The organism is Eionea flava (genome assembly GCF_055393785.1).
Window position 1 is genome coordinate 2,215,514 of sequence record NZ_AP036018.1, and the last position, 115,343, is coordinate 2,330,856.

At 42.5% G+C, this 115,343-nt stretch carries 60 protein-coding genes and 2 pseudogenes (1 of these 62 cut by a window edge); 30 read left to right on the forward strand and 32 right to left on the reverse strand.

Annotated elements, in window-relative coordinates:
- From ACZ5O6_RS09750 to ACZ5O6_RS09780, 7 genes are all read right to left on the reverse strand, one after another.
- A protein-coding gene (locus tag ACZ5O6_RS09750) for an alpha/beta hydrolase (protein WP_447091388.1) crosses the window boundary here: on the reverse strand, window positions 1–3,895 show its 5' portion. Its footprint begins 896 nt before the window's first position; 3,895 of the gene's 4,791 nt are visible here — the first part of the coding sequence; its start codon is at window positions 3,893–3,895; the stop codon falls past the left edge of the window.
- A 240-nt stretch (window positions 3,896–4,135) separates the two neighbouring features.
- Complete coding sequence (locus tag ACZ5O6_RS09755) at window positions 4,136–9,328, reverse strand: peptidase associated/transthyretin-like domain-containing protein (RefSeq protein WP_464283507.1); 5,193 nt, start codon at window positions 9,326–9,328, stop codon at window positions 4,136–4,138.
- 55 nt (window positions 9,329–9,383) lie between these two features.
- The gene (locus tag ACZ5O6_RS09760) at window positions 9,384–10,235 is read right to left on the reverse strand and encodes a peptidyl-prolyl cis-trans isomerase (protein ID WP_447091386.1); all 852 of its coding nucleotides are present in this window, start codon (window positions 10,233–10,235) and stop codon (window positions 9,384–9,386) included.
- A 130-nt stretch (window positions 10,236–10,365) separates the two neighbouring features.
- Window positions 10,366–11,145, reverse strand: a complete 780-nt coding sequence (locus tag ACZ5O6_RS09765) for a peptidylprolyl isomerase (RefSeq protein ID WP_447091385.1) — start codon at window positions 11,143–11,145, stop codon at window positions 10,366–10,368.
- A gap of 22 nt (window positions 11,146–11,167) precedes the next feature.
- Window positions 11,168–50,248: an Ig-like domain-containing protein gene (locus ACZ5O6_RS09770; RefSeq protein ID WP_464283508.1), complete on the reverse strand. Its 39,081-nt coding sequence runs from the start codon at window positions 50,246–50,248 to the stop codon at window positions 11,168–11,170.
- Window positions 50,249–50,498: 250 nt separating this feature from the next.
- On the reverse strand, window positions 50,499–51,764 hold the full coding sequence (locus ACZ5O6_RS09775) for a type II toxin-antitoxin system HipA family toxin (RefSeq protein WP_447091375.1): 1,266 nt from the start codon (window positions 51,762–51,764) through the stop codon (window positions 50,499–50,501).
- A complete protein-coding gene (locus tag ACZ5O6_RS09780; protein WP_447091374.1) occupies window positions 51,751–52,095 on the reverse strand; it encodes a helix-turn-helix domain-containing protein in 345 nt (114 codons plus the stop codon). The genes ACZ5O6_RS09775 and ACZ5O6_RS09780 overlap by 14 nt, the downstream gene beginning before the upstream one ends.
- Window positions 52,096–52,239: 144 nt before the next feature.
- Here ACZ5O6_RS09780 and ACZ5O6_RS09785 point away from each other — a divergent pair.
- From ACZ5O6_RS09785 to ACZ5O6_RS09800, 4 genes and pseudogenes are all read left to right on the forward strand, one after another.
- Window positions 52,240–52,412: pseudogene (locus ACZ5O6_RS09785) on the forward strand (IS3 family transposase); the annotation flags it as partial.
- A 102-nt stretch (window positions 52,413–52,514) separates the two neighbouring features.
- Window positions 52,515–53,312: pseudogene (locus ACZ5O6_RS09790) on the forward strand (IS3 family transposase); the annotation flags it as partial.
- Between the two features lie 259 nt (window positions 53,313–53,571).
- Window positions 53,572–55,302 (forward strand): protein adenylyltransferase SelO, encoded by a 1,731-nt coding sequence (locus ACZ5O6_RS09795; RefSeq protein WP_447091373.1) that lies wholly within the window; start codon window positions 53,572–53,574, stop codon window positions 55,300–55,302.
- A 23-nt stretch (window positions 55,303–55,325) separates the two neighbouring features.
- Window positions 55,326–56,144, forward strand: a complete 819-nt coding sequence (locus ACZ5O6_RS09800; protein ID WP_447091372.1) for an SDR family NAD(P)-dependent oxidoreductase — start codon at window positions 55,326–55,328, stop codon at window positions 56,142–56,144.
- A gap of 121 nt (window positions 56,145–56,265) precedes the next feature.
- Here the strand turns inward: ACZ5O6_RS09800 and cysK are convergent, their stop codons facing one another.
- Window positions 56,266–57,189, reverse strand: coding sequence for a cysteine synthase A (cysK, locus tag ACZ5O6_RS09805; RefSeq protein ID WP_447091371.1), 924 nt, complete (start codon window positions 57,187–57,189; stop codon window positions 56,266–56,268).
- Window positions 57,190–57,424: 235 nt separating this feature from the next.
- Here cysK and ACZ5O6_RS09810 point away from each other — a divergent pair, with 235 nt between their 5' ends.
- The 12 genes from ACZ5O6_RS09810 (at window position 57,425) to lnt (ending at window position 69,464) form a co-directional block, all read left to right on the forward strand.
- Window positions 57,425–58,057 carry an SWIM zinc finger family protein gene (locus tag ACZ5O6_RS09810; RefSeq protein WP_447091370.1) on the forward strand — a complete coding sequence of 211 codons (633 nt, stop codon included), beginning with the start codon at window positions 57,425–57,427 and terminating at the stop codon, window positions 58,055–58,057.
- A 177-nt stretch (window positions 58,058–58,234) separates the two neighbouring features.
- A complete protein-coding gene (locus ACZ5O6_RS09815; protein WP_447091369.1) occupies window positions 58,235–59,140 on the forward strand; it encodes a hypothetical protein in 906 nt (301 codons plus the stop codon).
- Between the two features lie 171 nt (window positions 59,141–59,311).
- Window positions 59,312–59,449, forward strand: coding sequence for a hypothetical protein (locus tag ACZ5O6_RS09820; RefSeq protein ID WP_447091368.1), 138 nt, complete (start codon window positions 59,312–59,314; stop codon window positions 59,447–59,449).
- 166 nt (window positions 59,450–59,615) lie between these two features.
- Window positions 59,616–59,861, forward strand: a complete 246-nt coding sequence (locus ACZ5O6_RS09825; RefSeq protein ID WP_447091367.1) for a bacterioferritin-associated ferredoxin — start codon at window positions 59,616–59,618, stop codon at window positions 59,859–59,861.
- 274 nt (window positions 59,862–60,135) lie between these two features.
- Window positions 60,136–60,612 (forward strand): bacterioferritin, encoded by a 477-nt coding sequence (gene bfr, locus ACZ5O6_RS09830; RefSeq protein WP_447091366.1) that lies wholly within the window; start codon window positions 60,136–60,138, stop codon window positions 60,610–60,612.
- Between the two features lie 256 nt (window positions 60,613–60,868).
- Entirely contained in the window at window positions 60,869–62,044 is a 1,176-nt protein-coding gene (locus ACZ5O6_RS09835; protein WP_447091365.1) for a benzoate/H(+) symporter BenE family transporter, read from the forward strand.
- A 164-nt stretch (window positions 62,045–62,208) separates the two neighbouring features.
- On the forward strand, window positions 62,209–63,420 hold the full coding sequence (locus ACZ5O6_RS09840; protein ID WP_447091364.1) for a hypothetical protein: 1,212 nt from the start codon (window positions 62,209–62,211) through the stop codon (window positions 63,418–63,420).
- A 285-nt stretch (window positions 63,421–63,705) separates the two neighbouring features.
- The gene (gene miaB, locus ACZ5O6_RS09845) at window positions 63,706–65,166 is read left to right on the forward strand and encodes a tRNA (N6-isopentenyl adenosine(37)-C2)-methylthiotransferase MiaB (RefSeq protein WP_447091363.1); all 1,461 of its coding nucleotides are present in this window, start codon (window positions 63,706–63,708) and stop codon (window positions 65,164–65,166) included.
- Window positions 65,167–65,172: 6 nt separating this feature from the next.
- On the forward strand, window positions 65,173–66,252 hold the full coding sequence (locus ACZ5O6_RS09850; protein ID WP_447091362.1) for a PhoH family protein: 1,080 nt from the start codon (window positions 65,173–65,175) through the stop codon (window positions 66,250–66,252).
- Between the two features lie 30 nt (window positions 66,253–66,282).
- Window positions 66,283–66,825: an rRNA maturation RNase YbeY gene (gene ybeY, locus ACZ5O6_RS09855; protein ID WP_447091361.1), complete on the forward strand. Its 543-nt coding sequence runs from the start codon at window positions 66,283–66,285 to the stop codon at window positions 66,823–66,825.
- A gap of 140 nt (window positions 66,826–66,965) precedes the next feature.
- Window positions 66,966–67,838, forward strand: coding sequence for an HlyC/CorC family transporter (locus tag ACZ5O6_RS09860; RefSeq protein WP_447091360.1), 873 nt, complete (start codon window positions 66,966–66,968; stop codon window positions 67,836–67,838).
- 57 nt (window positions 67,839–67,895) lie between these two features.
- Window positions 67,896–69,464 carry an apolipoprotein N-acyltransferase gene (gene lnt / locus ACZ5O6_RS09865; RefSeq protein WP_447091359.1) on the forward strand — a complete coding sequence of 523 codons (1,569 nt, stop codon included), beginning with the start codon at window positions 67,896–67,898 and terminating at the stop codon, window positions 69,462–69,464.
- Between the two features lie 20 nt (window positions 69,465–69,484).
- On the opposite strand, the gene ACZ5O6_RS09870 is transcribed toward lnt, so the two are convergent.
- A complete protein-coding gene (locus ACZ5O6_RS09870) occupies window positions 69,485–69,883 on the reverse strand; it encodes a hypothetical protein (protein WP_447091358.1) in 399 nt (132 codons plus the stop codon).
- A gap of 245 nt (window positions 69,884–70,128) precedes the next feature.
- A complete protein-coding gene (locus tag ACZ5O6_RS09875; protein ID WP_447091357.1) occupies window positions 70,129–70,947 on the reverse strand; it encodes a YdcF family protein in 819 nt (272 codons plus the stop codon).
- A 130-nt stretch (window positions 70,948–71,077) separates the two neighbouring features.
- Here ACZ5O6_RS09875 and leuS point away from each other — a divergent pair, with 130 nt between their 5' ends.
- The 4 genes from leuS (at window position 71,078) to ACZ5O6_RS09895 (ending at window position 75,651) form a co-directional block, all read left to right on the forward strand.
- Window positions 71,078–73,678 carry a leucine--tRNA ligase gene (leuS, locus tag ACZ5O6_RS09880; protein WP_447091356.1) on the forward strand — a complete coding sequence of 867 codons (2,601 nt, stop codon included), beginning with the start codon at window positions 71,078–71,080 and terminating at the stop codon, window positions 73,676–73,678.
- A 62-nt stretch (window positions 73,679–73,740) separates the two neighbouring features.
- Complete coding sequence (locus ACZ5O6_RS09885) at window positions 73,741–74,259, forward strand: LPS-assembly lipoprotein LptE (RefSeq protein ID WP_447091355.1); 519 nt, start codon at window positions 73,741–73,743, stop codon at window positions 74,257–74,259.
- 13 nt (window positions 74,260–74,272) lie between these two features.
- On the forward strand, window positions 74,273–75,322 hold the full coding sequence (holA, locus tag ACZ5O6_RS09890) for a DNA polymerase III subunit delta (RefSeq protein WP_447091354.1): 1,050 nt from the start codon (window positions 74,273–74,275) through the stop codon (window positions 75,320–75,322).
- Between the two features lie 17 nt (window positions 75,323–75,339).
- Window positions 75,340–75,651, forward strand: coding sequence for a hypothetical protein (locus ACZ5O6_RS09895; protein WP_447091353.1), 312 nt, complete (start codon window positions 75,340–75,342; stop codon window positions 75,649–75,651).
- Between the two features lie 18 nt (window positions 75,652–75,669).
- On the opposite strand, the gene ACZ5O6_RS09900 is transcribed toward ACZ5O6_RS09895, so the two are convergent.
- Window positions 75,670–76,290 carry a response regulator gene (locus tag ACZ5O6_RS09900; RefSeq protein WP_447091352.1) on the reverse strand — a complete coding sequence of 207 codons (621 nt, stop codon included), beginning with the start codon at window positions 76,288–76,290 and terminating at the stop codon, window positions 75,670–75,672.
- Between the two features lie 103 nt (window positions 76,291–76,393).
- Window positions 76,394–77,761, reverse strand: coding sequence for a cache domain-containing protein (locus tag ACZ5O6_RS09905; RefSeq protein WP_447091351.1), 1,368 nt, complete (start codon window positions 77,759–77,761; stop codon window positions 76,394–76,396).
- A 307-nt stretch (window positions 77,762–78,068) separates the two neighbouring features.
- Between ACZ5O6_RS09905 and ACZ5O6_RS09910 the strand changes: the two genes are divergently transcribed.
- The 7 genes from ACZ5O6_RS09910 (at window position 78,069) to ACZ5O6_RS09940 (ending at window position 89,002) form a co-directional block, all read left to right on the forward strand.
- Window positions 78,069–79,133, forward strand: a complete 1,065-nt coding sequence (locus ACZ5O6_RS09910) for a TRAP transporter substrate-binding protein (protein WP_447091350.1) — start codon at window positions 78,069–78,071, stop codon at window positions 79,131–79,133.
- Between the two features lie 152 nt (window positions 79,134–79,285).
- Window positions 79,286–79,885, forward strand: a complete 600-nt coding sequence (locus tag ACZ5O6_RS09915; RefSeq protein WP_447091349.1) for a TRAP transporter small permease subunit — start codon at window positions 79,286–79,288, stop codon at window positions 79,883–79,885.
- Window positions 79,882–81,168, forward strand: a complete 1,287-nt coding sequence (locus tag ACZ5O6_RS09920; protein ID WP_447091348.1) for a TRAP transporter large permease — start codon at window positions 79,882–79,884, stop codon at window positions 81,166–81,168. Before ACZ5O6_RS09915 ends, ACZ5O6_RS09920 begins: the two co-directional genes overlap by 4 nt.
- 374 nt (window positions 81,169–81,542) lie before the next feature.
- A complete protein-coding gene (locus tag ACZ5O6_RS09925; RefSeq protein WP_447091347.1) occupies window positions 81,543–81,755 on the forward strand; it encodes an OadG family protein in 213 nt (70 codons plus the stop codon).
- A gap of 9 nt (window positions 81,756–81,764) precedes the next feature.
- The gene (gene oadA / locus ACZ5O6_RS09930) at window positions 81,765–83,579 is read left to right on the forward strand and encodes a sodium-extruding oxaloacetate decarboxylase subunit alpha (RefSeq protein WP_447091346.1); all 1,815 of its coding nucleotides are present in this window, start codon (window positions 81,765–81,767) and stop codon (window positions 83,577–83,579) included.
- Window positions 83,580–83,619: 40 nt separating this feature from the next.
- Entirely contained in the window at window positions 83,620–84,786 is a 1,167-nt protein-coding gene (locus ACZ5O6_RS09935) for a sodium ion-translocating decarboxylase subunit beta (RefSeq protein ID WP_447091345.1), read from the forward strand.
- Between the two features lie 382 nt (window positions 84,787–85,168).
- Window positions 85,169–89,002, forward strand: a complete 3,834-nt coding sequence (locus ACZ5O6_RS09940) for a tandem-95 repeat protein (RefSeq protein WP_447091344.1) — start codon at window positions 85,169–85,171, stop codon at window positions 89,000–89,002.
- 43 nt (window positions 89,003–89,045) lie between these two features.
- On the opposite strand, the gene ACZ5O6_RS09945 is transcribed toward ACZ5O6_RS09940, so the two are convergent.
- From ACZ5O6_RS09945 to bioB, 9 genes are all read right to left on the reverse strand, one after another.
- A complete protein-coding gene (locus ACZ5O6_RS09945) occupies window positions 89,046–89,228 on the reverse strand; it encodes a DUF3094 family protein (protein ID WP_447091343.1) in 183 nt (60 codons plus the stop codon).
- 34 nt (window positions 89,229–89,262) lie between these two features.
- Complete coding sequence (locus tag ACZ5O6_RS09950; protein WP_447091342.1) at window positions 89,263–90,306, reverse strand: zinc-binding alcohol dehydrogenase family protein; 1,044 nt, start codon at window positions 90,304–90,306, stop codon at window positions 89,263–89,265.
- Window positions 90,307–90,776: 470 nt separating this feature from the next.
- A complete protein-coding gene (locus tag ACZ5O6_RS09955; protein ID WP_447091341.1) occupies window positions 90,777–91,649 on the reverse strand; it encodes a putative metalloprotease CJM1_0395 family protein in 873 nt (290 codons plus the stop codon).
- Window positions 91,650–91,715: 66 nt separating this feature from the next.
- On the reverse strand, window positions 91,716–91,973 hold the full coding sequence (locus tag ACZ5O6_RS09960; protein ID WP_447091340.1) for a hypothetical protein: 258 nt from the start codon (window positions 91,971–91,973) through the stop codon (window positions 91,716–91,718).
- Window positions 91,974–92,126: 153 nt separating this feature from the next.
- On the reverse strand, window positions 92,127–92,822 hold the full coding sequence (bioD, locus tag ACZ5O6_RS09965) for a dethiobiotin synthase (protein ID WP_447091339.1): 696 nt from the start codon (window positions 92,820–92,822) through the stop codon (window positions 92,127–92,129).
- A gap of 40 nt (window positions 92,823–92,862) precedes the next feature.
- Window positions 92,863–93,693: a malonyl-ACP O-methyltransferase BioC gene (bioC, locus tag ACZ5O6_RS09970; RefSeq protein ID WP_447091338.1), complete on the reverse strand. Its 831-nt coding sequence runs from the start codon at window positions 93,691–93,693 to the stop codon at window positions 92,863–92,865.
- Window positions 93,690–94,481, reverse strand: a complete 792-nt coding sequence (locus ACZ5O6_RS09975; protein WP_447091337.1) for an alpha/beta fold hydrolase — start codon at window positions 94,479–94,481, stop codon at window positions 93,690–93,692. Before ACZ5O6_RS09975 ends, bioC begins: the two co-directional genes overlap by 4 nt.
- A 56-nt stretch (window positions 94,482–94,537) precedes the next feature.
- Window positions 94,538–95,701: an 8-amino-7-oxononanoate synthase gene (gene bioF / locus ACZ5O6_RS09980; protein WP_447091336.1), complete on the reverse strand. Its 1,164-nt coding sequence runs from the start codon at window positions 95,699–95,701 to the stop codon at window positions 94,538–94,540.
- Between the two features lie 15 nt (window positions 95,702–95,716).
- Window positions 95,717–96,748 carry a biotin synthase BioB gene (gene bioB / locus ACZ5O6_RS09985; RefSeq protein ID WP_447091383.1) on the reverse strand — a complete coding sequence of 344 codons (1,032 nt, stop codon included), beginning with the start codon at window positions 96,746–96,748 and terminating at the stop codon, window positions 95,717–95,719.
- 227 nt (window positions 96,749–96,975) lie between these two features.
- On the opposite strand from bioB, the gene ACZ5O6_RS09990 reads away from it, so the two are divergent.
- From ACZ5O6_RS09990 to ACZ5O6_RS10000, 3 genes are all read left to right on the forward strand, one after another.
- Entirely contained in the window at window positions 96,976–97,740 is a 765-nt protein-coding gene (locus ACZ5O6_RS09990) for a ComF family protein (RefSeq protein WP_464283556.1), read from the forward strand.
- A gap of 110 nt (window positions 97,741–97,850) precedes the next feature.
- A complete protein-coding gene (locus tag ACZ5O6_RS09995; RefSeq protein WP_447091334.1) occupies window positions 97,851–98,330 on the forward strand; it encodes a DUF3429 domain-containing protein in 480 nt (159 codons plus the stop codon).
- A 39-nt stretch (window positions 98,331–98,369) separates the two neighbouring features.
- Complete coding sequence (locus ACZ5O6_RS10000; protein WP_447091333.1) at window positions 98,370–99,428, forward strand: CNNM domain-containing protein; 1,059 nt, start codon at window positions 98,370–98,372, stop codon at window positions 99,426–99,428.
- Here the strand turns inward: ACZ5O6_RS10000 and ACZ5O6_RS10005 are convergent, their stop codons facing one another.
- The 11 genes from ACZ5O6_RS10005 to ACZ5O6_RS10055 all read right to left on the reverse strand — a co-directional run bounded on the left by ACZ5O6_RS10005 (window position 99,429) and on the right by ACZ5O6_RS10055 (window position 114,978).
- Window positions 99,429–99,770, reverse strand: coding sequence for a hypothetical protein (locus ACZ5O6_RS10005; protein WP_447091332.1), 342 nt, complete (start codon window positions 99,768–99,770; stop codon window positions 99,429–99,431). It abuts the gene before it with no gap.
- 55 nt (window positions 99,771–99,825) lie between these two features.
- On the reverse strand, window positions 99,826–100,170 hold the full coding sequence (locus ACZ5O6_RS10010; protein ID WP_447091331.1) for an antibiotic biosynthesis monooxygenase family protein: 345 nt from the start codon (window positions 100,168–100,170) through the stop codon (window positions 99,826–99,828).
- Window positions 100,171–100,280: 110 nt separating this feature from the next.
- Window positions 100,281–100,616: a hypothetical protein gene (locus ACZ5O6_RS10015; protein WP_447091330.1), complete on the reverse strand. Its 336-nt coding sequence runs from the start codon at window positions 100,614–100,616 to the stop codon at window positions 100,281–100,283.
- Between the two features lie 24 nt (window positions 100,617–100,640).
- Window positions 100,641–100,856, reverse strand: coding sequence for a hypothetical protein (locus ACZ5O6_RS10020; protein ID WP_447091329.1), 216 nt, complete (start codon window positions 100,854–100,856; stop codon window positions 100,641–100,643).
- A 28-nt stretch (window positions 100,857–100,884) separates the two neighbouring features.
- Window positions 100,885–105,057, reverse strand: coding sequence for a DUF637 domain-containing protein (locus ACZ5O6_RS10025; RefSeq protein ID WP_447091328.1), 4,173 nt, complete (start codon window positions 105,055–105,057; stop codon window positions 100,885–100,887).
- A 26-nt stretch (window positions 105,058–105,083) separates the two neighbouring features.
- Entirely contained in the window at window positions 105,084–107,435 is a 2,352-nt protein-coding gene (locus ACZ5O6_RS10030; RefSeq protein ID WP_447091327.1) for a hypothetical protein, read from the reverse strand.
- A gap of 151 nt (window positions 107,436–107,586) precedes the next feature.
- On the reverse strand, window positions 107,587–107,907 hold the full coding sequence (locus ACZ5O6_RS10035; protein WP_447091326.1) for a hypothetical protein: 321 nt from the start codon (window positions 107,905–107,907) through the stop codon (window positions 107,587–107,589).
- 31 nt (window positions 107,908–107,938) lie between these two features.
- Window positions 107,939–108,277: a hypothetical protein gene (locus tag ACZ5O6_RS10040; protein WP_447091325.1), complete on the reverse strand. Its 339-nt coding sequence runs from the start codon at window positions 108,275–108,277 to the stop codon at window positions 107,939–107,941.
- A gap of 23 nt (window positions 108,278–108,300) precedes the next feature.
- Window positions 108,301–108,669 carry a hypothetical protein gene (locus ACZ5O6_RS10045; RefSeq protein WP_447091324.1) on the reverse strand — a complete coding sequence of 123 codons (369 nt, stop codon included), beginning with the start codon at window positions 108,667–108,669 and terminating at the stop codon, window positions 108,301–108,303.
- Between the two features lie 48 nt (window positions 108,670–108,717).
- Window positions 108,718–109,065, reverse strand: coding sequence for a hypothetical protein (locus ACZ5O6_RS10050; protein ID WP_447091323.1), 348 nt, complete (start codon window positions 109,063–109,065; stop codon window positions 108,718–108,720).
- Window positions 109,066–109,227: 162 nt separating this feature from the next.
- Window positions 109,228–114,978: a fibronectin type III domain-containing protein gene (locus tag ACZ5O6_RS10055; RefSeq protein ID WP_447091322.1), complete on the reverse strand. Its 5,751-nt coding sequence runs from the start codon at window positions 114,976–114,978 to the stop codon at window positions 109,228–109,230.
- Window positions 114,979–115,343 lie beyond the last annotated feature (365 nt).

Genomic DNA, 115,343 nt, shown 5'->3' on the forward strand with positions numbered 1-115,343 from the left:
TTGATTCACTATTACTGTAATTTTGTTCGTTACCAACGATATAAGTTAACAAAATAGTGACGGGGTCATATATGTGCGCCGGCTTATCAAACCACCCCGTCGGCCAACTAAGTGAGCCAAATGTACCTTTGTAACCCGACCAATAGAGACGCTTGAAGGCAGTATTGGCAAAGTTGATCTTTTCAGGATCTGTCATGCGCCACCCGTGTATTAATAAACTGTAATCTTCTGTTAACGCCTCTTCAGGGAAAATATTGGTATAAATGTGGGTTTTAAACGGAAATGTATTATCGTTAACAATGGCACTATACGGTCTTGGGTTTTCGTCACGACTACCATCTGCCCCCACACCTGCAGTAAGATTATGGTAAAAATCAGTAACCGTGTGTAAGTCCATATACACTTTATTCTCGGCTAGTTTTTGAGCATACCCCCCTGCACTGGCTATTTTAAAAACCTCAATGAGCAAATAGCAATCTTCAGCATTATCTATACAAGCGCTATCACTTTCAGATACTCCCTCAAAAATAAAGCGTCCGACACCTTTACTGTCAAAATAATCCAATATCTCGTCCGCAATGATATATTTGGGATCATCCGGCTTCACGACAAATAAATGCCCTGTATCATCATTCGCCGCATTCGTTTGTCGAATATTTTCAGCTTCATCATATACATAAGCGTGAGCATCATCCTCTTCACCGTCACGCCATGTACCTTTGAAGAGGTTGATATGTACACCACCACTGGTGCTGAAGCGTAAGTAAAATTGATCATTTAATTGTTGAGGTAAGCGAATCGCTAACGGAGAAAAATCCTCAAGATCTCGCTGGCTTTCAATACGACGTAAATTAAAATTCGATGAATTAGAATACGTTGAATCAGAAATATCCCATTGTTCACACACTTGCTCTTGTTGTTGATTTACATCATTAGGCTCAAGCGGTGGTGTGCTACAAGCTACTTGATCTTTAAGCGCATATGAACCGCTTTGCACAATGTCGTAGTCGTCATTAATCCAAAAACGATAAGGTCGCTTAGGTGTTGTTTTGTCAGATATACCTTCTGCTTCTGCTGGTTGTGTAAATTCAATTTTCCCATCTCGATTTAAATCCACTGCCACGTCTAAAGAAACAAACGCATACTCCCACAACACATTCGCGGCATCGTTATTGGTGTATAAACTCATGGTTAAAAAATCATCGCTGTCGAGTGCCGCTAGGTGCTCTAGGTTATCAAAACGGATCTGTTGGTCTTTATTAATAGTGACTTCGATTTCTTCGGCACCTAATGCCAGCACGAATTGTTGTTCGCCATCGACGGGGGTGAGTCGCTCTTGATTGGCGCTGATCAGTGAGAAGAAGACATCGAGATAATTGTCGCTGCTGCTAATGTGGGGTTGGCTATTACTGATAATATTGAGGGATTGCTCGTTACCTTGATTGTCGGTGGTGACGCGATTGACTTGATCCACCATTAAGCTGAGTTGGCTAAATTGGTATTCTGGTCGGTATTGCCAGCTATAGGCCGGTAAGGGTTTGATGGGATCGATGGCATTATCTGGGTCTGTGTCGTCGTTGTTTTTTTGTAGCTGCCGATAGGCGTTGTATTCTTGCCAATGACGATCCTCATCGGCTAAAGGCACGAGTAAAGGGACGCGTAAGCTCGGACGACCATCGGCGGTGGTTTCAGCAAAGCTAGGGCAACTGGCATTAGGCACACAGGCTTGATCTTTGGGTTTACCAATCACATGAATATAATAATGCTCGGCGGTACTGAGGTTGCTACCCACATTGACCACTTGGGTTTGTCGCCCCGGCGCGATCGGAAACTCGGCTAAATCGGCGCCTGCACCGACGCCTTGCAAGGTGTTGGCCGCAGAGACTTTGGCAAAACGCCCGGTTAAGCCATATTGCTCACCATTATCAACGGCTAAACCTTCCGGAAAAGGATTACCCTCATGATCGACCCATTCGGTAAAAATGGTGACGGTGGTATCGCTGGTTAATGCGGCGCCTTCCGCACCAATGGTATACGTACGTTCACTCCCTTCGGTAAGGCCTTGTTGTATATCGTATTGGCGCTCGGCCCAGACTTTTAGGTTGGGTGGGTATAGGGTAATATCGGGGACATTCACGCTCAGCAGGCTGTTTTGTCCGCTATCGCTGGCACTGGCCAGTTGTACCCGTGCCTTACCGGTATAGCCGGTGGCCCGGTTGATGGCGACAACCACGACAAACTCACCGGAACGCAGGTGGTCGGAGGCTCGCTGCTGAAAGGGTTCGGTGAGGGCATAATCGTTCGCCCATTCTTCGTACCCGTACAGGCCACTACTGGGATAAAAAAGATCCTGCCGGTAATCATCCAACCCCCGTAACATCACGCGATAAGCGACACTTTTACCGTCTACCGCGACTTCTGGGCGATAGGTGGTCGCTTCGGTGGTTTTAAGGCCACGCCGTTCCATAATTAACTGGCCGGTGGATTCCCTAAAAAAAAGAATATCAGTATTGCGTAAGTCCTCGGTACTGATCGCTTTGAGTAGCCCGATAGGCTCGTCGCGAATGGGGGTATCGATGAGGCGAATAAGGTCAGGGGCAATGGCGTTGCCCTCTTCATCCGTGGCGGTAGCGTTACTGGCTTCAAAGTATAAGCCCTGCTTATCGCCTTCGGGGTTGGCCTCAAATACTCGGGTAGTCTCACCTTGTTCATCGCTGATCTCAGTTACATAACCCGCTACCGTAGTATCAGCAACCCCATCGCCATTAAAGTCGTAATGAGCTTGTGTACTTTGCTCGGCAGGTTCACTAAATGCGCTGTACGTGGTGGCGCCCACAGCAACGCTCTCATCGTGGGCATTGCGTAGTGTCATCGCGCCGTTAAGAAAGATGACATCGACATACAAGTTATCTTGGCGAAAGTAGCTGCCTATACCACCACAGAGATCGCTGCCGTTTAGATACAGATGATAGCGCGAAGTAGGCGCACCATTAGGCGTAAACGGTGTGTAGTAGAGGGCAGCTGACAGATAGACACTAACGGGGTAAGTCAACGGTACGCGATTATTGTTTCCATATCCATAATATCCGTAATAGCAACTAGGTAGTCGATAGCTTAGGCTATAGGCTCCACGTGCATCAGTGACCGCCTCGATTTGATTCGTAAACACATCCGCAGTGATATTTACACCTTCTAAGGCACCGTGGATAGGTGTGTCGGGCGTGATACGCGTATGAAATTGATTGATAAAGTGATTAACATCCCCCTGCGATAACGCGGGCGCATTAGGGTCACCAAAATAGCCGGTGCGATAGCCGATATTGTTCGGTGATTGCGCAATGATAATGCCATCAGCATCTACCACGAGGCTGACATCGTTAGTATCGACCGAGCCACTGGTCATGTCGAGAGCAAAACGTTGTAACACCAGCGTATCCGGATCGTGGGTGATGCGGTTACTTTGCCCACGGACGAGTACGCTGCGAGTCCCTTCCGGTAATGCTGGGCGGTCGATGATGGTCTGGTTGTCGGCGGCGAGGAATGTGCTGGCCAGAAACTGTGTTCTGGACATCAGCTCAGCCCCTTCGGCGAGGGTGTCTTGATAGTCGTTAAGGAAGGTATCTATACGTTGCTGATAGGTATGGTATAGGCTGGCTGGGACGACGACTAAGTCATTGACGTCATAGCCGGAGGTATTGACTACCCTCGCCTCTGAGCCATCGGTGTGGTATTCCACCAAAATGGGCTGTTGTGTGGTGGGATCAAGAATGACGGAACGTGCAATGACATAACCGGAGCGATAGGCGCTGTGGCTTATACTGGAGAGCGTCAGCAATAAGGCGAGTACCACTACGCGCTTTATTAATGAGAAAACAATAGTCCGTGATTGTGTCATTGCTATGTTGATTCCTTGTGAATTTTTATATTGAAACGCTGAACAAGTTATTCCGATGACAACCGGCATCTAGTCAACGTTTTGTATTATAGAGATACCGGATCAAGTCCGGTATGACCAAATGTTAAGCCGGTATGACCAAATGTTAAGCCGGTATGACGAAACATTAAGCCGGTATGACGAAACATTAAGCCGATATAACGAGACGTTCAGTCGGTATGACAAGCGCTATACTATTTTTTAATCTTCTGCGCTCAGCATTATTTTTAATTGTTCGTATGTAATATCGCCAAGTGCGTACTGCTCTAATGTATCGATTTTATTCAGTGATGTTTGGCTGTAACCAATAAAGTCTAATGCGGTGAAATGGGTAGCACCGACACTAGTGACTTTGCCGCCACTTACCTGCGCCACGCCCACCGGCTCTATGACTTTTTGTTCACTGTTGTAGCCTAAAAGCACCACGTAAGGGTAAATACTTTCGTTGATATAATCGATACCTGTCGATTGTTGTGGAATGACTAATTCGATGGCGACGTCACCTTCTATCGCGACGCCAGCAGGCTGCACACCATACATCCACAAAGGGGCCAGTGTTGGCCACACAGGGGCACTGATATGGTTAAGTGATAGGAATTGAGCATGTATATCACCGCTGTTACGCCCATTCGCAAAGAGTGCGAGCCCTTGGCTTAAATCTAAAATAAAGTCGCTGTTGAGTAGCTCATTGCGCTGCCCACTAATAATATGCTCAAAAGGGTTGGCGGTATTCAGCTCTTGTAATACCTGTTTTTTAATTGTATTTGCGTAGTTTCTTTGAACATTTATCGTGGTGTTGATAACACCAAAACGCGGGTTAGAAAAACCATTATTGAGTGTTAGCGAGTATGAACCTCCGGAAATAATATCCTCCCCCGACTCTTGATACCCAAAGGCGTAATTACCCTCGGTATCGGTGGTGGTTTTGCGCCCAAGCTCGGGTAACTCGACACTGATATTCGCCAATGGCTGCCTAAATTGATCAACCACCGAGCCGCTGATAAATGTAGGGAGTTCTCTCACGGTAAAGCGTGAACGGGACAGGGTTTCACCGGCATACTCTACATCCACGTAGATGTCTGCATGAAAGCCAAAATGACGTGAGGGGGTAAAAGCGATAGCAGTATTGCCCGGTACCGGCGTGATCTCCCCAGACATTGTGTCGAGATCACGATTCACTTCTGCCAATGTAAAGCCTTTGCTATTAATAAAGTCCGAGCCTAAAGGGTCTTCATTGATATAGGTTTTACCATGAAGGGTTTCTCGCACACGAATGGTGAGTAAGCTGGTATCAATAGCGCGGTTAAAATACACTTCGATAGGTGTGTTAGGTTCGATGTAACGAGCATTATTCTCAGGCTCTATTCGATTAACAACTAAGGGCTCAGCCGATAAGTTGGTAATAGTAATAGGCCGTTTTTTTTGTATTAATCGTTGGTCTGATGCACTGTACCATTCATAAACAATGATTTGTTCTGCATAGTTGGCAGACAACGTTAACTCACCGCTAGCAAGTGATTCATTAGTGCTGAGAGTAATAGCTTGCGTGGTTTTACGCGTGTTGTTTTCTGTAAATTCACTGTAGGCTTTGATGGTTTCATCGCCAGTGGCGCCGGTTAGCTTTGCAACAACCCCTAATTGAATATCTTCACCGCCATAACTGATTAACTCGGCATTAGTGGCCGGTAGCAAGGGCAATAATGTAACGGTGGCATTATTTTTTAATAAATAATAGGCAATGTGTTTATTACCGCTGTTATCAAATGCACTTAAACTAATAGGGGTCGGCTCATCGACACCTAGAGGAATGGGAAGGCTGGCGGCAAATCGGTAATGATCAGCTTGGTCACCGGGCGTTAGCGTGATCGATTGATCGTTAATCGCCACGTTTGATAAATGGCGTTCAATAATAGTGCCGCTGATAACATAGGGGGACTGAGTAATTGTTGCTACCTCTGGTGCTAATGGCAAGGCGTTATCAAGCATAATGATAGGAGCCTGTTGATCAATAATATAAGTGGCGCTTGCGGTGGTGGTCTTTTGTAATGCATCGCTAACGTCAATTTGTATGGTCAGACTTTCTGTATTGGGAGCGACAGGCACAATCTCATTCAAGGTATAACTCATTAAGCCATCAGCAGGAGAAACTAATGTTTGACCGTTAAACACCACGGTTAACCCCCCTGCTTCACTTTGTATTTGTGCTGAGACACGAAGACTTTCACCGCTTAATACTGCTCCATCGCTAGGGGAAACATTGCTAATGGTAGGCGGTGGCACATTTTCGGCATGGGTAGGGATATAATCGATGCTAATAACTTCTTGTTGAATATTACCTAGTGACTGCAAGGTTAATGTGAAGGTGTTACGGCCTATTGCTAACGGTAATGTACTTGATGTAAATGTATACACACCGTTAGTAGCGGTCTGTGTGGGTGTTATTAAAAAGTCATTAATATTGAGTGTAAACTCACTCGCAAGCAAACTGGTATGAATTTCACCGTTCAGAATAATATCTTCGCTCGTGACAATGCTGTTGTTGACAGGGTAAACACCCGCGAATTCTAAAGCAGCGCTACGAATGGCATTAATGACTGATTGTGTTGTATTACCCGAGAGGTCGGTTACGACAATGGTCAGTTGATTGTTGGCGATTTTTAACGGTATTTCAGCCGTAAATATACCGGTTGTCGCCGTATAAATACCGGAAAAAGGTGAAAGAGCATATTGATCCGATAAAATGGTGATTGATTGAACACCTGAACCCGCCTGTTCAGGATCCATTGCTACGCCTGTGATGAGTAATGTTGGATCGAATGTTGTGATCGTATTCGGGTTAGTGACGGTAACGTGGGGAGCAACAATGTCAGGGTATTCTGTCTTATCTCTAGGGTCGGTGCCTGCTGCAATTTCGTCTTCATTGCTAACACCGTCACCGTCTATATCTGGATCGAGGTCATCGGGTATGCCATCTTCGTCTAAATCGAGTAAGCCGTTGCTCAAGTAATCACATGACTTTCTGATGTGGATAGGGTTACCGAAGGTTGCGTTGTTACAATTAACTGAGTCTTCAACGCTTCGATAAAAATACACACCATCATGGCCATAGCGCACGATCGTTGGTGCAGGAACATGGCAAGTACCAAACTCGCCTACGCAGAATATCCAAGTGGCATCAGCCGCATTGCTTGCATCATTAGGGAAAGGATCGCTGTTATCACCAAAACCATCACCATCACTATCGGTGGTTTCATCAGCGTCTGCAGGAAAGGCATCTTGATTATCAACAACCCCATCGTTATCGAAATCGGCCGTATCACTCAATAGGTAATCACAATGTTTACGCGCATAAATAGGGTTACCAAATGTTGCGTTATTACACCAAATCTCATCGCTAACCTGCTGATAAACATAGGTATCACTATCACCATAACGCACGAGTGCGGGTGCTGGTGGCCGGCACTGACCAAATTCACCCACGCAGTAGATCCAGTTTTTATCAGCACCGTTATTGGCATCATTCGGGAATGGGTCTGAGTTATCACCAAAGCCGTCACCATCACTATCCATGGTTTCTGAGGCATCACCGGGAAAAGCATCTTGGCTATCGATAACGCCATCGTTGTCGAAATCGGCAGTATTACTTAGCAGATAATGACACTGTTTACGGCCATAGATCGGATTGGCAAAGCTGTCATTATTACAGTCAATGTTATCCGTCACCTGTTGAAAAGTATAAACACCACTATGTCCGTAGCGTACTAGCGATGGCGCAGGCGGCTGGCACTGGTACGGCTCTTCAGCACAATAGATCCATTGCTGATCGGCACCATTGCTATGGTCAGTTGGAAAAGGGTCTGCATTATCACCAAAGCCATCACCGTCGCTATCGGTGGTTTCTGATGGATCACCGGGAAACATATCTTCGCTATCAGCAATCCCATCGTTGTCGAAATCAGCCGTGTCACTAAGGAGGTAATCACAATGCTTACGCACGTGAATAGGGTTACCAAACGTCGCATTGTTACAGTCAATACTTTCTGTTGCTGTTTTGAAAACGTAGGTATTGCCGCTACCATAACGTACAATCGCCGGCGCAGGCAGCTGGCACTGACCAAACTCGCCTACGCAGAATATCCAAGTGGCATCAGCCGCATTGCTTGCGTCATTAGGGAAAGGATCGCTGTTATCACCAAAGCCATCACCATCACTATCGGTGGTTTCATCAGCGTCTGCAGGAAAGGCATCTTGATTATCAACAACCCCATCGTTATCGAAATCGGCCGTATCACTCAATAGGTAATCACAGTGTTTACGCGCATAAATAGGGTTACCAAATGTTGCGTTATTACACCAAATCTCATCGCTAACCTGCTGATAAACATAGGTATCACTATCACCATAACGCACGAGTGCGGGTGCTGGTGGCCGGCACTGACCAAATTCACCCACGCAGTAGATCCAGTTTTTATCAGCACCGTTATTGGCATCATTCGGGAATGGGTCTGAGTTATCACCAAAGCCGTCACCATCACTATCCATGGTTTCTGAGGCATCACCGGGAAAAGCATCTTGGCTATCGATAACGCCATCGTTGTCGAAATCGGCAGTATTACTTAGCAGATAATGACACTGTTTACGGCCATAGATCGGATTGGCAAAGCTGTCATTATTACAGTCAATGTTATCCGTCACCTGTTGAAAAGTATAAACACCACTATGTCCGTAGCGTACTAGCGATGGCGCAGTCGGCTGGCACTGGTACGGCTCTTCAGCACAATAGATCCATTGCTGATCGGCACCATTGCTATGGTCAGTTGGAAAAGGGTCTGCATTATCACCAAAGCCATCACCATCGCTATCGGTGGTTTCTGATGGATCACTGGGAAACATATCTTCGCTATCAGCAACCCCATCGTTGTCGAAATCAGCCGTATCACTGAGTAGGTAATCACAATGCTTACGCACGTGAATAGGGTTACCAAACGTCGCATTGTTACAGTCAATACTTTCTGTTGCTGTTTTGAAAACGTAGGTATTGCCGCTACCATAACGTACAATCGCCGGCGCAGGCAGCTGGCACTGACCAAACTCGCCTACGCAGAATATCCAAGTGGCATCAGCCGCATTGCTTGCGTCATTAGGGAAAGGGTCGCTGTTATCACCAAAACCATCACCATCACTATCGGTGGTTTCATCAGCGTCTGCAGGAAAGGCATCTTGATTATCAACAACACCATCATTATCAGTATCAATAAGGCAGTCAGCGGATGTATTAGTCTCATCACAAGCATAAAGATCAACTGATAGAAAGAGAGCAGCAATAACCACAATGGCTTTGCTCCATTGGCGAGTAATGCGGCTTCGCTGATTGTTATTTACTGGCTTATTCACTGCCTTCCTATTCACTATTTTATCCATTTAACGTGTGACTATTATCAACTAAGAATTATTCGAAAATTTCGACGTTTGCTTGAGATACAACGTCTTTAGACGCTTGTTTAATCGCCTTTTTAAGATTGACAGGAGCTAATTGCTGCCGGATATCATTACTGACTTCATACAGAGGGCGAGCAGGTATAACATCAATTTGAGTGATTCTGAAAATGGTGGGAATGTTATCAATGAGTAAAATATTCGAGCTTTCTTCTGCTTGTAATTTATTTAAGACCGTCTCAATATTTTCGGCATAAAGACCTGAGTGGTAGGTCGCTTTTTTATAGGAAACTTTAAATTTTTCATCATCAGCGAGTGAGCCCCAGTCGGATAATTGTTTAATGCGTTGAGAGGCTTCTATAAAGCTATCTCTATCGCTCTCTGTTGCAGTATTGAGTAACGCTATCACTTCGAATTCTTTTCTTTCTGAGCGCCCAAACTTTTCTAAATTATTTTGATAATAGTCTGCAACTTCATCATTACTTACTGGATCTGGAACCGCATATTTTTCTAGGTACGCTTTTGCAAAAATTTCACGTTCGTACATAGAAACAGCCATAGATAATTGGTCGATTTCTTCTTTTGGCAGCTCCGCTTTGATTTTTTGCATCATCGCATTCATGGCAATAAGGCTATTTAGCACTTCTTTTTTGATTGAGCGTTGATTCTTTACATTAAAAGGCGTATCTATTTTTTTATCCATAAAAAAATTAATATCCACATGAAAAATAGGATGACCATTAACCGTAGCCGCAATGCTCTTTTCCTCATTATCAGCAGCAGGTTCTTCTGATGAAGAACAGGCTAAAAGTAAAAGAGGCATTACAGATAAAAAGCTGATCGTTGTTAGTATTTTTACATTCATCAATTTTCTCTATTTGGCGTTATACTTGGCCGCTCTAGCTAAAGCCACTTTATCGTACCGGATGTGATCCGGCATAACGGCAGTAAAAGCATCAGCTAGATTCCGGTTTTCACCGGAATGACTCGTTAAATTATTGTTCTAACAGGCGCTTTATTTCGGCTGATTTTGCCTGACTTCTTAATTGGTAACGGATATCGCCTTCTACCGCCTGCAAAGGTTGAATCACTTCTTGAGGTGAGGATGTTGCTTTTATAATATGAAACCCAAAACTCGTCAGAAAAGGTTCCGCCACTTCTCCTTCTTGCAAAGAAAAAGCAATATTTGAAAACTCTTTAGATATTGCGCCTTCTTGTATCCACCCCAAATCCCCACCTTTTTCACCAGAAACTTTGTCTTCAGATACCTGCTTTGCTATTAGAGCGAAATCGCTCCCCGACTTTATTTGACTATATGCCTCATGAGCCTTCGTTAATAAGACTTGTCTTTTTTGTTCGGACATCTTGGGGGAAACCCTGAAGAGTATATGGGAAATTTGAACTTTGTTTGATGTGTAGTTATCGACATTTGTGGTGTAAAAATTCTTGATGGACTGAGGTGTCACACTTTTTTTCAGGTATTGCTCAAAATAACTACTAATAACCAATTGATTCTTAAATGCGGCAACTTGAGCATCAATAAGCGTACTATCGAGCACCTCTGTTTCTAACATCGTATTAGAGAGTTGTGTTTTTTGTAAAAATTCGTTTCTAGCTCTCTCGTATAATTTTTCGTTATCTTTTGAGATACCTTTATATTTTGCATAGGCTAAAAACGCATCCTTCTCTACCGAAGGGGAATTTTTTGAGCCACAAGATAAGACGAATAAAGAGAGTAATATAACTAATGATGAATTTAATGGTTTTAATATCATGGTATTCCGCTTCTTGTAAAAATTAAGATAGAGTATGCTGTGCGAGATCAGCGGTGATAGGTGTATAAAGATGCTTATTATCATAAAAAATGGGCATTGATTTTTCAAAGAGATCATTTACCGATAAACTATCATCTATCGATAAATCCAGTTCACCGCCGTCTTCAAACTCAATCGATTTTAGTGAGTAACCGCGATAAATAGTACTAAACCAGTGATTAAACGTAATGGTGACACCGGTAGGTATAATTGTCAGTATCAATTTATCGGACAATCGTTGATAGCTAATATCTTCTACACTAATACCCGTTCTAAAAATAAAACGATCATTATTCTCGCCACTGCCGTTAGCATTACTAATCTCGTCACTACCATCACCGAGACTGTAATAGTAAATATCATCACCACTGCCACCATTGAGGCTATCGTTGCCTATTCCTCCTGTCAGAATGTCATTACCAGAGGATCCATATAGGTCGTCATCACCCTCTCCTCCCGTGAGAATATCATCACCTGCGTCGCCATAAAGGTCATCACCACCTTTACCACCTATAAGCCTATCGTTGCCCGCACCAGCTCTCAGTCGATCATTACCTTCACCACCATCCAGTAAATCGTTACCCGCTCCTGAGGTTAAATGATCACTTCCTCCTAAGCCATATAAGGTGCTGTCAAAATCATAGGTTTGTAATGTGTCATTTTCATCCGTGCCCACAAGGTGAAGAATATCGTAAGCCATTTGAACAAGATCGAGCTCTCCACCATCTTCAAACTCAATCGATTTTAGTGAGTAACCGTGATAGATAGTACTAAACCAGTGATTAAACGTAATGGTGGCACCGGTAGGTATAATTGTCAGTATCAATTTATCGGATACTCGTTGATAGCTAATATCTTCTATGCTGATACCCGCTCTAAAAATAAAACGATCATTATTCTCGCCACTACCGTTAGCATTACTAATCTCGTCACTACCATCACCTAAACTGTAATAGTAAATATCATCGCCACTGCCACCATGGAGTCTATCGTTGCCTATTCCTCCTGTCAGAATGTCATTACCAGAAGATCCATATAGGTCGTCATCACCCTCTCCTCCCGTGAGAATATCATCACCTGCGTCGCCATAAAGGTCATCACCACCTTTACCACCTATAAGCCTATCGTTGCCCGCACCAGCTCTCAGTCGATCATTACCTTCGCCACCATCCAGTAAGTCATTACCTACTCCTGAGGTTAAATGATCACTTCCTCCTAAGCCGTATAAGGTGCTGTCAAAATCGTAGGTTTGTAATGTGTCATTTTCATCCGTGCCCACAAGGTGAAGAATATCGTAAGCCATTTGGATAAGATCAATTTCGCCGCCGTCTTCAAATTCGATGGATGATAAGTCATATCCCTCGATAGAAAACCAATGATAAATCGTGATGGTTTCTTGTGTGGGTATGATGGTTAATACAAGGTCATAACTTGAACGACGATATGTAATATCCGTTTTACTAAGGCCGCTTCTAAAAATTAAGCGATCATTATTTTCTCCACTACCATTCACGTTATAAATTCTGTCGTAACCATCACCGAGGCTGTAATAATAAATATCGTCACCACTGCCACCCTCAAGCCTATCGTTGCCTGTGCCGCCGGTCAGAATGTCGTTACCAGAAGATCCATACAGTTGGTCATTGCCTTCTCCTCCCGTGAGAATATCATCACCTGAGCCAGCAGAAAGATGATCATCACCTTTACCACCTATAAGCCTATCGTTGCCCGCACCAGCAATCAGCCGATCATTACCTTCGCCACCATCCAATAAATCGTTACCCACATCTGAGGTTAAATTATCATTTCCGCCTAAGCCATATAAGGTGCTATCAAAATCGTAGGTTTGTAATGTGTCATTTTCATCCGTGCCCACAAGGTGAAGAATGTCGTCAGCCATTTGGATAAGATCAATTTCGCCGCCGTCTTCAAATTCGATGGATGATAAGTCATATCCCTCGATAGAAAACCAATGATAAATCGTGATGGTTTCTTGTGTGGGTATGATGGTTAATACAAGGTCATAACTTGAACGACGATATGTAATATCCGTTTTACTAAGGCCGCTTCTAAAAATTAAGCGATCATTATTTTCTCCACTACCATTCACGTTATAAATTCTGTCGTAACCATCACCGAGGCTGTAATAATAAATATCGTCACCACTGCCACCCTCAAGCCTATCGTTGCCTGTGCCGCCGGTCAGAATGTCGTTACCAGAAGATCCATACAGTTGGTCATTGCCTTCTCCTCCCGTGAGAATATCATCACCTGAGCCAGCAGAAAGATGATCATCACCTTTACCACCTATAAGCCTATCGTTGCCCGCACCAGCAATCAGCCGATCATTACCTTCGCCACCATCCAATAAATCGTTACCCACATCTGAGGTTAAATTATCATTTCCGCCTAAGCCATATAAGGTGCTATCAAAATCGTAGGTTTGTAATGTGTCATTTTCATCCGTGCCCACAAGGTGAAGAATGTCGTCAGCCATTTGGATAAGATCAATTTCGCCGCCGTCTTCAAATTCGATGGATGATAAGTCATATCCCTCGATAGAAAACCAATGATAAATCGTGATGGTTTCTTGTGTGGGTATGATGGTTAATACAAGGTCATAACTTGAACGACGATATGTAATATCCGTTTTACTAAGGCCGCTTCTAAAAATTAAGCGATCATTATTTTCTCCACTACCATTCACGTTATAAATTCTGTCGTAACCATCACCGAGGCTGTAATAATAAATATCGTCACCACTGCCACCCTCAAGCCTATCGTTGCCTGTGCCGCCGGTCAGAATGTCGTTACCAGAAGATCCATACAGTTGGTCATTGCCTTCTCCTCCCGTGAGAATATCATCACCTGAGCCAGCAGAAAGATGATCATCACCTTTACCACCTATAAGCCTATCGTTGCCCGCACCAGCAATCAGCCGATCATTACCTTCGCCACCATCCAATAAATCGTTACCCACATCTGAGGTTAAATTATCATTTCCGCCTAAGCCATATAAGGTGCTGTCAAAATCGTAGGTTTGTAATGTGTCATTTTCATCCGTGCCCACAAGGTGAAGAATGTCGTCAGCCATTTGGATAAGATCAATTTCGCCGCCGTCTTCAAATTCGATGGATGATAAGTCATATCCCTCGATAGAAAACCAATGATAAATCGTGATGGTTTCTTGTGTGGGTATGATGGTTAATACAAGGTCATAACTTGAACGACGATATGTAATATCCGTTTTACTAAGGCCGCTTCTAAAAATTAAGCGATCATTATTTTCTCCACTACCATTCACGTTATAAATTCTGTCGTAACCATCACCGAGGCTGTAATAATAAATATCGTCACCACTGCCACCCTCAAGCCTATCGTTGCCTGTGCCGCCGGTCAGAATATCGTTGCCAGAATATCCATATAGTTGGTCATCACCTTCCAGCCCCATTAGGTGATGACTTTCACTATTGGAGTTAAGTCTCTCGCCATCTTCACTGCCTTTTATAATGGCCATTGGGTCTGTCGGGTCAAGGTTGAGATAAATTTCAAATCCATCATCTAAATGGTCACCGTCGGTATCTTGCTGCAGTGGGTTGGTGATATAACTATCCACGCCAGTGGTGACTTCCTCGCCATCGGCGATACCATCAAGGTCGGTGTCTTTCTCTGTTGGCTCGGTGGAGTGCAACATTATTTCATCGTAATCGGTCAATCCATCTGCGTCGGTATCTTGATGGAAGAGGTTGGTATTGAGTTCATCTTCTATTGCATTGCTAAGACCATCGTTGTCGCTGTCGTCTGCAGGTTCAACAACTTGTAAAATGATTTCTTCGAGCGTGAGGGTTTCTTGAATATAAGGATCAAGGCTTAAGGTCAGTGGATTTATCGTTATATGAATGTTTTTACCTTTATCTACCGCCGTGACAGGTATTGATAAGGTGTCTTCATAAAATAAACCAGATACTTGATAGTCGTCAGATATTTTCGCAACCAACGGCGCATGGATCAATTCTTGAGTCGATAAGGTGACTCGCTCTTGAGTTAATGCGTTAACCACTTGATTCACTTTCAGAGTACCGTTTAAGCCAGTGTTGATATTACTGGTATTACCATTTGTGACCGACTCAAAAGTATTTTCTCTCGCGGTTGCCACAACTAATCTGTGTTCGGCATTACTACCTATGAGAGCATAAGGTTTTTCGATAGCAACAAAGCTAAGTGGCGCATCAATAACTTTAGTTTCAGGGATTATAGGATTATTGAACGCGATATCTCTTAAACCAGAATCGTTGGTGCTAATAATGTAAGTAGCCCCAAGAACCATGTGCTGAGGAGTAAATAGTAGTCGTGTTTGATCATCAACTACGGCAAATGTTATCTCGCCAGGCACTGGTGTATTGTTTAACTGCCACTCCACATTACCCATATTATCAATGGCTATGAATTCATCTTTCGTGACAACGAGCGGTTCTTGGCCCAATAATTTATCGTGATATAAACGCTTATCGAAGATAATTTCTATCTGGGGTTGATTTTCATCAACAAATTTCGCACTTACTATCGTTGCGGCATCATTAGATGGCAACGGCTTAACATTGACATTAACATCTTTTGAAAGAAGATTATTTCCTGCGACAGAAATGGTTAATACCGACTCGCCTTCGCCAATAAAACTGACCAATCCGTTGGCATCAATTCGTGCGACTGTCTCCTTGCTTGACTGGAAATGTAAAATATTCTCCGTTAAATCCTTAATCGTGACGAGTTGGCTATTACCCTCATTAATGATGATCGTCGCTTGAGTCTCAAGTTGTAACTCACCACTGCCCTCACCTAACGTGTGCTCAATTTCTTGAGGGTTAACCGTTAAAATAGAAATATATTGAGGGTTAACCTTTGCCTCATTTGGATTAGCAGGATTAGATTCTGAATGTATTTCTACATAGTCTGGTACACCGTCAGCATCTGAATCGGCAAGTTCGGGGTTGGTGAAATAGATCGTCACCTCTTCATAATCGCTAAGGTTATCTGTGTCGGAATCACTATTCGTTGGACTTGTGTTGTACACATATACTTCATCAAAATCACTCAGCCCATCAGTATCAGAATCACTAAGCAATGGACTAGTGTTATAACTATTGATTTCATCGTTATCATTAATATTGTCTCCATCGGAGTCACTATTTAGGGGGTCGGTGAAATGTATTTGCATTTCAGCAAAGTCTAACAATCCATCGTTATCGTAATCAGTTGATACATCCATATAAATAACCGGATAAGGATCGACAAATGTACCTACACCATCCTGATCCCAATCAGCATAACTTGAAACAATTTTTGCGCTGTTATCTCCATAAGCACCGACAAGAATATCGTTATAGCCATCATTATCAATATCCCCTACTCCTGCAACGGAAATACCTAGGTATGCATTTTCTTGATAACCATATAGTTGATAAATAATGTGAGCGTCGCTACCAGAGAATACGGAAACCGATCCAGAATGCCGCACGCCACGATGAGAACTTAACGGTGAACCGACAATAAAGTCATTCACTCCATCTGCATTGATATCGCCAGCATTTTCAACCGTTGCGCCAAATTGACCATTACTTTCATGCCCAAAGACTTGATTAATACGGGTTCCATTTGTGGCAGAAAAAATGGTGGCGCTGCCTACAGGGCGAGCAAAATTGTCCATGTCATACGGTGCGCCAACGATAATTTTCTTTTCGCTATTAGTGGTTGGCAGTGACGCAAGTGATGCACCGAATTGAGCATTCGCTACCTGTCCATGTAGGCTAGAGATAACTTCTCCTGAAGCACCTGATACGATAAATACACTTCCAGCGTCGGTGTGGACGTGATCTGACAACGGGGCGCCAATCAGTAAGTCGCTAACACCATCGCCATCTATATCCTCTATATCGCCAACGGATTTACCGTATTGGCTGGCCGCGATTCCTTGTAGAGTGTAAATTAATTCACCATCCCCAACAGAAATCACTAAGGCTTCATCTGATTGGTACGCGCCAACAATTACATCATTAATACCGTCGTCGTTGATATCGTCGACCGCACTAATCGCACTACCCATCATTTTATCAAAAGCAAGCGATCTTATTACTTCACCATCGATACCAGAGACAACAAGCACTTGATCGCTATTATTTGCTCCCACAATAAAATCAATAACTCCGTCATTGTTGACATCATTAATATGATGCATGGCAGCACCAAAACCTTCACCTTGATTGCCATATAATGAATATAAAACTCTTTTCTTAGCCACTGATATGACATCGACTCTGCCTGCATTTTCTCCGTGGCTATTATCTTTTTCGTCGCCGATTAAGATATCTGCTACACCGTCACCGTCCACATCGCCCAGTTGCGCAACACGGTAACCATAACTTACAGCTGATGCGCTTCCATTATAAAAATAGAGCCAATCGTTAATAGTATCTATATTATCGGGTAAGCCATCATTGTCGGTATCCACTCGTAATGGGTCAGTTTTACCATCAACTTCTGTTTTATCAGACAAGGTATCGCCGTCGGTATCGGCTTTACCAGGATGAGTCCCGTAGAGTTCTTCTTCGGTAATTGTCAGCCCATCATTATCAACATCAATATTCTCTACTAATGGGTTACTGCCATTAATGATTTCATCGCCATCGTTCAAACCATCGTTATCAGTGTCGGCAATGGCTGGATTGGTGAGATACTGATTAAGCTCGTCATAATCGGTGAGGCCATCTAAATCACTATCCTGATGATCAAGTTTAGTACCCGTAGATACTTCTTCACTATTACTTAAACCATCACTGTCAATATCTTCATCGCCATCATTAACACCATTATTATCGCTATCAGCATCGGTAGGGTCGTATCCATCAAGAGTGAATTCGATATGGTTAGGTATTCCGTCATTATCAAAATCCCCTTGCACTTGTAGAACGCGAAGATGTAAACGATTGCCTGTTGTCAAAGATTGTGTGCCGCTATACAACTCGTCGACTTGAATAGCGATCAGTTGTCCATCATCTATATTTAAATCCGTATGGATAGGTATAGACAGGGTATTTTTTAGCCCTGAAATTAATGTGTTGTTTGTATCAATTAGCGATAAGGGTTCTAACTGTTCGATGCGACTGAGCGATAACCTGCCTGTTAAGCGATTGCTAATAGTATCTGCCAGTAATAAATCAACAACATACTGTGTACCTTCAAGCACATAATCATTCTCAGGCACTGTGAACATTGATTGAGGAGCACATACCGTTAGTTGCTGTTCTAGAACTTTACTATCGTCACTTTCTCTTTTTAGTGGTGAATGAGTGGTTGCAACGAGATAACAGCTATTCAAAAGCAGAGGGGCATTCGGAGTAAATACAATACGTGTTGTATTATCTACAAACTCTTTGCTGAAAGTTCCATCAATAATTTGGTTATCGTGTGTTATCGCAAGAGGAGCATTTAAGGGCTCACCATTAATGACATGCTCATTGTAGATAAACTCTATGGGTGTTATGTCTGTGTTAATAACAGGCAATACTTTTTGGCTGATAATCGCGGGGAGATATTGTTCAATCGTGAGATTAAGTGTATCGAAAATAGCTATCGTTTCAGGTGCATCACTCACACCATTACCACCATAAACGTTATTTATCGATAAAACGATATCCTCAGCAGTACTGTTAGACAAGACTAATTGCCCATAACCTTGCGTGAGTGTTAATGGGTTTTTATCTATATAAGTATGATTGCTATCAGATGAAAAATGAGCAATTAGGTTCATACTTTCTACATTACTGTTCCAAGGATTTAATTCGTTAACGGGGTTGTCATAGATATCGAGTAAGCGCACAGCAATCGTGACTCGCTCATCAATTTCTACGTTATTTGGATCACCAAATGGCTTATTTTCTTGCTCTATAATATGAAGAGATATTTTAACGGGGTCGTGAGCATAGACTTTAACCGGCACGGTATTTACCGGTAACCATACTGAGCTGTTATACGAATTTGGGTAAGTAATATGGGTATCAAAACTATTTAACGGCTCTACGGCAATATCATATTCACCAGCAACACTATGTGACGCAATAGGTATGATGAAAGCCCCATTTGTCATTGTTGCTATCGCCATTTCTCTTCCGTTGTTCAGCGTAATAATTTCAGTGTTATTCACAAAACCAAAATGGAACCCGATAGGTAATGTTAATTGAACCGTTGATATAGAATCAGCAATCGTTGGATTACCCGCTTTATCATAACTTTCTACCATCAAGGAGAATACTTCACCCGCTTGCACACCTTGAATAAAGTTGACTCTAAACTCGCTAGTTTCTCCAGTCTTAATCGTTATTTCTTGGCTTGCAGAAATATTGGGGTTCGCGCTTAGCTTTGCTTCAACCACGTAAGGCCCGGTAGAGTATTTATCATCAAGTTGAATAACCGCTAAACCATCATCACCAGAAGTACTAAAGCCTATAGAAGAAGTATAACTATTGTTAGATTTATTAACTAAAGACCAAGCGATTCTCTGATTATTGATAGGCCGGTTGTGATCATCAACCACTTTGACCTGATAGCTAGGTACATCGTCTGAGGTAATAACTAACGGGTTATAACCTTCTTCGCTGTCCTGTGCTGTAAAGCGTATGTCATTTGGCTTATTGGTTAAACGTATTGTGTAATCATCCGACTCTGATATTTGCCCTAAGTGATCAGTTAAACGAATTTTGAAGCGATAAATATCATTTTCTATCATGTTATCGGGCAACGATATAAGAAAATAGGCGTTCGCTGCAGTTGAAGGTTGAGTCTTCGTTGAAATGATTCTTTCAGTGTTATTTATCGTCTCGATAATACTTACTTGGTAAGTGTCTGCCCCATCATTCGCATTGCTGAGCTGACTCAAGCTAATGGCTACTGGGTCTCCGTAGAAACCACTTTCTGAGTATTCTAGGTTAATAACGGATATATCGGGTATTTGATCCTTAACTACTTGTACATCAATTGTTTGTTCTATGGTTTGCCCTGCATCGTCTGTAACACGTAAGGTCAATGCTTCGGTAATACTATCACCGGTAATACGGCTGGCACGATTATCTCGTAAAGTTATTGTGCGAGAAAGGTAATGAGCTATTGTGTTAGGGGTGTGTTTGCTATCAATTACAATAGGGGTAATAGCACCATTCCATTCAAGTTCTGCTGCGGAAAGTAAAGAAGTATCGGATACGTTTATAGCGACTCTGAATTGTCCATATTCATAAACTTGAGTATCTAGGATTTTAAGTTCATTAATCGTTGGCGGAGTATCTTCTACTGTCTGATAGAGTTTATCCATCAAAAAGACGTTACCTGCATTATCTATAATGGTAAGCTCATAGTAAAAGCTATCACCTAACCTCGGAGCTGCTTCCGTATAAACTAAGACACCGCTATCGAAACGTGCTGCAACCAAGTCACCATTGCGTTTAAGTATGGCCGAAGCGATACCACTTTTTCTGTCGTCAACCGTGGTACGGATACTAAATGTATTGCCAGTAATTATCTGATTGCCCTGTAATAATGGTACATCAACGGTAAAAGGTGTGGCCTGAGGAAGTTCGTTATCTTGCTCTTTAAATAACCGTACGGTTGAAGACTCTGTCGTATTACCATACACATCAATCGCTTTTGCTTTAATGTAAGTATTGTGACTATTTTCACTATAGCTTTTACTAAGCTTATAGTCTGGCCCATAACTTTTTCCAATTAATGTAAATGGGCCCAGTTCGTTCTCGCTCTCATAGTATTCAACCTGAGAAATTGCTTGTGAACTATTATAAACAGCGGCTGTTATATCGACCGATGCAGGAAGATAGGTTATTTGGTCGCTATCAGGGGATGTCAGTGAAACAGTAAACCCATTAATGGGAAGCCCTTGACCTTGCAACAGTGCTTGACGGGGTTGCGTTGTTGTTATCACATCACCATTCAAGGTTTGAATTTTTGCCGTTAATTCAAATAATTGGCCATTGGGCAGATTAGCTGGAACCGCCACTGTTGCAGAAAAGGGCGCTGAGTTTATTTCTGCAACCCGTTTATCATTAATAAAGTAACTGACAGCATTAACATTGCGTGTATTCAACAAAGAAAATTCAATGGATTCGCCCTGTTGATAAATTTGATGTTGCTTCGGATTTTTCAATGCAGGAACCATCGAATTAAACCCTAAACTTACATCGATAATTTCTAGCCCTGCGGCTCCTTTAGCAATAACAATCATGCCATCATTACTCGCAGCGATAGACTCGATGGTTTGGTCAATAGCAAATTCTGAACCTTCAATAAGAGACCCAGTGTTTGGGTCTAACGCCCGTAAGCGGGCACCTAAATCATTTTGATCCGCTAGCCATAGCAAATTATTGACATACACTAAGCCATTGATATTCAAGCTATCGCTGACAAAGTGACTCTCACTAAAATCATTTAAATTTAATCGGTGTATTGACGTCTCAATGGTAAAGAATAAACTATCCCCGGAGCTGCTTAAGTGGTTTATCACACCTACTGCATTATCTATTATCAGCTCAAGGTTTCCTTTATTAGAAAGAGGATTGATATCTAGCTTATAAAGACGCCTGTTACTGGTAGAAACAAATATCGTATTGTCTAAAGACGTTAAGCTCACAATATTTTCACCGAACGGCAAACTAATAGTGCCTTTAGTGCTTGTACTCTCTTTATCTAACCAATAAATATTATGTGCCGATACACCGACCAAGTAATTCGATGTTACCGATAACGCATCTATTTTGTAATCTTTAAAGACGACCTTATCGCTAAGGCTTTGAGAAAAGTCGTATTCTCTTTCAATTGCAGTCACTAACCCCTTTGCTTTTTGAGAGAAATATAATGCGCTATCGTCCAATGCCACTGAATGGCTAGCAATACTGTATGCCTGAGTGGGATATGCCGTTTGCGACCATAAACCGCCTTGGTATTCTAATATTTTTGCACCAAATGCTTCTTCAGCAGCAACGACAACTCCGTTATGAATATCAACATTTGACGCAAAGCCATGAGCATTTTCACTGTGATATACCTTAATAGGTTTATAATCAATAGGTTCTAGTTGGACGATACGATTATTTAAATAAACACTGCCTTTGTGCAACGTCGCATGACTAACAATATCCGCTGTAAGTTGATATGTAGCCACTTTTTGAGGTGATAATGGATTAGTCGTATCAATAAAATGCAGTGCGTTTTCATCAGCGGATATACCAATAATATAACGCCCATAAATAATAAATTGATTTATCACATGACCAAAATTGATAAGTCGAAGATTAGAACGAACATCTTGCACATAAAGTTTACCGTTTTCAGTAGAAATATAATTGACACCCAAGTGATTAACTATTGATACTGGGTTTTCTACTATTTTTTGGCTTATTATTTTACTAAGATCTGGCGTAATGTGAGTCAGTGCACGGTTAGATAAAAGGACGAAACCTTTGTCATTGATACCGACTTTTATAAATTGATCATTACTCCCCATATAAGGAAGAGCTGCATTTATTGTTTTTATTTCATTACCTTGCACGGAGAATCCAAACGCTTTATCAGCACTAATGGCTAGAAGGTAATTGTTGAGCAATGATAGTTCCGTAATAACAGCGGTATTTTGGTAAGTGCCAACAATAGAAAATTGATTTTCAGGGTCGACAATAACGAGTCGTTTATCAGCCAGTGCGAGTAATAATTTATCATTGAAGTGTATCAGTGCCGTAATTTGAGTATTCAATCTAAGCACTAAATCACCTGATTGATTGAGCAAATCACTGCCCTTCGTAAACCATGCATTATCAACACCACTTAACATAAGGTCGAATGTTATATCAGACGGCTCTTCGCTAAATGTCATTCTCTCAATAACGGCTATTTTTTGAGTGGTTGAGTTCTCGTTACCATATCCATCAGTGACCGTTGCGATGATTGTTATGTATTTTATTGTGTTTGGAACAATGAAAGAGACCGAGCGAGTATTGGACGCAAGCAATTCACCAGCATCAGTAAATACTTCTATACTACTATTATAACTCGCATCATATTCGGTCATTAATGAATAGGATGCTTGGCTATTAGCAAATATTTGAGAGCTTATATTTGTCAGTTCAATCGTTGGCGTTGCTAATTTTGGGGTTACTTTGAACGCTGATTGTGTTTCTGCATAGTAATAGTTATCGCCGTAGTAACTTCTTATTTGAATAGAAAAATCTTCGATGCTATCGACACTTGGCAACCGTAGATCTAACTCACCAGACGGCTCTTTTGTAATGATATTGGTTAACAATTTCCCGTTGATAGTATAAAGGCGAACTTGGGAAAACTTGAAGATCGCTGTTGATTCTGTTGCCGAGCGATAATCGATATGTAATAGCTCATCTTCCTGATAGGTCTGATTATTACTTGGGGATAGTATATTGACCGTTCCAATATCATTGACATTAGGCGTTAATACAAATTCCAATGTCTGTTGCTTTTCATCATTGACGTAATAATCAAATACCGCACTACCTGACTCGCTGTCTAAATCCAACCATTGATAAGCCGAATTGTTAGTTGCGGCTATAGATTCAAGTACTTCAGATTCATCTACATGCGCTCTTAACGCCTGCTGTTCTATTCGTGATCCTATAGTATATTGAGTGACAAGTGGTATGACTGCTCCACGACTTATTAATGCTTGGTCTGAGGGGCTAATATTTTGAATGTCGACATGATTATTTACAGGAACAGGTAATGACTCACGATAGATTCCAAAGTGTGTTGCCACATCAACGTTAATCGTATTTGCATCTTTTAATGCTGCATAAGGAATTAACCAAGCCTTATCTAGATGAACATCACCCGATGTAACGAGCGGTATCGCTGGAAGATGGGCATCATGACTGCCTGTAAAGCTCACCATTGATTGGCCAATACCTGTATGGCTCAAGTCAACACTCACTTGAATTCCCGACGAAGAGAATGAATACTCTAAAGATAACTGAGGCTCTACCGCTAAGTTATTTGAAGAATCAATGGTTTGATAGTTAACCGTGTCTACATGGCCTACTCTTTTAACAGTATATCCTCGCCCAGCAGCAAAGACCCTTTTCGTCGGTACCGTTTCAGGAAAAACACCGACCAATAATAATTCTTTCTGATCTGTGATGTTTGATTGATAGGCTTGCCACTGTTTCTGGTTATTCGACTGAACTTCGAACCAAAAAATATCGCCATCCACTGCAACATCCGTTACATCGCCATTGATTGGAATATTGTTGCTGATATTTGCAAGACTACCATTATTGAGAAGAGCAAAACTGGATAAGCCATCAACACCCCAAGATAACACATGGGAATTACTAACAATAAAACCGTTTTGATTCGGGATAGAAGTAAACAGATTTTCTTTGACACTAGGGATATGAGAGATATTAATTTGGTATTGATAAATACCTGACTCGGTTAACACTAATAAATAATCGCCATTTATTTGCGAATCAAGAATTTTTTCATTGAGTGATTTACCCGCTACATTAGTAAATCCAGACCCTGCCACCTGTAATACAGAAATAAAGCGCCCGTAGCTAAGCCAAATACTATTCCCAGATGCCGCCATTACATTACCATATATGGAAGTCATTATAGGAGTAGAAAAATCACCGCTTTTTTCCATTTTATAGAAATAAACTGCTTTATCACCATTAACTTCAATTTCAGCAACAATACCCGTTCCGGTAAATGCCAAATACTGAATTTCACCATCATCACTATTAAATATATTTTCCTCGTTTCTTACGATGCGATAACCACCACCCGATTGATTAATTCCCATAATTAAGGCGTGATCTAAGGCAAACGGGTTAGCCGTTATTGCAAAATCAATACGTTCATTTTTTTCAGCAGCAAAATAATTCAGAGAATTATCCGATGTAAAATAAGCCTGTTTTTGTACCATTGACTGCTGAATCTTAAGGTTTCCTGATTTATCTATTAAATTTGTGACTACATTGGTTGTCGTTCCAGCACTACTGATCAGTTTATTAATCTTTTGCCCAATAGAGACAGAAGTAACCTCTGTAGCCGTTGTAAATTCAGAGTCAAATATATCGATGACGGAAGATGGTGAAAAGTCATCCATTGATGGTGGAATTTCGCTATCCACGAGCAAATAGGTCCCTGTCAATATAGTATCGTTAGGTGTTAGTGATACCGTAACGTCCTCAGAAACATCATCATCGTTAATAATATTCAATAACGTAGACGTCTGAATTAAACCGCTATTCATGCTCACTAAAAGCGTCGTATTTTGATCGACGTTTGGTAAATTAACTGAAACAAATTGGCGGTCAGGCGCGCCTTCTTCTTTATTAATCTCCATGACATGCTGCGGAGCAGACGCTCCATTGAGAGAAAAAAGCAATTGCGCGTTATTAGTATCACCTACTAATACTTCAAAAGTAATCAATTCCCCCTCACGGAAAGTATCCCCATTTCTAGGCGACAATATATCTAAAAACGGGACTGCTACTTGATCAGCATGGGTCGCTAAATTAATTGTCGACAATGAGCTTATATTTCCGTTGAGGTCTGTAGCTCTCACAGCAACCGTAACGCCGTCTTTATCTGCTTCTGTGGGTGTAAAGATATAGAGAGACGGGTCTGCTATTTCTTGGAAATTCTCTCCATCTTTAGAGACTTCTACTTTTTCGATACCGTATTTATCAAACGCTTTGATAAGAACATTAACAGGCTGCCCCATAGCAACTGACGAACCATTCTCAGGTGAAACAATGGTTATAGTTGGTGCTGTGTTATCGGTTACTAAAGAGTAGTTTCTCTCAAACATTTGGCTTAAGCCTTCTCCATACTCGACGAGTAACTTAGCTGTCATTTGGAAAGGAGAAGAAGACTCACCATACGCACTTAAGTCTTTTATTTTAGGGTTAACAAATGTGGCTGAAACTAGACCTGTAGTAGCATCATATTGATCTGTAACATCGATAGGTTGACCGCCATTAATCTGCACAACCCCCATTTTAATGGTATTAACTTGCTCTACATCTCCTCCCAAATCAAAAGAAAGTGTAGATGGAGAAGCCTCTTCAGGAATCATTGGATTAATAGTAAAGCTATCCAAGCTAAGGGATAAATCACGTAAAGAGGCTCTAAAGGCTTTTTCTGTAGCGGCTTGTTTAAAGTCTGAAACTACTAAACGAATTTCAAAATAATCATCGTTGACATGTGTATTTTCTGAAAATTTCCTACCATGAATTTTTATTTCTGATGTTTTTGGAGCATCTAACTCAGTTGACAATCTATAATGATAAGACAGTTGCTTAGAAGACAAATAATTATCTTCTGCCGTGACGGTAAAACTATACGTATTAGCGCGAGCTAATAACATCGCTTCGTTTACAGGTAGCGAATCATGGGTGCGCACGATTTGTACGTTTCTAGGCGGTAGTGTGTCGTTAGCTAAAAAGTTATCTTTATAAACGCCTGCTTCATTATGATTAATTTGATGTATTAAGTTACCGGCTGAATCGCTGATGCCGGAAATAGAAATCACGTAGTTTGCATTGTCCTCTAAAACGCTACCAAACTTTAATCGTAACGATAAAACAGTGTCAGTGAGGTTCACAAGTTCAAAACGATGTGAAACATCTTCATCATCGTTATTACTGTAATCTTTATATTGCTTTATTACTGAAAAGCCTGATGCAGTAACAGCTTCGTTAAACGGTAAAACTAACGGACTATTGTTAGTAAAGTGATCAATGTCGCCCTCTATTAGTCGAGGTGTTGTGTCATCAATAATAGTCAGTAATTGATCGTTAGCAGCGACGACCTGTTCATTTGTACTCTCTCTAACGATTATTAACTGATAAACCTTATTAGCAATAAGGCTTGGCGTTTGATCAATAACAATATTGCCGTCTTCAAAACGGTGGAACAGACGATTAGCTTCACTAGGCGTTACCCCTTCTTGATGCGCGACTAGATGAACCTCTAGATCTCCATAGAGGCCCACTCCGGATAGAGTGATTTTAGTATCACCGGAATCACTTAATAATTTATCGCCATTCGCATTGTTCGACTGAACATCATTAATCTGCATCGACTCTGTTAGTAAAACAGCTGCAGGCAATACAGAGGAGGAGGACAGTCCTGACTGTATTGCACGTAGCGTTTTAAAGCCTGGGGTTATAAAATCAGCAGAAAATTTAAGTGCTGTGCCAGATTCGTTGATAGATAACTGATCAGCTGGGAGTATTACATCCCCTAGTTCTAAAGCAGAAATCGTATTTAATTGCTGACCATAAACTTCATATTCTGTATCGACATTCAGCAAGCTGTTTTTGGGGGAAATATCTATTAAACGGGCGGGTAACACATCAAAAATAGCTTCCGACGTGATAGACCACGGTAAATTTATCTCGACTTTTGTGCCACTCACCGACTGTTGAGGTTGATTAACTAGAGAAACCCAATATGTACGCCCTAGTTCATACTCTGAACCGACTAATGTATGCGTGACTTTATTACCTATTACTCGATTAAAGCCTAATAATGCTTGGCCCGTTAAAGAATCTTCAACTTTTATTGTTACCTTTTCCCAATCGCTAAGCTCTCCATAAATTGAAATATCAAGCAGCTCTTTAGATGATGTTATTTTTTCGGGCAGTAAACTTAAAACATTATTAAACGGCAGTTCAACATTGAAGTAATCGTTATCAGCTATCCACTCTAGCAGTCCGCCATAAATTTTACTGTTTTCAACGGGCTTATATCCTGCAATGTTTATATCTGCCAAGTGTTCAATGGTTAATCCATTCTCAGCAGGGTTAATATCAAATACGTTAAAGTGAGCATTGCTACTATTTTGAATGAGTAATAATTCACCATTAAGTGCAGCATTAACATTATCTATCGCTATTTTTCCTAGACTTGGAGCAAGCACCTGAGCTTTTAATTTTGGTGAATCTAGTATCTCAATGATGGTATTTGAGCGAATACCTATGCGCTGCTGGTCAAGTAATAAATTTTTCGGGGCGAGTAAAGTGTGTTCGTAGCTACTTTCAATACGATTAAGAGCATCCGGCTTATAAAAGTCAACGCGTGAGCGATAAAGTACATAAATGCCTTCTGAGTCATGGGCAATATCAATCACATTCTCCGAAAGAGAAGTTTGATTAATATTACTGCCATTGATATTTGTACTGAAGAGAACATTATCAACATATCCGAATAGGCTGTCCTTTAAAATGAAAATATTATCTATTAGTAAATGTTCAGGGTTATCTATTCGATTGATCAATTCTGGTGCGTATACATTGCTGATATTGTAAATATACAATGCTCTATGGCCTAACTCTTCAACGACAAATACCACATAACTTTCGTTAATCGCGACATCGATCAATTTTCCTGGTAATACACCAGTAGATAATGTTTGCGGTGTATTGTGTTCTAAGGTGCTCGCCAAGCGCCAACCATTGCCTTCTGTAAATAACAGCAAGTGTTCAAATCGGTGGAAATCATTCATCTTCTCAAGGCGCTTAGTCGCTCTGAGTTCGATCGCCAATTCTGTATTAACAAACTGATCAGCCGTACTCTCTAAGTTAGAAACCGCTATTTCTAGCTCACCTAATGTATTTAAAGGCAATCTTAGACTCAATAAGCCGGGCTTTTCTAGCACCACATCATCAACATTATGCCCATTAACTTTAACGACGGTTTGGTCACTAAAGCCTGTACCCGATAATGCGACGACGCTTTCACTATTAAAGGCAAATTGTTTTAGGTTAGGTGTAAATTGTTGGTTGATTCGATTATATGCGCCAGCTTCTACAATTACTGGATCACTAATGTACGTTAGTGCTGCTGCCTTACTGTCGCTTAACACGCCATTACTTACTTCGATGCCGACGAGTAAATTATCGCTCGGTGAAGCCTCAAGCGCCGGCAAGGTAAATACGATTTTGTTATCTAAAACTTGTGTTATTTGACTCGTTTCAAGTACTTTACCCGCAACAGAAATTGTTGTTTGGTCAGAAAAGTGGCTTCCGTTAAGCGTAATTTTCTCGCCACCTCTCCAACTTCCATAAGAAGGTGAGACATCATTAAGAACTGGAGCAAGGTTCTTAGTGGCTGTAAAACGAAAGCTAAAATCATTTTTCAAAGGTTGCTGTAAATTATCTCTAATGTCTGCTGACAGTGTCACTCGATAGCGAGTCGCATTGTGTAGAGGGTTGAGAGGCCTAAATAGTAATGTAGACCCATTTTTATGGGTTTCTAGCGATACAACGCCATCTATATTTATACCATCTAGCGTCACTTGTAAAAGTTGGTCGCCCAAATTTTCTATCTGTTGAGAATCTAAATGACGATTGAATGATATTTCTATATCAGCGTGAGTAGATAGATAATGGTTTGCTTTGGGTGATTGATCAATAATCACTAAATCATTGTTAATCACCGAATTTAAGCGGCCACCAAGCCCCGTAATATTACTTCCGGCTGTAATAGGATTTTCTGCGGGTTCAGCATTAACATACGGAAAGACACTGCCAACATATATCGCACGCGGGTGGAATGAAAAAGACTGAGCACTACCCAAAACTGAAAAATAATTTTGTAAATTAATCGTTGAGTGATAATTGCCCGCTAGCCAAGGGGAAATATCAAATAGCTGAAGATCACCTTGGCCTCCTGTGACATAGAGTGTTTGCCCGTGAAGTGCTAGTTGACCTGCATCGAGATCACCACTGCTTACCAAATAAGGTAAATACAAACTTGCAACTGGCGTGGCTCCACTGCCATTAATAACAAACAGTTCTACGCTACCCTGCTTACCTGTCGAAACAAAGAGTAGTTCGCCATCTACGAGTAAATCTTTAGGTGATAACAACTGGCCTGAAGACCTAGCTGTAGCAATATTATAAGCAAGCTGATATTGCCCCGACATTACATCAATGGCAACAATTCGTTTCTCTTCAGGTAAGGTCGCCCATAAAAGCTGTTTAGCTAAGTAAAGTTGATGTGCAGCGCCGCCTAAATTTTCTGAAGACATTATTTTTATCGAACGAAGTTGGCGCTGTTCTGTTATTTCATAGACGTGTATTCCTTCTTCACTAGATACATAAAGAACATTGCCGTCCAATTCGAGATCATGCGCATTACTTAAAAGATAGGTTTGACTTAATAGCTTAGGATCTGATGGCAGCGTGATATCAAAGTGAAATAAGCGATCACCGCCCAAAGCAAACAAGTCGTTCTCATATCCTGATAATGCAACGAAACCATCGGGTGATAGCCCACCATTAACATCATAATGATAGGGCAATAATTGATCAGAAAAATTCTTTTCTGTTATTTGTGGTCTTACAGGATCTGAAACATCGGCGACAACTAAGCGAGCCACTCTCGAACTTATCGTATAAGTATCTTCCTCATTATTATCGCCAACAACATCGTAGTGCCCTCCCGTCACTGCATAGAGAATTTGCTCTCCTAAATATAAAGCAGAAACAGGGCTAGACTTTGCGTCATCAAGATCAATAGAACCCGCTTGTTGCCCAGCATAGAAATAGTCCGTTGGGGAATAACTGATCTCACCTAAAAATTGTTGGTTCTCTGCAGTGACAGACGCATAGCCAAAATCTCCAGAGGGGGCTCTAACCTTCACTTGATTACTACTTAGCACTTGAAGATCACCCGCAATCACACCGTCAAACTTAATCATTGTCGAATGATTAAAGCCTCTGCCATATAAGGTGACCATATTGCCCCCTTGAGGAGGACCAATGATAGGATCAATAGCATCTATATTGACCTCAGGCAAAATCACTACTGCGCCATGTTGAGTGACGCTCAATCCATGACGAATAATGGTAAGGGGCAAGCTAGTCACTTCATTACTTAAAAAGAGATTAGGCAAGGTGAATTCAATTTCACGATGATTAACGCGCTTAATTTGTGCAATATCGATAATGGATTCACCCAAGAAAACCGTAATTTCTGCCGGGTCGCTACCAAAGTTATCTCCAGTAACAATGGCCGTCTCTGTATTTTCTCCATGAAAATAATGTTGACCGACGCTACCATCGCTGTCTAAACGTCTAATCGTATTTATTTGTGGTCGTGTACTGCCGCTCAATGTATAAGACACGCTAACAGGCGATGCTAATGGGACAGCACCTAAGGATTGAATACCTGTAGAGACAGTGACGGTAATTTTTCCAGAGTAAGTATTAGCTTCTGTGAAATTGATATCAATGTAGGCTCCAGCAAGGGTATTAACACCTTCAAGTGAATAGCTTTCTAGCTCAAGTCTTTCACCCGTTTCGGTGGCAATGATAATGGCTTCATTTAACACGCTTTCTTGGGTATTAATTAAGTCATTAAATTGAATGCGTATACTTTCGTTTTTCGCAACGGATGAGCCGTTTTCAGGCGTGATACTGGATACGACTAATGAGGGGCTTGCTGTATCCACAATACCCTCTGTGTTACTAATAAATGTGCCTCCTACATTGGCTAATAACTCTCCACCTTCAGCAATAGTGTTCCAGTAAATATTTTCATATTCTGATTCGGCATTGGGCTGTAAAACAATAATTTCTTTATTATTACTAACCGTCACTTGGCCAAATTGCACATGAAGTGAAGCCTCATCAATATTATCTACTGAGGCTCGTTCGACAGGCTGAATAGAGTAATGAGTAATATCTGGCAAGCTATGAAATATGGCTAAATGTAACTGATCGTCTCGTTTAAAAAGTACATAAAGTTGATTATCAAACCACTGAATATCAACCGGCTGACCACGTAACTCACCTTCAGCGAAAACAATAGTGGTGTAGCCTTCCGGTGGGTTTAATTGATCGTTTTTTGTATTATAAAAACGAATATATCCTGTACCTAAAGGATCACTGACCGACATCGCAAGCACTGAATTACGCAAATCATAAGAAACGTCGGTAGCGCTACTACCCGGAGTCGATAAGCTCTTAATTAAGAGCGGCTTATCGAGCTCAGTAATATTAACTATCGCCAAACCATTTTCGGCATTGGCCAAGTAAGCATTATTATCAACAACCTCAATACCTAATACCGGTTGCTCTGTACGTAACTGACCCAGTCTAATTGGATATTCCCAAATGCTAATATCATAAATTTCTAGACCCGCATCCATTAAAAAACGATTTTCATGGGTAGGATCTGACCCCGATTTAACACCCGCAAAGAGTACATTATCGTTAACTACAGCTGCTCCCAACACCTGATGTGGGTAATTGGGTAATTGAATACCTAAACCATTGGATAATGTATAAGAAATATTACCCACCCATACTTCTGTACCCGCAATAGATAAATACACTTGATAGCGTTCTGGCACTAATACTCCTGGCACTCGAAAACTAAAGCGGTCTAGGCTTTCAACATCATCTAATAAATCAATAACATCAAAACCTAATTCATTAGTTTCGCTGCGTATTTCATTCGTTTGCGAACGTAAAATCACACGGCTGCCAGGTAAAATACTTTGCTTCGATGCAGTAATCGTAATATTTTTTCCACCCAGCGTATCGACTGAATCTGCGCTTAGTGTAAAGGTCGTTTTCGCTAATGTATCAGCAATAATAATAGCGCCGGGCACCGCGACTTCTAAATCAACATCTCTTAATCGTAGGTGATGCTGCCCTACCGATAATGGAAGAATATCTAATGCTGACGGCGGAATTTTTAGTGTTTGCTCATCAACCCAATTAACCGCCACAAGGTAATTGTCGATAAGGACTTGAATATTCGGGCGGAAATTTTCACCTTGAATGGTTATCTCTTCTTGTGACCCCATATGATACAAGTTATTAACGATGCCAGAAAAAATAGGCCGCAGTGCGTCGGTATCGGTTTGTTGAATGGTTTCTGTAAAGGCAACCCACTGATCGGTACCCCGTAGGTTACGTACATTGTCTACCGTCACCTGATAAGACACACCTGCCTCTTTAGGGAAATCAATGGCAAATTGACGAGCACTAGAATCGACCTGATCAACAGCCGTTACAGTGGAGGGAATAATCTCATTAGTATCCACGCGTTTAACGATAACAGTGCCTGGCTGAGAGACAGAATCGGTGTAAATGGCCTCATTGAAATGAATAAGGTAACTCTCGTGAGCACCAATAAAACCCCCTTGCGATACGGACGAAGAAACCACGATAGCCGCAGGCAATTGCAAGGTGCGCAAGCCGGTGTTGCCACCACCAGCAATTAAGCGATCTTTATAAACATCGAAGGAATTAATATATTCTTCATTACCCGCAGAAACAACACGCGGGGACATAGGCGCTGTTAGGTCTATAACAATAACACCCGCATTACTCGCTGCGACAAAAAGCACATTCCCAAAGCGTTTTAAACGGCGTGCGCTACCTCGATGTTTTTGTAACCCGGTGAGTTCAACACGTGTTCTTATACTCGGTGTATCACGGTGGAATATTTCTACACCTTTAACACCAAGAGCAGCGATAACATAGTCACCATAGGTCAGCAGATCATATACCGTTGCATCGAAGGTATATTCACTGCGCTGTAATGGGTCAAAGATATTGACACTGCTTATCTTGTCGGTGTGCCATTCAAGAGCGGCAACCGACGTTATGGTTTGCCAATCCGTTCGGCAGCCTGTGAAACTCTTAGACAGCGCCCCACCACCATTAAACAACCACCCATTGGCATAGTGCATCACTCCACCGCCGGGTAGATTAGCCAAGTAGCCTAAATTAACAGGGTCGCCATAGTTGGCATAATTATATAATGCTGTACCTTTAGATATAATTGGGGCAGGGGCTGTAGCTACACCACAAAGACTTGGTTTATTATCGGTGCCTCCTGTGGCAGTAATGGAAGCAAATAAGCTAAAACCTGTTTTGTGTAAATCACGAGCAATATCACCACGTCCAAGACTATCAATTTTTTGCAGACCGTTTTGCTCATCAAAATTTAAGCGCGTTACCCCCGCTACGCCAGAGGCCACATAAAGCCGTTTACGCTTAATACCGTTTTCATTATCTTCGGTGGCTTGTAAACGCAGTGAATCGACAGAAAACGATAGCTTACTACCTTCAACACGATCAAACTCTATTTCATCTTCGTCAGAAAGAACACCATTGGCTAAACGTTTATTATTAAGATGTATTTGTTTTGCATAACGAGAAAGTTCTTGGACGCCTTTTTCACCTGCCGGTAAAGTATTCGCGCCGCCAACCAGTAATGGAGCATTAGGATTTTGTATATCGAAGGTACCAGCAAAATATGATTCATTAAATTTTTCTTGTTTAAATATTCTATCGGAATTTTTCTCGTCAAAATATCCGGTAGCGACCGCTGCAACTCCGCTCTCGTGATCGATAATTACATCTTCTGGGTTAATCAGTTCTGCATTGATATTAGCGAGCTGTTTAATTCCGTAACCAAAGCCATTTTCACCTTGGAGCGTTGTTTTATTTCCATAACGATCTTGGCCGTATACCGTATTAAGGCCCGAAACACCTCGGGGGGTCACCATCGTCAGTTTAGTGGTTGATAGCACTTGTATATTTTGCACCGGCTGAGAACCGATACTGATATTCAAGCCATCCATCACAGTATTACCGGGTTCAAAACCAACACCAGTGACGGTGACTGTCGTACCCCCCACTAATGGGCCCCATTTTGGGGTGATGTTCGTAAACTGAATAGGGGCATCAACAACAACGCCGCCATGCGCTATGCGCTGTTCCCACAAGCCATCTTTTTCGACTAGAACAGTGACATCGTATTGGCCTTTATGGGTAATCGGTAATGCAGTAATCTGCGCAATGCCGATGCGTTCATCGCTAGAGTTTTGCTCTATCGAGTTAACGGTTGCCTCTTTATTACCAATAAATACTTTTAAACGGTTGATGTCGTCATCGATACCGAGCATTGAAATGGTCATATTTTGCTGAGTATTGAGCGGTATGCGGCGCGGTAAAATACTATCAATAGCAATGGTATCGGGCCTCACTCCTCGATAAGTGACTGGCAATGTTTGAGTTGCATTGAAACGATACAGCTCTATATTAATTTGCTGCCCGTGGTTCAATACCGGTTTTGTTGCCAGCAACCCTTCACGTATTTCAACAACTAATAAGTCACCAACATTAAGTTCCTCAGTATTAAGCAAGGTTATAATGGCATCATTATTGACAATACTAATGCTGGACTCTAGCGTATCGCCACTCGCGGTTTTCACAGAAAAATAATTTTTATTTTCTGGATATAAATCAATGGCCTTGTTAAAACGTAGCCTCAGTTTTATAAAGCCCTCCACATCTTTATCAAGAATGCCACTGACCGGTTCCATCTGATGTAGTTTTAATGTGGTATCTGGGGTTTCTTGTAAAACGCCACTCCCAGAGGAAGCGTTAATACCTAAACCTATCCCTGAATAATTGGTAGCCACGACCAAGTCAAGTTCGCTACCGTTATGGGGATATAAGCCATGCTCTTTAATGGGGTTTAAAGGATCGACGATATTAAAAATAGCGATGCCCGCTGTACCTTGTGCGACATAGAGAAGGTCACCATTGATATCTATATCATGAGCAATCACCTCAATCCGTTTTATGATTTTAGGGGCATAAACATCGGAAATATCAACCACCACCACACCGGCATCACCCGCAGCAAGATAAGCATACTGACTAGAAGGTGCCGAATGCGAACCAGGACTGACAAGCACTTTACTTGAGGGAATATCAAGGCTAGATAGAATAGATAAGCCTTTGTTTACGTCTCTTTCGGCTAGATAAAACCCTCCTTTACCCACGACTTCTTTATCAACTAAACGACGATTATAAAAATCGTACTCTCCTGCAGCGACGGCATATCTTGTTATACCTGCTGGTGCATCTAGTTTGGCAACATCTAATGCTGGCTTGTCTTCACTGAGCGGTAAGTAATCACCAAAATATAGTTTATTGTGTAAATAAATATCGGCGAAGCCCAACCCTTTATCACCCATAGCCAATACGGCTTGATCATTTTCAACCACCAACCCTTTAGCAATAGTTGCATCGAGAGGTAACTCATTAATGATTGTGGCCTGGCTAATATCATGGCTATCAACTGCAGCGATAAAAAGTTTTGCGTCATTGCTGTGACCAGAAAAGCCTGCCGAGGTCGCAGCGGTAATAAATATGCGGTCTGTATTGTTTTCAAAAAATAGATCAACACCTAACGCAAAATAGTTATTGGGTAATGAAATACGAGCCACAAGCCTATCATCTTCTCCGTTACCGTCTTTATCCAGTAGGGCTAGTAGATCATCGGCATTCGTCACATCACTCGCATCAGCAATAAAACCGGACGAATTAATATTGTAGATATGGACACCCGCAGCACCCGCAGCAACAACGGCGTAGTTACCGGTAGGGTCAATATGGACGTCATAGAACTGAACACCCTTGTGGGATATGTTGAATTTGGCTGGTTGAAGATAAGAAAAAACATCAGGCAAGGTTTGCTCTTGCACGCCACTGACCACTTGAATGTCTGCTTCTCCTAGCTGCCCAGGAGGAGTCACAAACTCTAGTAAATTTGAACCAATCACTTTCGTTTTTTCTGGACTCGCTAACACTCCATTAACGTAAACCTGTGTCTCTCCGCCCCCATTTTGAAAACCCAGACCAGAAACTCTAACGGTTGTTCCACCCACAACACTGCCTTGTATAGGGCTAATAGACTCTATTACCAAAGGCTCTAAATATTGTAAGGCGCCAATAACGGTCATGTGACGCCCATCAATATTAGTGATTTTTACGCTAGCCGGGCCGGCAATGTTACTCGGAACTTGAATTGTGTACTGTACTTGACTCTCATCTAACACTTGCTGGTTAATGATATTTGCAGGTAAGCCGGCAATTAAAAACGCAGGATCTTTTGTATGACGAGCAATCACTGTTGTAGTATCACCGCTAATATTTACAGCGGCGGGAATGACTGAAACAATTTCTGGACTAACACCGTTGCCGATGCCGGTTGTAAAAGTGAGTGTGTGATTAAAAAGCCCTGTGGCTCTTCTTCCACCGTCGGTAGGCTCTGCAGATAATACTAATCGATATAACGTATTTTCGTGCAGCAATGTGGTTGGCGTAATATAAACAATTCTAGAATCATTCGCATCGAGTGTGATATCAACCGAGACGGGCATTCCGTTTTCACTGCCGTCATCATAAAGTAGAGCGAGATAACGAGATAGGTATTCTCCGGTTGTTTGATCACTCGGTACTTGAATATCATGCGTAAATTGTAGTTTGATCCCTTGATCGACACCGATACCACTAGCCCCTTGTGCAGGATAAGTACTGACGAGGTCTATCATATAGGTATCAAGAATTTCTAAAGACCAGATTCCATCATTTTGTACCGCAGTCACTACCAAACCATCGTCACTGTGTACGAAAGGCCATTTATCTAGTTGAGAAAATGCATAGCGTGAATACTCTAATTTCTCTTCATCTATCAGTTTCACGACATCCTGTAAATTAATATTATCGCTGTCACTGGTATCATATAACCCTAAATAGTAACTTCCAGGCCCGACCAAGGTAGAAACCAACGACGTATTCGTTCCTATTGCTTCAGGTTTTCCGTTTTGTGCTAAACCGCCGGTACTATATTCTGCTACCTCTAAGGGGTTATTAATATTGCGATCATCCATAATACTTATGGTATTCGTGCTGGCGTATACCGTGTGATTTAACGTTTTTATACTCGCCATATGATTGATATTTTGGCGAGAGCTAATAGCCGATGATTGAATTTGTGGCACACCCGGTTTACTTAAATCAAATACTAAGCGACTGGAAGAGAGCAATACTGAAAGGTAATGTCGCTCTATACTAATATCTTTAGCGTTTATTATGTTGACTAAATTATTTTTGGTGTAATGAGAAATTGTTTTTATCACTACCGGCTTGAGCGGATTGGCCAAGCTAATAATGAGAATCCCTGATGCGCCTCCATTTACCACTAGCAAGTGGTCTTTAATCAGTAATTGACTCGGTGCTTGATCAAGAGGCAATGACATTTTATAAAGAATATCTCGATCTTTCGTATCGCCACTAGTATCACTCGGATGACGGTCTTCACGATCGTATACGAGTAACCATATGTCATTTTCGTGGGGTGTATTAATATGCGGAAAGTTCATGCCTTCGGCGGCAACATAAACATGTTGTTCACCTAGAACCATACCAGAGACATTAAGATCTTGTGGTAAATCAAAATATCCTAAGCCCACCATTGGAGCTGCATGCTCGATCTCTTCTCGGTTGTAAGCAATGAGCTCCAACCAGCTAGGAGACATGAAGTGTTGCATCTCTTCTTGATTAAGAATGTTTTCAGGTCTTGGGGCTCCAGTACCGGTTAACGGCCCTCCCCTTCCTAGAGCATAAATAATGCCTAAATCACTATCAACGTCTATACCCACCAATTGACCTGCGGGTAACTTTGACGGATCTCTGGTAATCAATGAATAACCGTTTTGATTGGCTAGCAACTCATTTTGTATCTCACCAGGAGTAAATGCTTCTTCTAAATCTATACTCACGCCTGATGATAAATTACCGTAAAACAATATTTGTGGCGCATAATAAAAACGCCCTTTATTGTCTGTAATTTCAATATCGATAAATCCTCGATAATTATTACCAAAATCAGGCACGACCCAATGCATGAGCTGGGGAGTTTCTAACCTCAGGCGATTTAAGTCGACCCTATCAACAACGGCTAATTCTGGTTGACCCGATGGGTATGCACGAATACTCACCCCGCCATGAAAACCATAGCCGATAATATCGACGGAGTTATTCACACCCACCTGACTAACATCAACAACAGCAGGGCTAACAAAGGAGACTTGTAGAATATCTAAGTAATTAAAAGCACCGATCACGGTATCTTCTAAGCGATGCTCTGTTTCTACTTTTACGGCGGCCGGCCCTGCGGCGTTAGGCACAGTAGTCGCAACAATTCGGTCAAGACTTTCATCATCTATTGCGGGTTGGTATTCATTAATGACTAGCGGTAAACCTCCTAAATATAACGCTGGCTTTTCACCAAAATTTTTGCCCTCGACAACCAACGTTTGCTGACCTTCAATAGAACCTGAATTAGGTGCTATCGATTGAATATCTGGTAGCACCATTGCGCCCGCAGGAGAGGTGAAAAAAGAAAATGTATAGTCTCGGCTTAATGCATGCCCTGTCAGCGGTGTTAACCCTTCTTTTATGACAACAACATACTCATAATTATGTCTTAGTTCTTCTATAGGTGTTAGCTCAACATAACGATGCGCTGGTTCACCATTACGTGTTTTAAAAGTGACAGTAAACTTATCGGTGATTTTTTCTCCCAAGCTGTAATTGCCGTTACCATCTGAAATGACAGCGCCTTCATAAACATCAAAAAAACTCGCTAGGTCTGTAGCTGGAGGTAAAACTGATGATAGCTCTATCGTAATAGTCTCAAGCTCACTACTTACAAAACGTTGATTAATCGCTGGAATATGATCAACAACAGCCAATTCTGATAACTCAATACGATTAATACCCGAACGGCTTGCAGCGACTTGTATTGCCCCACGAGCAAGCGTTAAATCCCTTATCTCATAATTATCGTTTGTTGCTTGTTGATGAATAACCGCTGGAATTGATGGGTCTACACCGACTTTTTCTAGCTGTTGTAAGTCAATGATTTCTACTATGCTTTGTACTTGACTATCTTCTTGATCAGAATAATAAACCGTCGTGTACGCTTTATTTCCTGAAACATGCACATCGTAGACTCCGTCGCTAACAAAGTCTGCACGCTGCGGTGTCAGTGATATAGTTCGCTCTAATACAGGCGACTGAGGGTTACGGATATCAATAATATTGAGTTGCGACACTTGACCATCACCAGACATGTCACTGACGTAAAGTTTATCTCCCACGATATGTAAACGATTAGCAATACCTAAAGTATCTAATGTGCTCACGATTGGCAGGCTAGGATTGCTAATATCTGCAATAACGACTCCTTGGTGAGAAGCGGCAATAAAAGCATAATTACCCGATATTTTTACATCACGCGCGTAGCCATCTGGTTTGATAAAACCAATACGGTAAGGAGCGGTTGCATTTGAAATATCAAAAATTTGGATACCGCCGTTACCATTGGCAACAAATACCAGGTCATCACGCCGGTCTAAACCGTAAGCCTCTTTAAAAGGCAGGTCCATACGAGCAGAAAGTAGATAAGGCAAGCCAAATTGATTGTCGCCGTTTTGAGTGGAGAAAATTAATAATTCAGCGCTATGGTTATCGTAATAAAGGCTCCCACTTTCTGGATTTTCATTGATTTCATGTTCTAAGGCAGCAACAAAACTCAACTTTTCACCGAGAGAAGGAACGTCAATTGCACTCTTAGCCGCAAAGACAAAGTTGGCATCAGTATGTATCTCAGAGATTGCCCCTATAAATATTTCGCTGCTGCCATTTAACAATGCTGAGTAGACGCCGATATCTCCGTTGTCCTCTTGTTCATCAGCCGGATCAACAAGAAAGATACCGGTATAAGGTATATCCGGCTTTTCGTCTATAACAACAGGTTTGTGAACAATATTTTCGTAGGTTAAGGCAGGATCTCTTGTAGACCAAGCTGCGACCATAGCACCTTCTCTAACAGGGCTAATGTATTGATCTATTGCTGTGTAATAAACAGTTTTACCTAGACTAATGTCACTTTGGGGAGCCAAAAAGCGACGTTCTGATACTGGCATGCCTACTTCATGTAATGTAGTAGAGTAAGCATTGTGGTTAGGCGTCTCTATTCTTGTTTCTATTCGAACACGCTCTCTGTCGTAGCCTTGTCTACGAAGAATAGAGCCATCTGCAAAACGAGCCCAATAAATGTAATAGTGGTTATCCGGCTCACTTTGAAAAATATCTGGTCGTTCGGTACTTGAATCATCGCGAAAGAGTTCTATTTCTTTTTCATCCAATGTCACCCAGAGACCATCTATATTTTGATATTCTCTAATCCATGTCATATAAACACGGCGCTCTTCTTCGATGCCAATATCTGTCACACTGACGACAGAAATTAGCTCTTTTCCTGTGGTTAAAATATCTCCATTAAAAGGTTGAAGCTGAGACAGTTTTGGCGCTACTGTATCGTCGATACGACCGACAGTCAGTGACTGCGTAGATCCAGACTGATTTCGAATATCATAAGCCACTGCTTGTAGAGTAAAACCATCCACCGCTTGAGGCGGGTATATCACCGCTTTATACAAGTTATTACCTGCCGCAAAACCATCATTGGTCGATATGCTTTGATAGGCGGTATACACAGGCTTATCGTTTACATAGAACACTACCCTATCAACACCCTGAAGCCCTAGGTCATCAGATACTTCGACGTATACTTCTAATGACTGACCATCAATAATCACCGCGCCTTCGATAGGCTGAACTATTTTTGCTTCGGGAGGCTGATCTTTTGATATTGACAATGAGCGCGGAGCTGATAGATCTGAAGAGTGACCATCCATATCTAAAGCGCTGGCCCGATAATGTAATGTCTCTCCTACTTTTCCTTCTGGAATGCGCACATTGAATTGAAATGGTGCAGCACCATCAACGCCAATTTTTTTATATTCAAGCTCGTCCCCATCGCCCATGGCAACATATAAAGTGGCAGCATCTACTCCTACTTCTGGGTCAGTAGCCGATATACTAACAACGATTTCTCTCCCCTCCGTCATACTGTCTACCAGTCCAAGATTATTTCCACTCTCATCTAGAAAACGGATAGCAGTGACTTCTGGAGGAGAATTGGTCACTAGTGATATTGGGCGTTTTTCAATCGTTTTATTACCAGCGCCGTCTTGGGCAGTAATGACAAATTGCATGTCGAGCTGCTGAGGTAAGTCATCCGTCCTACCCAAATATTCAGCTATCGAATCTACCGAAACACTACCAAAATAAGGCCCCGTCAGTAATATCTGCTCACTTTGCTTTTCATCTTCACTAAATACGCTATCTTGGTTGCTATCTACGAGTAATGCGACACTGACGGTGCTAACACGCACATTATCGCGAACCTCCATTTCATAAGGGAAAGTACGCTTTTCAGCAATAGCAGTGCCTTCGCTCAACGGATAATTGATATTCACTACTGGGGGAATATCATCTTCATTGACATTAATAATGACAGGATTTGTTGTAATGACAGTGCGGGGGGTGCCTGCTTTCCTTAACTCGGTTACAGAGGCACTAAACGTCACAGGAACACCCGCTTGCCCATAGGGGATTTCAACAAAAAATTCGTAAGGGAAAACAACATCGGTAAAGACTCGATTGCCATCAATAAGCCCGTTAGCAGATAAGATCACCTTATCAATAGCAACATCATCAATAGCATTAACCTGAACAAGAATATACTCCCCTTCTGTGACGTTATCGCCATTTTCAGGGGTTGCAATGACGATTTCAGGGGGCACATCCTCAACTAATTCTATAGCAATGGTTTCCGTTGCTATGTGCTTGTCAAGATCACCAAATGCCGCACCATAAGCGTCAATAGCTTCGACATATAGAGTCACCTTATTATTTTTTATATCAATGTCATCATAGGGAGGCAATGGAACACTGAAACTATAAGGTGGCTGCCTAAGGAGTATATTGTAAATTTCTTGTTGATTTGTCCCTGCACCGTGATCTGCGACTAAACGAAGGGAGTCAATACCTACATCATCAAATGCGCCAACATTAACCGTGAGATTAGTCGACTCAACCGCTTTACTACCATCAAGAGGCGTGATGATATCAACGACCGGGCGATCATCTATTCGTACAGGAAAACTTATTTCTCTTTCTCGTTCATTACCTGACGTATCTCTTGTCACAAAACGCAACCATATATCGTATTGGTTCACATCCTCAATTGATATATTTTCAAATCTATTCGCAATTTCTGCTAGGCGATCAACATGAATATTTTGCTCATATATAGGTGTGTCAATATTATTTGTAGTAACAGGTTCGTAATCAACATCGCCAATATTAGTGATACTTTTTAAAGTATTAGAAAATGCTAACCGTTGATAACTGCCATCAGTAAGCTGTGCACCATATGTTGTGTATAATTCAAGCTCACTAATTTTGACATTATCAAAAGCTCGGTAACTGACGGTAAAATCAGAAGATTCTGGGGGACCGTAGCTAATATTAGGTTTAACAATTGCTATTTCCGGTTTAATAAGATCTGCTGCCCCAAAAAAATCAATTTCGTGGTTTGTTAACACGCCATCCGAATCTTTAATTTGTGCAGTAATTGTTATTTTTTCATTAAAACGAATTAAACCGCTCGATAAACTATAAAGCGATATTGAATGTAGTAGGTTTTCGCTATCTGCCCGAGCATAAGTTTTTGCCGTATCAATATCGTATTTTTCTTCATAGGCATCATAGATAGAATCTAAGGCTTTTGCATACGATGCATCCTTTTCTTGACTATCTGCCAATCGTGTTCGCGTTAGCTGGACACCATTAACAAATAAATTGATATCTTTATCTGACAACTTTCTATCATCTGCTGCTAAAACGCCAATTTCCATTTGGAATGTTCCCGCTACTATAAATTGATCGGGAGAAGGCGTGGTAATCCGTATTTCAGGAGAAATGTTATTTTGTGGATGAACTAAAAAACGGCGAGTGGTAAGTTGCCCAAGGTTATCTTCTACAATGACTTGATATTCTGTAGGTTCTATTTGATTGAAAAGAATATCTGCGACTTCTGTGCTTTTAACATCGGGTAAAATAGGGCATTGGTAGCCGTAATGGCGCTGATATTCAGTAGCTATAGAGCCATCACGATTTATTCGGTTTATCGTATACTTTACTAAACCCGAGTCATCACTTATGAAGGTTTGAAAAGAAAATGTTTCTCCAATACGAACCCAAAACTCTCCGTAATTGAGTCTAGCAGGGTCATTAATTACTTTTAAGTAACGGTTATCTACCTTATATGTCTCAAATTTTTCAAAGCTAAGTTGAGGTAATTCATTACTATCTATGGGCAAAGTGATTTGCGTTGATGACGTGCGCCCTGAATGATCTTCAGCTATAACGGAAAGATTGAGTTCACCACCTAGCAAATATTTTGGAACGGGATAATGAAAAACATAAGGCGTTTCTTTTTGGTAAATACCGCCTAAATCAGCCACAAATCCATGTTCATCTAACAATTTGATGTTAGACAAGCCTGCTGTATTATCACTTGCTGCCACCTCTACCTCAATCACTGCCCCTGGTATAGCAACTGTCGCATCAGCGGGAGATACAATGCTCACCAGTGGATTGGACGAATCTGCTATTACCTCGGTACTGAAGACAAAAGCTGCTGGATTCACCCCTCTTTCTATACTTAATGAGTCATGTGCCAATGCGTACAAGGCAACATGTTCTGTATCAGCAAGCGTGCTTATAGAGTGATAATGTGAAAAACGTTCAATTTCGTTTTTAGCAAAAAACTTAGGTGAAATATTAATGAATGCTATATTGGAAGGCGACTCACTATCATTAACTGTGAGTTGTAATGAATCTTGTGTACGAAGGGTTTGATTTAATTCATCGTCAACGGTTAAGTAAAGCGGAAGCTCATCTTTTAGTATCACTATAGTTTTTAAGAATTGTTCTGATGCTGAAACACCCTCTATTTCCGGGGTAATGACCAAACGGGTTCTACTATTTGGAAGGTATTTTTCAAAAGATAGTAAGCCATTACTACTTTCCAAATCATCAGCAGTGATAAAGTATTCCTGATGAGAAGCCGCACATATATCATTTGAATAAATACTTAAGTGATAATTCACTCTATAACCATCAATACTAAAATTAAGGCTGTTGATTTGCCCAGTATCGGTTTGCTGTAACGGAGAAAAAGTCGATTGCCCTTCTTCAAACTGCCAATATTGCTTGGCATTAATTTCTAACTTGCCTGAAAAAGAGCCACTTTCAGGGTAATTCAAAAGAAATCGATCTTGTCTTATTAGTGTTTCTTCATCTTTTATTACTTCGGTTGATAAGTTTCTTTTTGCAACTTCGGACAACCCCGATAATGAAGTATAAAACAACGAAAACGGATTTTGATAACCGCTGGAATAGACATAATCGTCCTCAATTAACAGTCTTGGGGTAATCAGACTTCCTTTGATGCTATTTTCTGTTGATATGTTTTCTTCAAGGGACACAGTAGGCGGCATATCAGGAATGACCCTAATAACTTCTTCAAGAACTTTTTCATTACCCGACGTATCTTTTGCCTCTATTCTCAAAGTGAACCCTGTGCCCTCTTCCGGCACGGGAACATGGCGCTCAAGATCAATAGCTTCATTATAAATGTTAACTTTTTTTCGATCGATACCATCATCTTCTAGAACAACACGAGATTCATGGTCAGTCAGTGTTACTTTATAGCTCGACAATAAAATATTATCGGAGATACTGGCTTTTAATAACTCGCCAGAAACCTGTCGATCAACTAAAATCTCATCCGGTGATTGAAGGCTAATAATTGGAGGTTCGTCATCGTGTTTAATCGTTATTGTTTTCGATGCTGAAACACTAGTATTAACGCCTTCATCACTTGCTTTCATAACAAAATCAAAGCTGCTACCAGAATGAACGGTGAAATCTAATGGAATTCTGATGCGTCCCTCATAATCAGCATAAAAACGCCTTGCGACAATCGCAGTACCAAAAGAGTCCGTATTGGCAACACGAACTTCTTCTAACCTGTCATTTCTTGCGAAAGACTCCCATTCAACGGCGATTTCATCTCCATTCTCAGTGATAAAATAGGGGGTCAGTGAGGCTACATAAATATTATCACTAGCAATTCCTTGAACATCAAAGCTTTCTCCAGGGTAAAGAGATAAATCACCCGCAGGATTTGAAAAGCTAACAATGGGGCTTTCTGGGTCATCCAGTATTACTAGATCTAGTAAATATTCTGCAACGGTCCCATTACTATCTTTGGCTCTGACCCCAATACTGACGCCACCTGACTCTGGTTTATTTGGCACTCTTAAATTAGCGCTAAAGTAATCGTTACTCGCCATAGTTTCGCGAATTTCTTTAGAATCAAACGTTTTACTGAATAAAGAACTGCCGTTTTTTTCGATGAAAACTTCTACCTCGGTGACTAAACGATCATCTGTTATCAAGGCATTCACAATGAAACTTTCGCCCTCTACGTAACGGGACCCTGCTGCAGGATGCCTAATTGATATGACGGGAGCTTGATCACTTTGTATTTGATAAGGGTATGTATAAGTCTCTTGATTACCATGGACATCTGACACATTCAATTGAAAGTCGACCGAAGAGACACCTTCCGGAACATGATAAGAATAAGATGAAGAAACGTTTTTTTTGTCTTTTAAAGCAGCGGCAGATAGGGCAAAGAGTTCGATATTTCCCACACTCATCGTGACTCTGCTTAGTCCACTTTCGTCGATGCTTCTAAATTGAATCGTTCTGTGTTCACCCGCATATAATGGAGCACCGGGAACAGGATCAAAAACAGACGCCAATGGAGGGTTATCGTCAGAGAGAATAGATATGGAATGTTTCTTAACGGCTGACTTCTGCCCTAGTAAATCGTAAGCATTTATTTCAATATTTATAATATTTTCTTGGTTGGGTAATGTGAGTGTTGATAACTCTACCTCATCTCTAACCTGTAATATTGACATCGGGATAAGACCATTAGACTTATCTTTAACTGTTTTTTTGATTTCGGTGTTATTGAGGATATAGCGTATCTCTAATCGCTCAACCGAGCGGTCATCTCGGCTTAAAATATCTAGCTTTAGGATATCATTGTTAAAATATGCCTCTCGACTACTAACAATATCCACGACTTCAGGCGGGCTATCCGCATGTACGCCAACGATGATACTAACTGTAGAAGAGTTCCCCACCTCATCGAAAACGATCACATTTACTGGGTATCGATCAAATTCACCGTCCGTTAAGTTCTGGTACTCTGGCGCACTAACCAGTTGTAGTGCGCTGTAGGCTTTTAATGCTCCTGGAATATTTTCAATCGGAAAGTCAGCTTCTGTAATTACATCGCTAGTATTTCCAGTTAAAACAAAACGGTTACCTTCCCTTCTAATGCCTGTGGCTTTCGCTCTTACCGCTGCAACATTATCAAACCCTGATACTTTAAAAACAAACTCACTCTGCTCAATAATTTCCGCGATATCATCACCCGCATCAGTTGCAGAAATTACCGGTGAACTGACATTAACGACTGGCGGCTCTTCATCATATCCAAGTGTGACATTAACCGTATTACTAAGAGACTCTTTACCTTCTGAGTCAGTAGCCACAGCATGAATTTTTAGTTCTTGCTCTGTCGACAAGCCGTCTTGGGTATCATAATGAAAGGCGTAAGGTGGCTGTGTATCCGAACCTACCAGTCGAGAATTAACATAAAAATTGACACTGGTAACCTTAAGGTCATCGACGGCGTCCGCACGTAACTGAATGGGTAAACCAGAAACAAATGAGGCGCCTTCAGTTGGGTTAGTAATGGATACTGTTGGAGCCTGATCCGCCTTAACTTGAATACGCAATACGTTCGTAGTATTTATATCTTGGTGAAAGTCGGTCACCCTTGCCATAAAATTAAGCGTACCCCCTATGTCTTCTTCAGACACAGGGAACGAAAAGCTTTCAACAACAGATTCAACATCAAAGCTATTCGGATTAATACTATTATCACTGTGCTGACGTGTAAATATTACTTCATCATTTAGCAACAGCTCTATAGTTGTACCAAGAGGTAAGGTTTCATCAACGGCTTCTACCTTTATATCAAGAACCTGACCCGCTGTGGCAATACTACCAACATCTGGAGAGATGATATTTACCTGAGGAGAAATGTTTTCTACTATTCTGATGAGTTTATGGGGGGCATCGCTATGACCGTCTGCTGTATATACTTTAGCGCTAACCCCTAATGATGTCTCCCTAGTGGAAATCGATGGAACATGTGACTTCACTTCCCAAATTTCATAAACGCCCTGATCTCGGACACTCATTTTAGGATAACTAGCTGTTGCCACTTGAGCATCATCAAACAAGAATTCCACTCGTGTAATGCCGCTACGTAGTTTGTTATTTGGAAAGGCCCCTAAATAGCTTTCAATCTGTAAAGTAATTGGAGAGGACTCCGTGCTTCGCTGCCCATTTGTCGGTGACGAGAAAGTATATTCAGGGATAGGTGCCTTAAATGGTGCTTTAACAATGATCGCCTTTTCTTGAGATAAGGCCTTTTGACCACTGCTATCGGTTACCAAGGCACTAAATGACAAGGTTCTTCCCTCTAACTGCTCTGATATAGGAAAGATCAGCTCATACGGAAAATTATTTACCATTGTCACACTACCGCCATCCTGAAAGTATTCGACACTGCTGACGCCCACATCATCATCAACAATTGGTTTTAATACTAGATCGCTCTGTGAAACGATTTGGCTAGGAATATCGAGTTCAATAGTCGGCAAACGATCTGTAGCAACGATCGAAATTTGAGACGACACTCCCTCTAACTCGTCTAAGCTAATATTAATTGTCGCTGGAAAATCATTCCCTATCGCTATATTAGATCTAATTTGACCGAATGCATTTTGAGTTAAGTAGTGCTGGGCTGATTCATTGATTGTAATAACTGGAGTCCAGTGACCGCTAAATACGGTTTGGCTACCATCATCAAAAAAACCAATGATATTCGGTAAATGATGGTACTGATTGAGACTTGGTAGTTCGAAAGCCCCATTAGAGTCGACACCTTCTAGCCCGATACCCACTAAAGACTTAGAGAAGTCAGCCTCAACAGGAACATCAACAGGTTCTAAACCGGGGTAGCTGACCTTAATAGTCACCGGAATTTCACCACTCTCCTTGAGAGCATAAATAACGCCCGCCTCTGTTATACCTATTATTTCTGGGTGTGATGATAAGTAGGTAATATTACGGCCAATACCTGCAAGTGGGACAATACCACGAAATTGAAATTCAACTGATGGTGTTATTACTGGAGTTTGAAGAGGGCTATTAATAACAATTCCAACAGTGGGAACAATCAAGTTTTTAGCTTCTTCTCGTATAGTGTCACCGGTAAACGAGACTTCCGACAGTGAAGCTCTATTTCCTGACGCATCTGTGACACTAACATCTGACAAAACAATACCATCAAAGGCAATTTGTTCAGGTGTAAGTATTTGGCTTAGCGGGATAGAAAACTGAAATTGGGTCTGGGATTCTTTTGTCGGGTAGAGCCTAGTAGGTAACTCTGTGTCAGCGAAGGCATATTTACTGGCTTCAGCAACGACACCGCCATGGCTTCTGAGTAGCGATGCCTGTAACCCCGTAACATCAAAGGTTAAATAACTAATATCTGTATCATCTGATGCTACAACCTCAACAATTAGGTGCTGTTCAGGGTTTTCATTTTGCTGGTCAGTCTCAATAAAAACATTTTGAAATCGTATGGTGGGAGGCGTTTGTTCAACCAAAAACTGCTCTTTGTAGGTGGTTCTTAGACCTTCCTTATCGACAAGAGCAACTGCTGGGTTAAGGTTATTCGCACCCTCCAGCGAAAATTCAACCTCACATGAGTTAGATAATGAAAAGGCTGAACTTATTTCATCGGTGTTATATAGCTCTAAAGAATCGCCAGCCCCTACGTGTATAGAGGTTAGTTTGTCGCACTCTAGAATAGTAGCTATATACTTAACAGATTCAGAGCTATGACGAACATTCAGTGGATCTGCACTTCTAATATCAACTCGTGCATGTGCTGAAACTGTGAGTAGTAATAGAAAAAAACAGGAGGTTGTAAGATCCTTAAAAGCTTTCACAAAGAGCGTCCGAGCAGCAAATATTTTGAATTATGATTGTTCTGTCACCAGAATAGACGTTTGAAGCTCATATGTAAATAATAACAACGTTATTTTTTCTGTGAATATTGGTCGGGTTGATTACGGCTATCTGTGTAACGCTTTTTCATAATGAGATATCCTAAGGAGTAAATTAAGTGGAAATCCCAATAATGTCATAGGTTTATTTAGGGATGGGCCAGGTTTGATCGATGGCGCAAAAGAAGCATAGTTATAATTCTACAGAAAACGGATTTAAAAATTGCCGCTGCCAAAGTAATTTACGATCAACGCCATTCAACTCAGCCTCATCACATGTGGATGCCCAGTATTGCTCAATAATAGATTTTTGATGCTCAAAGATTATAGAGGCTTGATCTTTACTGAGTAAAAAACGTTGCGCGGCAGACAAACATGTTTTGAGCTGGCTTAAATTATTTTCTCCGATAATACGCATAGCTTGCCCAGCCTCATTACCCGCTCGCCCCTGGGGGCAGATATCATAGGCCGGTGTCAGACTTAAATGTTTGCCATCCCAAAACGCAGCATGGTTTCGGGCGTGATCGTCAGTATTACCACATAGGATATTGAACACTAAACGTGAGAACAGCTCTCTGAGTGTATCTTTAGGTTCAACGAATCGATGACGAATAATTTCAGCTAGAGTTTCATAGCTAGCGTAGCGCGCCATCATATCATCGAGGCCAAATAGGGTGAGGGCTGAGACCATAGGCCTTCGTGTCCAGCCCTTGCCATTATATCCCCTATCAAAGCGTTCAATGAGCACAACATCTTTATTGGCCGCTTTTACCATTTTCACTGAGGCGACATTGATACCGACTAATTTTGCCAGACGCATTGCTATAAACTCAGCCTTCACCACGCTGTATAAATCGTTGGTAGCAGAAAATTTAGCAATATATTTTGTGCCTCCCTCTTCAATTAACGCTTTAGGGCGCGCGCCGCCAATCGAACTACCATGGTAGAGCGCCTGATCTAATTCCGGAGTGAGCGGCTCTCCCCTCTCAACGCGCTCCGCAGATTGCACCAACTCATCCATGCTGACGTTTTTGGCCAAACGCGGTATATAGTCAGTGGGGGATTGCTGAAAGTCTAATGCACCAATCCGATCTGATCCGGACTCTAAAAGGTAGGTGAGCTCATCAAGTGTGGCCGTATCGGTGTTAGCGCCTTTTAGACCGAGTTTTTTATTAATAATCACTCGCCGCCCCCAAGCATCGGGGGCACTATCACGAATACACCCTGGCATAGTCAACCCATCCAGATTAGGAAGCACCCCAGTTTTTAATGGCAACTCAGGCTCGTAGATGGGGATAGCTAGCGATGTATCCTTGATACGTTCCAAGTAACTTTTACCGTAGTTAAATAAAAGTGCCTCGCCATCGACTTCAAGTTTTCCAGCAACAACAGGATGTACTTCTCCCGGCAGCCATATCCAGACATATCCCTCCTTGTATTGATTCTTAGAAGTCATCATCAACTACCCTTGCACGTTTACGAGCCTTTTTAGGGAGCAGAGCGAGTTTCTCTTCGGTTTCTTTCATATGTTTTGCAAGGGTAAATGAAGACGGCTCAGCATTGAACAGATTCACCCCGAGGATAGTCGCCACTTCAAACACCGCACCGATCTCACATTTCAGATCGCCTTTCTCAATTCTCTGAAGCATGCTTCTGGAGATACCCACGCGCTCAGCCACCTCTTGGGCGCTTAACTTACGCCCTAATCTGGCTGCACGAATGAGGCCCGAGAGAAGCGTGATGGCTTCTTCGGTATAGCGAGAATATGAACGCGTCACTGATTTTGGCATACTTTTGATTCACAAATAAGTCAATAAAATACATATAGGTTTATATATAAATCAAATTGTAGTTTGCTTTTGAAAAGTAATCAACCTTATAAGCTTGAAGCTGAAAAATCAGGAGAAGCCTTATCAATCGATGAGCGTGAAGAACTCAAGCGCTTGCGCAAAGAAAACAAAGAGCTGCGAATGGAAAAAGACATTTTAAAAATACCCCAAGGGCACGTAGAGGCGAGTGCCTTCTTCACGAAAGAACTGAAGTGAGATACAGATTTATACGACAGCAGTCATGTACTTATCCTGTGAGGTTACTGTGTCGAGTCATGCAGTTCAGCAGTTCAGCAGTTCAGCAGTTCAGCAGTTCAGCAGTTCAGCAGTTCAGCAGTTCAGCAGTTCAGCAGTTCAGCAGTTCAGCAGTTCAGCAGTTCAGCAGTTCAGCGTATTATGTATGGAAAAAACGCCCCGCCAAACTGATTACAGCTCAAGAATTAGACCTTTATCGTCGTGCAAAAGCCTTATTTAAGGCAAGTCGTAATAGCTTGGGCAGTCGAACGTTGTCGAAGAGTTTACGTGGAGAAGGTTTTGTTGTTGGTCGTTATGTCACCCGCACATTGATGCGAAAATTAGGCTTAAAAGTACAGCAGCGAGTCAAATATAAGGTCACCACGAAGCGTAAATACAGCGATAGCGTTGCGGTTAACTTGCTCAATCAACAGTTTAATCCTGTTGGCATTAACGAAGTCTGGGCGGGTGATATTACCTATTTAAGAACGAGAGAGGGTTGGATGTATCTCGCAGTGGTTGGCTTATACTCTCGGAGAATCGTTGACTGGGCGATAGATAAGGGTATGACACAAGCATTAGTGAGTCGAGCCATGATCAAAGCGATTCACTTAAGACAGCCACCTAAGGGGTGGGTGTTTCATAGTGACCGTGGTTCACAGTATACCAGTAAGCATTACCGCAAACTGCTGAAAGGTTATGGAATAAGTGCCTCTATGGGGAGTACGGGTGCTTGCTGGGATAATGCGGTGATTGAGAGATTCTTCGGGAGCCTTAAACATGACTGGATTTTTAAAGTGGATCAACCTACGCGTGACCACATGAAAAAAGATGTGGCGGATTATATCCGCTACTACAACAATGATCGGCTACATGCGAGCAACAACGATATGTCACCGGTTAACTATGAACTGTCTGAAATAAAAGTGTCCTGCTTGGGTTGACCAGAACAGTACGAGGGGGTTCAACTTTACATTCGCTCTACTGTTATCTTAATGTAGATAATCGTGCCACTATTACTTTCCACAGTATATGATTATTACACTCAGCGTTCATGGCTTAAATATTGAGAAAAAGTTATTCGGCACAATGTCAGCCCCGCAGTAGCGAACTCTGTGAAAAATTAAATCGAGTGATATGAGCTTGCCCTAATAAAAACTCGTATACTAGGGGGATAAACCATTCATTCTTTTTACGTTGCCTATGCCCTCTTCTAAACCTTCTACAACATCCACAATCAACACTTTTAATGACTTTACCCAGGCGGTTGATTATTCTCTGATGAATACGCTCCGCTGTGATCCAGAGGCGACGGAGGATGGTGAGAATTATCGTGCTCGCCAAGTATTTTCTGGCCATTATGTACCAGTAAAGCCAACACCTTTGGCTCAACCAGAATATGTTAGCCACAGCCGTAGCTTGTTTAAAGAGCTGGGGCTAAGCGATAAACTGGCATTCAACGAATCTTTTCAACAACTGTTCTCTGGCGATATATCGGCGGCGCAAGCACCGATGCGAGCATTTGGCTGGGCGACGGGTTATGCCTTGTCGATTTATGGCACGGAGTATAATCAACAGTGCCCATTTGGTACGGGTAATGGCTATGGTGATGGTCGAGCTATTTCAATATTTGAAGGAGTTTTCAACGGCCAACGCTGGGAAATGCAATTAAAGGGCGGCGGCCCAACGCCCTACTGCCGAGGTGCTGATGGGCGCGCGGTACTGCGCTCCAGTGTGCGCGAATTTTTAGCACAAGAGTATATGCATGCATTGGGTGTGCCGACGTCTCGCTCATTAACTTTATATGTCTCTCAATCCGAAACGGTGACTCGTCCGTGGTATTCAGAAGACTCTCGCTCCTCTGACCCCGACATACTGATGGAAAATCCGGTCGCGATTACTACGCGCGTTGCGCCCTCTTTTTTACGTGTGGGGCAATTAGAATTATTTGCCCGTCGCACTCGAAAGCAATCACCTCAAAACCTTTCACCTCAAAACCCGTCACATACCGAAGCGTTCACCGAGTTAAAACTGATCGTGGCGCACCTGATTGAACGAGAATATGCACAAGAGATTGACCAAAGCCTCGCCTTTGACGAACAAATTATTGCGCTAGCCACACAGTTTCGTCAGCGCTTAGTCGCGTTAGTTGCCAATTGGATACGCGTGGGTTACTGCCAAGGTAATTTTAATAGTGACAACTGTGCTGCGGGTGGCTTTACCTTAGACTATGGCCCCTTTGGTTTTTGTGAAATTTTTGATCCTGAATTTCAACCGTGGACAGGCGGTGGTGAACATTTCTCCTTTTTTAATCAGCCGATGGCCGCAGAAGCCAATTACCACATGTTTTGGTCTGCCGTGCGGCCATTGCTGGCAGACAACACAGCAGCTACTGAAACGCTCGATCAAATACGCCGTGAGTTTGCAGAGGTGATGCAAGACGCCATCAACAATATGTGGGCAAGCAAACTGGGGTTAACCGAATACAACGCGCAGCTAATGAAACAACTAATAACACTTATGGCGCGCTCCGAAGTTGATTACACGATATTTTTTCGCGAGTTATCACATATCCCTAGTGATGTATCAGCATTGAAAAAGAGCTTTTATGTTACAACTTCAGCACAACTAGATGAACAATGGCAAGCTTGGCTAAACCAATGGCATGAACACATTATGCGCAATAGTAATGTCGAGGCGGTTTCCACCAAGATGAAACAAACCAACCCCAAATACACATGGCGAGAGTGGCTAATTGTTCCAGCGTATCAACAAGCCATGCAAGGTAACTATCAACTCATTCAAGAACTACAAGAAGTCTTAAGCCACCCCTATGAAGAACAAACATCGGCAATAGAAGAGAAATATTATCGACTCAAACCAAAGACATTTTTTAATGCCGGTGGTGTGTCGCATTACAGTTGCTCGTCTTGATCAAAACCACACAGGATGAAACCATGAAAAAAACTATTCTACTGACCGGTGCCACTGACGGTATTGGTTTAGAAACGGCAAAAACATTATCGGCTCAAGGCCACACCTTGTTATTGCACGGTCGTAGCGAAACGAAATTAGATAGTATTAAAAAGACATTATTAGCGTTAAATTCAAACGCGAGCATTGATATGTTTCAAGCTGATTTATCGAATCTATCCGCCGTTAGACAATTAGCTTTGGCAATAAAAAAAGAGCATTCCATTATTGATGTACTTATCAATAATGCGGGTGTATTTAAAACCCCTCAGCCCATCACTGATGAGGGTTTCGATATCCGTTTTATGGTCAATACCATTGCACCTTATTTATTGACACAACAATTATTACCCCTATTAAAGCGACAAGGGCGTGTGATTAATCTTTCATCTGCCGCACAAGCGCCTGTGAACCTTGAGGCACTTAAAGGGCAAACATTACTTAACGATAGCGAAGCCTATGCTCAGAGTAAATTAGCGATAACCATGTGGACGTATCAACTCGCGAAATCACTGGGTGACAATGCACCTTCACTCATGGCCGTTAATCCTGCCTCGTTTTTAGGCAGTAAAATGGTAAAAGAGGCCTACGGATCAGATGGTAAAGACTTAAGTATTGGCGCAGATATTTTAGTACGTGCCGCACTAGACGATGAATTTTCCAATATTAAAGGGCAATATTTTGATAACGATATAGGACACTGGTCTCAACCACATCCCGACGCACTAGATGACTCTAAAAATAATGCATTAGTTTCAGTCATTGATGAAATAGTCAAAAAGCATGATGCACGTAGTCATTAAAAAGCTATGGGAAAAGTCGTAGTAACGGTTGATTAAAAAAAGAGCGCTGTATTCATCAATACGCGCTCTTTTTTAATGCTAAAAACTAAGGAAGTTAGATAACTTATTTATGAAAAATGGTTTAGCCTTCTTCAGGTAAAAAACCGTCGATAGACAGATAACGCTCACCAGTATCGTAGTTAAAACCTAGCACCGTCGCGCCTGCATCTAATGAAGGGATGACTTGATTAATTGCCGCAAGCGTCGCGCCCGATGAAATACCCACAAGCAAACCTTCTTCGGTCGCACAGCGGCGTGCCATCTCTTTGGCATCTTCAGCCTCTACTTTGATCACGCCATCGAGTAAATCAACGTCTAGGTTTTTAGGAATAAAGCCTGCACCAATGCCCTGAATTGGATGAGGGCTAGGATCACCACCGGATATCACTGGCGATGCGGCGGGCTCGACCGCGAATACTTTAAGGTTGGGCCACTGTTCTTTGAGAACTTTAGCGCAGCCGGTAATATGTCCGCCGGTACCAACGCCGGTCACAATCGCGTCGAGACCATCGGGGAAGTCCGCTAAAATTTCTTGAGCGGTATGCTTAACATGCACGTCAACGTTAGCAGGGTTATCAAATTGCTGCGGCATCCACGCGTTTGGTGTTGCTGCTAATAATTCTTGCGCTTTCGCAATCGCACCGCTCATGCCTTTTTCTTTTGGCGTAAGCTCAAACGTTGCGCCATAAGCCAACATCAAACGGCGGCGCTCAATCGACATGCTTTCTGGCATCACTAGCACTAACTTGTACCCCTTCACCGCCGCAACCATCGCCAAGCCGACACCCGTATTACCCGATGTCGGTTCGATAATCGTTGAACCGGGTGTAAGCGAGCCGTCTTTTTCTGCCGCCTCGATCATCGCCAAGGCGATACGATCTTTAATAGAACCGCCGGGGTTTGAGCGCTCGCTTTTAATCCATACCGATGCGGCATCATCAAATAAGCGCTGGATTTTTATGTGGGGTGTATTGCCGATGGTGTCTAAAATCGTTTGAGTTTTCATGATAAATATCCTAAAAATTGAATAAAAATAATACCGTTCAAAAAGTAAAAAATCGTCTACTACAATACCTGATACTGCACAGACAGCAATAAACAAATACGTTAATATGCAATCATATAATACTGAATACCCTATCTAAAGATGGAGCGACCAAATAACAATCTCAATCAAGCCTGAAAAGAGTAAAACGTCTATATTGCTATAGCGTTGCTTTTATTCGAATAAGACAACAACCATGATTACTGACAAACAATTAATTGCCCTAGCGGGAAAAGGCGCGTTTACACGAGGAAAAGATTATTTTGCCTCTGACGCGGTCATTGAGTGGAATAAAAAAGGCACGAAGATCAACGGGCTAGTTGAAGGCAGTCAAACCTACACAGTAACGTTACACCATACCACTACGCACTTCGATGGTAGCTGTGACTGTCCTGCCTCTGAAGGCATTGATTTTTGTAAACACTGTGTGGCTGTAGCACTCGCTTATCGACAAGAACAGACAGAACAAAAACAGCTAGAAAGTGGCAAACCTTTACAACGAATAGAAGCCTATTTGAATAAATTAGACAAGCCACACTTGCAAGACGAACTTATTGCGCTCATTAAGAATGATCGGGTACTCCGTGAGCAATGGTCGTTACGTGCTGACTTAGCACTCAACAAAATCGATGCTAAGGCCATCAAAAAACGTATTACTGCCGCTTTACCTTACAACCGTCATTATTATCGTTACCCGCAGGTGCGCAGCTATTTTGCTCAAGCCGAGCCGACGATAGAACTATTGGTACAACAAGCTCCCAACCTTGAAGTCGATAAGGCGCTAGCATTGGTCGATTACAGCTTACAGCGTTTAGAAAAAGCGTTGTAGACCATTGATGACTCTGGCGGTTTTCGCCTTGATATTGAAGAGGCCTTACAGGCTCTACATATTGAGACACTAGCGAGAACAGATTGGAGTAGTGAGCAGCTAGTCCGTTACTTAGAATCTCTAGAGGAGTCTGCTTATAGTGAATCGTACCCTGCCATACCCGATGCGTATCTAGATTTGTTGGGCGAACAAGGTCTACATTTATATATTCAGCATAAGCAAACTATTTGGGATGCATTGCCTCCATTGCCAGCCCACTCAGACTGGGACAAAAAGTACCCTTATTTACGCTTATCAGATCTACTTATCGCTCATGCTAAGGCAAACAACAACACGACGACTGAAATAGCCATTCTAGAAAAAACCGTTACCTGCACAACAGATTGCATCAAACTATGCGAACGCCTAATCGAATTAGACTTATGGCCACAAGTGGATGCGTGGTTAAGCAAAGCTAAACAGTGGCAAAAGAAATCACCTTACCCGCACAATCAGCGTGGGGGTAACACTAGCCTAGAGCAAGTAGAACTCAAATTATATTTACATAAAGGCGACACCCCATCCGCACTCAAAAAACAATGGGAAATTTATCAAACATCACCCAACGTGAAGCACTACGACAAACTACTGGATCTAGCCGAGCAATGCGGTGAACATAAAAAATGGCGTGACAAGGTGTTCGACACTTTACATGCTGCCATTGAAAAACCAGACCAGCAATATTTTATGCATTACAAGCTAGATCATCTTATTCAATTATATCTACATGAAAATAAACCAGATAGTGCATTAACCGTGGTAAATACATATAAGGTGAATGAGCGTGCATTACATGCAGTCATTAAGAGCTTCCACAAACAACCCACCATCACTCTACCCCTTTATCAACGCTTAGTTGACATGCATATACGACAAGGCAATAACGATGCCTACAAACAGGGCATTACTTTTTTAGTAGAGTGTAAAAAAAGCTTACAAAACCAAGCCCATAAAAATGCTTTCGCATTGATTGAGGAAGAGTTACGCACACGTCATAAAGCTAAACGTAATTTTATAAAATATTTAAATGAGGCTATGGGTTAAACACCATTGCACGAAAGTCAGGTTACCCACATACGTCGCATCGACGCATTAAATATAAGTCATCATTGCATTAGCCGTTCTCCAACCACCTTAAATGATAACAATTCTCAATAGCGCTGACAGAAATCAATAGATTCTCTATGATGCCTTTCGTCTGATGGATTCGGCGTTTTGCACCCTCATCAAGACCCTCACTGGCAAAACAAACGAATAGCCGTCTCTGGCAGCTTGATTACTGAAACCATTTATCAATTAAACGCACAAGAAAAAATTGTGGGCGTTGATTCAACCAGCCAATACCCCCGCTGAAGCGAAAGAATATCCGACACCGGAGCAGTCAAAAGCATCGAACCAGTAAACGCGGCTGGCGTTATAATCAAAGCATCTAAGTAATTAACGCAAATGCAATTGACATCGATTATTATTTGCAACAAAATAAACCTCTCATTATCACAACAAATCAACTCAGACTGCTATGTTCGTTTGCCTTTGTAAAAACATCACCGACACGCAAATCAGACAATCCATCGCTGATGGCGCAGCCAGCCTACACGACGTTCGTAAAGAGCTAGGGGTTGCCACTCAGTGCTGCAAATGCCTACCTGATGCCCGAGCAGTCGTTAACGATGCGCTTGAGCAACAAGCGCTACAAAACCATACAACAAACCCTCTAACAGCGCTCTCTTCGGCATTATTCTTCCCCGCCGAATTATCTCGCTAATCCACCACCAGCCAACGTGGAGATATGGATTTCCAACCACCATTCAAAGCACGCCGTGAATACGTCCATGCAGGCGATAGCTTCGCCTAATAGCTGGAATTCCGCTATTGAAACGTTAACGGAACAGCAGTGATAGTTTACAACTCACAATAAAAAGCTAAAACGAAATTATTAGCATTAACTTTTATTAAATAAAATCAATAACTTACATCCATATTGTTGACTTTTGCGTAGAACTGGCCAGAATACTCTCACACTTCAACCGGAGAAGGTTATGAAAGGCGATCCAAAAGTTATCGAGTTTTTAAATAAGGCTTTAGGCAATGAACTTGTTGCTATCAATCAATATTTTTTACACGCCAAAATGTATAAAGACTGGGGCTTTGATGTTCTCGGTGATTATGAATACCACGAATCTATTGATGAGATGAAACACGCCGACAAACTTACTGAGCGCATTCTGTTTTTAGAAGGGCTACCCAATTTACAAGACTTAGGCCGTCTCTATATTGGAGAACATACATTAGAAATGCTGCAATGCGATCTAAAGTTAGAGCACCAAGCCATCCCTCTATTACGCGAGGCAGTAGCTTATTCTGAAAGTATTAAAGATTATGTTAGTCGTGATTTGTTTAGTGAAATTCTCGATAACGAGGAAGAGCATGTGGATTGGCTAGAAACTCAGCTCAATCTAATCGAAACCATCGGCATTGAAAATTACTTACAGCTGCAAGTAAAAACACCAGTATAGTATTCGTTTATATGCCCATTACAAGCACAGGTAATAGGCATACACATCAAAACTGAGTCATTACAGCAGATACTTTTGTTTATCCGAAATCCAGCCACTGCAGTCTATCGACTTCCTTGTGGAACCTCTGAACAAATCATGCGTGGTTTTTCTCTAGCTTATTCAAGGGTTCCTTATCTTTGGTCATTACCCGTATTTATTTTGTTTACGTGTTATAAAGACAAGGCCACCATAATAACGCAAAGCGGAACCTATATTGTCTCGACGACTTAGCAAGCTCTCATCCACATTACCTCACTTATCTGCTGGTTTAGCCACAGTCATGATTGGCTATACCAGCTCAGTTGCCATTGTGATTCAAGCGGCAACGGCCTCTGGCGCTAACGCAGAACAGATTATTAGCTGGTTAACCGCCTTAGGGTTTGCGATGGGGCTATCGACGATTGTTTTATCCTATTGTTATAAGCTCCCATTGCTGACCGCATGGTCGACACCGGGAGCGGCCATGCTGATTGGCATTGCGGCTGATCACACACTCAGCGAACTAACCGGTGCATTTATCATGACTGGTTTACTTGTTGTGCTTACCGGATTAATTCGCCCATTAAGCACCTTAATTGCTCGCATACCCAGCCCCCTAGCTACCGCAATGCTAGGGGCGATTGTGCTGCCGTTTTGCATCAAAGCATTTATGCCGCTTATGGATGACACCCTGCTGTTTGCAGTGCTATTTGCGACCTTTGTTTTGTGTAAACGTTTCTTTCCCTCGTTAACGATGTCGGCATTACTCGTCGTTGGCATTGCCTATGCTGTGCTAAGCGGACAATCCATTAACAACATCGACATTTCACCCTTGCAGTGGACGAGCGTTATGCCGGAATGGAACCTATCAACCATCATTAATGTCAGTATTCCGTTATATCTTATTGCGATGTTGTCGCAAAATTTACCGGGTATCGCCATGCTAAAAAGTTACGGCTACCCCGCCCCTATCAAACCAGTATTAATTGGTACGGGAGCCACTAATATGTTGTTGGCTCCATTGGGTGGATTCAGCTTAAATTTGGCTGCAATTTCAGCCGCGGTTTGCATGAATGAACAAGTTGATGCCGATAAAAACCAGCGCTATAAAGCGGCAATGTGGGCAGGGTTATTTTACTTAATCGCCGGATGCTGGGCTGCCGCCGTAGTCACTTTATTTTTAGCACTACCACAGGCGTTAATGGCAATGCTTGCGGGCTTGGCCTTACTGGGCACATTATTAATGTGTATGAAAACAGCATTCAGCGACACGCCATACCAAGAAGCGGCGTTGATAACATTAGTACTGGGATTATCGGATATTACTTTATTGGGCTTAAACTCGATTATGTGGGGATTACTCATTGGCTTAGGGTATTTTTGGGCAACAACGTATTATCGTCGCCAGTAAATCCATCTTCAGTCATTAATAATAAAAACCACCTCGACACACGTATCGTAAAACAATCAACAGACACAACTGGGCAATGATAGTCGCTTACCAACGACGACTTACCTGCCCAGACCAAGACACACATCGTTCAAAACAGACCGTACAAACAAGGTATGGATTTTATGGCACAGACGCAGACCAAAACACGATTTTCTAACGCCGTAGACGCATCGACATACACGATATTACCAAACAAAAACTGCTCGCTGTCTGAGCATTATTCTATACCGACATCGCATACCAGCGATGTCCACGCTACCGTAAATATGTCTGCTAATATGGACAAACGCTATAGCCAACAACAGCCTCTGGCCGATGGCGAAACCGCCATGCCATACGCTCCCACGGTTGAACTACCCAATGGCAATACGGCCATTCCTCAACATTACCTACACTATCACCACACGATCGACTCTATTCAATCGATCATTCACGATATTCATTCACTTGATCTTACCCCTATTTTCGCCGACGAAGATGAGCGTGGATGTTATATTCAAGTGGGTATTATTGGCGAAGAAAATTACGATCGCAGCGGTGGTGAGCTGCCTAAGAAAATTGTCTATGGGCGCAAGTGGCGAATTGAACCGACAACCCCCACGTCAGAAATTATTCAAACGGCGTTTTTAGCCGTGAAAAAAGTGTGGGAGCACGAAGCACGAGAATTTTTAACCGTTAAAGAAACCAACAGCAATAAGACAAGCGCGCTCTTTAGCAGCCACCACGATTTACCATTAATGGCACATAATGCCGATTTAATCGACCAAGAAATACACCACGACAATAGCGACGACATTCACGCATTTTTATCGCGAGTTACCTTTAAAAACTGCACGTTTGTCATTGATGACATACTCGCTCGGCCACGCAATATCATCGTCGACATTCGATTACAACCGCCTGAAAACCAACACGATATAACGCTAAATAATGCGAAAGATGGAGCTGTCAGGTTCTACACCTTTCAGGCTAGTCTCGTTCTTGATAGCTTATCACCCGGCGCCCTGCTTTATGCACTAATGGATGCATTAATAGCGCACAGCAATCGATATATTGAAGAACATTTTGCTTATCAGGGGTTTACCCGTTTTAGTCGCCAAAACAACCCGCTGAGTATCGCGGCGCTCTCCATTGCATCACGCCCCTACAGCGAACACATGCAAGATAATACCTTTGCCTCTACTTTTGAGGAAATGAACTATGAGACCGATGCGTGTCGAGTCCCGTGTATGGGCAGTGGCAAACTGGCCGATAAAAACCGCCAGCTCATCGAACAGATCGAAGGGCTAACAGGGCATTTGCCGACAGAGCTATTGCAAGCCCCATCAAAATAATACGTATAAGACACCTCACTGCTATACCGTTAACTTTTCAATAATGGAATTCCAGTCATTAGGCAAAGCCATCATCCACATGGACGTATTCACGGCGTGTGTTGAATAGATGAGATAGCAGTGAAGACACCTATGTATATACCTTGCACTCTTATTCGACAATTCATAACAGCTAGCACATCACCGCCATAAGCTCTATAATCGCTCCCTTTTTTGATCAATTAGCAGCCAATCCCGATGCTAATAGCATCACAAACCCAGCCACTTATTAAATAGCTATCAATTATGTCGCAAGATTCAGCTCCTCAAGATTCCGTAACGGTAGACGCACCAGCCAAGAAACTCTACATCAAAACCCATGGCTGTCAGATGAACGAATACGATTCATCACGCATGAAAGACCTCCTAGGTGAGAGCCACGGCATGGTAGAAACCGATGACCCTGAAGAAGCCGATGTGGTGTTGGTAAACACCTGCTCTATTCGTGAAAAAGCACAAGAGAAGCTGTTTCATCAATTAGGGCGCTGGAAAAAGCTGAAAGAGAAAAACCCAAATGTGGTGATTGGTGTGGGCGGCTGCGTGGCCAGCCAAGAAGGTGGCGATATTGCGAAACGCGCACCCTTTGTGGATTTAATTTTTGGCCCACAAACATTGCACCGCTTACCCGAAATGATCGAGACGCCACGTGATAATGGCGTGGTCATTGTTGACATTAGCTTTCCTGAAATTGAAAAATTCGACAATTTACCTCAGCCCGAAGCTGATGGTGTGTCGGCATTTGTCTCTATTATGGAAGGCTGTTCTAAGTACTGCAGTTTTTGTGTCGTCCCTTACACACGTGGCGAAGAAGTGAGCCGCCCAGTGAACGACGTATTAATCGAAGTAGCGCATCTTGCTCAACAAGGCGTGCGCGAAGTCAATCTATTAGGGCAAAATGTGAACGCTTATCGTGCAGATGCCGATGACGGACATACCGTTGATCTTGCAGAACTCATCGGCTATGTCGCGACTATCGACGGCATTGACCGTATTCGCTACACCACCTCACATCCTGTAGAGTTTTCAGACAGTTTGGTTCAAGCGTATGGTGAAATACCGGAGCTGGTCAGCCATATTCACTTGCCCGTACAAAGCGGCTCGGATCGTATTTTGATGGCTATGAAACGCGGCCATACCGTGCTTGAATACAAGTCTAAATTACGTGCGCTAAAGCGTATTCGCCCTGACATTAGCTTTTCATCCGACTTTATCATCGGCTTTCCTGGCGAGACTGATCAAGATTTTGAAAACACAATGAACCTGATTCGAGATATGCATTTTGATACCTCGTTTAGCTTTATTTATAGCGCTCGTCCCGGTACACCTGCATCAGATTTACCGGATGACACACCTGAAGACGTTAAGAAGCAACGTTTGCGCATCTTGCAAGATCGAATCACTCAACAAGCCTTTGATATTAGCCGCAAAATGGTCGGCAATGTTGAACGTGTATTAGTGAGCGGCTACGCCAAAAAAGACCCCGGCCAATTATCGGGGCGTACCGAAAACAACCGTATTGTTAACTTTCGCTGTGATAGAGCCGAACTGATTGGCAAGTTTGTTGATATCGACATACAAGAAGCGCTACCTCACTCGTTGCGTGGCGTGATGGTCGGTAACGAAATCGATGGTAATTTAGGCCAAAAAAATCTATCGAAGCACCTATCACAAGAACAACAACCCCTATCCTCTACTACGGAGAGCTAACCTCTTTTGTCTTTATCACCCCCTTCAAAAAAGTCGCACAACACACCACAGACGCATGCAAAAAATGCGTCTGATAATTATCAAAAAGTGATCACGCTAGAAGGCGCATCAGCACAAGATATTGCTGCGCTATGCGGTCAATTTGACCAACATATCCAGCAAATTGAACAACGCTTATCGATTCGCTTACTACATCGTGGTGAACAATTTTCGATTGATGGACACAAAGAAGTGGGCGCTATTGCCACACAAATTCTGCGCAGTTTGTTTGATGACATTCGTAAAGGCACCGAGATCACACCCGATCATGTACACCTGACCATTCAGCAGTTTTATTCTGGCACTGATGCATCCGATACAGATCATTCTGAGCAAACTGCAAATAGTGATAACAATGAGGTGGATAACGAAAGCCTCACCATGATTCGCACTAAAAAAATGTCGATTAAACCCCGTGGGCGCAATCAACAATCTTATGTGAGAGCGGTACTGACGAACGATATTAATTTCGGGGTTGGCCCTGCGGGCACAGGTAAAACTTATCTGGCCGTTGCTTGTGCCGTACAAGCCTTACTCAACGATGAAATAGAACGCATTTTACTGGTACGCCCCGCCGTTGAAGCCGGAGAAAAACTCGGCTTTTTACCCGGCGATTTATCGCAAAAAGTCGACCCTTACCTTCGCCCTTTATTTGATGCGCTTTACGAAATGATGGGATTTGAAATTGTCGATAAATTAATTGAGCGCAATATTATCGAAGTGGCACCGCTCGCTTATATGCGAGGACGCACACTTAATAATGCTTTTATTATTTTGGACGAAAGCCAAAACACCACGCGCGAACAAATGAAAATGTTTTTAACTCGCATCGGTTTTGGCTCAACGGCGGTTATTAATGGTGACCCTAGCCAAATTGATTTACCTAGAGGCCAGCAGTCAGGCTTAAAGCATGCCTGCGGCGTGTTAGAAAACGTCAACGGTATTAGCTTTACCTATTTCACCTCTAAAGATGTGGTGAGACATCCTCTGGTACAGCGTATTGTCGATGCCTATGACAAGTTCGATGAATCGAACGCTTCGTCATAAAAAGCGAATTTTGATAATGGCTCTCACACGATGAACTCCACAATTAATAATCCTATTGCGGCGATTGTTGACCGACAGCTCAGTGAGGAGATAACTGCCGCGCTGAGCTCATCGTCACCCGCGCCCTTCTCACTACCCAGTGACGAACAGCTTAACGTATGGGTAAACCACACCTTATCTCACCCCCATGTAATCAATGACGTTGTAGTCTCTCAACCTTCTTTACAGCAAGCAGAGTTGAGTATTCGCTTGGTGGATCACGATGAAAGCCGAACATTAAATCGCGACTACCGACAAAAAGATAAGCCTACCAATGTGCTGTCTTTTCCTGCGGATCTGCCTGACATTGTCGATTTACCTTTGCTCGGCGATTTAATTATTTGCGTACCAGTGGTCCAACAAGAAGCTATCGATCAACATAAAGCGGCGGATGATCATTGGGCACACATGGTGATACATGGCACGTTACATCTATTGGGTTATGATCATATAGAAGAGCCAGATGCGATACTGATGGAATCCATCGAAACTGACATACTCTCAACGCTGGGTATTGCATGCCCATATACCTAAATATACACATGCCCTTCAAGAACATACCTGTCGCCACGTTCAACATAACGACACCCCACCGGTACGACAGGTAAAGAAAAAATTGACTCACCCACCGACTTTCTCATACCATGACCGGCCGTAATTTTGAACCTAATACTATGAACGATGAACCTCCCAGTAGCCAGTCGGATAAATCGTGGCTCGATAAGCTACTCAGTGCTTTTTCTGGTGAACCCCAGTCTCAAGAAGAGCTGCTTGACATTATTAAAGACGCTGCGTCTAACAAGCTACTAGATCAAGAAGCCTTGGAGATTATTCAAGGCGCACTCGAAGTTTCAGGCCAGCAAGTGCGAGAGATCATGATTCCTCGCAAACAAATGGTCACCGTTAATATTGACGACTCGAATGAAGCCTTCCTATCAAAAATTATCGATTCTGGACACTCTCGCTTTCCTGTTGTTGGTGAAAACCTTGATGATATTCGCGGCATTTTGCTAGCGAAAGATCTTCTGCCTCTGGTTCTTAAAGGCCATGAAGGGTTTCAACTAGAATCCATTATTCGTCAAGCAACCATCATCCCCGAAAGCAAGCGCCTTAATGTACTACTGCGAGAGTTTAGAGAAAATCGTTATCATATGGCGCTCGTCATCGACGAATACGGCGGAATATCGGGTCTAATTACCATTGAAGATATTCTTGAAGAAATTGTCGGTGAAATTAGTGATGAAACCGATGATGAGCACGATGACCTTTATATTCGAGAAATTGGGGGCGGCGACTTTATTGTTAAAGCACTCACCCCTATTGACGAGTTTAACGAGCACTTCTCTGCAGGTCTTAACGAAGAAGCCTTTGATACGATTGGCGGCTTGTTAATGAAAAACTTCGGGCATTTACCCCAAAGAAATGAAAGTACGGTTATTGATCAATTTACCTTCAGAGTATTGTATTCTGACACACGACAAGTACACCTCATTCGCGTGTCGATTAATACAGCTACCAATGACGATGACATCGAAGAGGCTGTATAGGCCTCTTTTTTTTATGGCATCGCTCAATAACGCTACCTAGGCCATATTCATAACGCGATGCGAAACCATACTTCACACAGCACCTATTTTTCCCTATTACTCTGCTTATTCGCGGGTGCCATCACTCCCCTTAGCTTTGCTCCCTTCCACTTATGGCCGGTTAGCCTATTATCACTGGCCATTTTGGGTGCCTTATTAAGTCGCGCACCCACCGCTAAACTTTCTTTACTATTAGCGCTCGCCTTTGGCTTAGGTTACTTCGGCACGGGGGTCTCTTGGGTCTATGTGAGCATTTACTATTTTGGCTCAACAGGCTGGTTTCTTGCCATCCTAATGACCAGTCTTTTTATTGCTTTTGTTGCTTATGTTTTTGCACTGCCCTTTTATTTGCTCCGCTATTGCAAACCGACACTACGCCTACTTATTGGATTTCCTGTACTTTGGGTACTAAGTGAGTGGTTACGTACTTGGGTCTTTACGGGTTTCCCGTGGCTTTTTTTGGGTTACAGCCATACCGATACACTATTGAGTGGTTGGGCACCTATTGGCGGGGTCTTACTCATCAGCTTTTTCTCGGTGCTTAGCAGTAGCTTATTAGCCATGCTTGCCTTATGGGCGCGAGACCAACGTCATAGCAACTTACCAAATAAAGTGCGCACAAAAATACTCTATCCCACCATTGGATTGGTTGCTGCGTTATGGATCGCCGGATATCCCTTATCTCTTATTTCATGGACAACAGCCCTACCTAATAACGTCAGCGTAGGGCTTGTACAACCTAATATCCCACAACATTTACGCTGGTCACCTGATTATCAAGAGACCATTAGAGAGCGGCTTCGAGAACTGAGTAAACCACTGTGGGGCAAAGATTGGATTATCTGGTCAGAGGCCGCGATCCCCGCCCCTTACCAATACGCTACCGACTTTATCAACGAAACCAAACATCGCGCCCAACAATCAGGCAGCACGGTCATTAGCGGTGTCTTATATGAAAAGCCCATTACCACCAGCAATGTACACAAAGGGCAACAGTATTTTAATAGCGTAATAGGCATTGGTGACAGTGACGGCATTTACCATAAACAACGCTTAGTGCCCTTTGGTGAGTATGTGCCGTTAGAATCATGGCTACGTGGACTTATCGAATTTTTTGATCTTCCCTTTTCTGTCATTACGCAGGGAAGCAACCAGCAAGAGCCTTTACGCATTGGTGAGCACTTACTTGCCAATGCTATTTGCTATGAAATAGCCTACCCAGCACTTGTCGCTCAGCAAGCAGCTAGCAGCCACGCGCTGCTAACCATCAGTAACGATGCGTGGTTTGGTGATTCAATCGGCCCATTACAGCATTTTCAGATGGCCAGAATGCGCGCGATTGAGATTGGCCGTTATGTCATTCGCGGAACGAATAATGGTGTCAGTGCCATTATTAATACAAAGGGTAAGGTGACTCAGAAAAGTGATCAGTTTGTCATGGATCACTTAGAAGGATATATCACCCCAATGACTGGCAACACGCCTTTTATGATTTGGAGGAATGGGCTGATACTCAGCCTGTTAATCGCATTATCAGCGATTGCGGTATTGCCATTGTGCCGATGGCGCTCAATGATAGGGGGATAACCCCCACTAAAAATGACGCCTTAACTTGCCTGTTGAAGTATCTCTTGTTTATTGAGCATCGCATGATGAACATGATTAACCATCGGTTTGCTTAATCCATGATGGTTCGCATTCATGGGCGAGTTACCTATCCACTTAAAACGCCACTGTCGCCACTTGGGCGATTGCCCTGCTTTTATATGACGATCGACATACTCAACTATCGATAAGGTAGTACTCGTTGGCGCATAGCGTTGCTTCAATTGAAAAGCGATATGCTCAATATTCTTTTCTATTGTCGAACGGTGATAACGCTCATTCGCCCGCACAACCAAAATCAGTTCATCCTCAATATGAATAGAACAAAGATCGATATCTATTTCCATATCTAATCGGTTGTGTATTCGTATGGCTTCAAAGGGGTATGATGACGATTCCATGATGTCCTATTCTCTACTTCACTGCTTACAACACCCACCTAACGAACAGGTGAATACTTCTGAGAAGAACTAACGCCCTCCTTACTATGGCGCGCACTCTACCTGATTTAAGTAACAGTTTTATGAATATTTTTGAATGAAAATTCAAAAACGTGACGGAGCGCTCAGTTGTCAGCAACACTTGTATTCTACTGCGTCACAATTATACGTATTGCCTGAAAAAGAAGTGCTACCTATGTTGGCGCCTATGACTTAAGACGATAAAACAATAAGCCAAGATATTCATGCAGTGCCAAATAGCTTTGTCTTAACCCTTCCGTAGAAGGCAACCAATGTAACCAATAAGCAGTGACGATATGCGATTGCTGGCCGGTAGGCATAGGCATCACATTAATACCCGTTTGCTGAAAAGCGTAAACTGACCGCGGCATATGGTAAGCATGTGTGACTAACGCAATATGCGTGATGTTTTTAGCGCGTAATAGCTCACTGCTACGCTGTGCATTTTCCCATGTGTTACGGCTACGATTCTCCGGCCATGCCACCGCGACACCCATCTCATTACGTAAAAAGTGAACCCCCATTTCTGCTTCGGTAATACGATCGAACGGCCTAACATTACCGCCACTCACCATTACAGGTAGACCCCACAACTTAGACAAATAAGCACCATAACGAAGCCGCCATAATGCACTATGGCTCAATGTATCAGTAGCACTTAAACCCTTAAGCGACTCCTCCGAACTCACCGCATAATCAATACCCGCGTACTCATATGCGCCATAATGACGCCCCGCACCTAATACGACAATCGCTTCAACACCATTCGGCTTATCTAAGGGTGAATGAGCCGGAAAACCGACTTCTAAAGGTTTATGTAACCATGCACTGGTTACTGGCAAGGCAAGTACCCAAAGGCTGAGAAAACCCAAAATAATCAACAGCCAAGCCACGGCGCGTGATAGTGGCCGAACACTACGAGACAATAGCAGCCCCCATATCATCATCAGCAATTGCAATGCGGGTGGCAGTAATAGGGTTTTTATCAGGGTAGTCAGTATCATTTTAACAATCTGCCGAGTTTATCGTGTAATAAGTATGACAATAAAGAGGCTGACACTCTATAATCGCCTATTAAATTTTTGTTTCGCACTAACAAGCGAATAACGTCAACACATAAGGCCGCCTGCAACAATGGAAGAACAATATCACCCACAATCAATAGAAGCGAATGCGCAAACTTACTGGAAAGATAATCGGTGCTTCGAAGTCACCGAAGATCCAGATAAAGAAAAGTTCTATTGTCTGGCCATGTTCCCCTACCCCAGTGGCAAACTCCACATGGGGCATGTACGCAACTACACTATTACCGATGTCATTTCTCGCTTTCAACGTATGCAAGGTAAAAACGTTCTGCACCCTATGGGGTGGGACGCATTCGGTTTACCGGCAGAAAATGCAGCTATTCAAAACAATACCGCACCCGCAAAGTGGACATACAGCAATGTTAACTACATGAAACAACAGCTCAATTCACTCGGTTTTGGTTTTGACTGGAGCCGTGAATTAGCCACCTGCCAACCGAGCTACTACAAATGGGAACAATGGTTTTTCACCCGTTTATATGAAAAAGGCCTAGTGTATAAAAAAATGGCGACGGTAAACTGGGATCCGGTTGACCAAACCGTATTAGCCAATGAGCAGGTCATCGACGGTAAAGGCTGGCGCTCTGGGGCCACTGTCGAGCGTAAAGAAATACCTCAATGGTTTATCAAAATCACCGATTATGCTGACGAATTACTGTCTTCTCTCGACGGCTTACCCAATTGGCCTGAGCAAGTAAAAACTATGCAGCGCAATTGGATAGGTAAATCCAAAGGCGTAGAGATCACCTTTGATATGCCCACGCCTGTTGCCGGTGTCAGTAATCTCGACGTTTATACCACTCGCCCTGACACACTGATGGGCGTGACCTATGTCAGTATCGCCGCCGAGCATCCTATAGCGATTGAACTCGCAGAAAACAATCCGGCATTAAAAACCTTTATTGCTGAATGTAAAAAACAATCGACGGCTGAAGCCGACATGTCTGCGCTTGAGAAGCGCGGTATGGATACCGGCTTAACCGCTATCCACCCGATTACCGGTGAAAATGTCGCGGTATGGGTCGCCAACTACGTACTTATGGATTATGGTTCAGGCGCGGTCATGGCCGTACCGGCCCACGATGAACGTGACTTTGAATTTGCCAAGAAATTTGCATTACCCATCAAACAAGTCATCACCTCTGCCGACAATACGATCACTGTCGACATCAATGAAGCCGCCTATACCGAAAAAGGCATTTGTATTAATTCGGGTGAATTTGATGGCTTAGACTTTCAAGCCGCGTTTGATGCAATAGCAGATAAGCTAGCCACATTGGGCAAAGGCAAAGTCACCACCAATTTCCGTCTACGTGACTGGGGGGTTTCTCGCCAACGTTACTGGGGAACGCCTATTCCGATGTTTAATTTACCTGAAGGCGGTGAAATCCCCGTACCCATGGAAAAGCTACCGGTATTACTACCCGAAGACGTAGTGATGGATGGCGTCAATTCACCGATTAAAACGGATAAGGAATGGCGCAAAGCTGAACATAAAGGCATGGCGGTTGAACATGAAACCGATACCTTTGATACCTTTATGGAATCCTCGTGGTATTACGCACGCTATACCTGCTCAAACCTAAACGACGCCATGCTGGATCCTGATAAGGCAAATTACTGGCTGCCTGTCGACCAATATGTCGGAGGTATCGAACATGCAATTTTACATTTATTGTACGCGCGTTTTTTCCACAAACTAATGCGCGATGAAGGCTTAGTCGCATGCGATGAGCCCTTCAAAAGTCTACTGTGTCAGGGCATGGTGCTCGCCGACACCTATTATCGTAAGAATGCTGACGGCAGTACCGATTGGTTTAATCCAGCCGATGTTGCCTTAGAAAAAGACGATAAAGGCAAACCTATTTCTGCAACGCTTAGCTCCACAGGAGAAAGCGTCGAGATTGGTGGCACCACCAAAATGTCAAAATCCAAAAACAATGGGGTAGACCCACAAACCGCTGTCGACGCTTATGGCGCCGACACTGTTCGTCTGTTTACTATGTTTGCTGCACCACCGACACAAACGCTGGAGTGGAGCGATTCCGGCGTTGAAGGTGCTAGCCGTTTTTTACGTCGCTTATGGAAAATCGTCCACGGCCATATTGGCGCAGGCACACCAGCGGATTTATCCGTGGAAACCCTCAATCAAACCCAGCAAGACCTTCGCCGTAAAACACACGAGACTATTGCGAAGGTAAGCGATGATTACGCCGTTCGTCAGCAGTTCAATACGGCTATTGCTGCGGTTATGGAGTTAATGAATGAGGTGAGCCGACATGCCGATCGTACATCACCATCGACACTGGCCGTAGAGCGTGAAGCCATCGAGGCTGCGATTAAATTACTCGCACCTGTTGCACCGCATATTGCGCATTCATTATGGATAGCATTAGGTTATACCAACAACATTATTGATGAATCCTGGCCAGCCGTTGATGAGAGCGCACTCGTGAAAAACAGCGTGACCATTGTGCTGCAAGTGAACGGAAAAGTTCGCGCTAAAATTGATGTTGCTAACGGCTTATCAAAAGAAGCATTAGAAGCTGCAGCTTTGGACAATGATAGCGTTAAGAAATTTACGGATGGCAACACCATACGCAAAGTGATTGTCATACCCAATAAACTAGTCAATATCGTCGCTAATTAAACTGTCTGATAACGGCAAATGTTATAGACTCCCGACAATGGTAATAGGGTTGTAAACGTAGAATGATGAAAAAAACAACAACAACAAAAATAGCAGTTTTACTATCCGTAACGCTTCTGTGTTCGATGGTATCGGCTTGTGGATGGCGTTTACGCGGCAGTGGCGGATCACTCGACATCCAGCAAATGGTTTACTTGGAAGGCGGTGATGGACAAGTTTACGAAGCCATTCAGAAAAATCTTACACAAAAACAGCGTCTTGGAGACATCGCCAATGCTGATATTCAATTAATTTTAGGCGAAGAGTTTTATGAACGCCGAAGCGTTACTGTCGACAATAGTTTACGAACGATTCAGTACCAGTTGACGTTTTCAGTATCTTACGAAATTCTGAACAACTTGGGGCAACCCTTGGCAGAAAAGTCTAACGCAGAGTTATCACGCTATTACACGTATGACCAAAATGCGATTAATAGCTCAGAAAAAGAAGAGCAAGCACTACGCAAAGAAATCGTTCGACAGTTGTCTCAACGTATACTGCGTCGCGTTAATTTTATTAGTCAAAAAGCAGCGAACGAATAGCCTATTTATCAGCATGGCTAAATTACGAAGCGACCAACTTAACACCCATCTACAAGGTAAACTCATGCCCGTTTACCTTGTTAGTGGTGACGAGACATTACTGGTTCAAGAAGCCTGTGATGCGATTCGACAAGCCGCTCGACAAGCTGGTTTTACCGAACGAGAACGCCATCATGTCGATAAGCAGTTCGAGTGGCAGCAATTACTCACGTCGGCCAATAGTCTATCTCTGTTTAATGATAAAAAAATTATTGAACTACGGATTGATAACGGCAAACCTGGCGCCGAAGGCAGCAAGCATATTTGTGAATATTTAGCACACCCAAACGAAGACAACTTGCTGCTCGTCGTCACACCAAAGCTTGATAGCGGCACCCAACGCTCTAAATGGGTGAAGCAGATTGAAAAACAAGGTTATTGGATACCTATTTGGCCCATCAGTGCTGCACAGCTGCCTCGCTGGCTACAACAGCGTTTACAGCAAGTAGGGCTGCGTGCCGATAGCCAAGCAATTGAGTTATTAGCAACACGCATAGAAGGCAATTTATTAGCCGCACACCAAGAAATTGAGAAATTACGTCTACTCTCAAAAGATGAATGGTTGTCACCAGAATTAATTGCCAATACGGTTGCCGATAGCGCACGCTATGATGTCTTTGGCTTAGTTGATAAAGCCCTACTTGGCGATTCACGCGGCGCTGTACGTACACTCAATGGGCTAAAATCTGAAGGTACAGAACCTATTACTATTTTGTGGGCGCTAGCGAGAGAGGTTCGCACCTTAATGAATATTTCTGGCGCTATCGCTAACGGTCAAAACCCCTCATGGGCAGCAAAAAATGCAGGGGTATGGGATAAACGCCAACCACTTGTACAGCAAGCACTCAACCGTCTGCATCACCGACAGCTTAGCGTGTTACTGCGACAAGCCAATGGTATTGATAAAGCGATTAAAGGTTTACGCTCGGCCGATCCTTGGAACGAGCTGACAGAACTGTTACTAAATCTATCAGGCACTCTCGCGATTAACTCCGCGAACCAGCGCTTGTCATTACACCCATAAGCGCTATATTGATGAGTATGAATAAGATAAAGACCAAACATCAAATACGGCAAGAGCTGGAGGAAGAAGTTAGCGCGTTTTTATCGAAAGGCGGAGCCATTCAGGATATTGAGCGTGGCGCGAGTGGCAAAGAACTAGGAGCAAACCTGAACAATAGTATCCCTCTCAACCAAGAAAAAAACACACGCACACTGCTCGTTAATGAGATTAAAGCGCTTGATGAGAGAAAAAATGCCAAAGTAGCACCTACGCCTAAACCCCCATCTCGACCTAAAAAGAAAATCATTTACGATGACTTTGGTGAACCACTACGAGAAATATGGGAATAGCGCAAAGCCAATCTCACGTCACTGATCTAAGCGATGTTCTATCGCATAACGTACCAAGCCTGATGTCGTATCAATTAATAGCTTTTGCTTAATATTACGTTTATGCGTTTCAACCGTACGAGCGCTAATATCTAACTGAGCAGCAATCGTTTTATCATTATTACCATGAGAAATTAAACGTAATATTAGTTGTTCACGTGTAGTCAATATACCCCCTGCATCGGTTGTATCTTCTTGCACTAATATTTGTGCTACCTCGCCACTAAAATACTTACCGCCTTCGTGTACTTTTTGTATCGCAGCAATCATTTCTTCACCGGATATATCTTTGAGTAAATACCCTTCAGCTCCGGAGCGAATCACACTCACAATATATTCCTTATCATCATGCATGCTCAGCATAATAACTCTCACATCAGGGAATTTTTCTTTAACAATTTCCAGCGCGTCCATGCCGTTAATTTCTGGCATACTAATATCCATCATCACAATATCAGGAGTTGCCGCTTCTAATTTTGTTAATAATTGCTTACCGTTTTCAGCCTCAGCGATCACCTCTATACCATCATGCATATTCAAACGAGACGCTATGCCTTCACGAAATAATGGATGATCATCGACGAGTATTATTTTTATCATATTATATTAACTGCCTAGCTCTTTATTATTTTATTATCGTATCAAACATGTCTACATTGCCACCCAATGATTGAAAAATTATTGGCGAATAGCTAACGAAAACTTAGTGATATTTGAGATAATTTTTCGGAATTTTTGCCTCAATACAAGTGCCGCTATTACTCGACTTAATCGAAAAAATTCCTTTATGATAACTCAAGCGTTCATGCATATTACGTAAACCAATACCGACCATCGGCGATTTATTTCGATTAAGTGAATCCACATCAAAACCATGGCCATTATCTCTAATCGATAATGCTAGCCAGCGACCATGTACGCCGATATCAATATGCACTTCTGTTGCTTGGGAATGGCGTTCTATATTCGTTAAGGCTTCTTGAGCCACACGATAAAAAGTGGTTTTTATTTCAAGTGACAACATATTTTTTACGGCGACTTTATCCAGATTAACCGTAATACCTGTGCGACGAGAAAAATTAGTTGATAAGGATTCTATACCCGCAGAAAGCCCATGATCATCGAGGATACGGGGGTGTAAATCTCTAGAGATACGCCGTAAATCCGTTAGTGTTTGCGTAATTTTCTCTGTCGTAGAAGCTAAGTCTGCTTCTGGATTTTGATTTTTTTTGATTTTCAACCACGCCGTTTCTATCGAGAATTTAGCGCTAGCAATCAACTGGCTAATACCGTCATGTAATTCGCGAGAGACTCGACGGCGTTCCTCTTCCTGCGTCGTTAAGATACGTTTTGTTAACTCCTGCAATTTACCATCCGCTAATTTTCGCTCGCTAAACTGCAGCAATAAACCCGTAATAAAGATGGCTATAACCGCGATAATACCAATCGCTAAAATCACATAGGATGCACTGATAATTTTACGATTGATGGCCGATTGGATACTCGCCACTTGCTCTTCTACGTCATCAATATAAACACCCGTACCCAGCATCCACCCCCACTTTTCCAACATCACCGAGTAAGCCATCTTAGTACCTACTTCGCCGACTGAAGGCTTATCCCATAAATACTGCAAATAGCCACCACCCGCTTGAGCGTTTTTAATTAACTCTCTAATTAGAAATGTGCCGGCTTCATCTTGCAGATCCCACCAATTTTCATCTATTCGAAAGGGCTGAATAGGATGTACTACTCCGGTACCATCAAGGGTGTAAGCAAAAAAGTAGCCGTCTTCTTGGTAAACAAGATTAGTCAACACATCCTTGGCCAACTCTTGGGCAACCTGCGGATCAAGATCATCATTATTATAAAGATGATCGATAGAAGAGAGCGCCAGTAAGGTATAGTTTTTCAGCTCTGCTTGGCGTCGCTCGATAACATTAGTCTGATAGGCCGTGGCAGTATCTGAAGATAACTTATCAAATTGATACTGCGTGACTAAGACGACCAGCAACATCGCCACCACAAGGGGCAATACGGCAAGCAGCTGTATTTTTTGCTTAAGGTTCATTAGTAATTATTCTTATTTTACCTGTGGTGAATTCTGAGCTAAATAGTATTCATAGAACAGAAAAGCAGGTTATTTTTTCGAAATTCCAGAATGTACCACGGGATTATTTGATAATCGCTATCAAAGCACAAGGGCGCACCAAAAAACAACATCCTGCGCACTTATCACTCAAAATTTGCACAAAAAACACGCAAACTACGGGAAAACCCGTAGTCACTATGTGGAACTTACGGATGTTTTATTAGTGCACAGCTCTATAATGAAGAAGCTTAAAAAAATTCACGATAACGATAATCACAGGTGATTTATGATGAAAAAGTACATTGCATCCATAGCGATCGGGCTTGCGGCGATTGCGCCCTTTAGCAGCGTATCAGCTGCAGAAAAAGTCATTAAATGGCGATTAGCCGAAACATGGCCTACGAACTTCCCCATCTTTGGTGATGCGGCCAAGCAAATGGCACAAAATATCAAGGAGATGTCCAACGGTCGCCTTGTCATCACCATCGACTCAAAGAATAAGCATAAAGCAGCACTCGGCATTTTTGACTTTGTTAAGAGTGGTCAATACCAAATGGGGCACTCAGCCTCTTATTACTGGAAAGGCAAAGACATTAACACTCTATTCTTTACCACTATGCCTCTAGGTATGATCACCGCAGAGCAATATGCATGGTACTACTATGGTGGCGGCGAAGAACTTGCGAAGAAAGTTTACGACAAGCACGGCATTATGTCGTTCCCTGGTGGTAATACCGGCAACCAAATGGGCGGCTGGTTTAAAAAAGAAATCAACTCCGTAGATGATCTAAAAGGCTTAAAAATGCGCATCCCTGGGTTTGCGGGCGACGTATTAGCCAAACTAGGTGCAAAACCGACGAACATTCCGCCCGGCGAGCTATACACCGCACTAGAGCGTAATACGATTGACGCGCTAGAGTGGGTAGGTCCATCACTAGATTTACGTATGGGTTTCCATAAAATTGCTCCCTTCTACTACACGGGCTGGCATGAGCCTGCAACTGAGTTGCAGTTTATGATCAATAAAAAAGCCTTCGAGAAACTGCCAGCAGACTTACAAGCCATTGTGAAAATTGCCGTCAAAGAAGCCGCTTTCCAAGTCACCGCGCAGTCGTATCATGAAAGCGCTGTTAACTGGGAAACAATGAAGTCTGAATATCCAAATATCGAAGTTAAATCATTCCCTGAGCCTGTCATGGCCGCGCTTAAAAAAGCGAACGCAGAACTACTCGCTGAATTTGAAGCAAAAGGCGGACTTACGGCAGAAATCATCAAATCACAACGTGACTACATGAAAAAAGCACGTACATGGACAAATATTTCAGATAAGGCTTATCTGAACAACCTGTAATCTATGTGTTAGAAAGATAAAAGGCTCCTTCGCAGGAGCCTTTTTTGATTGATACGTGAGAAGTAAAGTAGTATGAGCGAAACACGCGCTCAAATCATAGAGATTAAGAGTGCGTGCACGGCATAACGACTCCGTTTGAGGTAATAAAAATAATGAAATTCACCCTACGTTTCCTAAATAAAATCATCGATATTTCTGGCTACATTTGTATCGCTGCACTGTTGCTGATGATACTCAATGTATTCATTGACGTTTTTGTACGCTACGCCATTTTCGGTTTATTCCAAAAATTTCAACTGATTGCCGCTATTGACTGGTACAACGAACACTTAAGCTGGCTCGGCGGCATTGGCATGCAAGAACTCGAATGGCACTTCTTTTCACTGATGTTTATGATGGGACTGGGATACACCCTACGAGAAAACGGTCACGTGCGTGTTGATGTGCTATATGACAACTTTTCACGAAAAACACAAGCATGGATCAACATTACAGGCGGCATTATTTTTGCGTTACCTTTCTGCGCGCTAATGGTTTATTACGGCAGCGGCTTTTTTTATGAGTCCTTTATTTCGATGGAAAACAAAGGCGACCCCGGCAGCTTACCGAGACTTTGGCCGGTTAAGTTAATTATTCCTGTTGCCTTTAGCTTTCTTGTACTCAGCATCGTTACGGTTATTTTAAATGAATGCTTAGTACTCCAAGAAGAAAAACAAAAAGAAAAAGACGGCTCAGTAGGAGACGCATCATGATTGGTATTTATCTCTTTATTTTTGCTCTTATTTTACTTTTTGCGGGCTACCCCATTGCACTCACTTTTGCAGGTTTATCACTGCTCGTAGGTTTTTGGATTGAAGGCTTTGAGCTCTTTGCTTTCATGCCTTATCGCTTATACTCGATTATGGGTAATACCATTTTAATGGCGATACCTATGTTTATATTTATGGGCATCGTGTTACAAAAAACAGGCCTAGCGGAACGCCTGTTAGAATCAATGGCAAAATTATTTTGTAGCCGCCCCGGGGGCTTGGCCATCTCAACAATTTTAGTAGGCGCTTTTTTAGCCGCATCAACCGGCGTTGTTGGTGCTAGCGTTGTTGCTATGGGCGTCATCTCATTACCGGTAATGCTTAAATATAATTACGATCAACGCTTAGCAACAGGCGTTATTTGCGCAGCGGGAACCTTAGGGCAAATTATCCCACCGTCGATCATTCTTATTATTTTAGGTGATGTCATGGGTGTTCCTGTCGGCGACTTGTTCAAAGCAGCGATGATTCCCGCACTTATTCTTGTTGGTTTTTATTTAGTCTATGTCGTAGGTTACACCACACTGAACCCTTCGGCAGCGCCCGCCATCCCATCTACTGACGACAACACCTCTGATCTCATTAAAAATGCCCTTAAGAATATTATTCCCCCACTCGCATTAATTGTGATTGTTTTGGGTTCAATACTGACCGGTATTGCCACACCGACAGAATCCTCTGCTCTCGGTGCTATTGGCGCATTACTTCTAGCAAAATTTTATGGCAAGCTCGACTTTTCGATGATTCATGATGCGGGGAAAGAGACGGTTAAAGTGACATCAATGGTATTCGCTGTACTGATTGGCGCAACCGCTTTCGCCATGATCTTCACCTACTCTGGCGGAGACATTATTGTTGAAGAGTTTATGGCTAGCCTACCTGGAGAAAAGTGGACATTTTTACTACTATCAATGCTAGCTATTTTCATTCTTGGTTTCTTTATCGACTTTGTTGAAATTGCCTTTATTGTCGTTCCTATTCTTGCACCCATTGCAGAACTTATGGGTTTAAATATGGTGTGGTTTGCCATATTAATTGCGATGAATTTGCAGTCATCATTTATGACGCCACCTTTCGGTTTTAGTTTATTTTACCTTAAAGGGGTTTCCCCTCCCGAAGTTAAAACCGGCACTATTTATAAAGGCGTAATCCCTTTTATTTGCATTCAAATGGTCATTGTCATTTTACTTGTTGTTTTTCCTGAGTATTTAGGGTTTGAAGTATAAACCCTCTTTTTTACAAAAAACAGATGACGCAAGCCTCTGCCATTTACTAATGAGTGTTCAGAGGCTTGCGTTTTTTTACGTTATTTTTTTGTAAACTATGGATAAATAAGCTGACTCAATAACAATAATAACGCACCAAAAAAGGGATTTTCCGCACCAAAACAGTGAAAACTTCGTCAAAAATAGTTTATTTTCTTTAAAAATCATCAAAAAATACCAAAAAACACTCTTTGAAAAAATAAGGCTAGTTTTTTATTGTTAGCTGAATTACTCTGCATAGGTTTTTGCAAATCAATCATTGAAAAAAAACAAATAGCCTGTACTGTTTTTTTATTCAATTACTACATGCAACTTTTATTATGGGAGTACGCATAATGGCGACGATTTGGTCAGATACATTGTTACTCATGGCACTAGGTATGGGCACGGTCTTTACTTTTTTAGTCATACTGATTGCTTCAGTGACCGCCATGTCTGCAGTTATTAAGAAATTAGAACCTGCTCCAGAAGAGAAAAATTCTGATGCAGATATTGCTGCGGTTGCGGCAATTGCCTATCAACTTCATCGTAACGCGACGGTTAAATAAGTGACGCTCATGAAAAAAAATAATACTCCCATAAAAATTACCGATGTCGTACTACGCGACGCTCACCAATCATTATTCGCAACACGTTTGCGTATTGATGACATGCTTCCCATTGCAGAAAAACTTGATGAAATAGGTTATTGGTCACTAGAGACATGGGGCGGCGCAACCTTCGACTCTTGTATACGTTATCTTGGTGAAGATCCGTGGGATCGTATTAGAGAATTAAAAAAAGCGATGCCTAATACTCGCCAACAAATGTTACTTCGCGGTCAAAACTTATTAGGCTATCGTCATTACGCTGACGACGTAGTAGAAAAATTTGTAGAGCGTGCCGTTACCAATGGCGTCGATGTGTTTCGTGTATTTGATGCGATGAACGACCCTCGCAATATGACAACCGCTATGCAAGCCGTAAAAAAACAAGGCGGCCATGCACAAGGTACAATCTCTTATACAACCAGCCCGGTCCATAACTTGTCAGGCTGGATCGACCTCGCCAAACAAATTGAAGATATGGGCGCGGACTCACTTAACATTAAAGATATGGCGGGTATATTAACGCCATACGATGCATTTGAATTGGTCTCTCAGCTCAAAAGTAGTATAGATATTCCCGTCGCGTTACATGCCCATGCCACATCCGGCTTATCATCGATGACGTTACTTAAAGCGATTGAAGCAGGCATTGATCATATCGATACAGCGATTTCATCCATGTCGATGACCTATGGTCATTCACCCACAGAATCTATTGTGGCAGCCTTAAAAGGCACAGAACGCGACCCGCAACTCGATCTTGATAAACTAGAAGGTATTGCGGCCTACTTTAGAGAAGTCCGTAAAAAGTATGCTTCATTTGAGGGTTCACTACGGGGTGTTGATTCACGCATTCTTATCGCTCAAGTACCGGGCGGCATGTTGACCAATATGGAAAATCAACTGAAAGAACAAGGCGCTAGTGATAAGTTTGATGAAGTACTCGAAGAAATTCCTCGTGTACGCAAAGACTTAGGCTATATTCCATTGGTCACACCAACATCACAAATTGTAGGAACACAAGCCGTTATTAACGTGTTAACCGGCGAACGCTATAAAAGTATTTCTAAAGAAACACAAGGCATACTAAAAGGTGAATACGGTGCTGCACCAGCCGCATTTGATAGCACTCTTCAGGCGAAAGTACTCGACGGGGCTGACGCCATTACCGGCAGGCCTGCTGATTTACTCTCCTCAGAAATGGATAAATTAGAGAGAGAGCTGAACGTTTTGGCAACGGAGAAAAACATCAGCCTTGCTGACAATACAGTAGACGACGTGCTCACTTATGCACTCTTCCCACAAATCGGTTTACAGTTTTTGGAAAACCGCAACAATCCCGATGCTTTTGAACCAGCACCAACATTGAATGCCTTACCAGAAAAGACACAAGCGGCTACACCGGTTAACAAAAGCGCTTATGTTATTAGCGTCAACGGCAAAAACTATCACACAACGGTCGATAGCAGTAACGAAACTGATGTACGCGTGTCTGTTGACGAGCAATCATTTATAGCCCAAGTCTACGATGAAGAAACAACAAACGATGGTGATGACAAACCCGTCAGTGCCACAGGCGACCCTATTAAATCACCACTTTCAGGCAATATCTTTCAAGTGCTTGTGCAGCCACAAAGTACTGTAAAAGAAGGCCAAGTGCTTATCATTTTAGAAGCAATGAAAATGGAAACTGAAATCAAAGCTCCGCGTGATGGCGTAGTCAGCACCGTCGCTGTAAAGCAAGGCGATACCGTTGTTGTCGATGACATACTGTTAACACTGTAAAGCTATATATTTGCGTAGATTTATTTGAGGGTTTTTGATCGTGGAAAAAATAATTAACTTATTATCGGATTCCGGTATTGCCAACATGGAAGTTGGGCAAGCAGCGATGATGATTGTTGGCCTAGCCTTACTCTACCTAGCCATTGCCAAGCGCTTTGAGCCTTTGCTATTACTGCCTATTGGTGTGGGTTGTATTTTGGTGAATATTCCTGGTGCGGGTTTATATGCCGAACCCATTTATACTGCCACTGGTGGTTTAGAATCACCGGGTGGTTTGTTTTACTATATTTTCCATATCGGTATCGAAACGGGTATTTTCCCGCTGATGATTTTTATGGGCGTCGGAGCCATGACTGACTTTGGCCCCTTACTTGCCAACCCTAAAACATTATTACTCGGTGCCGCCGCACAATTTGGTATTTTTGCGACGGTCATTGGTGCTATGGCGTTAACACAGACAGGGCTTGTCGATTATAGTCTTGCACAAGCAGCAGCAATTGGTATTATCGGTGGCGCTGATGGCCCAACTTCTATTTTTGTTTCCAGTCAATTAGCGCCCGAATTATTAGGAGCTATTGCCGTTGCCGCTTATTCATATATGGCGCTGGTACCACTTATTCAGCCGCCCATTATGCGTGCTTTTACCAACAAGGAAGAGCGACAAATTGTCATGCGCCAATTGCGTAGTGTCTCTAAAGCAGAAAAAATTTGCTTCCCTATTATTTTAGTTATTCTTGTCGCGTTAATATTACCCAGTGCTGCACCACTATTAGGCATGTTTTGCTTTGGAAACTTAATGAAAGAATCCGGCGTCGTTGATCGACTCAGCGATACCGTACAAAATGCCTTAATTAATATCGTTACCATTATGCTCGGGCTAGGCGTCGGCGCTAAATTAAGTGCGGACTCTTTTCTAAACTTAGAAACCATTGGCATTTTATTACTAGGGCTTGTGGCATTTTGCATTGGCACCATGTCGGGTGTGTTGATGGCAAAAATAATGAACGTATTTTCCACCAATAAAATTAACCCTCTTATTGGTTCGGCGGGTGTATCTGCCGTACCTATGGCGGCTCGCGTATCCAATAAAGTCGGATTAGAAGAAAACAGCCAAAACTTTTTATTGATGCATGCCATGGGGCCCAATGTTGCCGGTGTTATTGGATCTGCTGTTGCTGCAGGTGTGATGCTGAGTTATTTAAAATAAGCGGGTTAAAAGCGCTATACCCTAATGTAACAAATCCTGAATTGATATTTACTAACTCCAATAGCCTATAAATCTGCGTCCACTCCTTCTGTATTTTTTAAATACACTATATTTCGAGGCCTTAATTAAAGGCCTCTGCCATTCACTTCTTCTATAAAAACGTTACCTATGTCACATGTTTGATAATTGACTCGTGACGGCGCTCACAAAAACAGCAGCCCATCCAATAACTGAAAGTATATTAACCTACAATCGCGCAAAAATAATAACAGCACTACTGCTTATTGGTCTACACCGCTTCGTTTTAATTTTAATTATTTGATTCGCAAAAACTTGCACTCTTCGTTGTAGTTGCAACAATAATAACCAGCGTACAATAAAAATGTCACTTAAGAATAATGTTACTGGCAGTAACATCGCTAAAGTAGAATTTATACATGGTGATGTTACGGCTTATAGATCTATCAACAACAGCATTAATGCATTTGCGTTGAATGAAGAATCTATCATTTATGAAAACGATTTCATTAGTACATCATCAGACAGTAGCATTTTACTCAATAGTGATGGCACTCCCATTTTTCTTAGCAGCTTAGAAAGCTTACAATTATCTTCCAACACACTAACCACACTACAATCCATCTACAACCAAGCATCTTCTAGCTTTAATGGAAACCCAATCTCTTTTAGCGATTTACAAGAAGCTTTATCATCACAACAGAGCATCGAGTCTCTACTAGAAAATCCCAGCGCCACATTTAGAGAAATAAGTGAATCTATTTCTCTCTATGGAAAAAGTATTATCTTATGGCCTAGAGAAAACCCTGAAATCATTCCTGACAATGACATTTCTCAAAGTTTTTTACAAAGTATTCTTAGCACCATTAATGACGAAGAATCTTTACGAAAAGAGGCAGAGTTTTTTGTTGAGCCTACAGCAAACAACGATGAATACTTTTTAAATGAAGATAGTCCATTAAGCAACATTAATGTTCTTAGCAATGATGTTTTTATGGGCGAAAACCCCATCAATCAATATGACAACACTAGTGCTAACGGCGGCATTGTTACTTTAAATTCGAACAATACATTTAGCTATACGCCTGTCAATAATTTTAATGGGATAGACACATTTACATATACAATTACTGGCAATGCGGGCCAAAAAATAACAGCAACAGTCACTCTATATATTAAACCCGTAAGTGATGGTTCTCCTCAAGCTAACGACGACACGGTGTCAATCGAAGAAGACAATTCTATTGTCATAGATTTTTCTAAAAATGATATTCTCCCAGATGAAGCAGAACTACTAAATTATTCCCAAAATAGCATTAACAACGGACAAGTATCTTATAATAGCGACGGTACTTTCACCTATACTCCGGCTAACAATTATAATGGAACCGACACTTTTTCTTACACGATTAAAGATAGTGATGGTGAAACAGATACAGGCACAATCACTATTAATGTTACTCCTGTCTCAGATGGTACTCCTGCAGCGCTGGATGACCACATAAACTCTCTAGAAGATACTAGTATAAACATCACGCCCTTAGCAAATGACACGATATTCGATGAAGCCGCTATCATCGACTTTCAAACAACCAGCCTTCAGGGGGGGACTGTTTCAGAGACCAGTGAAGGGGTTTTAACGTATACCCCTTCCGCTAATTATTTCGGCACCGATAGTTTTACTTACACCATCCAAGATAGCGACGGACAGAGTAGTACCGCAACTATTTTCATCACCATTGAGGAGGTTAATGATAAGCCCGTCAATAATTTGCCAGATAATGTCAGTGTCTTACGTAATCAACAACTAAATTTCAGCGAGGCTAATGATTACTTAATAACACTAAGTGATGTTGATGAAAACATTACCACTGCCGAATTATCTGTATCTCAGGGGACGCTTAATATAATCTCAGCTGAGGTTGTCATCTTGGGTAATGACACGGGCAATCTTTCTATCTCAGGCACTCAGGCAGCCATTAATAACGCACTCAGTACATTAACATACCAACCTAACACTGGTTTTGGTGGCTTTGACACACTAAACATTCAAACAACTGACAGCAAAAACGCTACTGACACCGACAGCTTAACCATAAAAGTGACTGTCACACCCAGCGCGGTAAGTTTCAATGAGGGAATTGGCCAACCGCCTGCCTCAACGGGATTAACTGCAACGCAATATACGGCAAATACAATTTATGACGAAAGCCATTTGGCACTGGATGACTCATCTTCGATTGAGTCTGACATAGCTGCGAATGCCACAACGTTCAACGCATCAAGGATGACTGAAGGGGTCGGCGCTTTAGCGCAAACAACCGTCATTGACACCAGCAACTCAATACAATTAGGCGATATGGACGGTGACGTCTATGCATTAACTGGCCTTATTTATTTGGAAGCTGGCAGCGAATACCGCTTTGCAGGCAGTAGGGATGACGCACTCTACATAGAGCTAGGGGGTCAAACCATGGTAAGTACGGCTGGCGATTCAGCAGGATACTTTTCTACACGTGTTAGCGATAACACGGAAGGGCTCACCGAAAATATATTTACGCCTACCGTTTCAGGTTATTACACTCTAGAGGTTTATGCCGCTAACTTACTTGGCTTAGGTGAACTTGCTCTCAACTTTTCACAAGACGACATTGACTATTTATTGTCAGCCAATAACTTTTCTTTTTTTGCTAACGCAAAAGAAGTTATTTCTGCGGGTGGATTGATCGATGCATTCACATCAAATACTAGTGTCGGTGAAAACCCTGACGGAGGTTACTTTGCCCACAACGGAAATGTCGATGTTATTGGTATAGAAGGACAAACAATAAAACTAACCAACTTTTCTATAGACCTTGCGCCTGACGATACGCTTATTAGCCTTATCATGGAAATTCCAGAAGGAAGCACCTTATATGGCGCTCTAGGTGAGATATTTGTGGCAACAGCGGGTAATAACACTATCGATCTCATCGCTAATAATTGGTCACTTAAAGATTTAAGCCTATCACTACCTGATGCATCCGCAGGAGAGCTTGTAGACTTATTTGTGAGCGCAACAACACAAACCGTTTCATTAGACACGCTACAAAGTGACCATACTCTCTCAGTGAGTATTTTACCTGAAGGTTTTACTGGCACCATTGACTCTGCAATAACAAAGGACTCTATCAATACGGGTAACGACGATGTAATAACAGGCTCTGGCTTTAACGACGTGCTCACTTCTGCACCGACAGGTAACACCGTTATTTTAGGCCTCAATGGTGATGATACATTAACTGGCAATGATAATAACAACACACTTTTTGGTGGAAACGGAAACGATATTATTACGTCTGGTGCAGGCAATGATATGATTTTTGGCGGCCAAGGTTCAGACACGCTAATAGGCGGCGTAGGTATCGATCATTTTATTTGGAAAAATAACGACGCCGATGGTTCAACAGATACCATCGAACAATTTACGCTAGGGAACGGAGGAGATTTACTCGATTTATCTCAGCTACTTGAAGGAGAAACGACTAACACATTAACTAATTTCATCCAATTATCAGGTTCTACACTGAACATTGATAGCAATGGCGATGGCTCTGGTTTTGATGACTTATTTATTGATATTAGCGATCTTGGCTCCACTTCATTAGAAAGTCTAATTGAACATAATATTATCTATGATTCTGGGCGTTCTATTTTACGAGGCACTGAAGAACAAAACCAAATCTCAGGGCGACAATCTAACGGAATCACGACTAACGAAGATTTCTTCGGTAACGGTGGAGGCGATGACTTTTGGGGCAATGGTGGAGCGGATCGATACATTGTAGAAGGTGATGACTTCGTTGAATTTATTCCTACACCCGAGGAACCTAACTTCAGTACACTTCGCATCAAAGACTTATTTACATTCGGTAATTTTGACGGAGTTTCAGAAGCCGATGCGATTGATCTTTCGCGTATTTTAGCAGGCGAAAATTATACGAACATCCATAATTATCTGACTATTGACACACGCTTCTCTTTTGGAGGAACAATGATAGAAGTGGATATTGATGGCAATGGTTCAGGCACAGACTTTGAAATTCATATTCAACAAGACAATCTCGACATTGAAGCCGAGCTGGGTTACACCGATGATACAAATCAATTAGAAATACTACAATTATTGATTGATTACGGTAATATCGTCATCGACTAAAAATCATTCCACTTAATGTTTACCTACCGTTACAACCTGCCGATTACACCACCCCATGCTGCCATGCAATGGCATAACTCAACACACTCAACACCACCATCGATACCAAAATAACACCGAGTAAAAGCCAGGGGCGAAACGGTTTTCGCTCTACCTGATGAATTGGCGAACGTAAGTAGTGATCAACTTTTTCTTGATCTTTTGAAGTAAGCTTAGTCTCTATCATGTCATCTCTTTTAGATTATATTTTTGATCGCTGCCTAAAAACCTTCCAAAACAATTTTTCCAATCGAACGACCAGATTCAATTTCTGTATGTGCGGCTTTAAGGTTAGCCGCATTGATCACCCCCATATGTTTGCCTATCGTTGTTTTTATATGGCCATCATCAATCAGTTGGGCGACTTGTTTTAGTAACGCATGCTGTTCTGGCATATCCTCGGTTTGATACATAGAACGGGTATACATAAACTCCCAATGCAGTGAAATACTTTTTTGTTTTAACACGCGAATATCCAATACACCGGGATCATCAATCAAACCTATTTTCCCGAAAGGCGCTACTATTTCCGCATAAGCATCCAAGTAAGCCTCTGTACTATGTAGGCTCACCACGTGAGTCACAGGCGCAATCGCTAAAGCATCCACTTGTGGCGGTAATGGTTGTGTATGGTCGATCACATAATCTGCACCAAGCTTTTTTACCCACGCCTGTGAGCTTTCACGAGACGCCGTAGCAATAATGGTTGCCCCACAAATCACTTTTGCAAGTTGTATTAAAATAGAACCCACACCACCGGCAGCACCTACGATCAAAATCACTTCATCAGACGTTTTTCTTTCAGCAATACTTTGTCGCTGAACACCTAATCGATCAAACAGTAATTCCCATGCCGTAATCGCCGTGAGCGGCATTGCCGCTGCTTCTGCATTCGTTAATGTTTCTGGCTTCTTAGCAACAATACGCTCATCCACTAACTGATATTCAGCATTACTCCCTTGGCGTGTTAGATCACCCGCATAATAAACACGATCACCCACAGAAAAGTTACCGACCTCATTACCTGTCGCAACCACTTCACCGACCGCATCCCAGCCAATCACTTTATAAGCATCAATCCCTGACGATACCTTTTGACGAATTTTACAATCGACGGGGTTAACCGCAATCGCGTGTACCTTTACTAATAGATCGCGACCTGTCGCACTAGGTTTTTCTAAGGTGATATCTTGTAATGATTGATCATCAGTGATCGGCGAAGCATTGATATATCCAATGGCTTTCATTGTATTTTCTTTATGCATGAGCGTATTTACTGTAGGAACCTCTGATTAACCTCGAATGACTTATGCGTGAGTCTACAATGCGCTTAGACTAGGCGAGCCTCGCCACTAATGGCCGTAGTCCTTAGTAAGAGGCTCAACGCAGTATAAGCGCATTGTAGCCACGCCCTACGGGGCCCACAGACGTGACCGATATCTGTGTTGCCACTTTTGCTAAGGTCTAGACATTAGCTGCAAGTGCCGCCTTGATCTCGGCCACGCCTGCGGGCCAGAAGTTATCCGAGGTTAATCAGAGGTTCCTATACCGACTGTCGTGATGATTTGATCACCATGATAACAACTCAGTCAAAAAAAGCGATGTTATGGTAACGCTGTTTCTAGCCTTTCATTTAATAGGGGGAGGTTGCGGAAATAAACAGAAGGGGTATCAAGAATTTAACTAATAGGAAACCGGTGATTGCCCGAGAATCACCGGCATATGACAAAATTTTCTAGGCAAAACGGCTAACGATGCTACCTAATGATTGCGCAGGCTGCTGTGCACCACCGATGGCAACGAGTTGCTCAGTTAGCTCATTAAACATCGCTTCTTGCGCTTCATTGATATCATCCACAGCGCTGTCTTCACGCGAAACATTCGCGCTATCAACATTGGATGTATTACGTGTATTCTCAGTCTGGCTCACAATCACATTCTCCTGTGTCGAACGAGATTCTTGCTGTTGTTGTTCACGCTGCGCTTCCTGTAGGCGCTGCTCTTCTATGCGCTGCTCACGCTCAATCGTCAGTAACTCGATGCGTGCTTCAGCTTCCATTTGCACGGCTTCTGCAGCCACTTTACGATCCTGTGCGGATGGATCAGCCGGTGCTAAAGCCGCACGACGAATAATTTGCGCTTTTTCTATCGTCATCTGCGGATCAGACGTCGCACCTGTACTAATGGGTACCTCACCGGCGACAGCGTAATTAACACCATCGGGGCCGCGTTCATATTCATAGCGTGGAGCGCCAGCATACTGTCCGCCTACTGCTGCATGTGCACGCTCATGATTACGCACCTCTCTATCTAGTGTAGCCAAGGATTGGATTTTTTGCTGGTCAATGTGCTCTTGCTGCTGCTCTTTACTGTCTTGCTGCGCTGCTCGCTCTGCGTTTAATACTTGCTGTGCTTGAGCATCCGCTTGTTCACTAGGCTGCTCAGATGTAACCGCTGAATGGCTAGCGGCTGCTACCGACTGCTCGATGGGAGAAAAAATGGCCTGTTGATCATCCGTCGACTCTTCACCCACTGCAGATCGCAACGTATTCATTGCGGCTAGTGTATTCGGCGTATATGCCGTTGGTAACATACTGTTAATATTCATAACGCCCTCCTCTTCTTTCTATCTAACGATCACTCGCGTTTTCTATATTTTTCTGTATAAGAAGCATCACGCCTTAATATCTATCAACGCACCTAGCGCTTGGTCGGCCACATCTATTACTTTGGCCGATGCATTAAACACATGCTGCTCTTGCTGAATTTTGATGAGAGGCTCGACTATATCCGTGCTCGCTGTCGGCGCTCGCTCCAAGGTGCCCGATAAGACAATCTCATTGGCAGATTCCGTCACCGAGCGCACACTGTTATTTAAGCCGGACACACCCTGCTGAAATACCGTACTGATGCCTGTCGATGTGTTAATCATAATATCCACCTACACAATTAATAAGAGAAATCACCCATTCCAGAAAAAGCATGATTCTCTTCCATGAAAATATCTCTACTACCTACGACATAGTGTACGTAATGATTGTGCAAAAAACACCCAGCAAAAGGGCGACTTTAAGACTATTTGTTTTTAAGAAAAGACGGGCGGCAATAATTTGCCTATATCCAAGTCGTTTTTAATATGGATACCCTGAGGATTAGATAAAAAAGGAATATGCCCCAAACAAGGTGCAGCCAAGCCTTGCTCAAGATCGACAAGCGATTCAGCATAGGCCGGCATATCCGGGTCGATATGATTTGATACCCACCCCGCTAATACAAGGCCATCTCGGCGAATCGCCTCTGCGGTTAAATAGGCGTGGTTTAAGCATCCTAGACGCATGCCCACCACCATAATCACCGGTAGGGATAATCGTTTAGCCACATCCGCTAGCGTCTCACGGGCATTCAATGGTACCCGCCAGCCTCCAGCGCCTTCAACAATCACCACATCATTTTTCTGTATCAAAACACCGCGGCAAAAACCTGCCAGCCTATCAGCACTTAAGCGTCTGCCTACTTGTGCAGCCGCTACATGAGGTGCCATTGGTGGCGCTAAAGCAACCGGATTAACCTGCTCATACGATAACGAGGCACTCATTGCTTGCTGCAAAATTAAGGCATCATCATTGCGCAACCCCTCCTCAGTCATCACACAACCTGCCGCAACCGGCTTGAGTGCCGCGGTCGTTAAGCCTTGCGCATTGGCGGCATGAAGTAAGCCTTCACTGATGAGCGTTTTACCGACATCGGTATCGGTTCCGGTTACAAAAAAATGGGAGGGCATGATGATCCTTTATTGGTTATTCGGGTAATCACCCTCGATATTAACATTCTGGTTTTTTTATAATCCAGCCATCAACGGCATAAGTCGCTGGCACGCCTTGAGTTGCTCGACACTTTTCATAAGCGTCAAGCAGTTGGGCAAAACGTTGTTTGCCCGTTAAGCCTGACTGTTGCTGACCTTTAATAATATTCGCACCGATGGTTTTCAGTGAGCGCATCACACTGGTGGGGGAATCGAAATACTCGATCATGTCATTTGAGTAATGCTGTTTAACCACAAATCCAACCTGTTTAGTCGCTTGCTGCCATCGGCTTGAGGCCATAAATTGATTAACATGTGTAATATTATCTACGTGCTGCCAAGCATTACGCAGCTCATGTAATGTGTTTTCACCTAAACTAGTAAAACATACTAACCCGCCGGGCTTCATTACACGATAAAAGCTGCGCATCAACGATGGTAAATCATCACACCATTGCAACGAAAAATTGGCAAAAATAATATCCACCGATTCATTGGCTAATAATAAATTTTCTGCATCGTGGCAGCACCATTGCGCCGCTGTCGAGCTTGCTAAAAAATAGTCAGCATTATTTTCTTTAGCAACAGCCAACATGCCTTCAGCGATATCGATTCCTAAATATTGTTTGGGTTGAAACAACGCAACTAACGGCTGCGCAAAAAAACCGGTTCCACAACCAACATCCGCGATAACGCTACCGCTAATAACACTGTCTGTTTCTTTATTAATATATTGCTGCACGCATGATAATAACTGCCTACCGGCTTGCTGCTGGATATTCGCAGCGCTATCGTATTGGCTGGCTGATCGACTAAACGAATCGGCAATGATATTTTTTGTTGCTGTCATTGCTGACTTCCTTGCTGGCACTCTTGTTGGCATTTTTGCAAAAAATCTCCCAGAAAGGGGGATAACCGATCGACCGGCATATGTAACAAATGGCCTGCATGAGCAACAACATGGTATTGCACATGTTTATTCTTCGCTTGGAGTTGTTGTATCGCCGCAACGGCAGAAGCGGGTACTAGCGCATCATGCTCACCAAAAACATGTAGCGATGGACAGCGAATATTTTGTAATGCCGTTTGATTATTTATATGGCGTAAGAGAGACAAACCCATAAGACCCTGCGCTTTAGACACGGGCTCATGTAGAGTATTTTCTTGTAGATAGCGATGCTGTTCACGCCGACAAGCATCGCCTTTAACGACGAGCTGCGCAAACTGCTTTTCGGTTTTTTGCGGATCTTCGTTATACGACTGATAAAATGTTTCAAATATCTTAGCGGGCATTGCTGTCGCCCACTGATCATTGGCGACAAATTGCACATTCGTTGCGAGGGTAACTACACCGATGATTGCTTGCGGATAATGCGCTGCAATATGCGTAGCTAACATCCCACCTAAAGACCAACCCACTAACACGCAGGGCTGAGGTAATTGTTGAACAATATGCTCGCAAAGTGCACCCATAATTTTTTGCGGCTCTTTTGGCGGTGTTAGTGACTCTTGATGTTCTTCACATTGATCGTATGGAACATTAATTTCAACTACATCACCATACAGCTGCAAACATGGCAGCAGTGATTGCCACATATTCGAGTGCATATTCCAGCCATTTAACAAAACTATATTCATTAATTATGTATCAATTTTTGAGTTGATTTTAAGCAGTGCTTATCAATAAGGTCTCTTTACAGCGGTGCGGATTGTAATAGCGATAGTAAGCGATCAACATCGTCTTTGTTATGGTGCGCATTAAAAGTAATACGTAACCGACCAGAACCTTCGGGGACGGTAGGCGGACGAATAGCGCCCACTAGCACACCATGATCTTTTAAATAATTTGCCACGGTCATAACACGTTCATCACTACCCAAGACCACCGGTTGTATGGGTGTGCGCGACGCCATTAGCGGAAGTTGCTGTGCTTGCGCGCCTTCACGAAAATAATCAATCGTGCACTCCAACTGTTTTCGTAACGCAACGCCTTGCTCAAGCAACTGTAAACTTTTAAGGCTGGCGGCCGCGATAGATGGTGGTAATGCGGTGGTATAGATATACGGGCGGGCAAACTGAATAAGTGTTTCGATAAGTGCATTGGAGCCCGCAACAAATGCCCCAAAACTACCAAAGGCTTTACCTAATGTACCGACAACAATCGGCAACTGCTCGGTCGATAAATTAAAATACTCGGCGCAACCGCCGCCACGTTGGCCTAAAACGCCAAACCCGTGCGCATCATCAACCATGAGTTGCGCATCATACTGCTGACACAGCCTTGCTAATTCAGACAGCGGCGCTATATCCCCATCCATACTAAACACACCATCGACAACCACTAAACGACGCCTTGCTTTATCCGTCGTGAGCCATTTTTCTAGCTGCTCTAAGTCATTATGGCGATAGCGTTTCATTGTCGCGCGGCTAACAATACCTGCATCCAGAAGCGAGGCATGATTAAGGCGATCTTGGTAAATACTATCGCCACGGCCAACTAGGGCAGAAATCGTCCCCATATTCGCCATATAGCCAGTAGAAAACAATAGAACACGTTCGCGCCCAGTAAAGGCGGCTAAGGCCTCTTCTAATACGTGATGATGCTGTGTGTGTCCATGAACTAAATGTGACGCCCCACTCCCAACCCCATTTTCTACAGCGGCAGATTGTAGTGCGGCGACCACCTCGGGGTGATTCGCCAAACCAAGGTAATCATTACTCGAAAACGCAAGATAGGGCTTACCATCAACCGTCACATGCGCATGCTGAGGTGACGAGGTGACCGTGCGCTGGCGATAGCGGTGCTGATGCTGGCGTTCGTCTAACGCACACTGAAGTTGCTCGTTAAATGTTGCCATTGTTAACCAGCAGCATTAGCTCGCAGCGTTATAAAACAGTGAAGAATCTTTCGGTGCTTGCGCTTTAGGATCAACGATACCAACGGTAGGTTGTGCCGGTGTGCGACGATTCTCAACCGCAGAATAAGGCTCTGGCTCTATGCCTAAACGCGCAAACAATTGCTTATCTTTATTGGCTTCTGGATTCGCCGTCGTCAGCAGTTTTTCACCATAAAAAATGGAGTTAGCACCGGCAAAAAACGCCATCGCTTGCATTTGCTCGTTCATTTCTTCGCGGCCTGCCGATAAGCGCACATGAGACTTTGGCATTAAAATACGAGCCACCGCGATGGTGCGAATAAAGTCAAAGGCATCAAGATCATCAAGGTTTTCGAAGGGTGTTCCTTCAACGCGGACTAACATATTAATAGGCACAGATTCGGGGTGAGCAGGCATATTAGCTAGCTGAATGAGCAAACCGACACGATCTTGCTCACCTTCGCCCATACCAACAATACCCCCACTACACACTTTCATACCGGCATCGCGCACATTCTGTAAGGTATTTAAGCGATCATCGTAGGTACGCGTGGTGATAATATCACCGTAATATTCTTTTGACGTATCGAGGTTGTGATTGTAGTAATCTAACCCTGCATCCGCTAATTCTGCCGACTGCTTTTCGTCGAGCATACCTAATGTCATACACGTCTCTAAGCCTAAAGCTTTAACACCTTTGACCATATCAACCACATAAGGGAGATCTTTGTTTTTAGGCGAACGCCAGGCGGCTCCCATACAAAAGCGCGTCGCACCACTGGCTTTGGCCGCTTTAGCCTCTTCGATAACAGCTTCAACCTGCATGAGTTTTTCTTTTTCGAGGCCGGTGTCATAACGCGCGCTTTGCGGGCAATATTTACAGTCTTCGGGGCATGCGCCAGTCTTGATAGAGCACAACGTGCTTACCTGAACTTGATTAGGGTTAAAGTGCTGACGATGAACAGTCTGCGCCTGAAAGAGCAGATCGTTAAAAGGGAGAGCAAATAGCGCTGCCACTTCGTCGCGCATCCAATTGTGCCGCAAAGGGGAATGGCGTAAGGGAGATTCACTATCACTAACAGAAGGGCTATTCGCCGAGACGGTATTCGCATTAAAAGCAGAAGACATAACACTCTCTCTATCGTTGCATTAACAGGTCATTCCATCCAAAATACTATGGTTCATACTGCTGCTACGGAGAAGCCATCCTCTCCGCGCGACTAGTCAACCAAAAATGGATTTTTATGGAAACCACTATGATACCGAAGGAATGGGTACGACTCTACCGTCAATTGCGCAATACATTGCAAGCGCACACATCTACATTCAAAAAACACCTTCATCTGCCCCATACGTGTGCACTATGTGACAGTTATAGCCCAAACAGGCTGTGTCCAGCCTGCATTGAGCAGTTTTTGCAAACCCCACGCTTTAGTTGCCGTGCTTGCGCGCTGCCCCTGCCTCATAGCGCGCTACTGTGTGGCGAATGCTTGCAGCACATACCCCCGTTTGAAGAGACTTACAGTCCTTTTATATATCAAAAACCATTATCTGATTTGATTTTTCAGTTTAAAGACCAAGGGGATTATTATGCGGGTAAGGCCTTAGCCGATATTTTTTGTCAACAAGTCCAACAGCATCTGATGCAACACCATAAACCCTTACCCGATCTTATCACCGCCGTACCGCTGCACTGGAAAAAGCAACAACAACGAGGGATCAATCAATCGGCATTTTTTGCCCATTATTTGAGTAAACAATTAAATATTCCGCTGTTTACACAAGTAAAAAGAACACAAGCATCACCGGATCAAAAGCAGCTCACTCGCCAACAACGTTTACAGAACATACAAAACAGTTTTGCGGTTTCTAGCACGCTACAGCGTCAACATATCATTCTCGTCGATGACGTCATGACAACAGGAGCTACCGTCAGTGCGCTCACCACAGCACTTAAAAAAGCCGGTGCGGGCAAGGTGAGCGTTTGGGTTCTCGCCCGCGTTCCCAAGCAACCATTGTGATACAACAAAGATAAATGGAGACCATGATTGAAAGTAGGGCGTACATATAGGAAGATCATTCACCAAACACTAAACATTATCGTCAAAACAGCATCACGGGTTACTACTTTATGTCCGCTCAACCACCGAAAGCACACGCTTTGCTGTCACCACATCAAGACACCATTACCAATTATATGTACCTAGGCTTACTGCCTTTTTTTATCGGTGCATTTGGACCTTGGATTTTTGCGAGCCAAGAAACGGGATTAACGCATCTTTTTTTGCACTACTCGACGATCATCTTTAGCTTTTTAGCCGGTAGTCTATGGGCCATCGCTTTATTTGCGCACACAGAAAACAGTGCTGCGTTTATAGCCAGACATATACATGCGGCCATCGCCTTTTCATTATTACCACTTGCCGCTTATTTTTTACCGCTCATTTATCATATCGGCTTGCTGATGATAGGGTTTCTTACACTGCTGTTTTGGGAAAAATTGTTTCTAAAAACGCTTTATCCTGCTTGGTATCAAGCACTACGTCATCGAGTGAGCTTTATTGTGGTCGCTTGTCACATGCTGGCTTTGTGGAACATATTACATGTTTAACACGCCAATTCTCACCTTCATCTTGCAAGGCTCAAATCAATGACGCTATTACTCATCTACTTAACCATTGCGATTGGTGTTTCTTTTCTATGTTCAATTTTAGAAGCGGTATTACTCTCGATTACCCCAAGCTATCTTGAAAAAATTCAAAAAGAACGCCCCAATGCTGCGGTTAGACTTGTTAACGTTAAAGAAAATTTAGATAAATCACTATCGAGTATTTTGATCCTCAACACCTTTGCTCACACCATGGGTGCTGCCGGTGTAGGTTCTCAAGCGCTACAAGTATTTGGCCCTGAATGGGAAACGTTAATTGCTATCGTACTCACTCTAGTCATCCTATATGTTTCTGAAATTATTCCTAAAACATTAGGGGCAACTTTTTGGCAGCAACTTGCCGTGCCTTCTGCCTTAATCATTTCACTTTTAGTCAAGCTTGTTTATCCACTAGTATGGATATCAACGCGTTTGACACGATTATTTAATCAGCAAAAAGGCAACGAAATTACACGGGAAGAAGTCATTGCTCTCGCGTCTCTTGCTCATAAAGAGGGCGGTTTATTTCCCCAAGAAAACGCCTATATTTCCAACTTACTGGGGTTAAAAAGTGTAAAGACAGAAAATATTTTAACGCCAAGAACTGTTGTACACATGCTGGATGAATCGCTAACTGTAGAGCAAGCACTCGAACAAATAAGAACCCATCAATTTAGCCGCATACCTCTTTATGCCGGCAACCATGACACCGTTACCGACCAAATTTTTCTCATCGATTTACTAGAAACTGCCTACAAAGGACAATCAAACACCACGCTAGATAAGCTCGCCAAACCCATCATCCGAGTGTCAGAAAAACTCTCTGTACACAAATTGCTCGATATGTTTATCAAACAAAAAACACACCTATTCTTAGTCGAAGATGAATTTGGTCAAATGGCAGGCATAGTCACACTAGAAGATGCCATTGAAACCTTGCTAGGCCGTGAAATTGTGGATGAGCGCGATACGGTTGAAGATATGCAAGCACTCGCAAAGAAAAAATTTCGTGACCGCCTTCGTGATGAAAAAAAACAACCAGAGACTGGCAATAAAAAATAACTAAAAATTTTTATTTAGCCTCACGTATGATAACTCACAGTTAGCGCTACCCTCTTTTATTCTAAGTTGAATTTTAGAGTCAGACATATACGCCGCTAAAAGTGATGAATATACCTCACTAAAATTCTTTGCAGCTGGATTCAGGACAAAATAACTACCAGCATAAACCGTACAATTTGCCTTTGTTTCATCTAGCGGAGTGCTAACATAGATTAAGCCATTGGCATTGGTGTACAACTGCTCAATAGTTGAGGTACACCCCCAAGAAGCACACTGATCTGCCCAAGAAAACATTGGGCACAAGCTGGCTATCGCAAACGCTACTGTTTTTTTAAATATCATAACTGCCTCATTAATAATCGACGCTAAAAATACAAATCATTCTTTAAACTGCCTATCAAACACACAAAAGTCGTAAAACTTCAGCAGGCTTCGCTCTAAATCGATAGTTTTCACTATCAGCTTTTCTCATATATTCCGTATTATCGTGAAACTCTAATGCCGCTTCCGACACCCACCTTTCCACTAAAACAAATTTATTCTCGTCACCCTCTACAGCTTTTAAGTCATACTGCAAACAACCTTCTTCGGCAGAAACTAGCGGCAGCAAGTTATTATATGCTTTGATTTGCTCGTCTCTTTTTCCCGGCTGCACTTCGATCATGACCAATTGTGATATTTCTGCCTTCATTTTTACTCCAATAATGCAATGGTTATTCGTCGATAAAAGATCTGCAAACACACCTATTATTATTCAGTGATGATTACAGAAACGAAAAACTGAGTAGACGATGGGATAAATACCGCCCCGTCTCCGTTGATAAACAACCTTTAGTCAATTCCGTGCCACCCTTAATATTCTCGCAACGCATATATTTGGCAAGTATTCTTATTCCAAGGGCTTACCACGTCTGTGTAATAATAAACCCTTAATTTTACATCCTTGGCTTTTGCAGACAGTAGCATTGACACTACTGTCTGCTCATCCTTATCAAGATAAACTCGAGAACAAGGGGAAGAAAAATCGACATCTAAATTAAAGTCGATCATCCCTCGAGCACTAACTCTAGAATGAGTTTCTAGGTATGTAGTGATTTCTTTAACGTGACCTATTGTTGACTCTTTAGTTTCTGCCTGAGCAAAACCCGCCCCAAACAAAAAAACCAATGCCAAAAGTGATTTCTTCATACTATTTACCTTCTGCTATTTTTATCACTTTTCAATAAAGATTAAATGTGAATGATATCCTTGTGTGGCATCAGCTTTATCAACCTTGTCAAAAACATCAACAACCTTCTCTGTATTAAAAAGTATTCCGGGCTCTCTTGCTCTAACATCTATAATAATACCTTTACCGACTTCATCATATTGGCTATTGCTACGGACCGGATAAAACCTCGATGAAGCCATAGCAATATCTTGCCCCATATCGTCTTGGCTTGCTCCATACTGCCACTTATTTTTTATTCTCCATTATTTCTATATTTCTTTCGAGCAGCCGGATATTTTCTAGAGTTACGGCATGACCATCATAACTCATAACATTTCCAACAGTTTCAAGGTCAGTAGGATTTGGAAAATGAAAAAAACCTATGAGGTGACCTACCTCATGTGCAACAGCAACCGGGTTTCGGGCAATTATTGAAAGGTTGTCCATAGAACTATCCGCATGAACGGCAAAAGTGTCGTAATTTTTAATACACGCCAGTTCAAGCGAGCATTTCCCAAAATCGATTACAAAATCAGCCCCTCTCATAAGACTGGACAAATCACCTCCAAGCGGGCTTAAGTCCGTATTGAGAATATATTTGGTGTTATTTTCTGGGTCTTCGAACTCTCCTGACCAAACGTTCTCAGCAACACTTTCTATAATATCTCCTAATCCAACCCTATCATCATACGTCCCTGATACATTAATGTTCACAATAGTCATACCCGACTCATCAACCTCGCGATTAAGAGTCATATTTAATTTAGTAGGAGCCATATACTTTGTGTCTACCCCTTCTGGTTCTGGGATATCATAATCGAGAGTAGAAAACCTTCCTGAATCAAATAATGACTCATGATTTATAGCGTGCAAGGCATGGTGTAAATCTTCAACCTGTCCTTGCCCCATCGCATTAAGCTCTTCCATTGACGCCTGATGAACTATATGGGCAACCTCGTCCGTCAATTCATAATCGCTTTCCACTCCAAATAAATAATTTAATCCTATAGATAACTCATCACCACTGAGCGCTGCCCCATTCAACAAAAAGCCCTCTGAAGCCAAGGTGTAAAATTCCTCAACGGGTGAGTAATTAATAGACCTCGCGATATCTTCATAATTATTACCTTCGCTCTGCCGAGCCGCACGGAGGTTATTTTCGTACACCGAACGAATTGCCACTCTATCTTCTTGAGAGCTATCTAATAAAAATTGATTTACTACACTAGTCATTTCCTGATATTTAACAGACAGTTGGTGAAGCCTTTCATAATTTTTGTCCGCGATACTAATATATTCATCCAGGATATCTTGGCTATGAACTGGCAAGTAGACACTTTCTGTTACCTCAAAATAAGGCACTCCATTTTCATTGACTTTAATATCTAAATTATCTTGAACTTCTTGACTCAATGTTGAATAAAAATCAGCTGTCACTTCTGCATTCAATTCTACAGGATCAAGTACAGCGAATTGTTCAACCAAGAATTGCTCACGCGTTGCTCGCCCCTCAGCCAATGCATGTGATACAGAAATAGATAAATGCTGGAGTGTGGAAGAAGCGACTGAACTTGCTGAACCAGCAGCAATATTTACATTACCAGCATCTGCACCCGCAAGCATTGCTCCAAATGCTGCCGATAAACGACTCGCATTTGCACCACCAGCAAGTAACCGATTTACCCCCTGACGATAATGATCATCTCTACCTGAAACAAAACTTCCTACTTCTGCATGAGAACTACCACCTGCATACAAGCCAGCTATATACTCCTGCTCTTCAATAAGAAATGTATTGATTCGATCTTTATTTTTCGCTTCATAAACGTCCGTAATAGCAACTGAAGCAACCGCACCCAAAGCACCACTGGCACACCCGCTATTAGGTGACTCATCATTTTGAGCGGCACTAAAAACACCGACCATACACCCCGAGCCTGCATGAGCAATATATTCAATAGCCTTATCAATATCACCATTAGCTGCAGCATCGGAAATTGCATTTGTCATTCTTTGACCAATAAAATTTACTGAGTTTTGAATAAGAGAATCAACCAAAGAGTCACCCAAACTACCACCATCGATCGCTGTTCGAACACCAGCATTAACAACACTACTAGTCACGGCTTGAAGCGCTTGCGCACCTAATGTTAGGTTTAACTCGGTCACTGTTGTGGTGACACCTGTTGCTGAATTGGTAACCTGACTAGTCACTTCCTCTGTAAACGATGAGCTAGCACCCAAGTTATCTGCTGTAAAAAGCTGGGTATTAATAGCATCCATAGCGCCAGCCGTTACCATAGCAATGGCTACGGAACGTAGCGTGTCACTAGATGCAAAATCTTCCATCGCTCCACTAATATCTCGGTTCACGGCACCGTTGGCAAGCGCAACTGTTGCTTGACTTAACAGCGATACGCTGCCGGCGGTAATTGCGGCAGCGGCCACACTATTACTCACCATGCTGCCCACTAAACCTGCTGCTGCGCCACCTGTTGCAACAGCAACAGCTATTGCAATCACCGCCGCCAATGCTGGTGAAATACTGGTACTGCTTTCATTCCATTCTTTGTAAGTTGTTTCTATCTCTTGCCAGTCAATATTTGGATTGTATTGGTTCTCGGCGTAAAAATCGGCCATCCATTCCATGCCTTCAAATTCGCCAATATTGGCAATTTGTTCTTGCATGGTGAGTTCTGAATCACCTTCGTATTCAACATACACCCCGCCCGTAGCGCTGACCTGTAAGCCACCGACTATTGTGTTATGAACCGCAGTTTCAATTTCATGACCACGATTTTCTGTTTTTATAGTAAACAGCCCTTTATCAATCGATGAGTAGCTGTAATGATCTAGCTCTTTGGTGAGCAACAGTTTTATTCCGCCGTTTTCTGCAGTAACTGATGCTCCTTGGCTTGAGCTAATCTCACTACCTCTTAGGGTGATATCTCCAAAAGCGGAGTGCATGCGTACACCTAAACCCGCATCTAAAATTGAGCGTACCGCTACCGTTTGATACACCGACTCATTAATATCACGGCTTCTGTAAGTTCCCGTACGATTTTGACGGTGCTCCTGCTTGCCATCTAAAACGGTAATGCCTAGTTCAGCGAGTAATTGGATGTGCCCTTCATCACTAATTAACTCTGATGCCGTGATTACAATTTCACCGCCAGCAATTAGTCTGAGTGTGTCTTTTGACGATAAAGAAGATTGTAAATAAGTGGTATCAGAACGAGAAAGCGAGACACCTCCTTGCTGCTCAGTGTATTGGTTGTTTAGTTGCAAGCCTTCGATATAAATATCACCATCAGCCGACAGCGTTAGTTCAGAGCCAGCAGATACCTGCCCACCAAGGAAAGAAATATTGCTCATGCTATTGAGCGTCACGCTACCATCAATAGCGTTAATTCCTGCTATTTGAGCATAACGTGTACCCGACTCATGCGCACCGCCGCTGAACCCTACGTTGCGCTCTGTATGCCGGTAAATGATGGTGCGATTTTCTATACTATGCGCACCTATTGTGATGTTTCCATTGGCTTTAATGTCGCCCGATAGATTCCTTAATGTGCCACCTGCCACCAAGGTTAAGTTACCACTGCTTACAATACTTCCTCTGTAATTCGTTAAATCGTTAGCAACATTGAGAAATGCTTCTCGCCCCAGATGCACGTCAACGTCATCGATTCTGAGTGCGGCAAGTGATACAGATCCATTCAACTCTGTGACATTGGTCGTTACTTTTTGTTGGTTCACCGTGTTGTCGGATAAGTACACAACCGGTACCACAACCGACTCACCGTTTATCTCTCGGATTTCAGGCCAAATCATATCTTGAGCTAGACCACTACCCGACTGACTCATTGGTAAGCGGTCGCCATAACGAAGAGCGGGTGCGTTCAACGTATAATTGAGAGCATTTTGATAAAGTGTATCGATTTGCTGATTTTCATTCGTATAAAGCTCAGCATCAATTAAACTTCGTCCTAATAACGAATGTATTTGGCTGCGTATATATCGATTTTGCAGTAGAGACGTACCCACTTTTTTTGTTTCTGGATATATTGGAACGACCGTATGGGTATTGCCAACTTTTATTGGGACATATTTGGGTTCTAAGGCATGCTTGTACTGCTGTTTCATGGCGGCATGAAATGCATCAATATCCATGCTAGGCGCTTGCACAGGTTCGTTAATATAGTCGACAGCCTGAAATTGGTAGTCACTAGTACTTGACCGCTCAAATAGAGCAAAACTATTGAGCTGATCTTGAATGTAACCGTCAGAAAAGCTGGCGCTTAGTACAGGAAGCGGCTGCATAAATACAGAGAACATTGCACAATATGCTATCGCTCTAGTTGACCAACAAAGACTCTTTGACATTGTATTTTTCTCGCCAGAAGGTAAAGGTTTCATTGTTTTTTTCTCAACATATCGATTCATTAATTCCACCAATCTTGCTCATCAAAGAAGTCTGCGATTGCGCTTAAAGCCGAGTTGTAAATTTCTTCTAGCTTCTCGACCAAAGAAAATTCTTTGTGGCCATTGCCATCAATAGAAATTACGCCTGACTGCTTAGCCTCTTCAGTCGTTGAGTTACTTGTCGCAGTGATATAATCAAATATGTTCGAGTTTCTATTATTAAGAATCGACAATGAATCTTGGACAGTATTCACCGTATTAGCTATCGCTTGTTCAACAAAAAAATCGAACGGTTTGTGATTCTTAAACCAACCTAGTGAAGCGTCTGCCTCTAAAGAGCCATGAACAAAGAATAACGAGTCTAGCTCAGAAGGTACCGACAGCTCCTCCAGAACAGTATTTTCGGTTCTCTCAAATCTATCAATTCCTGTCGTTTCACTCCATTGATCGGGTGGATAATAATAGGTTGTTGTCGTTGTTCTTGATTCATCAATGCCTTGATGCTCAAGACCGATATCATTAATAATGGGGGAATGTATTTTTGCATCACCAAAAATCTCTACATAAGCAGTGTTATTAACAACACCCTGAGAGGCTGTAATATTAATATTTCCCATAGTGGTAATAATACCCGGCGGAGAATAAGCCAGTGTTTGAGTGTGAAAGCCTAAAGTATCCGTTTCTGAGCTACTGCTTTGTGAGTAATCTGTATTTTTAACTAGACTGTTAACTGTTCGGTAACGTTCATTCGTCAACAACCCCGTTCTAATTTCCATAAGACCATCAAATTGATTTACCGCGAGATGTGCCGATGAATTTTTAACGTAGTTTTTTGCGTGAATAGTCAATGACTTTTCAGTAGAAACTTGTACCTGCCCTACGTATTTTGTATTGAGTAAAAATTCACTTTGAGAATTTTTACTTTTAGAATAATAAGGATTAATATTTTCAAAAGCCGCTGCATTTATGACTAGAGAGTTAGCTATAATTTTTGCAGAGTTATCGACAGCCATTACCCCTAACGAAGAACCTGTACTTAACACAGATTTTTCTAATAAATAGAAGGTTCCCAGCTTATTCGACGACAAATTAAGTGCCTGATCAATGGAGTTATCTAAGAAATAATTATTTTCTGACTCCTTCGAAATATAGGGCGTCCTTGAACCATTGCGCACGATTTGGTGCATAGACGTCAACGTTACTTCATCGGCACTAATCAAACCACCATACTGATTAGACATCTGTTGCTCAGACCATACATTAACCTGCTTTTTAGATAGCAAGTCACCCTCATTAACTACTTGATAGCCCGCCACATCAATGAGTTCTTCTGTTTTTATATAGGACAAATTGGTTAAGTGCGTACCTGCAATTAAAGTCACTGACTTAGCGTTTATATCCGTATGTATTGAATCAAGAGAAAGGCTACCTGCTGATTTGAACGACACATCACCCGATGATGACTGATCACCCTTTACAGATAGCATATGCTGATCACTACCGAATACCTGCACCGCAATGCGCTCGTCAGGAATATAAGTATTCCCTTTATAGCTCAGCGCTGAGATAAGATCGGAATTTGTATCAACCGATGTATTCAACACCAGAGGACCGGATGCAACCACGCTGAAACTGCTAGCCTCTACATAACCATTTAGTGTGTAACTGCCCTTACTATTCAAAGCAAGTACAGCACCGCTATTATAGTCCCACGTCATATCGCCTAGCATAATATTAATGCCACCACTGCCTATATCCAGCGATCCATTTACATCGGCGACGTACCCTTCAACCGGGTGACGACCGCCAGCTTGGTGCGTCGTAAGCATACCTTGAGTAGTAACATTCGCCGCCATAATATCGACCGCTATAGCGCCGGGAGCAGCAAGATTATTAATCGCAATAGTACCCGAAAGCGCTGAGCTTGAACTAAATTCGCCTATGTCGTTTATAGATTCTGATAATGTGTTTTCTGTTTCAGCGACGACCAAACCAACCCGCAGTGCATTCTCGAAACGACAGTGACCACATGTAATTGTCGAGTTACTCTGCCTACCAACAAGTAGCACATCCGTTTCTGGCCCGACGACTTCAATTGTGTTTTTCAACAAGAAATCGTCCGCCATTAGCACAATTAATTCTGCTGGCGAAGGGCCCACATTAATCAATTTCAGTGCCTGATCCTCAACATCGAATTCAGAAAAATGATTCACTGATATACCCGATGCGTTAGCGGCCCTAACAGTGACTAAACTTTCTAAGCCAGAATCAGAAATTATTGATCTAACATGGCTATCTAGTGGAACAACCGCCGCATAACTACTGCCACAAGAAAGGCTCAAGACTAAAGAAAAGAAACGGATTATTTTCATATTATTTACTTACCTTATTTAACATCTTATTTAGCACTTTATTTAACTGCATACGTTACTACGACCAAAAACAGCAGCATTTTAAAAATGCAGAAATTAACCTCTTGGTTTCATCTGCCAACAACAAAATTCTTATCACTTAAAACCGCTATCAATCTTTCAACCTAACCTTCCAACAGCGAGGGTATTGCCCTTTAGACCAACAGGCATTTGATGTAACACCGACCTTATGACCACCTAATTTAGCCGCTAATACAGCGCTATACATTTGATCTGACGCCTTGGTTGAAAAATCAATAGCACACCAATTAGTTTTTTTCGGGCACTCTGTAAAATTAGCGTTTTCGATATACACATATGCCGCCCCAGACTCATAGTTAACCACTTCAATACGATCAACCTTGCCAAAAAACGTTTGCTCAGAAAACGCACCAACAGAAAAAAACAATAAAAAAATAGAAATAATTTTCATAAAGAACACCAAAAGATAAGTATTTACACAATTACTTTACCTCAAACCAAACATTCTTAAATTCCATATAACCCCAATTACATCCATAAATATAAAAATTCAACTTTTTATTGGTTGCGCTCATTGTTAAAAGAACGGATAAAACATCATCATAGGTTGGGGAGTTTCGATTAATCGCTACTACACGCCCGGCACATGAAGCATTGACATTCGAATTGTGCACACTAATCTCTTCAGGCAAATATACTGACAGATAAGCAGGGGTCACCCTGACACTAGAAAATTCAATTTCACCCGTCCAAAATCCAGCATGACTATTAAGAGAAAAAGCACTTAACATGATAAAAAACGTTGTTGTTTTAAAAAACATAAAAACCTCTTGCAAAAGCATGTTTATTTATTTGTAATCGTAATAAAATTAATATCCGCCAAACCGTTATAAATCGTACATTTGCCGGTACTATAAATATGGACTTTTTGCTGAGTCGCTTGAGCAGCCAATGCAATCGACAGCAAAGCTCCTCCCATCGAGCCATCGCCTCTAAATTGCATACGATCAACATTAATGGTATGACACGCATCTTTGTCAACAATAGCTTTATCAAAGGTAATCGAGCACATATTATGAACATCTTGATAACCACAATAGACGCTTGAAATAGTCGCATCTCTAACATGTCCCACTGCATTAGCCTGAAGCGAAAACAAAAACAGCGACACCAAAACAATACTCTTACCGCTTAAAAATAAATTTGAAAACATACGAATAAACCCCCTAAAAAATACCAAGTCATCAATACGGAAAAAATTCTACTGACTACGAAAATCTTCGATCACTGGAAAGCCTCGCTTTTCCCCACCACAAGATGGCACAAAAACGTCATTAGCTCCTGCTGTAGTGAGTGTTACCTCGCCACCAGAAGACCACGCAGTTAACACTTGAGCATATAACCGGTCGCTGACTTTTTCATCGAGATACTCGCCTCTGGGATCTAAACATACCCACCCTTTTCTTCCACACTCGACATTATCTACACGCACTAATGAGCCATAGAGCTTATTCGACAGCACCTCTTCTATTTTCACACTACCGCAAGAATTCACTGCGAATACTGAATTGGAAAGTAGTAAGGCAAAAACAAAACAATACTTTTTCACAAAAACACCTTTAATTGACTAAAAAATTCATTTTTTGGGCGTAAAAATCCTGCCTACGAAATATCGCAGAAAAATATAAAAGAAATTTGGAGATAGCGAGTCAGACTAGCTGACTCGCTACAGGTTATTAACGCATCAAGTGCGAATTATTATTAATATTTATTAGTTACGCGCACCCATACGCTGACCGGGAATACGGCAAGCAGAATCAGCCGCTAATGTATAAGCCTCTGAGTTAACGGCTAATACTTCTAGTGGTTTTATGCTGGCAACATCAGTGGCTTCCCACCAGCGATAGACTTCTGACTTTTGATTTTCTGGCCATGATATAGGTAAGTTAAGGCCTGAATTCACGTCATCATTAACGAGTACTGAATTTGCATCAAAACCTAAAGCCTGCCAACTTTCCCAACTGAGGGGCTGTGCTGGCATATAAAAACCGTAACCGGGGCTAGCGGGGCCATAGAAACAATTATGATTGGAATACACTTTATCGGGAGTGCCCTTGCTATGAAGAGATACATCTTCTGCATTAAGTAAGTATGTCCATAAGCTCATAAAGTGTGGTTGACCTGCAAAAGAATAAACCGTGGCATAGCGTTTCGTTAAAATATTATTGTGAAACAGATTATTGCCATCAAGCCCCTCTGTATTACCCAAGTTTATTCCTTTAACCGTGAAGTTCAGGATGGAATTATTTGACACCTCCATATCCTGAAAGGAGTTATACCCCTCGGTATGCAGAAGGTCAGCACCAATGCGGTTATCATCAAAAATATTATATGAAAGAATTGAACCGTCATCGTACCCCTGATAAGCAACTTGGCTTTTTATTGCGTAATTGCCATGAAGTAGGAGCCTGCCGGAACCAGAATGTTTGGCCTTAAAGCCAGCACCACTACCTTCTGAATAGTTATGCAGAAGATAAACTGAATCTGGATCCTTTTGCACGCCTTGAATTACTTCATCATTGGTCAATCTTTTATTCAAGAAAACCATAAAGTTTGTATTATTAGTTTCTGGAATATAACCCTCTGGGTTTGCACTGTGGTTATTAATACCTTTTGAACGGTGCACCACAACATTTTTTCCTTGCACTTTAAATCCGGCCACATTCGAGGTAGGGGACCACGCACCATCTCGCGCAGTCACTCGCGTTACAAAAACGTTATCTGCAGCGATGTGTAGATTCGCCCTTGCACTCGCTCTCATAAATGTCAAATTACTGATATACATAAATTTGTCGTTGTAGCCGGCAATATCGTAACCACCCGTGTTATAGCCATAGTCGATGATCGCTTCTTCGCCCGGGAACCCCATAATTTCGATGGGATCACCGGCTTCACCAACAACGTTGCGCCAATTATGCCAAGGATACTCTTCTTCGTCCCATTCATAGAACACCTCCATAGGGTAGGTACCACCACGAATAATTAATGTACGACGATCGCCTACTTCTGCGTAACCGCGGAGTTCGCGTAACGCTATTTTTATTGACGAATATGGATTTTCAAATGAACCGTCACCATCAACATTGCCATCCGTAGAGACAAATAAAAACTCATCAGTATTCACGTTAAGAGTAATATCTATTACTGCCGGATTGTTCTGCCCATCGTCTACGAAGATTGTAAACTCATGCTCACCTAGCACAGGCTCTGCCCAACGGATCACACCTAGGGCATCGATACTCATACCCGCAGGAGCATCGGCCAAGTCGTATATCAACGTATCATTTTCTGGATCATACGCGATCACGCCGTACTCAAGCGGCACGCTAGGATGTGCTCGCATATAAGAGGAGTAGCTTTGCGCAGGTTTTACGACTGTCGGCGCAGATGATAGCGCTGGAAATTCTGGGACGTTACTGCTCGCAGGCCAAAACACAACGGGCGCTGCACCAGTGCCACCATCAATACCCCATAGCTCATCAAAGCCTGTTTGAGACATCGCCGGAGTCGGCGCAACCATTATTACTGTTCGCGTAACCTCAGCTGTTTCACCAAGAGAATCCGCAAACTGATACGTCACTTGATAAGTCCCTGCTTGGCTAGTATCTACAGTCGAGTTAATTGTGAACGCACTAGGGTTCGCGCTGTAATTGGTCTCACCATCTTCAACATCGTAAGCAATTACACCTAACTCTTGGTAAGCCTGACCAACACCAATATTAAGTAGGCTTGCACCAACTAAGTTAAGTGTTGGCGGAGTATTGGTACTCCACTCGCTATTATCAGGATAGGCATCGTCTTCGTTATTTACACCATCGCCATCGCGATCATCATCCAGCGCATCAGGAATAGCATCCCCATCTAAATCTGCTGGCACACTCGATATATCATCTGGGTCGGTGCCTACAGCCACTTCATCGACATTAGATATACCGTCACCGTCACGGTCTGCATCAATACTATCGGGGATACCATCGCCATCCAGATCACTTGAAGGCAACGCATAGTTAACGGAAACAATCGGAGAGGCCGAAGAGCAACCATTACTATTACAGGCTTGAACAAAGTAACGGTATTGCCCTTCTTCTGTCACAGTAATAGTTTTCGTTAACGATTCTAGGTGATACCAATCAAGCACCTGCCAGCGCTCAAATAACTCACCAGCGGCGGCATAGACATGATGAATACGGAAGAAAGCTCTGTCCTCTACTTCCGACCACTCTATATCGAAGGTGGCATCTTCTGTGTAAGACGGTGCGGTTAGTGAAGCGGGTGCAGCCAGCAAAGGCTCAGCAGGTAATGCCAATAAGGTTTGCTGAACGGTACGGCGATTACCTTCTGTATCGTATACTTCTGCAGTGATCATATGCGCCCCCTGACTTATGCTAGGGACGGTCAAGGGTGAACCTTCGCCCAACAGACCACCCACTCTATCGATACTTGATCTCCATTCGATATTTTCAACGACGCTATCACCATATCGATCACTCGCATCGGCCTCAAGAGTGACGGGCTGCCGCGCGATCACATAACGACCATCGCTATGCGAAGTGATATTGATCGTTAGGTCACCTTCTATTGTAAAAATACGACGAACCGATTTTGTTTCTCCGAGACTATCCGTTACACGCGCCATTACGGAATGCTGCCCAGGGGTAAAGCTATCCACACTAAAGTTATCGCCCGTATGGATAAGCTCACCTTGGTGATACCACTCAATAGACTGGCTAATATCGCCTTCTTCTCTGTCATTCGCTGAAGCGTCAAACGTAATTGATTCGCCCTGATCGAAGGTTAGACCTGATATCACAGGAGATTTAACATCGAGCGCTGGCTGCTCGTTATCGACTGCATAAGTCACTGTCGCTATTGGCGAACCAGATTGACAACCTATGTTCTGAATACATCCGCGCACCATAAAGCGGTAATGGCCTTCGCCATAACCATAGCTCTGGCTTTCATCAACATCTATAGACAGCTCTGTACTGTAATGCACCCACAAACGTGTCTCCCACGAACCAAACTCACCACCTAGCGGTGCGAAAGACTGGGCGATACGGTAATAATCAGCCCCCTCGACGGGCGACCAGTTTATTGTAAAATCACTAGTCGTTGCATGCGCAGGGCCCGTGAGTGACTCAGGAAAATCTAACAAGCTATCTTGGTTAAGCACCAACAAACCGACTTGATCAGCATATTCACTACCATCGGCACGAAGTACCTTAGCCGTAATAGTATGTACACGTGCACTTAGGCTCGGCACGGTAATTTCAGCACCGGTACCCAACGCTAGATCAACACTTGAGTGCCATACTATTTGATCACTAATATCGTTACCGTATTCATCCGTTGCCGTACCCTGTAAAGTCACCTGCTGCTGATTAATTCGATAACTACTATCCTCTACTGGGGAAACTACCGTCACATTGACTGTATCAAATACTGCCACATCTGAATTCACCAAATCCGCGGATGCACCTTGGCTATCAGTCACTCGCGCGGTAATAACATACTCACCAACAGGCAATGTACCTAAGTAGAACTCATCACCGATATGTACAACTTCATCGTCACGCAACCATTCCACTCGACTGCTGATATCATTCTCTTCTGGGTCATTTGCAACAGCGACTAGCTTGGCTATTCGATCTCCGCGAGGGACGACGGTACCACCATCAGGAGTAGTCACCGATAAGTTTGGCGAGCTATTGCTCTGCGAGTAAAGTACCGTCGCAATTGATGAACCTTCAGAACAGTGAGTCTCATCATTATTTCGCACACAAGATCTCACTATATAACGGTAAACACCTTCCTTTTCAGCCTCTTGCTGATAAGTCGTTGAGCTATACACCCACCAGACCGTCTCCCACTTTTCAAACAATCCGCCAATTGGGGCATACGATCGATCAATACGATAATGGGATGCACCCTCAACCTCGGACCACGTCAGATCGAATAGGTTATTTTGTGTATGCAAGGGTGCAGATAAGTTTTTAGGCGCCGCAATTGAGTGCGTATTATCCTGAACCAGCAGCGACATTTGATAAGCTCGCCTATGGCCACTAGCATCTATTACTGTTGCAGTAATAGTATGAATACCCAAACCAAGACGAGGTACTTCTACCTCACTACCAGAACCTAACGTACCGTTAATACTGGAGGTCCACTCAATAGTGTTTTCTAAATTTGAGCCATAGCTCTCGACGATTTCAGCCTCAAAAGACACAGACTCTTCGTATTCAACCGTCGCCCCATTTTCGGGATAGGTAATCACAATAGCTGGCGTCTGCTCAACCGAAAAAGCGGTTTGAAGGCGAACAGTCATACTGTCTGAGCGAACGCTGCCATTTTCGGCATACACACTGTATTCATAAACGGCACCAGAAACTAATCCACTGTCAGTGAAAGTATTCACACCACTACTTAGCACCCAACGCGAGCCATTATCGATACGCTCTACAATATATGCTGTTTCGTTATCGGCATTATCTCTCCACGTCAACGTGACTTGATTCTCAGTTGCTGTAGATTGCAGATGACTAGGCGCTACCGGTATAACCGGCAAAGTACTTATCGCGATCAAATCATAGTCTGTGCGCTCGGTACCATTAACTGCGCTTAAGCGATAAAAATAATTCGCATCAGCAACAACATCGTTATCAACATAACTCAGCGTATTAGCAGACAAGGTGGAAATTAACTGCCAATTATTATCGCCATCGTGACGCTCCAGATCGAAGTGCTCCTCGTTATTTGAGTCACTCCAAGACAAAGTAATACGATCACTCATGGCTTCATTAGCGGCAGAAAAGACAGAAGGTTGCAGCACAGGGTCGGTACTAACAACCGCATCTAACACTAACGAATCACCCCCTGCATTTTGCGCATAAATACGATAGCTATATTCTGCTGAGGGGCTAAGATTAGCATCATTAAACGATGTCGCATTTTCTTCCAAAGTCCAAACATTACCGTCCATACGCTCAACAACATAACCTGTTTCGTTGTCTGCGTTATCCTGCCATGTCAAAAATATTTGTGTAGAACTGCTATCTAACTGCAGACCACTAGGCGCTGCGGGAGCAGGGGGAGCAGTATCCGCTGACATTTCATTATAAGATTGGCGCCTAACTGCAATTAACTGATAGTAATAGCGAGATAACGGAGTGAGGTTGCTATCCGTATAAGCTGTGACATCCGCCGGAATAGTCGCCAAAGGTTGCCACTGACTATCTCCTGAATGCCGCTCTAGCTCATAATAGTCTTCGTTATTAGCATCCTGCCAAGAAAGGGTAATAAACCGGCTACCCTTTTCTTCAACGACAACATCAGGCGAAGCAAGAAACGTCTGCGCCGACAACAATGCGCTAAATAGTAAGCACGGAAAAACACCTGCAGTGACAACCACTTTTTTGGGCAGCGCGCTTATTTTTGCGAACATATTAACTAGATGAACAACCATTACTTCCCCCAAGGATAAAACTGAGTTCTGGACTTACACACGCCATCCGTAATGTATGCAAAGAATAAAAAGAGGGGTGAGGCACCCCCAAACGACTACAGAGAATCAATTATTATTTAAATGGAGTAGTCATATAGTGGTGATCATACGGGAAGAAAAAGGCGACACTTTCACGATATTGCTCAAATATTTTTGATTCTTGCTAAAAAGCATCAGTATTTTTTATGGGAAGAGAGAAGAAAATTATAAGAGCCATCATAATAAAGAATATTTAATTATGAATAAGACTTATTTTCGGTAGTGTTACCATATTATTTTTTATTGCACTGTCACAAAAGTGCAATATAGGTCACACTTTTTTCAAA

What these genes read in the sequence shown, in the direction of transcription:
- ACZ5O6_RS09960 (WP_447091340.1), bottom strand. Translation starts at nt 91,973, where the DNA reads ATGATTAACACATCGACAGGCATCAGTACGGTATTTCAGCAGGGTGTG.
- ACZ5O6_RS09760 (WP_447091386.1), bottom strand. Translation starts at nt 10,235, where the DNA reads ATGAATGTAAAAATACTAACAACGATCAGCTTTTTATCTGTAATGCCT.
- ACZ5O6_RS10020 (WP_447091329.1), bottom strand. Translation starts at nt 100,856, where the DNA reads ATGGGGCAAGATATTGCTATGGCTTCATCGAGGTTTTATCCGGTCCGT.
- ACZ5O6_RS10045 (WP_447091324.1), bottom strand. Translation starts at nt 108,669, where the DNA reads ATGTTTTCAAATTTATTTTTAAGCGGTAAGAGTATTGTTTTGGTGTCG.
- ACZ5O6_RS09990 (WP_464283556.1), top strand. Translation starts at nt 96,976, where the DNA reads ATGATACCGAAGGAATGGGTACGACTCTACCGTCAATTGCGCAATACA.
- ACZ5O6_RS10035 (WP_447091326.1), bottom strand. Translation starts at nt 107,907, where the DNA reads ATGAAAATTATTTCTATTTTTTTATTGTTTTTTTCTGTTGGTGCGTTT.
- holA (WP_447091354.1), top strand. Translation starts at nt 74,273, where the DNA reads ATGGCTAAATTACGAAGCGACCAACTTAACACCCATCTACAAGGTAAA.
- bfr (WP_447091366.1), top strand. Translation starts at nt 60,136, where the DNA reads ATGAAAGGCGATCCAAAAGTTATCGAGTTTTTAAATAAGGCTTTAGGC.
- ACZ5O6_RS09920 (WP_447091348.1), top strand. Translation starts at nt 79,882, where the DNA reads ATGATTGGTATTTATCTCTTTATTTTTGCTCTTATTTTACTTTTTGCG.
- ACZ5O6_RS10015 (WP_447091330.1), bottom strand. Translation starts at nt 100,616, where the DNA reads ATGAAGAAATCACTTTTGGCATTGGTTTTTTTGTTTGGGGCGGGTTTT.
- ACZ5O6_RS09825 (WP_447091367.1), top strand. Translation starts at nt 59,616, where the DNA reads ATGTTCGTTTGCCTTTGTAAAAACATCACCGACACGCAAATCAGACAA.
- ACZ5O6_RS09780 (WP_447091374.1), bottom strand. Translation starts at nt 52,095, where the DNA reads ATGCCAAAATCAGTGACGCGTTCATATTCTCGCTATACCGAAGAAGCC.
- ybeY (WP_447091361.1), top strand. Translation starts at nt 66,283, where the DNA reads ATGAACTCCACAATTAATAATCCTATTGCGGCGATTGTTGACCGACAG.
- leuS (WP_447091356.1), top strand. Translation starts at nt 71,078, where the DNA reads ATGGAAGAACAATATCACCCACAATCAATAGAAGCGAATGCGCAAACT.
- ACZ5O6_RS09940 (WP_447091344.1), top strand. Translation starts at nt 85,169, where the DNA reads ATGTCACTTAAGAATAATGTTACTGGCAGTAACATCGCTAAAGTAGAA.
- ACZ5O6_RS10030 (WP_447091327.1), bottom strand. Translation starts at nt 107,435, where the DNA reads ATGAAAATAATCCGTTTCTTTTCTTTAGTCTTGAGCCTTTCTTGTGGC.
- ACZ5O6_RS09995 (WP_447091334.1), top strand. Translation starts at nt 97,851, where the DNA reads ATGTCCGCTCAACCACCGAAAGCACACGCTTTGCTGTCACCACATCAA.
- ACZ5O6_RS09795 (WP_447091373.1), top strand. Translation starts at nt 53,572, where the DNA reads ATGCCCTCTTCTAAACCTTCTACAACATCCACAATCAACACTTTTAAT.
- ACZ5O6_RS10055 (WP_447091322.1), bottom strand. Translation starts at nt 114,978, where the DNA reads ATGGTTGTTCATCTAGTTAATATGTTCGCAAAAATAAGCGCGCTGCCC.
- ACZ5O6_RS09905 (WP_447091351.1), bottom strand. Translation starts at nt 77,761, where the DNA reads ATGAACCTTAAGCAAAAAATACAGCTGCTTGCCGTATTGCCCCTTGTG.
- bioB (WP_447091383.1), bottom strand. Translation starts at nt 96,748, where the DNA reads ATGCGCGACGAAGTGGCAGCGCTATTTGCTCTCCCTTTTAACGATCTG.
- lnt (WP_447091359.1), top strand. Translation starts at nt 67,896, where the DNA reads ATGCGAAACCATACTTCACACAGCACCTATTTTTCCCTATTACTCTGC.
- ACZ5O6_RS09875 (WP_447091357.1), bottom strand. Translation starts at nt 70,947, where the DNA reads ATGATACTGACTACCCTGATAAAAACCCTATTACTGCCACCCGCATTG.
- ACZ5O6_RS09895 (WP_447091353.1), top strand. Translation starts at nt 75,340, where the DNA reads ATGAATAAGATAAAGACCAAACATCAAATACGGCAAGAGCTGGAGGAA.
- ACZ5O6_RS09915 (WP_447091349.1), top strand. Translation starts at nt 79,286, where the DNA reads ATGAAATTCACCCTACGTTTCCTAAATAAAATCATCGATATTTCTGGC.
- bioF (WP_447091336.1), bottom strand. Translation starts at nt 95,701, where the DNA reads ATGGCAACATTTAACGAGCAACTTCAGTGTGCGTTAGACGAACGCCAG.
- ACZ5O6_RS09950 (WP_447091342.1), bottom strand. Translation starts at nt 90,306, where the DNA reads ATGCATAAAGAAAATACAATGAAAGCCATTGGATATATCAATGCTTCG.
- ACZ5O6_RS10025 (WP_447091328.1), bottom strand. Translation starts at nt 105,057, where the DNA reads ATGAAACCTTTACCTTCTGGCGAGAAAAATACAATGTCAAAGAGTCTT.
- ACZ5O6_RS09925 (WP_447091347.1), top strand. Translation starts at nt 81,543, where the DNA reads ATGGCGACGATTTGGTCAGATACATTGTTACTCATGGCACTAGGTATG.
- ACZ5O6_RS10000 (WP_447091333.1), top strand. Translation starts at nt 98,370, where the DNA reads ATGACGCTATTACTCATCTACTTAACCATTGCGATTGGTGTTTCTTTT.
- ACZ5O6_RS09840 (WP_447091364.1), top strand. Translation starts at nt 62,209, where the DNA reads ATGGCACAGACGCAGACCAAAACACGATTTTCTAACGCCGTAGACGCA.
- ACZ5O6_RS09955 (WP_447091341.1), bottom strand. Translation starts at nt 91,649, where the DNA reads ATGAATATTAACAGTATGTTACCAACGGCATATACGCCGAATACACTA.
- miaB (WP_447091363.1), top strand. Translation starts at nt 63,706, where the DNA reads ATGTCGCAAGATTCAGCTCCTCAAGATTCCGTAACGGTAGACGCACCA.
- ACZ5O6_RS09975 (WP_447091337.1), bottom strand. Translation starts at nt 94,481, where the DNA reads ATGAATATAGTTTTGTTAAATGGCTGGAATATGCACTCGAATATGTGG.
- oadA (WP_447091346.1), top strand. Translation starts at nt 81,765, where the DNA reads ATGAAAAAAAATAATACTCCCATAAAAATTACCGATGTCGTACTACGC.
- ACZ5O6_RS09885 (WP_447091355.1), top strand. Translation starts at nt 73,741, where the DNA reads ATGATGAAAAAAACAACAACAACAAAAATAGCAGTTTTACTATCCGTA.
- cysK (WP_447091371.1), bottom strand. Translation starts at nt 57,189, where the DNA reads ATGAAAACTCAAACGATTTTAGACACCATCGGCAATACACCCCACATA.
- ACZ5O6_RS09775 (WP_447091375.1), bottom strand. Translation starts at nt 51,764, where the DNA reads ATGATGACTTCTAAGAATCAATACAAGGAGGGATATGTCTGGATATGG.
- ACZ5O6_RS09900 (WP_447091352.1), bottom strand. Translation starts at nt 76,290, where the DNA reads ATGATAAAAATAATACTCGTCGATGATCATCCATTATTTCGTGAAGGC.
- ACZ5O6_RS10005 (WP_447091332.1), bottom strand. Translation starts at nt 99,770, where the DNA reads ATGATATTTAAAAAAACAGTAGCGTTTGCGATAGCCAGCTTGTGCCCA.
- ACZ5O6_RS09860 (WP_447091360.1), top strand. Translation starts at nt 66,966, where the DNA reads ATGAACGATGAACCTCCCAGTAGCCAGTCGGATAAATCGTGGCTCGAT.
- ACZ5O6_RS09765 (WP_447091385.1), bottom strand. Translation starts at nt 11,145, where the DNA reads ATGATATTAAAACCATTAAATTCATCATTAGTTATATTACTCTCTTTA.
- ACZ5O6_RS09800 (WP_447091372.1), top strand. Translation starts at nt 55,326, where the DNA reads ATGAAAAAAACTATTCTACTGACCGGTGCCACTGACGGTATTGGTTTA.
- ACZ5O6_RS09945 (WP_447091343.1), bottom strand. Translation starts at nt 89,228, where the DNA reads ATGATAGAGACTAAGCTTACTTCAAAAGATCAAGAAAAAGTTGATCAC.
- ACZ5O6_RS09810 (WP_447091370.1), top strand. Translation starts at nt 57,425, where the DNA reads ATGATTACTGACAAACAATTAATTGCCCTAGCGGGAAAAGGCGCGTTT.
- ACZ5O6_RS10040 (WP_447091325.1), bottom strand. Translation starts at nt 108,277, where the DNA reads ATGTTTTTTAAAACAACAACGTTTTTTATCATGTTAAGTGCTTTTTCT.
- ACZ5O6_RS09870 (WP_447091358.1), bottom strand. Translation starts at nt 69,883, where the DNA reads ATGGAATCGTCATCATACCCCTTTGAAGCCATACGAATACACAACCGA.
- ACZ5O6_RS09910 (WP_447091350.1), top strand. Translation starts at nt 78,069, where the DNA reads ATGATGAAAAAGTACATTGCATCCATAGCGATCGGGCTTGCGGCGATT.
- bioC (WP_447091338.1), bottom strand. Translation starts at nt 93,693, where the DNA reads ATGACAGCAACAAAAAATATCATTGCCGATTCGTTTAGTCGATCAGCC.
- bioD (WP_447091339.1), bottom strand. Translation starts at nt 92,822, where the DNA reads ATGCCCTCCCATTTTTTTGTAACCGGAACCGATACCGATGTCGGTAAA.